The 114145-nt window shown below is 37.0% G+C and carries 121 protein-coding genes, 6 tRNA genes and 3 rRNA genes (2 of these 130 only partly in view); 65 read left to right on the forward strand and 65 right to left on the reverse strand.

Annotation, left to right across the window (positions count from 1 at the left end; translation table 11 throughout):
- The 6 genes from SOI85_RS03960 to SOI85_RS03985 all read left to right on the forward strand — a co-directional run.
- On the forward strand, nt 1–207 hold the end of the coding sequence (locus tag SOI85_RS03960; RefSeq protein ID WP_320664934.1) for an acetyltransferase. 429 nt of this gene lie to the left of the window's left edge; the window shows 207 of its 636 coding nt (coding positions 430–636); its start codon lies off the left edge, out of view; its stop codon occupies nt 205–207.
- Between the two features lie 26 nt (nt 208–233).
- Entirely contained in the window at nt 234–1406 is a 1173-nt protein-coding gene (locus SOI85_RS03965) for a DegT/DnrJ/EryC1/StrS aminotransferase family protein (RefSeq protein ID WP_320664935.1), read from the forward strand.
- A 1-nt stretch (nt 1407) separates the two neighbouring features.
- The gene (locus tag SOI85_RS03970) at nt 1408–3294 is read left to right on the forward strand and encodes a nucleoside-diphosphate sugar epimerase/dehydratase (RefSeq protein WP_320664936.1); all 1887 of its coding nucleotides are present in this window, start codon (nt 1408–1410) and stop codon (nt 3292–3294) included.
- Nucleotides 3295–3372: 78 nt separating this feature from the next.
- The gene (locus SOI85_RS03975; RefSeq protein WP_320664937.1) at nt 3373–4182 is read left to right on the forward strand and encodes a polysaccharide deacetylase family protein; all 810 of its coding nucleotides are present in this window, start codon (nt 3373–3375) and stop codon (nt 4180–4182) included.
- Between the two features lie 7 nt (nt 4183–4189).
- Nucleotides 4190–4816: a class I SAM-dependent methyltransferase gene (locus tag SOI85_RS03980; RefSeq protein ID WP_320664938.1), complete on the forward strand. Its 627-nt coding sequence runs from the start codon at nt 4190–4192 to the stop codon at nt 4814–4816.
- Between the two features lie 135 nt (nt 4817–4951).
- Nucleotides 4952–6121 carry a hypothetical protein gene (locus tag SOI85_RS03985; RefSeq protein WP_320664939.1) on the forward strand — a complete coding sequence of 390 codons (1170 nt, stop codon included), beginning with the start codon at nt 4952–4954 and terminating at the stop codon, nt 6119–6121.
- A gap of 31 nt (nt 6122–6152) precedes the next feature.
- Here SOI85_RS03985 and SOI85_RS03990 read toward each other — a convergent pair whose 3' ends face one another.
- Complete coding sequence (locus SOI85_RS03990) at nt 6153–7904, reverse strand: FAD-dependent oxidoreductase (protein ID WP_320664940.1); 1752 nt, start codon at nt 7902–7904, stop codon at nt 6153–6155.
- A gap of 196 nt (nt 7905–8100) precedes the next feature.
- Between SOI85_RS03990 and SOI85_RS03995 the strand changes: the two genes are divergently transcribed.
- Nucleotides 8101–9135, forward strand: coding sequence for a hypothetical protein (locus SOI85_RS03995; protein WP_320664941.1), 1035 nt, complete (start codon nt 8101–8103; stop codon nt 9133–9135).
- Between the two features lie 27 nt (nt 9136–9162).
- On the opposite strand, the gene rfbA is transcribed toward SOI85_RS03995, so the two are convergent.
- Together rfbA and SOI85_RS04005 are read right to left on the reverse strand one after the other, a co-directional pair.
- On the reverse strand, nt 9163–10035 hold the full coding sequence (rfbA, locus tag SOI85_RS04000; RefSeq protein ID WP_320664942.1) for a glucose-1-phosphate thymidylyltransferase RfbA: 873 nt from the start codon (nt 10033–10035) through the stop codon (nt 9163–9165).
- Nucleotides 10036–10588: 553 nt separating this feature from the next.
- A tRNA-Ala gene (locus SOI85_RS04005) sits at nt 10589–10661 on the reverse strand.
- 487 nt (nt 10662–11148) lie between these two features.
- Between SOI85_RS04005 and SOI85_RS04010 the strand changes: the two genes are divergently transcribed.
- Nucleotides 11149–12003 (forward strand): class I SAM-dependent methyltransferase, encoded by an 855-nt coding sequence (locus SOI85_RS04010; protein WP_320664943.1) that lies wholly within the window; start codon nt 11149–11151, stop codon nt 12001–12003.
- A 104-nt stretch (nt 12004–12107) separates the two neighbouring features.
- Here the strand turns inward: SOI85_RS04010 and lexA are convergent, their stop codons facing one another.
- The 5 genes from lexA to SOI85_RS04035 all read right to left on the reverse strand — a co-directional run bounded on the left by lexA (nt 12108) and on the right by SOI85_RS04035 (nt 17293).
- Nucleotides 12108–12725, reverse strand: coding sequence for a transcriptional repressor LexA (gene lexA / locus SOI85_RS04015; protein ID WP_320665108.1), 618 nt, complete (start codon nt 12723–12725; stop codon nt 12108–12110).
- Between the two features lie 64 nt (nt 12726–12789).
- The gene (gene argF / locus SOI85_RS04020) at nt 12790–13746 is read right to left on the reverse strand and encodes an ornithine carbamoyltransferase (protein ID WP_320664944.1); all 957 of its coding nucleotides are present in this window, start codon (nt 13744–13746) and stop codon (nt 12790–12792) included.
- Between the two features lie 74 nt (nt 13747–13820).
- Nucleotides 13821–15680, reverse strand: coding sequence for an ATP-dependent zinc metalloprotease FtsH (gene ftsH / locus SOI85_RS04025; protein ID WP_320664945.1), 1860 nt, complete (start codon nt 15678–15680; stop codon nt 13821–13823).
- A gap of 105 nt (nt 15681–15785) precedes the next feature.
- A complete protein-coding gene (gene ribD, locus SOI85_RS04030; RefSeq protein WP_320664946.1) occupies nt 15786–16886 on the reverse strand; it encodes a bifunctional diaminohydroxyphosphoribosylaminopyrimidine deaminase/5-amino-6-(5-phosphoribosylamino)uracil reductase RibD in 1101 nt (366 codons plus the stop codon).
- A gap of 143 nt (nt 16887–17029) precedes the next feature.
- Nucleotides 17030–17293 (reverse strand): hypothetical protein, encoded by a 264-nt coding sequence (locus SOI85_RS04035; protein WP_320664947.1) that lies wholly within the window; start codon nt 17291–17293, stop codon nt 17030–17032.
- Between the two features lie 95 nt (nt 17294–17388).
- On the opposite strand from SOI85_RS04035, the gene cbiE reads away from it, so the two are divergent.
- Complete coding sequence (gene cbiE, locus SOI85_RS04040) at nt 17389–18678, forward strand: precorrin-6y C5,15-methyltransferase (decarboxylating) subunit CbiE (protein ID WP_320664948.1); 1290 nt, start codon at nt 17389–17391, stop codon at nt 18676–18678.
- 28 nt (nt 18679–18706) lie between these two features.
- Here the strand turns inward: cbiE and SOI85_RS04045 are convergent, their stop codons facing one another.
- Nucleotides 18707–19612, reverse strand: a complete 906-nt coding sequence (locus SOI85_RS04045; protein WP_320664949.1) for an NAD(+) kinase — start codon at nt 19610–19612, stop codon at nt 18707–18709.
- 99 nt (nt 19613–19711) lie between these two features.
- Nucleotides 19712–20719 (reverse strand): phenylalanine--tRNA ligase subunit alpha, encoded by a 1008-nt coding sequence (gene pheS / locus SOI85_RS04050; protein WP_320664950.1) that lies wholly within the window; start codon nt 20717–20719, stop codon nt 19712–19714.
- A 69-nt stretch (nt 20720–20788) separates the two neighbouring features.
- Between pheS and surE the strand changes: the two genes are divergently transcribed.
- Nucleotides 20789–21589, forward strand: a complete 801-nt coding sequence (gene surE / locus SOI85_RS04055) for a 5'/3'-nucleotidase SurE (protein ID WP_320664951.1) — start codon at nt 20789–20791, stop codon at nt 21587–21589.
- A 4-nt stretch (nt 21590–21593) separates the two neighbouring features.
- Here surE and SOI85_RS04060 read toward each other — a convergent pair whose 3' ends face one another.
- Nucleotides 21594–22169, reverse strand: coding sequence for a DUF3611 family protein (locus SOI85_RS04060; RefSeq protein WP_320664952.1), 576 nt, complete (start codon nt 22167–22169; stop codon nt 21594–21596).
- A gap of 27 nt (nt 22170–22196) precedes the next feature.
- Between SOI85_RS04060 and SOI85_RS04065 the strand changes: the two genes are divergently transcribed.
- The 6 genes from SOI85_RS04065 to SOI85_RS04090 all read left to right on the forward strand — a co-directional run bounded on the left by SOI85_RS04065 (nt 22197) and on the right by SOI85_RS04090 (nt 26079).
- Entirely contained in the window at nt 22197–23153 is a 957-nt protein-coding gene (locus SOI85_RS04065) for a bifunctional riboflavin kinase/FAD synthetase (protein WP_320664953.1), read from the forward strand.
- Between the two features lie 169 nt (nt 23154–23322).
- Entirely contained in the window at nt 23323–24360 is a 1038-nt protein-coding gene (locus tag SOI85_RS04070) for a thiamine phosphate synthase (RefSeq protein ID WP_320664954.1), read from the forward strand.
- On the forward strand, nt 24357–24575 hold the full coding sequence (thiS, locus tag SOI85_RS04075) for a sulfur carrier protein ThiS (protein WP_320664955.1): 219 nt from the start codon (nt 24357–24359) through the stop codon (nt 24573–24575). Before SOI85_RS04070 ends, thiS begins: the two co-directional genes overlap by 4 nt.
- 11 nt (nt 24576–24586) lie before the next feature.
- Entirely contained in the window at nt 24587–25552 is a 966-nt protein-coding gene (locus SOI85_RS04080) for a DUF1517 domain-containing protein (protein WP_320664956.1), read from the forward strand.
- Nucleotides 25553–25677: 125 nt separating this feature from the next.
- Nucleotides 25678–25845, forward strand: a complete 168-nt coding sequence (locus SOI85_RS04085) for a hypothetical protein (RefSeq protein ID WP_320664957.1) — start codon at nt 25678–25680, stop codon at nt 25843–25845.
- A 66-nt stretch (nt 25846–25911) separates the two neighbouring features.
- Nucleotides 25912–26079, forward strand: a complete 168-nt coding sequence (locus SOI85_RS04090; protein WP_320664958.1) for a hypothetical protein — start codon at nt 25912–25914, stop codon at nt 26077–26079.
- Here the strand turns inward: SOI85_RS04090 and larB are convergent.
- The 6 genes from larB to era form a co-directional block, all read right to left on the reverse strand.
- The gene (larB, locus tag SOI85_RS04095) at nt 26066–26746 is read right to left on the reverse strand and encodes a nickel pincer cofactor biosynthesis protein LarB (RefSeq protein ID WP_320664959.1); all 681 of its coding nucleotides are present in this window, start codon (nt 26744–26746) and stop codon (nt 26066–26068) included. The two genes, SOI85_RS04090 and larB, sit on opposite strands and share 14 nt — an antisense overlap.
- Nucleotides 26743–27189 carry a TIGR03792 family protein gene (locus SOI85_RS04100; RefSeq protein ID WP_320664960.1) on the reverse strand — a complete coding sequence of 149 codons (447 nt, stop codon included), beginning with the start codon at nt 27187–27189 and terminating at the stop codon, nt 26743–26745. The genes larB and SOI85_RS04100 overlap by 4 nt, the downstream gene beginning before the upstream one ends.
- The gene (gene ispF / locus SOI85_RS04105; RefSeq protein WP_320664961.1) at nt 27186–27686 is read right to left on the reverse strand and encodes a 2-C-methyl-D-erythritol 2,4-cyclodiphosphate synthase; all 501 of its coding nucleotides are present in this window, start codon (nt 27684–27686) and stop codon (nt 27186–27188) included. The genes SOI85_RS04100 and ispF overlap by 4 nt, the downstream gene beginning before the upstream one ends.
- A gap of 281 nt (nt 27687–27967) precedes the next feature.
- Complete coding sequence (locus tag SOI85_RS04110) at nt 27968–28702, reverse strand: class I SAM-dependent methyltransferase (protein ID WP_320664962.1); 735 nt, start codon at nt 28700–28702, stop codon at nt 27968–27970.
- Nucleotides 28703–28815: 113 nt separating this feature from the next.
- Entirely contained in the window at nt 28816–29607 is a 792-nt protein-coding gene (gene trmD, locus SOI85_RS04115; protein ID WP_320664963.1) for a tRNA (guanosine(37)-N1)-methyltransferase TrmD, read from the reverse strand.
- A 5-nt stretch (nt 29608–29612) separates the two neighbouring features.
- A complete protein-coding gene (gene era, locus SOI85_RS04120; protein ID WP_320664964.1) occupies nt 29613–30560 on the reverse strand; it encodes a GTPase Era in 948 nt (315 codons plus the stop codon).
- A 47-nt stretch (nt 30561–30607) separates the two neighbouring features.
- Between era and SOI85_RS04125 the strand changes: the two genes are divergently transcribed.
- Nucleotides 30608–31126 (forward strand): hypothetical protein, encoded by a 519-nt coding sequence (locus SOI85_RS04125; RefSeq protein ID WP_320664965.1) that lies wholly within the window; start codon nt 30608–30610, stop codon nt 31124–31126.
- 52 nt (nt 31127–31178) lie between these two features.
- On the opposite strand, the gene SOI85_RS04130 is transcribed toward SOI85_RS04125, so the two are convergent.
- The 5 genes from SOI85_RS04130 to SOI85_RS04150 all read right to left on the reverse strand — a co-directional run bounded on the left by SOI85_RS04130 (nt 31179) and on the right by SOI85_RS04150 (nt 37076).
- Nucleotides 31179–31916: a Bax inhibitor-1 family protein gene (locus SOI85_RS04130; RefSeq protein WP_320664966.1), complete on the reverse strand. Its 738-nt coding sequence runs from the start codon at nt 31914–31916 to the stop codon at nt 31179–31181.
- 71 nt (nt 31917–31987) lie between these two features.
- Entirely contained in the window at nt 31988–32959 is a 972-nt protein-coding gene (locus tag SOI85_RS04135) for a PhoH family protein (protein WP_320664967.1), read from the reverse strand.
- Between the two features lie 5 nt (nt 32960–32964).
- Nucleotides 32965–33345, reverse strand: a complete 381-nt coding sequence (gene rpsP, locus SOI85_RS04140) for a 30S ribosomal protein S16 (RefSeq protein WP_320664968.1) — start codon at nt 33343–33345, stop codon at nt 32965–32967.
- An 84-nt stretch (nt 33346–33429) separates the two neighbouring features.
- Entirely contained in the window at nt 33430–34881 is a 1452-nt protein-coding gene (ffh, locus tag SOI85_RS04145) for a signal recognition particle protein (protein WP_320664969.1), read from the reverse strand.
- An 83-nt stretch (nt 34882–34964) separates the two neighbouring features.
- Nucleotides 34965–37076, reverse strand: a complete 2112-nt coding sequence (locus SOI85_RS04150) for an IMS domain-containing protein (protein ID WP_320664970.1) — start codon at nt 37074–37076, stop codon at nt 34965–34967.
- A gap of 103 nt (nt 37077–37179) precedes the next feature.
- Between SOI85_RS04150 and pdhA the strand changes: the two genes are divergently transcribed.
- Entirely contained in the window at nt 37180–38271 is a 1092-nt protein-coding gene (gene pdhA / locus SOI85_RS04155) for a pyruvate dehydrogenase (acetyl-transferring) E1 component subunit alpha (protein ID WP_320665109.1), read from the forward strand.
- Between the two features lie 4 nt (nt 38272–38275).
- On the opposite strand, the gene SOI85_RS04160 is transcribed toward pdhA, so the two are convergent.
- Together SOI85_RS04160 and SOI85_RS04165 are read right to left on the reverse strand one after the other, a co-directional pair.
- Entirely contained in the window at nt 38276–39217 is a 942-nt protein-coding gene (locus tag SOI85_RS04160) for an RpoD/SigA family RNA polymerase sigma factor (RefSeq protein ID WP_320664971.1), read from the reverse strand.
- Between the two features lie 132 nt (nt 39218–39349).
- On the reverse strand, nt 39350–40927 hold the full coding sequence (locus SOI85_RS04165; protein ID WP_320664972.1) for an NAD(P)H-hydrate dehydratase: 1578 nt from the start codon (nt 40925–40927) through the stop codon (nt 39350–39352).
- Nucleotides 40928–41016: 89 nt separating this feature from the next.
- Here SOI85_RS04165 and mnmA point away from each other — a divergent pair, with 89 nt between their 5' ends.
- Complete coding sequence (gene mnmA, locus SOI85_RS04170; protein WP_320664973.1) at nt 41017–42186, forward strand: tRNA 2-thiouridine(34) synthase MnmA; 1170 nt, start codon at nt 41017–41019, stop codon at nt 42184–42186.
- A gap of 17 nt (nt 42187–42203) precedes the next feature.
- On the opposite strand, the gene SOI85_RS04175 is transcribed toward mnmA, so the two are convergent.
- Nucleotides 42204–43697, reverse strand: a complete 1494-nt coding sequence (locus tag SOI85_RS04175; protein ID WP_320664974.1) for an apolipoprotein N-acyltransferase — start codon at nt 43695–43697, stop codon at nt 42204–42206.
- 54 nt (nt 43698–43751) lie between these two features.
- On the opposite strand from SOI85_RS04175, the gene SOI85_RS04180 reads away from it, so the two are divergent.
- The 3 genes from SOI85_RS04180 (at nt 43752) to sodX (ending at nt 45316) form a co-directional block, all read left to right on the forward strand.
- Nucleotides 43752–44351, forward strand: a complete 600-nt coding sequence (locus tag SOI85_RS04180) for an FKBP-type peptidyl-prolyl cis-trans isomerase (RefSeq protein ID WP_320664975.1) — start codon at nt 43752–43754, stop codon at nt 44349–44351.
- A gap of 100 nt (nt 44352–44451) precedes the next feature.
- On the forward strand, nt 44452–44925 hold the full coding sequence (gene sodN, locus SOI85_RS04185) for a superoxide dismutase, Ni (protein WP_320664976.1): 474 nt from the start codon (nt 44452–44454) through the stop codon (nt 44923–44925).
- A 67-nt stretch (nt 44926–44992) separates the two neighbouring features.
- The gene (gene sodX, locus SOI85_RS04190; protein ID WP_414477808.1) at nt 44993–45316 is read left to right on the forward strand and encodes a nickel-type superoxide dismutase maturation protease; all 324 of its coding nucleotides are present in this window, start codon (nt 44993–44995) and stop codon (nt 45314–45316) included.
- A 10-nt stretch (nt 45317–45326) separates the two neighbouring features.
- On the opposite strand, the gene SOI85_RS04195 is transcribed toward sodX, so the two are convergent.
- The 4 genes from SOI85_RS04195 to SOI85_RS04210 form a co-directional block, all read right to left on the reverse strand.
- Nucleotides 45327–45992: a hydantoin utilization protein A gene (locus SOI85_RS04195; protein ID WP_320664977.1), complete on the reverse strand. Its 666-nt coding sequence runs from the start codon at nt 45990–45992 to the stop codon at nt 45327–45329.
- A 275-nt stretch (nt 45993–46267) separates the two neighbouring features.
- Nucleotides 46268–46486 (reverse strand): photosystem II reaction center protein PsbN, encoded by a 219-nt coding sequence (gene psbN, locus SOI85_RS04200; RefSeq protein ID WP_320664978.1) that lies wholly within the window; start codon nt 46484–46486, stop codon nt 46268–46270.
- 630 nt (nt 46487–47116) lie between these two features.
- Nucleotides 47117–47440, reverse strand: a complete 324-nt coding sequence (locus SOI85_RS04205) for a hypothetical protein (protein WP_320664979.1) — start codon at nt 47438–47440, stop codon at nt 47117–47119.
- A gap of 143 nt (nt 47441–47583) precedes the next feature.
- Nucleotides 47584–47715: a hypothetical protein gene (locus SOI85_RS04210; RefSeq protein ID WP_320664980.1), complete on the reverse strand. Its 132-nt coding sequence runs from the start codon at nt 47713–47715 to the stop codon at nt 47584–47586.
- 40 nt (nt 47716–47755) lie between these two features.
- Here SOI85_RS04210 and SOI85_RS04215 point away from each other — a divergent pair, with 40 nt between their 5' ends.
- Nucleotides 47756–48979 (forward strand): aminotransferase class V-fold PLP-dependent enzyme, encoded by a 1224-nt coding sequence (locus SOI85_RS04215; RefSeq protein ID WP_320664981.1) that lies wholly within the window; start codon nt 47756–47758, stop codon nt 48977–48979.
- An 8-nt stretch (nt 48980–48987) separates the two neighbouring features.
- Here the strand turns inward: SOI85_RS04215 and SOI85_RS04220 are convergent, their stop codons facing one another.
- From SOI85_RS04220 to yidD, 3 genes are read right to left on the reverse strand one after another with little or no spacing between them, the layout of a single operon-like run.
- Complete coding sequence (locus SOI85_RS04220) at nt 48988–50514, reverse strand: UDP-N-acetylmuramoyl-L-alanyl-D-glutamate--2,6-diaminopimelate ligase (RefSeq protein WP_320664982.1); 1527 nt, start codon at nt 50512–50514, stop codon at nt 48988–48990.
- Nucleotides 50515–50526: 12 nt separating this feature from the next.
- The gene (locus SOI85_RS04225; protein ID WP_320664983.1) at nt 50527–50829 is read right to left on the reverse strand and encodes a glutaredoxin family protein; all 303 of its coding nucleotides are present in this window, start codon (nt 50827–50829) and stop codon (nt 50527–50529) included.
- Nucleotides 50830–50832: 3 nt separating this feature from the next.
- Nucleotides 50833–51069, reverse strand: a complete 237-nt coding sequence (gene yidD, locus SOI85_RS04230; RefSeq protein WP_320664984.1) for a membrane protein insertion efficiency factor YidD — start codon at nt 51067–51069, stop codon at nt 50833–50835.
- Nucleotides 51070–51170: 101 nt separating this feature from the next.
- On the opposite strand from yidD, the gene rpsD reads away from it, so the two are divergent.
- The 4 genes from rpsD to cysK all read left to right on the forward strand — a co-directional run bounded on the left by rpsD (nt 51171) and on the right by cysK (nt 55739).
- Nucleotides 51171–51779, forward strand: coding sequence for a 30S ribosomal protein S4 (gene rpsD / locus SOI85_RS04235; protein WP_320664985.1), 609 nt, complete (start codon nt 51171–51173; stop codon nt 51777–51779).
- A 249-nt stretch (nt 51780–52028) separates the two neighbouring features.
- Nucleotides 52029–53198: a trans-sulfuration enzyme family protein gene (locus SOI85_RS04240; protein ID WP_320664986.1), complete on the forward strand. Its 1170-nt coding sequence runs from the start codon at nt 52029–52031 to the stop codon at nt 53196–53198.
- A complete protein-coding gene (locus SOI85_RS04245) occupies nt 53195–54664 on the forward strand; it encodes a PLP-dependent transferase (protein WP_320664987.1) in 1470 nt (489 codons plus the stop codon). The genes SOI85_RS04240 and SOI85_RS04245 overlap by 4 nt, the downstream gene beginning before the upstream one ends.
- Nucleotides 54665–54752: 88 nt before the next feature.
- A complete protein-coding gene (gene cysK / locus SOI85_RS04250; protein ID WP_320664988.1) occupies nt 54753–55739 on the forward strand; it encodes a cysteine synthase A in 987 nt (328 codons plus the stop codon).
- On the opposite strand, the gene queA is transcribed toward cysK, so the two are convergent.
- From queA to lipB, 5 genes are all read right to left on the reverse strand, one after another.
- Nucleotides 55736–56857 carry a tRNA preQ1(34) S-adenosylmethionine ribosyltransferase-isomerase QueA gene (gene queA / locus SOI85_RS04255; RefSeq protein WP_320664989.1) on the reverse strand — a complete coding sequence of 374 codons (1122 nt, stop codon included), beginning with the start codon at nt 56855–56857 and terminating at the stop codon, nt 55736–55738. The genes cysK and queA overlap by 4 nt on opposite strands.
- Before the next feature lie 57 nt (nt 56858–56914).
- On the reverse strand, nt 56915–58318 hold the full coding sequence (locus SOI85_RS04260; RefSeq protein WP_320664990.1) for a dihydrolipoamide acetyltransferase family protein: 1404 nt from the start codon (nt 58316–58318) through the stop codon (nt 56915–56917).
- A 159-nt stretch (nt 58319–58477) separates the two neighbouring features.
- Entirely contained in the window at nt 58478–58933 is a 456-nt protein-coding gene (locus SOI85_RS04265; RefSeq protein WP_320664991.1) for a YlqD family protein, read from the reverse strand.
- Nucleotides 58934–59006: 73 nt separating this feature from the next.
- Nucleotides 59007–60995, reverse strand: coding sequence for an AMP-binding protein (locus SOI85_RS04270; protein ID WP_320664992.1), 1989 nt, complete (start codon nt 60993–60995; stop codon nt 59007–59009).
- 68 nt (nt 60996–61063) lie between these two features.
- Nucleotides 61064–61783: a lipoyl(octanoyl) transferase LipB gene (gene lipB, locus SOI85_RS04275; RefSeq protein ID WP_320664993.1), complete on the reverse strand. Its 720-nt coding sequence runs from the start codon at nt 61781–61783 to the stop codon at nt 61064–61066.
- Between lipB and hpf the strand changes: the two genes are divergently transcribed.
- The 4 genes from hpf to SOI85_RS04295 all read left to right on the forward strand — a co-directional run bounded on the left by hpf (nt 61766) and on the right by SOI85_RS04295 (nt 65467).
- Nucleotides 61766–62353: a ribosome hibernation-promoting factor, HPF/YfiA family gene (gene hpf / locus SOI85_RS04280; protein ID WP_320664994.1), complete on the forward strand. Its 588-nt coding sequence runs from the start codon at nt 61766–61768 to the stop codon at nt 62351–62353. The two genes, lipB and hpf, sit on opposite strands and share 18 nt — an antisense overlap.
- A 17-nt stretch (nt 62354–62370) precedes the next feature.
- Entirely contained in the window at nt 62371–63066 is a 696-nt protein-coding gene (deoC, locus tag SOI85_RS04285; protein ID WP_320664995.1) for a deoxyribose-phosphate aldolase, read from the forward strand.
- Nucleotides 63063–63869: a DNA repair protein RecO gene (gene recO / locus SOI85_RS04290; RefSeq protein WP_320664996.1), complete on the forward strand. Its 807-nt coding sequence runs from the start codon at nt 63063–63065 to the stop codon at nt 63867–63869. Before deoC ends, recO begins: the two co-directional genes overlap by 4 nt.
- A gap of 323 nt (nt 63870–64192) precedes the next feature.
- Nucleotides 64193–65467, forward strand: coding sequence for a glycosyltransferase family 4 protein (locus SOI85_RS04295; protein ID WP_320664997.1), 1275 nt, complete (start codon nt 64193–64195; stop codon nt 65465–65467).
- Here SOI85_RS04295 and proC read toward each other — a convergent pair.
- The 6 genes from proC to der form a co-directional block, all read right to left on the reverse strand.
- Entirely contained in the window at nt 65370–66188 is an 819-nt protein-coding gene (gene proC, locus SOI85_RS04300; RefSeq protein ID WP_320664998.1) for a pyrroline-5-carboxylate reductase, read from the reverse strand. The two genes, SOI85_RS04295 and proC, sit on opposite strands and share 98 nt — an antisense overlap.
- Nucleotides 66189–66193: 5 nt before the next feature.
- Entirely contained in the window at nt 66194–66772 is a 579-nt protein-coding gene (locus tag SOI85_RS04305) for a cell division protein SepF (RefSeq protein ID WP_320664999.1), read from the reverse strand.
- Nucleotides 66773–66931: 159 nt separating this feature from the next.
- Nucleotides 66932–67573, reverse strand: coding sequence for a YggS family pyridoxal phosphate-dependent enzyme (locus SOI85_RS04310; RefSeq protein ID WP_320665000.1), 642 nt, complete (start codon nt 67571–67573; stop codon nt 66932–66934).
- A gap of 3 nt (nt 67574–67576) precedes the next feature.
- Entirely contained in the window at nt 67577–67843 is a 267-nt protein-coding gene (locus tag SOI85_RS04315) for a PipX family protein (RefSeq protein ID WP_320665001.1), read from the reverse strand.
- A 75-nt stretch (nt 67844–67918) separates the two neighbouring features.
- The gene (locus tag SOI85_RS04320; protein WP_320665002.1) at nt 67919–68794 is read right to left on the reverse strand and encodes an energy-coupling factor transporter transmembrane component T; all 876 of its coding nucleotides are present in this window, start codon (nt 68792–68794) and stop codon (nt 67919–67921) included.
- 3 nt (nt 68795–68797) lie between these two features.
- Entirely contained in the window at nt 68798–70168 is a 1371-nt protein-coding gene (der, locus tag SOI85_RS04325; protein ID WP_320665003.1) for a ribosome biogenesis GTPase Der, read from the reverse strand.
- 95 nt (nt 70169–70263) lie between these two features.
- Here der and SOI85_RS04330 point away from each other — a divergent pair, with 95 nt between their 5' ends.
- A complete protein-coding gene (locus tag SOI85_RS04330) occupies nt 70264–70473 on the forward strand; it encodes a hypothetical protein (RefSeq protein ID WP_320665004.1) in 210 nt (69 codons plus the stop codon).
- 28 nt (nt 70474–70501) lie between these two features.
- Nucleotides 70502–71497: a tRNA dihydrouridine synthase DusB gene (gene dusB / locus SOI85_RS04335; RefSeq protein WP_320665005.1), complete on the forward strand. Its 996-nt coding sequence runs from the start codon at nt 70502–70504 to the stop codon at nt 71495–71497.
- 3 nt (nt 71498–71500) lie between these two features.
- Here the strand turns inward: dusB and cobI are convergent, their stop codons facing one another.
- The 3 genes from cobI to aroQ all read right to left on the reverse strand — a co-directional run bounded on the left by cobI (nt 71501) and on the right by aroQ (nt 73437).
- On the reverse strand, nt 71501–72256 hold the full coding sequence (gene cobI / locus SOI85_RS04340; protein WP_320665006.1) for a precorrin-2 C(20)-methyltransferase: 756 nt from the start codon (nt 72254–72256) through the stop codon (nt 71501–71503).
- 120 nt (nt 72257–72376) lie between these two features.
- Nucleotides 72377–72991 carry a tRNA-(ms[2]io[6]A)-hydroxylase gene (locus SOI85_RS04345; RefSeq protein ID WP_320665007.1) on the reverse strand — a complete coding sequence of 205 codons (615 nt, stop codon included), beginning with the start codon at nt 72989–72991 and terminating at the stop codon, nt 72377–72379.
- Nucleotides 72992–72993: 2 nt separating this feature from the next.
- Nucleotides 72994–73437 (reverse strand): type II 3-dehydroquinate dehydratase, encoded by a 444-nt coding sequence (aroQ, locus tag SOI85_RS04350; RefSeq protein WP_320665111.1) that lies wholly within the window; start codon nt 73435–73437, stop codon nt 72994–72996.
- 110 nt (nt 73438–73547) lie between these two features.
- Here aroQ and SOI85_RS04355 point away from each other — a divergent pair.
- Nucleotides 73548–73629: transfer RNA gene (locus tag SOI85_RS04355), tRNA-Tyr, on the forward strand.
- An 11-nt stretch (nt 73630–73640) separates the two neighbouring features.
- Nucleotides 73641–73712, forward strand: a tRNA-Thr gene (locus SOI85_RS04360).
- 618 nt (nt 73713–74330) lie between these two features.
- On the opposite strand, the gene SOI85_RS04365 is transcribed toward SOI85_RS04360, so the two are convergent.
- The 4 genes from SOI85_RS04365 to SOI85_RS04380 all read right to left on the reverse strand — a co-directional run bounded on the left by SOI85_RS04365 (nt 74331) and on the right by SOI85_RS04380 (nt 78069).
- Nucleotides 74331–75281 carry a class I SAM-dependent methyltransferase gene (locus tag SOI85_RS04365; protein ID WP_320665008.1) on the reverse strand — a complete coding sequence of 317 codons (951 nt, stop codon included), beginning with the start codon at nt 75279–75281 and terminating at the stop codon, nt 74331–74333.
- Between the two features lie 391 nt (nt 75282–75672).
- Complete coding sequence (locus SOI85_RS04370; RefSeq protein WP_320665009.1) at nt 75673–76491, reverse strand: hypothetical protein; 819 nt, start codon at nt 76489–76491, stop codon at nt 75673–75675.
- A gap of 366 nt (nt 76492–76857) precedes the next feature.
- A complete protein-coding gene (gene pip, locus SOI85_RS04375) occupies nt 76858–77796 on the reverse strand; it encodes a prolyl aminopeptidase (protein WP_320665010.1) in 939 nt (312 codons plus the stop codon).
- Nucleotides 77797–77835: 39 nt separating this feature from the next.
- Complete coding sequence (locus SOI85_RS04380; RefSeq protein ID WP_320665011.1) at nt 77836–78069, reverse strand: hypothetical protein; 234 nt, start codon at nt 78067–78069, stop codon at nt 77836–77838.
- Nucleotides 78070–79086: 1017 nt separating this feature from the next.
- Between SOI85_RS04380 and SOI85_RS04385 the strand changes: the two genes are divergently transcribed.
- The 7 genes from SOI85_RS04385 (at nt 79087) to SOI85_RS04415 (ending at nt 82306) form a co-directional block, all read left to right on the forward strand.
- Entirely contained in the window at nt 79087–79260 is a 174-nt protein-coding gene (locus SOI85_RS04385; RefSeq protein ID WP_320665012.1) for a DUF4278 domain-containing protein, read from the forward strand.
- A 150-nt stretch (nt 79261–79410) separates the two neighbouring features.
- Nucleotides 79411–79872 carry an acyl-CoA thioesterase gene (locus SOI85_RS04390; RefSeq protein WP_320665013.1) on the forward strand — a complete coding sequence of 154 codons (462 nt, stop codon included), beginning with the start codon at nt 79411–79413 and terminating at the stop codon, nt 79870–79872.
- Nucleotides 79873–79965: 93 nt separating this feature from the next.
- Nucleotides 79966–80130, forward strand: coding sequence for a hypothetical protein (locus SOI85_RS04395; protein ID WP_320665014.1), 165 nt, complete (start codon nt 79966–79968; stop codon nt 80128–80130).
- A gap of 38 nt (nt 80131–80168) precedes the next feature.
- Nucleotides 80169–80303: a hypothetical protein gene (locus SOI85_RS04400; RefSeq protein WP_320665015.1), complete on the forward strand. Its 135-nt coding sequence runs from the start codon at nt 80169–80171 to the stop codon at nt 80301–80303.
- 42 nt (nt 80304–80345) lie between these two features.
- Nucleotides 80346–80993, forward strand: coding sequence for an SOS response-associated peptidase (locus SOI85_RS04405; RefSeq protein ID WP_320665016.1), 648 nt, complete (start codon nt 80346–80348; stop codon nt 80991–80993).
- A gap of 400 nt (nt 80994–81393) precedes the next feature.
- On the forward strand, nt 81394–81666 hold the full coding sequence (locus SOI85_RS04410) for a hypothetical protein (RefSeq protein WP_320665017.1): 273 nt from the start codon (nt 81394–81396) through the stop codon (nt 81664–81666).
- A 430-nt stretch (nt 81667–82096) separates the two neighbouring features.
- Nucleotides 82097–82306 carry a hypothetical protein gene (locus SOI85_RS04415; protein ID WP_320665018.1) on the forward strand — a complete coding sequence of 70 codons (210 nt, stop codon included), beginning with the start codon at nt 82097–82099 and terminating at the stop codon, nt 82304–82306.
- Nucleotides 82307–82323: 17 nt separating this feature from the next.
- Here the strand turns inward: SOI85_RS04415 and SOI85_RS04420 are convergent, their stop codons facing one another.
- Complete coding sequence (locus SOI85_RS04420) at nt 82324–82599, reverse strand: helix-hairpin-helix domain-containing protein (RefSeq protein ID WP_320665019.1); 276 nt, start codon at nt 82597–82599, stop codon at nt 82324–82326.
- 413 nt (nt 82600–83012) lie between these two features.
- Here SOI85_RS04420 and SOI85_RS04425 point away from each other — a divergent pair, with 413 nt between their 5' ends.
- The 3 genes from SOI85_RS04425 (at nt 83013) to SOI85_RS04435 (ending at nt 84232) form a co-directional block, all read left to right on the forward strand.
- The gene (locus SOI85_RS04425; protein ID WP_320665020.1) at nt 83013–83363 is read left to right on the forward strand and encodes a hypothetical protein; all 351 of its coding nucleotides are present in this window, start codon (nt 83013–83015) and stop codon (nt 83361–83363) included.
- Between the two features lie 184 nt (nt 83364–83547).
- A complete protein-coding gene (locus SOI85_RS04430; protein ID WP_320665021.1) occupies nt 83548–83655 on the forward strand; it encodes a high light inducible protein in 108 nt (35 codons plus the stop codon).
- Between the two features lie 409 nt (nt 83656–84064).
- Nucleotides 84065–84232 carry a hypothetical protein gene (locus tag SOI85_RS04435; RefSeq protein ID WP_320665022.1) on the forward strand — a complete coding sequence of 56 codons (168 nt, stop codon included), beginning with the start codon at nt 84065–84067 and terminating at the stop codon, nt 84230–84232.
- A 531-nt stretch (nt 84233–84763) separates the two neighbouring features.
- On the opposite strand, the gene SOI85_RS04440 is transcribed toward SOI85_RS04435, so the two are convergent.
- Nucleotides 84764–85030: a hypothetical protein gene (locus SOI85_RS04440; protein WP_320665023.1), complete on the reverse strand. Its 267-nt coding sequence runs from the start codon at nt 85028–85030 to the stop codon at nt 84764–84766.
- A gap of 111 nt (nt 85031–85141) precedes the next feature.
- Here SOI85_RS04440 and SOI85_RS04445 point away from each other — a divergent pair, with 111 nt between their 5' ends.
- Both SOI85_RS04445 and SOI85_RS04450 read left to right on the forward strand, forming a co-directional pair.
- Nucleotides 85142–85489 (forward strand): hypothetical protein, encoded by a 348-nt coding sequence (locus SOI85_RS04445; protein WP_320665024.1) that lies wholly within the window; start codon nt 85142–85144, stop codon nt 85487–85489.
- A 31-nt stretch (nt 85490–85520) separates the two neighbouring features.
- Nucleotides 85521–85907, forward strand: coding sequence for a 2Fe-2S iron-sulfur cluster-binding protein (locus SOI85_RS04450; RefSeq protein WP_320665112.1), 387 nt, complete (start codon nt 85521–85523; stop codon nt 85905–85907).
- Between the two features lie 14 nt (nt 85908–85921).
- Here the strand turns inward: SOI85_RS04450 and acsF are convergent, their stop codons facing one another.
- Nucleotides 85922–87025: a magnesium-protoporphyrin IX monomethyl ester (oxidative) cyclase gene (gene acsF, locus SOI85_RS04455; RefSeq protein WP_320665025.1), complete on the reverse strand. Its 1104-nt coding sequence runs from the start codon at nt 87023–87025 to the stop codon at nt 85922–85924.
- A 28-nt stretch (nt 87026–87053) separates the two neighbouring features.
- On the opposite strand from acsF, the gene SOI85_RS04460 reads away from it, so the two are divergent.
- Nucleotides 87054–87197: a hypothetical protein gene (locus tag SOI85_RS04460; protein WP_320665026.1), complete on the forward strand. Its 144-nt coding sequence runs from the start codon at nt 87054–87056 to the stop codon at nt 87195–87197.
- 114 nt (nt 87198–87311) lie between these two features.
- Here SOI85_RS04460 and SOI85_RS04465 read toward each other — a convergent pair whose 3' ends face one another.
- Complete coding sequence (locus SOI85_RS04465; protein WP_320665027.1) at nt 87312–88037, reverse strand: TVP38/TMEM64 family protein; 726 nt, start codon at nt 88035–88037, stop codon at nt 87312–87314.
- Between the two features lie 342 nt (nt 88038–88379).
- On the opposite strand from SOI85_RS04465, the gene SOI85_RS04470 reads away from it, so the two are divergent.
- Together SOI85_RS04470 and SOI85_RS04475 are read left to right on the forward strand one after the other, a co-directional pair.
- Entirely contained in the window at nt 88380–89756 is a 1377-nt protein-coding gene (locus SOI85_RS04470; RefSeq protein ID WP_320665028.1) for an aldehyde dehydrogenase family protein, read from the forward strand.
- Nucleotides 89757–89860: 104 nt separating this feature from the next.
- On the forward strand, nt 89861–90550 hold the full coding sequence (locus tag SOI85_RS04475; RefSeq protein ID WP_320665029.1) for a LysM domain-containing protein: 690 nt from the start codon (nt 89861–89863) through the stop codon (nt 90548–90550).
- Nucleotides 90551–90596: 46 nt separating this feature from the next.
- Here SOI85_RS04475 and SOI85_RS04480 read toward each other — a convergent pair whose 3' ends face one another.
- On the reverse strand, nt 90597–91634 hold the full coding sequence (locus SOI85_RS04480) for a hypothetical protein (protein ID WP_320665030.1): 1038 nt from the start codon (nt 91632–91634) through the stop codon (nt 90597–90599).
- A gap of 126 nt (nt 91635–91760) precedes the next feature.
- On the opposite strand from SOI85_RS04480, the gene SOI85_RS04485 reads away from it, so the two are divergent.
- Together SOI85_RS04485 and SOI85_RS04490 are read left to right on the forward strand one after the other, a co-directional pair.
- Entirely contained in the window at nt 91761–91976 is a 216-nt protein-coding gene (locus SOI85_RS04485; RefSeq protein ID WP_320665031.1) for a photosystem I reaction center subunit IV, read from the forward strand.
- A 5-nt stretch (nt 91977–91981) separates the two neighbouring features.
- Nucleotides 91982–92845, forward strand: coding sequence for a DNA-formamidopyrimidine glycosylase (locus SOI85_RS04490; RefSeq protein WP_320665032.1), 864 nt, complete (start codon nt 91982–91984; stop codon nt 92843–92845).
- Nucleotides 92846–92900: 55 nt separating this feature from the next.
- Here the strand turns inward: SOI85_RS04490 and rrf are convergent.
- The 5 genes from rrf to SOI85_RS04515 all read right to left on the reverse strand — a co-directional run bounded on the left by rrf (nt 92901) and on the right by SOI85_RS04515 (nt 98178).
- Nucleotides 92901–93017: ribosomal RNA gene (rrf, locus tag SOI85_RS04495) — 5S ribosomal RNA — on the reverse strand.
- A 95-nt stretch (nt 93018–93112) separates the two neighbouring features.
- A 23S ribosomal RNA gene (locus SOI85_RS04500) occupies nt 93113–95988 on the reverse strand.
- A gap of 370 nt (nt 95989–96358) precedes the next feature.
- Nucleotides 96359–96431 (reverse strand) — tRNA-Ala (locus SOI85_RS04505).
- 9 nt (nt 96432–96440) lie between these two features.
- Nucleotides 96441–96514, reverse strand: a tRNA-Ile gene (locus tag SOI85_RS04510).
- Between the two features lie 179 nt (nt 96515–96693).
- Nucleotides 96694–98178, reverse strand: a 16S ribosomal RNA gene (locus SOI85_RS04515).
- The 16S, 23S and 5S rRNA genes sit together here with 2 tRNA genes alongside, the layout of an rRNA operon.
- A 674-nt stretch (nt 98179–98852) precedes the next feature.
- On the opposite strand from SOI85_RS04515, the gene SOI85_RS04520 reads away from it, so the two are divergent.
- On the forward strand, nt 98853–100310 hold the full coding sequence (locus SOI85_RS04520; protein ID WP_320665033.1) for a glycoside hydrolase 100 family protein: 1458 nt from the start codon (nt 98853–98855) through the stop codon (nt 100308–100310).
- Here the strand turns inward: SOI85_RS04520 and petD are convergent.
- Both petD and petB read right to left on the reverse strand, forming a co-directional pair.
- Nucleotides 100307–100789: a cytochrome b6-f complex subunit IV gene (petD, locus tag SOI85_RS04525; RefSeq protein ID WP_320665034.1), complete on the reverse strand. Its 483-nt coding sequence runs from the start codon at nt 100787–100789 to the stop codon at nt 100307–100309. The two genes, SOI85_RS04520 and petD, sit on opposite strands and share 4 nt — an antisense overlap.
- A gap of 66 nt (nt 100790–100855) precedes the next feature.
- On the reverse strand, nt 100856–101512 hold the full coding sequence (gene petB / locus SOI85_RS04530) for a cytochrome b6 (protein ID WP_320665035.1): 657 nt from the start codon (nt 101510–101512) through the stop codon (nt 100856–100858).
- A 68-nt stretch (nt 101513–101580) separates the two neighbouring features.
- On the opposite strand from petB, the gene ctpZ reads away from it, so the two are divergent.
- From ctpZ to SOI85_RS04560, 6 genes are all read left to right on the forward strand, one after another.
- Nucleotides 101581–102900 (forward strand): carboxyl-terminal processing protease CtpZ, encoded by a 1320-nt coding sequence (ctpZ, locus tag SOI85_RS04535; protein WP_320665036.1) that lies wholly within the window; start codon nt 101581–101583, stop codon nt 102898–102900.
- 2 nt (nt 102901–102902) lie between these two features.
- Nucleotides 102903–104162: an HD domain-containing protein gene (locus tag SOI85_RS04540; RefSeq protein WP_320665037.1), complete on the forward strand. Its 1260-nt coding sequence runs from the start codon at nt 102903–102905 to the stop codon at nt 104160–104162.
- A 48-nt stretch (nt 104163–104210) separates the two neighbouring features.
- Complete coding sequence (minC, locus tag SOI85_RS04545) at nt 104211–104855, forward strand: septum site-determining protein MinC (RefSeq protein ID WP_320665038.1); 645 nt, start codon at nt 104211–104213, stop codon at nt 104853–104855.
- 167 nt (nt 104856–105022) lie between these two features.
- Nucleotides 105023–105838, forward strand: a complete 816-nt coding sequence (gene minD / locus SOI85_RS04550) for a septum site-determining protein MinD (RefSeq protein ID WP_320665039.1) — start codon at nt 105023–105025, stop codon at nt 105836–105838.
- 4 nt (nt 105839–105842) lie between these two features.
- Entirely contained in the window at nt 105843–106181 is a 339-nt protein-coding gene (minE, locus tag SOI85_RS04555; RefSeq protein WP_320665040.1) for a cell division topological specificity factor MinE, read from the forward strand.
- A gap of 112 nt (nt 106182–106293) precedes the next feature.
- A tRNA-Thr gene (locus tag SOI85_RS04560) sits at nt 106294–106365 on the forward strand.
- Between the two features lie 216 nt (nt 106366–106581).
- On the opposite strand, the gene SOI85_RS04565 is transcribed toward SOI85_RS04560, so the two are convergent.
- The 3 genes from SOI85_RS04565 to psbM form a co-directional block, all read right to left on the reverse strand.
- On the reverse strand, nt 106582–107172 hold the full coding sequence (locus tag SOI85_RS04565; protein WP_320665041.1) for an L-threonylcarbamoyladenylate synthase: 591 nt from the start codon (nt 107170–107172) through the stop codon (nt 106582–106584).
- Nucleotides 107173–108054, reverse strand: coding sequence for a peptide chain release factor N(5)-glutamine methyltransferase (gene prmC / locus SOI85_RS04570; protein ID WP_320665042.1), 882 nt, complete (start codon nt 108052–108054; stop codon nt 107173–107175).
- Nucleotides 108055–108134: 80 nt separating this feature from the next.
- Nucleotides 108135–108293: a photosystem II reaction center protein PsbM gene (gene psbM, locus SOI85_RS04575; protein ID WP_320665043.1), complete on the reverse strand. Its 159-nt coding sequence runs from the start codon at nt 108291–108293 to the stop codon at nt 108135–108137.
- Between the two features lie 452 nt (nt 108294–108745).
- Here psbM and psbB point away from each other — a divergent pair, with 452 nt between their 5' ends.
- The 6 genes from psbB to metK form a co-directional block, all read left to right on the forward strand.
- A complete protein-coding gene (gene psbB, locus SOI85_RS04580; RefSeq protein WP_320665044.1) occupies nt 108746–110302 on the forward strand; it encodes a photosystem II chlorophyll-binding protein CP47 in 1557 nt (518 codons plus the stop codon).
- A 34-nt stretch (nt 110303–110336) separates the two neighbouring features.
- Nucleotides 110337–110432 (forward strand): photosystem II reaction center protein T, encoded by a 96-nt coding sequence (locus SOI85_RS04585; RefSeq protein WP_320665045.1) that lies wholly within the window; start codon nt 110337–110339, stop codon nt 110430–110432.
- Nucleotides 110433–110624: 192 nt separating this feature from the next.
- Nucleotides 110625–111107 (forward strand): transcriptional regulator NrdR, encoded by a 483-nt coding sequence (gene nrdR / locus SOI85_RS04590; RefSeq protein WP_320665046.1) that lies wholly within the window; start codon nt 110625–110627, stop codon nt 111105–111107.
- 99 nt (nt 111108–111206) lie between these two features.
- Nucleotides 111207–112316, forward strand: a complete 1110-nt coding sequence (locus SOI85_RS04595; RefSeq protein ID WP_320665047.1) for a S1 RNA-binding domain-containing protein — start codon at nt 111207–111209, stop codon at nt 112314–112316.
- A gap of 17 nt (nt 112317–112333) precedes the next feature.
- The gene (locus SOI85_RS04600; protein WP_320665048.1) at nt 112334–113107 is read left to right on the forward strand and encodes an HAD-IA family hydrolase; all 774 of its coding nucleotides are present in this window, start codon (nt 112334–112336) and stop codon (nt 113105–113107) included.
- Nucleotides 113108–113139: 32 nt separating this feature from the next.
- Nucleotides 113140–114145, forward strand: the 5' portion of a protein-coding gene (gene metK / locus SOI85_RS04605) for a methionine adenosyltransferase (RefSeq protein WP_320665049.1). Its footprint extends 239 nt past the window's final position; the window shows 1006 of its 1245 coding nt (coding positions 1–1006); it begins with the start codon at nt 113140–113142; its stop codon lies off the right edge, out of view.

Genomic DNA, 114145 nt, shown 5'->3' on the forward strand with positions numbered 1-114145 from the left:
TTAGCTGAAGGAGTACATATTTGTCCTGGAGCTCACTTAGCAGGCAATGTAAGAATTGGCAAATCAACTTGGGTAGGCATTGGTTCATCTATTATTCAAAATATTAATATTGGCTCAAATGTATATATTGGAGCAGGATCAGTAGTTTTAAAAGACATTAATAGTGGCTCTCGAGTGGCAGGAGTTCCTGCGCGTGCTATATCTTAGCCCTAAAAACATATACAATCCCTGTTTTGAATTTACCTTATTGGCCAGAGTTTGATAGTTCTCAAATCAATGCCGCAGTTAAGGTTCTCAATTCTGGAAAAGTAAATAAATGGACAGGGAATGAAACAGAGAACTTTGAAAAAGAATTTGCAAGTTTCTGTGGGACTAAATATGCAATTGCATTAGCAAATGGATCAATAGCTCTCTCAGCTGCTCTAAAAGCACTTGGGATAGGAGATGGCGATGAAGTTATCACGACTCCTAGAAGCTTCATCGCTACTGCTTCTTCAATTGTTTTAGAAGGCGCCCAACCTGTTTTCGCTGATATCGATAAAGATTCAGGTTGCATTACTGCCAATAGTATTGAACCTCTTATTAATCATGCTACAAAAGCAATTTTGGTAGTACATCTCGCAGGGTGGCCGGCAGATATGCTATCTATATGCAAATTAGCAAAAAGTAAAAATATATTCGTAATAGAAGACTGTGCTCAAGCTCATGGAGCTGAGATAGGGTCTAAAAGTGTTGGGAGCTTTGGTGATATTTCAGCTTGGAGCTTTTGTCAGGATAAAATAATAAGTACAGCTGGAGAAGGCGGAATGATAACTACTGATAGAAGAGACCTATGGGAGAAGGTATGGTCACTAAAAGATCATGGTAAGAGTTTAAATTCATTAAAGCAAAGTAAAGCCTTAAAAACGTATGCCTATAAGTTCATGCATGAAAGCTTTGGTTATAATTTTAGGCTGACAGAATTACAAAGTGCGATTGGTAGAATACAATTAAGGATGCTATCAAAATGGAACGAAATCAGAACAAGGAACGCTTTAATTTTATTTAAGTATCTAGAATCAATTCCTAGTATAAGAATTGCCCTACCTAAAAAGGATTTAAAGCATGCTTACTACAAAGTATATGTTTATCTAGAAAAAAGATATCTTAAAGATAATTGGAATAGAGAAAGGATAATGCATGAGATAAATAGTCAAGGATTTCCTGCCTTCTCAGGTACATGTAGTGAAATTTATCTAGAAGATTGCTTTAAAAAGAACTCTAAGTATGGTTTTCAAGTATTGCCGAACGCAAAACTACTAGGAGAGACAAGCCTAATGTTCTTAGTTCATCCAACTATAAATGAAATTCATATGAATAAATACTCAGAAATAATTAGAAGTGTTTTACTAAATTCGATAAAATAAAATGATAACTAAACTCAAACAATTTCTTAATTATCTTTTGGGGCTTAAACCATCAAAGAGGAAGCTAGTATTAATTTTTGCTGACTTAGCTTCAATCCTGATCTCTATAAGGATAAGTTTTTATTTAACAGGGCTTCAGATCTCATCTTTACACGAAAAAGAAATAGCTCAAATAACTTTAGAGGCTATATTCTTAGGCATAATTCTGTATGGCTTTACAGGACAATATAATAGTATATCAAGATACCTAAGCAGTGTTATCTTCTACAGAATTGCTGCAAGAAACTTTCTATTAACTCTTGGATTAATAATAATCAATAGTCTTTTAAATTTAAACTTATCTAATACTCGATTATGGATACTATTTTGGATATTAATAACTAGCATTACTTCTTTGACTAGAATATTTGCTAGAGATATATTGAGAATATTCCAAAATAATGATAAAGTTAATAAAAATAATATAATAATATATGGAGCAGGAGAAGCAGGAGCTCAACTAGCCTCATCAATACAACTAACTGGTGTTTATAATATCAAAGGGTTTATAGATGATGATTTTAGATTATGGGGTAGAGACTTATACAATGTTCGTATTAATCCGAAAAAATATCTCTCGGAAGTTGCAAGTACAATTGACGAGGTATTACTAGCTATTCCCGCAATAAACAATTATGAAAGGAAAGAAATAGTCAACTATGTTCAGAATCTGGGTATAAAGATAAGGCAAGTTCCATCAATAAAAGATCTTACAACTGGAAATGTAAGGATTAATGATTTAAGACCTATTTCCATCGAAGACCTTCTTGGAAGAGAAGCTGCGCCTCCAAATCAAGTACTACTAGAAAAAGTTATTGATGGATCAGTTATTTGTGTCACTGGTGCAGGGGGTTCAATTGGCAGTGAGATTTGCAGACAAGTATTGAAGAATAATCCTTCTAAATTAGTTTTAGTAGAACAAAGTGAACTAGCTCTTTACACCATATATAATGAGATTAATTCTAATAATGTATCTAATGTAGAAATATTACCTCTACTTGGGAACGCTTGTGATTACTATTTTATAAATAAGATTTTTGAGCATGAGTTTGTAGACTTAGTCTTTCATTCTGCTGCATATAAGCATGTACCATTAGTAGAAATGAATGCGATTGAAGGCTTAACAAATAATGTACTTTCTACTGAGTCAATATGCCGAGCAGCAGAGAAAAATAAAGTCAAGCAGGTAATTCTGATCTCTACAGACAAAGCTGTTAGGCCTAAAAATGTTATGGGCGCGAGCAAAAGAGTTGCAGAATTGATTATACAAAATTATGCTAATAAGCAATATTTAAAGAATTCAGAAGACAGAACTACATGTTACTCAATGGTTAGGTTTGGAAATGTTCTAGGTTCCTCGGGGTCAGTTATTCCACTTTTCCAAAAACAGATTAAGGAAGGTGGACCTATCACATTAACTGATAGTGAAATGGAAAGATATTTCATGACAATTGAGGAGGCTTCTCAACTTGTTCTACAATCTTCAGCGCTAGCAGATGGTGGCGAGGTCTTTTTACTGGATATGGGGGAACCAATAAAGATAAAGTACTTAGCCGAACAAATGATTAAGTTAAGTGGTCTAACAGTGAAAGATAAAAGGAGCGGTATTGGAGATATCGAAATTATTACAACTGGAATCAGACCTGGCGAAAAACTATATGAAGAACTATTAATTGATGGAGATGCAGAGAAAACAATCAATCCTTTAATTTATCGTGCGAAGGAATATCCTATATCATACGAAAACTTGTCAAAAGAATTAGATTCATTATTTGAAAGCTTGAAGATTAAAGAGTACAAAGCAGCAATTAAATCTCTAGATAATCTAGTTGAAGGTTGGTCTAAGTAATACCTACTAAATTTTAATAACTCTACAAATAAACTATTTTATTTGTTAAAATACAATATAAGTAACATTAAAAGAAGAATGAAATATTATAGCCTAGGAATTGATTGGGAGGATTTTGGACTTATAAGTTATGATCAAGGTAAGATAGTAGACTACAAAAGTTTTACAAATGATTTCAAAGATGAAACATTCTACTTACTAGATTTTCTAAAAGAAAATAAAGTAAAATGCACCTTTTTTATCAATGCCAGAACAGCAGAAATACATCCAAAACTAACAAAGATAATCAGCCAGTATGGACATGCTATTGGATCTCACGGTTACAAGCACGTAAGCAGACAATCGTTAACTAACAAGGAATTTCTAGACGACTCAATTTACTCTAAAAACTTGATTGAAGATATTATTCAGAAGGAAGTCGTAGGATATCGATCACCATTACTTTCTATTTCAAGAAGTGATTATCTAGATAGTTTAAGGATTCTAAAGAAGGCAGGCTATCAGTATGATTCAAGCATAACAGTCAAATGCTTATCTAAATTACCTAATTACCCTGCAAGAGATGTAATCAAAATAATACCTTTAACATCTGTTAAGTTTGGCTTTATCTCTCTAAACCTAGCTGGTGGTTCGACTTGGCGAATTTTACCATCTTTTCTAACCTCTTATATTCTCAAAAGTAAAATGACCTCCAATAATAGTTCCTTTTATCTTCATCCATACGAGTTTGGAAATCCAATTAATCCTTGTAGAGGAATATCTTCTAAAGCAAATATATTAAAAAAATTCGCTATATATTTAAGGTGGAATTTCAACAAAAATGCTATTGAAGAAATAATAACAGCCCTAGCCAACTCTCAAAGAGTTAGCATATCTGAAGTAAAGTGATGTATCAATGATCTCATCTGCTAATCTCTCTCAAAATTATTGGTCTAAAGCAAATAAGTGGTTTATAAACACATATAAAAACTCATGGCTAGAAGAAGTTATACACGCGCCTGTCAAACTAAGAGAGAATATAGCTGTTACTACCGCGGGTTTAGTAGAAGCGAAAACCTTACTAGACCTGGGTTGTGGGCCCAGCAGAGTACTCGCTAAAGCACTAATCGAAGCAAAAGTTCAGTCGGCAGTAGGTATGGACTTTAGCGAATTTATGCTTGAAGAGTCTTCTAAGTACTTAAGTCAACTTAATTTAACGAATAGAGTGATCCTAAGGAATGTAGATTTGTTAGAAATAAATGATTACCCAGAAACAGATATTTGCTTTGCTCTAGGTTTATTTGATTACATTAAAGAAGCTAAGTTAATTGTATCAAAAGCCCATATATCTTCAAAATATTTAGTATGCTCATGGCCTGCTAAAAATCCAAGAAATTTTCTAAGAAGATTCAGATACTCTTGCCCCATCTACACATATGATAAAGAAGATATATTGAAATTATTTGATAGTATAGGAGTAAGAAATGTCCGGCTTATCCCAGCTGGAGGTTATTCAGGATATATAACAATATCCTATAATTAGTGTTTTGAAGTTTAATCTATAAAAGAAGGTCCTGAACTCTGATGGTATTAATAGAGAGTGATTATAATTAAAATGAATTTTCAATCATTGATTCATACTAACTTTAGGTTAAAATACATTTATTAATAGCTCAATATGATTCTTGCTACGTTTTGCATAATTTTCCAATTTATTATTTTTAATAGATTTGGTAAGTTAAAAGCTATTGAATCTGCTCTTTTAGCGATAATTAGGACTATAGCATCTCAACAATATTCATCTATATTTCCATATTCGGATATGGTTGATTATTACTGGCCTATTGTAAAATCATGCGGACCAACACCTATATTTCGCTATGATTCTATAGCTAGTTTTTTACATTGTAGAGGGATTATAGACTCCTTGAATGATATAAATCTTATATATGTATCAATCGGTTCTATATTTATATCATTACTACTTAAATTAAGTAATGATATGGAGAAACGATATAACCTAATAAATAATGTCTCGGATTTACGTTTTATTAGATTAATAAAATTTTTATTTGTATTTGACCCCAACTGTATTATTTACACCACTGTACTTGGTAAAGATATAGTCCAATTTAGCTTAGTTTCCTCTTTAATATACTTTCTAAGTACGCCAGGTGTTCGAGGTTTAAGATACCTAATTCCTTCTTTTCTTTGGATATTTTTCTCGAGACCATATTTTTTATTTTTCATAACAATTGCCATTGCTATGGCATTTGTTATTCCATCAATGAGATTAAAAGTAAGTCTTAAAGATTTGGGGAGGATTCCCCGAATTAAGGGAATTAGAAAATCCAAGGCCCTTACTGCTATAACGTTATTACCTTTTTTAGTAATGTTATTCTTCTATTCTTATCAATTTTTCGATTTTTATACAGACTTAAGTATCTTTGACATATTCGATGTTCTTGGTTCATGGAATAGAAGCATGGGAGGAGTTTTATCTTACCCAACAGAAACACCATTCCCGATTAAATTTATTTATTTCTGGGTTTTACCTTTAGGAATAATTCAAAAAGGTTTAGGAGCTTTTGTATTCACTATTTCCAGTCTTACTTGTTTATATTTTCTCTTTAATATATTTAAAAATATACTTAAGATTAATACTTATGCAAGTAAATTTTTATTTTCTTTGACTATCATTTATTCTGCAGCCTTCTCATTTATTGCTAATAATTCGGGAATAACAAGTAGGTATAGGTTTACTTGTATAATGCCAATACTTTTTATTTTTACAGTATTTTCATATTTCGAACGCAGAAAAATGAAACAAGAACAACTTATGAATTAATGTTTTACTCCTAATTGCTTACTATTATTGTTCACTCTAATAACATACCACTAGAGGTTGATAAAGGTTTTGTCTTGTTGACGATAACTTGAAGACTATCTTTTAATTTTCTTAGTTTTTTGCTTTGCACAATTAATTTATAGTCATCTGTTAAGAGTATTTTGTAATTAACATTTTCACTATTTTTACTAGTTGGGAAATCAGTTCTTTGATGTGCTCCTCGACTCTCCTTCCTCGACAACGCTCCTAACACTGTTGCCTCAGCAGACATCATGGAGGCTAGTAAATCGTAAGTTGAAATCAAATCACTGCAACCCTCACCATCTAATCTGACATCTAGATATTTCGCTTTCTCCTTTAATTCCTCAATTTTTTCTAAAGCAACTTGCAATGAATTATCTTCTCTTACTACACCACAATATTCCCACATTATTTCACCTAATTCATGTTGAAGTACTGATGAATAATATTTCCCACTTTTCATTAATTTATCAATATTTTTAGTTGCTTCTTGAATGATATGATTTGGCCTTGATACATACTCTTTATTTTGAGAATAAAGAGAAGCTGCTTTGCCAGCTCTTTTACCAAAAACTAATATCTCAGCTAAGGAATTTCCTCCTAGTCTATTTGCACCATGGAGACCTCCGGCAACCTCACCAACAGCATAGATTCCATTTATACAAGTAGAATGAGTAGTCGGCTCGACATCTATTCCTCCCATTGAATAATGAGAAGTCGGAGCAACTTCCATTGGTGTTTCTGAGATATCAATGAATTGTTCATTGAGAAATAATCTATAAATGCGAGGTATTCTTTTAATTATATCTTCCTTATTCCTGTGTGTTATATCTAAGAAAACTCCGCCATTCGGAGAGTTTCTTCCTGCTTTGATTTCTAAATAGTTTGCTATTGTTACTCTGTCCCTGGTAGATAGTTCCATCCTTTCCTTATCGTAATTAATCATAAATCTTTCATTGTTACTATTTAATAATTTACCTCCTTCTCCTCTTACTGCTTCAGTAACTAATGTCCCTGCAATTTCATCAGGCTTTAATATTCCAGTAGGATGAAATTGAACCATTTCCATATCAACTAATTTACAACCCGCCTTTAAGGCAAGATAAAGGCCATCGCCAGTATTCTCTTTTTTTCGAGAGGAACTTCTTTTCCATATACCAGTATGTCCACCAGTTGCAATTACTACTGCATCTGCTAAATGAATTGATTTTTCAGCTGAATTCATATTGAATGATATTGCTCCAAAGCATGTACCATCACTTACCAATAATTCTGTTACATATTGACTATCAACAATAGGAATATTTAGTGAATTTGCCTTATTTAATAATGTATTTAAGATTGTTCTTCCAGTATAATCACCTGAGAAGCAGGTTCTTCTATAGGTATGGGCACCAAAAAATCTCTGGTCAAAATTACCATTATTTAATTTAGCGAAATCAGCTCCCCAGTCTTCTAACTCATTAACTAGATCCATAGACTCTTGGGCCATTATTTCGATAGATCTAGGGTCTCCTAATCCATAGCCTTCTAAAAAGGTATCCGCAAAATGTTGTTGCCATGAGTCTTCTTGATCAACATTCCCAAAAGCCGCATTAATTCCTCCCGCAGCCAAAGCAGTGTGAGCATCAATTTTGGATCTTTTGCTTAAGACTTGAACAGATAGACCTCTTAGCTTTACCTCAATGGCTGATCTAAGTCCGGCTCCACCAGAGCCAATGACTAATACATTATTTATTGTGGTGGTAAATTTATTTTCCATTTTAAATAAATGCTATAAACAACTTGAGGAAAAACAATCGGATTTGAATGAAAGATGCAAAGAAAATAATAAGTATGGTAACATGAATTACCATTAGGTACATAGATGAAAGTAAATATAGAGATAATAAATTTATTTATTAATTTCAAGTGTATCTTCTTTAATTTAAGAATAATAAATTACAGTTAATTAATAGATGAATAAAAATAAAAGCAAAATTGAATACGAAGAACCCATTCTAAGCAAAGATGAATTAGGGGCTGATCAAGTAAATACTGAAAATTATGTAACTGTATTTGATCATAAGTTCATAGCTCAAGGTCTCTGTCTCTATAATTCGTTAGTTAAAAATGAAGGGAAATTTATATTATGGATAGTATGCGTTGATATAATTTGTTTTAATGAATTACAGGCTCTTGGACTAGAAAGTATAAATCTAATTAATTTAAAAGATGTCGAGACAGAAGAGTTACTTAGAGTAAAATCTTCAAGAAACAAAGTTGAATATATATGGACGCTAAGCCCTTTTGCTCCAAGATTTGTTTTCGAAGCTGATAAGTCCATCGAAAGAGTTACCTATATAGATGCTGATATGTTTTTTATAAAATCTCCGCAACCTATTTTCGAAGAGTTTAATAACAGTCGAAAAAGTGTTTTAATAACATCTCATAGTTATTTATCAGAATATGATCAATCAGAGAAATCAGGAAAGTATTGCGTTCAATTTATAATCTTTAAACGCAATGAAAGTGAGCCAATAAGAAAATGGTGGGAGATAAGTTGTATTAATTGGTGTTACCAGTATGTTGAAGATAATAAGTTTGGTGATCAGAAATATCTGGATGAATTCCCGATAAGATTCAATGATAAGGTTCATATTTTAAATAAAGAATATTCTATTCAAGGGCCATGGAATGCAGCTAAGTTCTTAAGTAAAGATTGTATTTTATATCATTTTCATGGTCTAAGGCTTATAAATAACAGACCCGGTCTTATTCTTCTATCTAAAGGATATAAAATACCTCAAGAAACTTATTCGTATATTTATAGTAAGTATACATATTTATTAAATATATTATTTAATGAAGGTAGTTTCAAATGGAGAGGGCAAGTAAGCAAGGATAACATTACTCTTTTATGGATTAAGGAGATAATATTGTTTATTTTAAGCCCTTTGAAAATTTATAGGAAGCCTATTGTACCACGACACATTTACTACCAACTTAAGTAAGTATCTCAATTAATGTGTATGAAGTAATTATTTTTCCAGAAGTTGCATTAGATAGCTTGAGTAATCATTTGAGATAGAACTATTAGCAAGTTTAACAAGCTGAGAATCATTTATCCACCCATTTCTCCAAGATACTTCTTCAGGGCAGGCTATCTTAAACCCTTGTCTTAATTCTAAGGTTCTAATATATCCAGAAGCCTCATAGAGTGAATCAAATGTTCCAGTATCTAGCCAGGCCATTCCCCTACCCATTAGCTCTACAGAGAGTTGATTGTCGTCAAGATATAAATTATTTAAGTCTGTTATTTCAAGCTCACCGCGACTTGACGGCTTAATTTGTTTTGACCTCTCAACAACAGTTGAATCATAGAAATAAAGTCCAGTTATTGCATAATTACTTTTAGGAAACTTTGGTTTTTCAGATAAACTTAAAACATTACCATTGGAATTAAATTCAACTACTCCATATCTTTCTGGATCTTTTACTGGATAAGCTAGTACTTTTGCTCCTGTTCTCAATTTACTCATATCTAGTAATTTTTGGATTAATCCATCTCCATGAAAAAGATTATCTCCAAGGATTAAAGCAACTGAATTACCATCCAAAAACTTTTCTCCAATCAAAAAAGAATCAACAAGGCCAACAGGGTTAACTTGTAACTTATAACTTATTGAAATTCCCCATTGCTCACCATTTTTGAGTAATTTCTCAAAGTAAACCTTATCTAAAGGATTAGTTATTAGCAAAATATCTTTAATTCCTGCAAGCATTAATGTACATAAAGGGTAGTAAATCATTGGCTTATCATATATTGGCAAAAGATGCTTATTTAAAACATTAGTTAAAGGACGAAGTCGGGTACCTTTACCTCCTGCCAAGATTATACCTTTGCTTATCATGATATAAACTTATCCTTCTATATAAGATATTTATTATGTTAACATAAAAGAGTAGTCAGAACAAACCTATAGCAAGTTGATACGCTGGAAAGGTTATATAATTTTCAAAGTAATGCAAAAGTAATAATTTCAGTCAGAGGAGGCGTTAAGCCAATTAAAAATAAAAAATCTAACAAGAATAGGCAATAAATCTCTCATAAAAATTCAATCTAATTTGAATAAGTATAAAATCTATATAAGTATGATTGACTAATTAAATAGAGCATTTATTCTTTAATAAAAAGTTCAAATTAGGGCAAGATCTTCAAGAAATGAGCAACGGTATTTTCCTTCACATAATTGATTTCCTGAGTGCGCATCTTTAGTTGATTCAGTTTGTTTGTATTTTAAATCTTTGATCCATTTCTCTACTTCTTCGTCTCCTAACTCTTCTGCATTTTGCCAATCAGCAAGTGCACCTTCTTTTTAATTAGTCATCTTTAACATAGAAAACCGATACGGTTTTCTATGTTAAATAGTTCAGATCAATTGCTATACCTTTTCTAATCCTTGATGGAGCCAAGCGGATTTGAACCGCTGACCCCCTGCATGCCATGCAGGTGCTCTACCAGCTGAGCTATGGCCCCTTATTTGAGTTACAACATTAATATAGCAAGTTATAGGAAACAATCTCCTTAGGATGAAATGACTTATTGATAAAATCAGACAGTTTTCTATAGTCGATAGTCTCCTTCTCACTCAAATGTATTAATTTTGTAGTGAATTATATGCCAATAGCTTAAATGGCCTTGAGATCTACTTGATATGCAAACTAAACATACTTACTTTCTCAAAAAAAATTTGGGACTAGAATTTGCGAATAATTAATTATTATATTATAAATTAAAGATGAGTAATATGAATTTTCTAATATTTTAAAGTAATGATTTTAATCAAACAACTATTTTGGTTTAAATATTTCTAGTTATATGTCGTCATAAAATCGGATTAAGGGTTAAATTATATAAACAACTGCAATTAAAAGACTTTGAACTTTATATCCATGAAAATATAGAGATAATTCTTCTAAGACTTACTACATGTTAAAATAGAATAATAATCTGAGAGCATTGAATGAAAAACTTAAATATAAAGGCAATAGCAAAAGCTATTGTATATAAAAACTCATTAATAAAAACAATAGTATTATTTTTCTGGAAAAGGAAATTTGCCTATAGTTATTATAATAAAAAGCTTTCTTTAATAAATAAATGGGCCATAAAAGATAATGAATTGTCAAACTTCTACTATGACTTAGAAGAATTAAACAAAGATTACCTTGCTAATACTATTTCAATTATAACAGGAGTTAGCTATGATCAGATATACACATACTTTAATGAGTTATTAAAAGACAAAGAACTTTTTACTTCTATTAACAACTCTCTTAAACAAATATCTGAATATGGAAAAGATATTAAATTTGCTTATGGCAGAAGGATTGGCTGGTATGCATTTACAAGAATTTTAAAACCTAAGCTCTTAGTTGAAACAGGAGTGGACCATGGAATCGGGTCATGTGTGTTAACTAGTGCTTTACTAAGGAACAAAGCTGAGGGATTTGAAGGTAAATATATTGGCACAGATATAAATCCAAATGCTGGAAGATTACTTGTGGAGCCTTATTCATCCATAGGGGAAATAATATATGGAGACTCTTTAGAATCTTTAGCTGCAATCGAAAATAATATAGATTTATTTATAAATGATAGCGATCATAGTGCCGAATATGAATATAGTGAGTATTTACAAATTCAACAAAAACTTTCCAGAGAGTCAATAATACTTGGAGATAATTCACATGTTACAGACTGTCTCTCTAGATTTTCAAAAAAGCTAAATCGTAGTTTTCTTTTCTTTCAAGAAAAGCCAAAAAATCACTGGTACCCTGGAGCTGGAATTGGTATATCTTTCAATAAAAATATCTAAAAATTAATTCGAACAAATCTTATCTTAGTGAATTTAAAATTCAATTACTATTGAAAATACTAACTCTTGTTTTTTTTACTTTAATCATCTATATATTCCAAAATTTATGAATGAGTCTTTCTCCAAACGGCCAATAATTTTCCTTGTATTTGCACCTGTGTTGCATCTATTTCAATAGGTTCATACAAAGGATTAGCAGCCTCCAATCTGACTAAAGGGCCTTCCCTATAAAAATGTTTTAGGGTTGTACCTGAACCAGGGACCATTGCGCTCACGACAATTCCGTTTCTTAATCGAGAAGGATCATGAACTGGCTCCATCAAAACCTGATCTCCATCAGCAATAAAAGAATCAATCATTGAATCACCATTGACTGTTAGAGCAAACAATCCTTTTGTTTGAAGTACAGATGTTAAGTCAAGGGTCTCCTGTACATCATCAAAAGTTTCAACTAATCCACCAGCAGCTACTGAACCTAAAACAGGGATACCTGAAGAAAAGATGTCTCCCAAAAGTTGCAAAGTTCTAGCTTGTCCTTCTTTCCAGGTAATCCACCCTTTTTCCTGAAGATGCCTCAATCTGCTTTGGATCGGTGCTGGGGACCTTAGCCCCATTGCCTGCATCATTTGCCGAATAGAGGGGCTATGATGATTGGTTCCTATGTATTCAGAAAGCCAGCTATATAGCTCTTCCTGCGCTGGGGTTAATGGTTCTTCTGACATTGGAAATAAAGGCTCTTTTGCGTCCCAATACATATGTACCTATCATATCTGTTTAGCGCAAGTGCTATAACCCTCCAAGTAGCGCCGCTAAAAGAGCTTGTTGTATATGCAAGCGATTTTCTGCCTGACTAAATATTCGACTTTGATTGCTTTCTATCACTCCATTTGTAATCTCTTCTCCTCTATGCGCAGGCAAGCAATGAAGAACTATTGCATTTTTATTAGCTTTGCATAGCAATTCTTCATTAAGGCAAAAATCTGCAAATAATTTTCGCCTTTGAATTTGTTCTTTTTCCTGCCCCATGGAAGCCCAAACATCAGTATAAATTGCATTTACACCTTTAACTGCATCCCTTGGATCATTGGTGATTTCAATAGTTGAGCCAGGTAAAGCTAGTGAGCGAGCTTTTGCTAAAAAAGAATCCTTCGGTTCAAACCCTACTGGGGTAGCGATTCGTACATTCACACCTAACAGGGATCCACAAATCATTAAAGAATTTGCAACATTATTTCCATCACCTACATATGCAATAGTTTGACCTTTAAGTTCTCCGAACTCCTCCTTAATTGTTAGGTAATCAGCCAATGCCTGACAAGGATGTTCCGAGTCTGTTAAAGCATTGATAACTGGTACAGAGGACCAAAAAGCGTAATTATTTATCTCTTGTTGAGCAAAAGTTCTTATAGCTAAAACATCGCAGTAGCGACTAAGAACCCTTGCGGTATCTTCCAAAGGTTCCCCTCTTCCAACTTGAGAGATTTGTGGATTTAAATCTATAGTCTGACCACCTAATCTTGCCATTGCCACTTGAAAACTAACTCTTGTTCGTGTAGAGGCTTTACTAAAGATCAATCCCAGCACCCTATTGCCAAGGTCTATTCTTCTATCACCATTTTTTAGTTGAGTAGCAAGATCAAAAAGGGCATTTATTTGATCTTGAGTTAAGTCAGATGAAGATAAAAAGTTATTACCTTTTAAAGGGCTTAATTTTGAGGCTACTCCGCCGGCAACTGACTCCATAAAGCAAGTCCTAAAGATCCTTTATGAAACATCAAGAGTGTTGTCGTCAAGTATCAAAAAAAAATATTTATTTTTCAAGGCATTGAAGAAGAATCAAGCATTTGCTTTAAATCCTCTCCCTCAATCACTTCTTTCTCAAGAATTTGTTTAGAAATACTTTCTAATAATGGCAAATTATTTCTAAGGATTTTCAAAGCATTTTCATGAGCTTCATCAACAATACTTCTTACTTCCTTATCTATTGCTTGAGCTGTAGCGTCACTTAGTTCTCGTCTAGGATTATTGTTACCCCCTAAAAATCTTCCACCTCCCTGCTTGTCATAAGCTAAAGGCCCTAATATCTCACTCATTCCATAAGTACCCACCATTTGTTCGGCTAAGTCAGTAGCTCTTTGCAAATCATTTGAAGCTCCAGTAGTTATCTTCCCAAAGACAATTTCTTCAGCTGATCTACCTCCCAATAAAGTTGCTATTTGTCCTTGCAATTCTTCCTTAGAGTTTAAAAATCTTTCTTCAGTGGGTAACTGCAAAGTATATCCAAGTGCACTCATCCCCCTTGGAACAATTGAAATTTTCGCTACTTTGCTCCCACCAGGCATCAAATGACCAACAATTGCATGACCAACTTCGTGATATGCAACTACTTTTTTTTCGTCATCTTGTAAAACTCTACTTTTCTTCTCCAGTCCAGCTACAACTCTCTCTATCGCTTCGTTCAAGTCACGTTGTTCAACAGATGTTCTCTTAGCTCTTGCAGCCAACAAGGCAGCCTCATTTACCATATTTGCCAAATCTGCTCCTGCAAATCCACTGGTTGCCTGTGCTACTTGATCTAAGTCAATTTTCTCAGCAAGTTTTACTTTCTTTGTATAAATTTCAAGAATGGTTTTACGTCCAGAAAGATCAGGTCGGTCTACTAAAACCTGTCGATCAAAACGACCAGGTCTTAGAAGAGCTGCATCCAAAACTTCTGGTTGGTTGGTTGCGGCTAAAACTATTACAGGTTTATCTGTCGAAGCAAATCCGTCCATCTCTGTCAAAAGTTGATTAAGAGTTTGTTCTCTTTCATCGTTTCCTCCAACTACTCCCATAGAGCCAGAACGACTTTTCCCAATTGCATCAAGCTCGTCTATAAAAATTATGCAAGGTGCTTTCTTTTTTGCTTGTTCAAATAAGTCTCTTACTCTTGCAGCTCCTGCTCCAACAAATAATTCAACAAATTCTGAGCCTGAAATGATAAAGAAAGGAACTTCTGCTTCTCCTGCTACAGCTTTTGAAAGAAGTGTTTTACCTGTACCTGGAGGTCCTACTAATAGAACGCCTTTTGGAATACGGGCACCAATCTCTGTATATCTTTCTGGTTTCTTTAGGAAATCAACTATTTCAGTTAATTCGTCCTTAGCTTCATCTACTCCAGCAACATCTGCAAAAGTCACCCTTGACTCTTCATCTGGGACATAAACCTTCGCTTTACTTTTAGTAAAACTTAGAGCACCTTGTGCTCCCCCACCACCCATACTCCTTCTTGCAAAAAACTGTAGAACAAGAATAAAGATCAAAGGAGGTACAACCCAGCTAAGGATTGTGGTAAAAATATTTGGTTTTTTAGGCGGAGCAGCAGCAAATTCAACACCCTTACTCTCAAGTCTCTGAGGTAAGTCCATATCAAATATAGGAGTAGTTGCAAGCACTGAAGGTGCTCCTTCTTGTGGAGCAGAAAGCTCGTACCGAATTTGATCTTGAGTTATATAGGCTCTTTTTACTTCTCCATCATTAACTTGATCTATAAAAAGTGAATAAGGTACTCTTGGTACCTGCATATTTTGATTCGGGAAAAAGCTGCTAAACAGCAATAAAGCACCAAAACCTATTAAAACTAAATTAATAATTCCAAATCGCCGATTCGGTTGATTTTCGTCCTGACGAATCGGCATTGTCTTATCATGTGATTTAGATTCTAAATTTAACTAATTTTCGCCAGAAACGTTTGTCTAAAATTACGTAAGAACCGAACGCAATAAATGAATGGAGAACAATCGTTAAGGACAGCTTCCTGTTAGGAGCAAGTCATTACCAAATTTTTCTACAGAGAAATTATCAATTGATATAACTTCCTTCATCTCTGTAAATCCAAAGTCTTCAAAAGGTGTCATTGAAAATATTCCTCCCAAAATTTTTGGAGCAAGAAACACCATAAGCTCTTGAACACAATGCTGTTCGAGTGCACTTGTTGCCAATTTTGATCCACATTCCCACAAAACTTTATTACACCCTTTGTTTGATAATTCTTTAGCGAGTTCAATTGGTTCAGATGACTGAAGAGGAAGCCTTTCTACCCCTTTTGGGAAATCATCCAATTTTGTTTTATCAACATATGGTCCATACGCAACTATTGTTCTAGCTACATGAGTATCTAAGATTTTTGATTTAATTGGAATTTCTAAGGTTCTACTAAAAACAACCCTAATAGGCTCTGATAACGAAATACCTCTACTAGTCAACAAAGGGTCATCTTGTCTAACTGTAGAGGCTCCAACAACAACTGCATCGCATTTTGAACGTAATAAATGAACCCTTTTTCTAGATTCTTCGCCACTAATCCATTTGCTCTTGCCATTTTTCAATCCAATTCTCCCATCTAAGCTCATCGCACATTTTAAAATTCCCCAACTTCGTCCAGTTTTTACACGAAAAACAAATTCCCGATTCTGCCTCTCAATTTCTTTCTCTAAGACACCAGTAATTACTTCTATACCCGAACTTCTTAAGAGACCAATTCCACCTCCAGAAACGCGCGGATCCGGATCTTTCATACCAACAATTACTTTCTTAATTCCCGCTTTTTTAATTGCATCAGTGCATGGAGGAGTTTGTCCATGATGGCAACATGGCTCAAGGGTGACTATTAAAGTTCCGTTTTTCGCTTTATCTCCAGCTTGGTTCAAGGCAACTGTTTCAGCATGAGCTTCTCCTGCTTGACGATGATATCCATCTCCAACAAGTAACCCTTGAGCATTAAGAACAACAGCTCCAACTAATGGGTTGGGACTTGTAAAACCTTCCCCAAGAGAAGCCAGCTGCAATGCACGCCGCATCCATGGGACCCAAGAATTTAAAATATCTCTATTTTGAATCTCCACAATTATTCTCCTCAGCAATAAACAAAAGATTTTTCTCATATCCAAAATGCAAGGAATTTGAAAATTCCGCTACAAGAACACTTAAATCAGTTCTCAGGGAGAGAATAAAAGAGTTACTTGGATATTTAATTAATCCTATAACCTTATACATCCTCGATTTGTTCTGAATCAAGCAATGCATCAAGCGTGATTGCTGATCTAACTAAAGATTGATATTTACTAAGAATACGCCTATTGCGATCCAACCACTTCGCTGAATCTTGACTTATTGATGAGTTTGCAATGCCATCAAATCTTGGAGATTCTGCATCAATTAACTGCAAATCCTCTTCTCTATTAATCAAAGCAATCAATAGTTCGTGCAAGCGTTGCCTCCTTTGAGACAAATGTGTTCCTTCTTTTTCCAAAGATAGCCTCTATTTTTAGTATTAAGGTTATGTTCTGCTTTTATAAAATCAATCACTAATGAATTGCCTATTAATTTTTAGCTAACAAACGCAAAATGACAAAAGATCAAATTTCAATTCACATAATTGGTATTGATGCAGGAGGCCTCAAGTCAATTACCTCTTCTTTGCATGAAATTATTTTTACGGCAGAAAGGATTGCCGCTCCAATAAGAGTTTTGGAATCTATTCCTCAATGGTGGGAAAAGGAAAATACTGGGGTCCCAATCCCAGAATTGATTTCAACAGATAAAACCAATGTATTAATAGACACTCTTGAAACAAATAAAAAGAAAACCATTCTTTTTGCAAGTGGAGATCCTTTGTGGTTTGGGATTGGAAGACTGCTAACGCAACACTTCCCCAGAGAAAGTCTTCATTTCCACCCTGCACCTACCTCATTACAACTTGCTTTTGCTCGACTAGGTCGCTCCTGGCAAGATGCAAGTTGGGTTAGCCTCCATGGTCGAGACCCTTATCCCCTCGCACAACTATTACAAAAGAGACCGCCAGCAATTGCAGTTTTAACAGACCCTAATCAAGGCAATGTACAAGAAGTAAGGAAAATTCTTAGGGCCTCCGGTCTTGAGGGAACTTACTCATTCTGGGTTTTTGAAAGACTAGGGCATGAAAAAGAAAATATTCAAAAATTTCTTCCAAGTGAAGAAATCAATCAAACAATAGATCCTCTAAACATCGTAATACTTTTGAGAGAAAGCCCTAAAGTAAGTGAGAAAAAGCTTCCTCTATTTGGCATTGAAGACGGTCTATACCTCCAGTATTCAGATAGACCTGGACTAATGACTAAACGAGAAATAAGAATTCAATTACTTGCCGAACTTGAACTACCAGAAGAAGGTGTCCTTTGGGATATATGTGCTGGAGTTGGGAGCATTGGCCTAGAAGCATTAAGAATAAGGCCTAACTTAAAACTTCTTTCCTTAGATAAAAGAGTAGGAGCAAAAGGACTTATCAATGCAAATGCATCACTATTATCGGTTAATCCATCTGCAATTATCGAGTCAGATGTATTAAGAACTTTTAAAAGTAAAATGTTCCCAAAAGAACTTGCCTATCCAGATAGAGTCATACTGGGAGGAGGAGGAATTAATAGAAGGGATATCCTACAAATAATCATTCAAAGACTTAAGCCACCAGGAATTGTTGTAATTCCTCTCTCAACATTTCAAGCAGCCGCAGAAGTAGAAAGTCTTTTAAGAGCGAATAATTGCCTATCAAAAGTAAGTCAATATCAAGCCTATAGAGGCATGCCCCTTAGTGATGGCACTAGAATGAAACCTATGAATCCAGTATTTATAGTCAAAGGGCAAGCAAACCCTACCTGAAAGTTGCTTATTAAATTTAAAAATCATATTACCTATCTGGTTTGGCTACGTGAGGAAGCCCCCATCCCAACTTATTGCGAAGCACCTGGAAAAACTCATGATCTGACAATCTCACAAACTTAACGGGGTGGTCGCTTCTTCTAATTAAAACTCTATCTTCAGGCCATACATAACATCCTGCGCTCCCATCAACAACCATCATTAATCTCTCTGGAGTGGCGGGGAAAACAGTTACAGGTTCTTGATCACTAAAAACCAATGCTCTAGAGGCGAGTGAATGCGGAGCAATTGGAGTTAATTGCATTACAGGGCAACCAGGAGTAATTACAGGTCCCCCCGCACTAAGGGAATAGGCAGTAGACCCTGTCGGGGTTGAAAGAATCACGCCATCAGCTGATATATCTACAGGAGCATGTCGACCTATAGCAATCTCAAAATGGCACATACTGGTAAGAGGTTCTCTATGTAATGCCATTTCATTGAGACATAAAGCCTCCCATCTTCGTTGCTCTCCTCTCATAACACTGACAACTAAACTAGTACGTTCTTCTATTTCCCAATCAGTTGCTAAAACTTGTTTAATTGCCTTATCTAAGTCAACTAGATAAGCCTCAGTTAAAAATCCTAAATGTCCAGTATTAATAGTAAGAATCGGAACATCAACTGGGGCCGTTTGTCTTGCAGCAGAGAGAACAGTTCCATCTCCTCCCAACACAAATGCCATTAACATTGAAGAATCAAAGCCTTCTGGCACACATGCGTTGTACCCAAGCATTCGCATATGTTGGTCTGGATTCGCAAACCCAACCATTCCTCCAGAACTACTAACTCTTATTACTTGATGGCCTTCATCCTCAAGTCTCTGCTGAATTGTTAACGCAGTATTTTCAGCAAGCTCCTTGCTGTCATTAACAATCAGTCCTAATCTCGACACTGATCAAAACAAAGTAAAGAATGAATCATTTAGTTATTTGATATAAGTTTTTTTTTTAAATGTCAATTAAAAGTCAATGATAATAATGATTTGAATTATCTAAAATTGTTCTAAGAAACGAAGGTCACTATTAAAAAGCCTCCGAATATCATCTATTTCATGGCGAACCATACAAAATCGTTCAACGCCAAGACCAGCTGCGAAACCAGTCCAACGTTCAGAGTCTATTCCTAAGCCCTCTAAAACTGCAGGGTCAACCATTCCACAACCCATTACTTCTAACCATTTGCCCCTCCATTGAACATCAACTTCTGCAGAGGGTTCTGTAAAGGGGAAATAACTCGCTCGAAATCTGACCGGAAGGTCACCAAAGAATTCTTTTAAAAAAGCCATAACGGTTCCTCGTAGGTGACTAAAGTCCAACCCCTCATCAATTGCTAAAACCTCCACTTGATGAAAAACAGGGGAATGAGTTGCGTCAACAGCATCTCTTCGAAAAACTCTTCCAGGGGAAATAATCCTCACAGGTGGTGGATTATTTTCAAGAAATCTTATTTGAACAGGGGAAGTATGGGTACGTAATAGCAAATTATCGTCCAAATAAAAAGTGTCTTGCATATCCCTTGCAGGGTGGTTGGGAGGGATATTTAAAGCCTCGAAATTGTAAAAATCATTCTCCACTTCTGGCCCCTCGACTACTTCATAACCCAATCCTAAAAAAATATCTGTAATTCTATCTGTTGTTGAAATCAAAGGGTGTCTATGGCCATAAGGGATTCCCGAAGGCGGAGCTGTAATATCAATAGCTTCACTAGCAATTATTTTTTTTAAATCTTCTGATTTGAGAGATTCTTGTCGTTTTGTTATCAAATCAAGCAATCCTGTTTTCAATATATTTGCCCTCTGCCCAATAATTGGTCTTTCTTGTCCTGGTAGTTTTCCCATTGAACTTAAAAGGACGGATAATCTTCCTTTTTTTCCAAGAAAACTTACTCTTAATTTCTCTAGCGACTCTTGCTCAATAGCTCCCTTAATTTCTTTCTCAGCTTCTTTTTCTAAGATTTCAAGTTCATCAATTAACGTTTTAAGAGATACTGTTGAATCCACGGCAAAAATTTTTCACATAGTTAACTCTAAATCAGTCCTGAGCATTTATTCACTTTCAAAATTTTCGCAATGAATCCTTTAAAAATTTTAATTAGTAACGATGATGGAGTTTTTGCTTCAGGTTTAAGGGCGCTCGCCGCAGCCGCAGCCAACAGAGGGCATTCAGTAACAGTAGTTTGTCCTGACCAAGAACGTTCAGCCACAGGACATGGAATTACTTTGCAATCACCAATAAGAGCAGAAAGAGCCGATGAATTATTTACAAACGGAATAACCGCCTGGGGATGTAATGGAACTCCTGCAGATTGCGTAAAACTTGCACTAAACGAACTCTTACACGACAGACCTGACTTGATACTTTCTGGAATCAATCACGGGCCTAACTTGGGGACTGATGTTTTTTGCTCAGGGACAGTAGCTGCTGCACTTGAAGGGACCTTAGATAACCTTCCATCACTAGCTGTGAGTGTAGCTAGTTTTCAATGGCGAGAATTCAAATATGCAGGTGAATTAGCCATGGACATTGCAGAATCAGCACTATCATCTAATTGGCCAAAGAATCTTCTTCTCAATCTCAATGTACCGCCATGCCCTCCTGAAGAAATGGGTGACTTAGGTTGGACAAGATTATCAATAAGACAATACCAAGAGCAATTTAGTAAAAGGATAGATCCAAGAGGAAATACGTACTTTTGGATGGCTGGAGAGGCTATCAAGGATTTAACAACTTCTGGAGATGGTCCTACTAACTGGCCCAGTGATGTAGCTCAAATAGACAAGAAAAACCCTTCACTAACTCCTATTCAGCCAGATTTATTTTGGAGAGGAAAAATTTCAGAACTTCCAAAAATCTCAAAAAATATTAATTAGGATCTTAGGTTCTATAAATTCTCTGAAGTAGCCAAAGAGAAAAAATCAGACCAATTAAATGAGCCATCAACAACTGCGTATTGCTCAAAACTGAGAGCATTTCTATAGAGGTTATAGGGAATGTAGGCATTACATTTGCACTTCTTGCATTTATCATTGCTCCTCCAAAAAAACCTGAAACTTGAGAGGCCGCTTGAACTGTCAAGGCACCTGCCAACGCTTGATATCCAATTACAGAAAGGGTTAATCCAATCAAATCAACAATCACTCCTCTCTTCAATAACCGACTGGTCTCTCCTCGACTTGGCCTGACTGGAGTACTAAGAGCTCTTCCTTTTTGAACAATTAACCAGCCCTGCCAAAGGCTATAAAGAAGAATAAAAAAGCTAAGAGTTGTAATTGATAATCCTGACGAAAGCCCTGCTGCCTTCAATGTACCCTTCCCTAAATTCCCTCCAACGTTATAAAAAAGTAATATCCCCGCAGAGATCACTCCAAGAGCTGTCTGAATCCAAAAACGAATCCAGCCCATTCGTCGCATTCCCAAAGAAAGCAACTGGAAATCAAGTTGATCTGCCATCAGGATATATTTGGCTGTAATACAAACTTGCCACCTAAGCGAGATATTTGCACGTCTGTTTTGATTCCACTCTGCTCCCCAAAGCAAGCAACCCTTCCTACAGCTTTAGCGCTAGGAAGCTTTGATGGCTTACATGCTGGGCATCGCGCAGTAATAACTTCAATAGCTGACACCGATAAAGGAATACCCTCTGTTGTTAGTTTTTGGCCACATCCGCGAGAAATTCTTTTTGGAGAATCTCGCCTGAGACTTGATTTACCCTCTGAAAAGACAGACTTACTTGATCCACTAGGAGTCAAGCAACTAATTCTAGTTCCATTTGATCTGGAGTTAGCAAGCCTTAGTGCAGAACAATTTATAATAGAAATTCTTCACAAAACTCTTCAAGCTAAAGTAATTGGAGTTGGCGAAAATTTCAGGTTTGGCAAAAATCGCGAAGGCGATTCATCAACTTTGAAAGCAATTGGAAATGACTTAGGAATAGAGATTAAAATAGTTCCAATAATTAATGATGACAAAGGAAGAATAAGTAGCAGTCGTATTCGTTCAGCCCTTCAAGAAGGAAAGCTCAGAGTTGCCAAAGATCTCTTAGGAAGGCCATATAGTTTTCGAGGGACTGTTATCAAAGGGAAAGGCCTGGGGAGCCAATTAGGCTGGCCAACAGCAAATCTCCAAATTAATGGTAGAAAGTTCCTTCCTGGAGAAGGGGTCTATGCCTCATGGGCTATAGAACAGAAAAAAGGGAATAAATATCTCTCAGTAATGAATCTAGGACCACAACCAACCATTGACCCTTCTTCTCCATCAACAGTGGAAGTACATCTAATAGATCAAAAAATAGATTTATTAGGACAGGAGTTAATTATTGAACCAATAGAAAAATTAAGGAATCAAGAAAAATTTCCTAATATCCAAAAATTAATTCAACAAATAGGAATAGATGTTGATCAAGCTAAAACTATTTATGAGGAATTAATGACCTAACAAGTCTATGAAAGAGAAGGGTAAGCATTAGAAAGCCCCCAAACTACAAAAAGGGCTATTCCACCCAACAAGACCACTCCCCATACCAACACATTCATAGTGCTATCAGAATTACTTTTCTCCATTACTTTGAGGATGAGGCAATCATCCCAAGGTTGGCACGAAATCGATGAATTTCACACCTCCTACTGAACAAAAAACATCTCGTCTTTTAGACGCCAATTTAGACAGGGCTCGAGAAGGTATTCGAGTCATAGAAGATTGGTGCCGATTTGGACTTGAACGAAAAGATCTAGTTTTAAAACTAAAAGACTGGAGACATCAACTTAGTTTGCATCACCTTGAGGAATATAAAAAAGCTCGCTCATCACTAACAGACCCAGGTGCATTGTTAAGTCATCCCCAACAAATTAATCGAAAAAGGAGTATTGATATTATCTATGCAAACTGTGCGCGCATTGAAGAATCGCTAAGAGTTTTGGAGGAGTTTAGCCGTATCTCAAACCCTGAATTAGCCAAAACTGCTGCAAGTATTCGCTTTCAAGTTTATGAGGTAGAGAAAATTATTCTCCAAGCAAATGCTTATAAGCATCGACAATCAGTGCTCAATTCCTGCAAACTTTATTTAATTACAAAAGAAAAAGACGATTTAGTTGAAAGTGTTTCCTTGGCTTTGAAATCAGGGATAAAAATGGTGCAATATCGATATAAAGGATCTAATGACAAAAAAGCCATCTTAGAAGCCTCTCGAATAGCTCAGTTGTGCAAAAAATATAATGCACTTTTAATAATTAATGATCGAATTGACTATGCATTGGCCACAGATGCAGATGGCGTTCACCTAGGAGAAGATGATATGTCAATTGATATTGCAAGAAAATTACTAGGCGAGGAGAAAATAATAGGAAGAACGGCTAACAGCATTGACCAGGCAATAAAAGCCGAGAAAGAAGGCTCTGATTATATTGGGATAGGCCCTGTTTTTAGAACAAAAAATAAACCAAATAAAACTCTTATGGGATTAGAGACATTAGAAGAAATCTTAAGTAAAATAAAGTCACCGTGCTTTGCAATAGGAGGAATAAACATGACTAATATAGGTAATATTAAGCAAGCAAACTGCAAAAGAGTTGCTGTGATCAATGCAATTTTAGATAGCCAGAACATCTCATTAGAAACTGCTAATTTATTAAAAGAAATCTCATGAAAGTATATATAAATGGTGAGCTTACAATTCTTAAAAGCAAGGCCAAATTAATTACCATCAATAAACTTTTAGAAGAATTAAACTATAACCCTAAGCTAGTAGTTATTGAATTAAATGGGTTGATAATAGAGTCCCTAAGATGGAATAATGAAAAGATAAATGATAATGACAAAATTGAAATAGTTACACTCGTTGGCGGCGGCTCTTTATATTAAAACCCAATTAAATGATAAACATCTTCCATCAAACTAAAATATTTATCAAGAGACTTAAAAAGGATGTTCTTGCACAATTTTTTAAACGCATATTACCTTTAATCACAATATTATTTCTAGGTTGCCAGCCTATTAGCGCTGCCAGTGGAGGTCGCATAGGAGGAGGAGAGTTCACAATCCCACAAATGCCTCGGGTTAGTAATTATGGAAATAATTACAGAAGATATAGCAATAAATACAATGGTGGAGGCGGTATTGGATTCCCTTTCTTAATACCTATCTTTGGATTCGGTGGTGGTGGCCTATTTATTTTTTTATTTCTTATAGCGATTTCAGGAGCAATTATTAACTCACTAAGATCTAGTAATCCCGAACTAAACACAAGTACTATTACAAGCAATAATGTTACAAACAAAATTGCAAATATCATTCAATTACAAATAGGCCTACTAGCAAGCGCAAAAAAACTGCAAGAAAGACTTAGGGAATTAGCCAATACATCTGACACTAAATCATCTATCGGCTTGCAGGATTTATTAAAAGAAACCACTATTGCAATATTGCGAGAACCACATCTTTGGGTTTACGCAAACATCGAAAGCGGGAACATCCCGGTTAAGACAGCAGAAAAAACCTTCAATCGTCTTTCTTTATTAGAAAGAAGTAAATTAAAAATAGAAACAACTTCAAATTTTTCTGGAAAAAAACTTACTTCCCAAGGATTAGGGATCACACCTGGAGACGCAGACCCAACTTCAGAGTTCATCGCGGTAACAATCCTATTGGCAAGTACAAATGAAATTGATATTCAAAAAATTGAAACCAATGTAGACCTTGAGAGAAACTTAAGAATCATTGGATCAACAACATCAACAGAGCTAATTGCCCTAGAAATTATTTGGCAACCAGACGGGAAGGGAGAAGTCCTAAGCCGTGAAGATTTACTAATTTCATATCCAAATCTAAAATTTTTATAAAACTAAGGGCTTTAAAGGCCCTTATTCCATAATTCTTTATATTTTTTTTAGCTAATTCGCGCAATAAGTCGAAAATTAGCGCTTCAACACAGTTAGGGTATCCAAACAGTTTTTAATTTACTTAAGTGTCTAGTCCATCACAACCAGAGCCTCGTTCTCTGAAATGGGAAAGCACTGGTGAATTAGCTCAAAGAGACCTCTCAGAACTAGTTACTCGTTTGCTTGATGTCGAATCAGATAATCATGGCTGCGAGCTTTCTAGACTGAGTACTAAATATGACGATAAAGAGTAACTATTTCTAATTACTCTTGCACTCGATGAGTAAATAGTTCACCTTTTGCTAAACAGAAGAGATCGAATGCCAAGAAAACACATTCATTGGGTTAACACCCCAGTATTAATGGAGGCTATTCTTCGCTACGAACAAAAACGTCTTCCAAAGCCTATGCGGCTTTGGATAGAGAGCCTTCTAGATATGAATTCAAGTGATAATAAAGAATTAGTTTCCAAACCTAATCACATTTAGACGAACTGGTCCTATTACATTTTAAGATCCTCAAAGCTGCCATTGCAGCACCATATCCGTTATCTATATTCACGACACTTAGCCCTGGAGCACAACTTGCAAGCATCCCATTAAGAGAAGCATTTCCTTTTTCACTAACTCCGTATCCAACAGAAACAGGTACACCTATAACAGGCTGAGGCATTAACCCAGCAAGAACTGTAGGCAATGCGCCTTCCATACCAGCACAAGCTATTAAGACCTTAGATTCTTCTATATTCTTCAGAGAAGAAAGTAGCCTATGCAAACCAGCAACTCCAACATCAAGCAATAATTTTGTCTTTATCCCATGCCATCTCAAAGCTAATTCCGCCTCAGCTGCAACCTTTAAGTCACTTGTCCCACCACTTAAAATAACTACCATTCCAAGACTGTTATCTTCAATAAGGGGATCGCCGAGGGTTAAACAATGAGCATCTTCATGGAATTGAGCTGTTTTGAAAAGATCAATTAATTTTCCTGCCTTTTCCTGATTCACTCTTGTAACAAAAGCCAATTTCCCTAGTTTTTTAAGACTTTCTAAAATTTCAACTAACTGTTCTACTGTTTTATGTTCTCCCCATATGGCCTCAACCATTCCTAATCTTTGAAATCTATGAAGATCCAAGCGCGAATGCAAATAGTTCACTGAGGCAATAATTCTCCTTCAAATAAAAGTGGGAAAGGATTACCTTGCTTAATTCCTGTCTCAGCGCGAGCTATATTTTCAAACTTTTCTTGAACAGTTGCAATTTCATCTTGAGGAATATTTTTCCATATTTCTCTACTTTTCCAAGTTATCAGCAAAGTAGCTTCTTCATCTAAAGGATCCCAAAAAAGATTCCTCCCCAAGAATCCTTCTTTTTGAGCCAGCCATTTTTCCCAACTACCTTTCTCTGCAATTATCCATGATTTGACTTGTTTCTTTTCAACTTTTAAGCGCAAGTGTTCCACAATAGGCTTATCAATAGAATCTAAAGAATGTAGATCTTCTGAATGCATACTCTGAGGATTAAAAAAAAAGAAGGCTATTGCTATTGCAAAATAAACAATTGCATTAGTCCAATGAATGCCAGAAAAAGACAATTTCATATTGTCTCTAGCAAAACTACTGCATGACTACTAATTCCTTCTTCTCTACCTTCTGGACCTAACTTCTCGTTGGTTGTGGCTTTTACACCTACAAGGTCGACTGAAACTCCAAGTTTTTTTGCAATGTTTTCTCGCATAATTTCAATATATGGTTTTAGTTTCGGTCTCTCTGCGACCAAAACGGAATCCACATTGGAAACCTTCCATCCTCGTTGATTAATAAGCTCCATTACTTGAGCAAGCAAAAGTAAGCTATCTGCTCCTTTCCACTTTGGATCATCTGGAGGAAAGTATTTTCCTATATCACCTAAAGATAGAGCTCCTAACAAAGCGTCCATAATGGCATGAGTAAGAACATCCGCATCACTATGACCGTCAAGGCCCAAACCTTTGGGATGCATTAATTTGACACCTCCTAAGATCAGATCTCTCCCTGGAATCAAGCGATGCATGTCATAACCGTTTCCGATACGCAGCTTAGGTGAAGAGTCTGTCATATCAACGGATTACAGAGAGGCAAAAGAGACTGGGATAAAACTGGGATTCAATAACGACTTCTGTTAAGACAAAATTTAATTCTGTTTAACCCTATATACATGTTAGCAAGTGCAATTGACTGTGAAATGTATATGCAAGAGAAATTCCTGTTATTACACAGGGAAGGCTAGTTAGGAGAGAAAACCATAGATGGAGGTTGCTGTTAACAAATGCCTAAGTGGTTGATATTCCTACTTGATATATTCCTACTTGATATATTTCTTCTTTGTAAGATTTTAAGTTAGAAGATCTTATCATTTTTAATATAGTGCATTAAAGTTAATGTTGGACTTATTTTTAATGTTTTTTCTTTTGTAAACCCTGCTCTCTTAATCATGAGCCGGTAAAAACGTGGATAATAATGCAGATTTTCTGCAATAACAAATATAAATCCTTTTCTTGTTATTCTATAAAGCTCATTGAAAATATTAAAATTTGGGTGCAAAAGTTCTATTGATGCAGTATACGTAATAGCATAATCATAAAAGTTATTTTTTGAATATTTTATGTAATTCTGCGCTAAGTTATGTTCAGCATATATACCACCTGCTTTATATTCATAACTATTTTTTAAAAGATTAATCGCACTTTTCATAATATCAAACCCTGATAAGTTGTTATAATTATTTCTTTTTAATTCTTTGAGGAATCTCCCTTGGTTACAGCAAATATCTAAAATTGCATCATTGGGATTCGTGTTAGATAAAACATAATTTATGAATTTCTTCTCATACTCATTTTCTATCTTTGCAAACCATTCTGTTTTATGAAGTATTTCATCTTCCCATATTGAAGCATCTTTATTATAAATTTCATTATATTTAAATAGTGGAAGTATAAAAGTATTTATAGGTTTCCTTATTAAGACAATAAATATATTATTATTGTAAAATAATTTATATATAGATTTGAAGGTTTTTCTAATTAAATTTAACTTGAAAAGCTTGTATTCATATATCCTATTAATTAAACCCATTTAAAAAAAAATTATCTTCTTTATTTTACACCTCCAGGAATTAAAAATAAGTAGAAAAAACACACCGGCAAAGGATTACTCACAGGGAAACAAAGTATTAGCAAAGAGTCTAGTCAATCCAACCAAGGATCATCAACTGGGTCGTATTCATTACTTTTAAGAAATTCAACACTACTAGTGCTAGTAAAATTTCTTTCCTTTTGAAAAGAAGGGTTTCTTAATAGCCATTTTTCATAAAGAGCTGGTCTTCTTATTTTCGTACGTTGTTCCTTTTGCTGATTCCTCCATTTAGAAATAGCTTGATGATCCCCGCTTTTTAGAACTTGAGGTACTTTCATTCCAAGGAACTCAGCAGGTCTAGTGTAATGAGGATGTTCCAAAAGACCGTCAACATGACTTTCTTCTAATAAAGACTCAGGAGCCCCCAAAGTTCCAGAGAGTAGTCTTGTAACTCCATTAATGATAGTTAATGCTGGCAATTCTCCGCCTGTAAGAACAAAGTCTCCTAGCGAAATTTCTTCTTCAGCCAAAGTTCTTATACGTTCATCAAATCCTTCATATTGTCCACAAATCAGAATCAATTGATCATGTTCTATTGACCATCTCTTTAAATCAGATTGAACAAGAGGAATCCCTTGAGGAGAAAGAATTAAAACTCTTTTTCTAGGTCTCTTTTTAATTGATTGGTATGCAGCAAATACTGGCTCTGGTTTAAGAACCATTCCAGCTCCTCCTCCATATGGTTCATCATCAACTTTGCGATAACGATCAGTCGCAAAATCTCGAGGATTATGAATATTTAATTGAGCTATCTTTTGAGAAAATGCTCTCCCAATAACACCTTGTTCAGATACCGATTCAAAGACCTTGGGTAAAAGAGTTACTACATCAAAGCAAAAAGTCATCTGATTTACTGCCCGTCATAACCCAATTCAGCCAAACGAGAAGGACTTTTCCTCCAATTAGGAACAACTTTTACGAAAAGCTCAAGATGCACAGGTCCATTTATCAATTTTTGCATTTGAATCCTTGCTGCACTTCCAATTACTTTGAGCATGCTTCCACCCTTCCCTATTAATATCCCTTTCTGAGTTTTTCTTTCTACTAAAACAGTAGCTAAAATTGCTGTACGCAAATTCTGCGAAGATTTTCCACCTTTTACAAAGTTTTCGTCAACTCTGTCAATAACAACAGCCACGCTATGAGGAATCTCTTCACGGGTATTAAACAACACTTGTTCACGAATCAACTCAGCAAGGAGAATCTTTTCTGGTTGATCAGAAACCATATTTGACGGATAAAGATGAGGACCTAGAGGTAATAGTCCTGAAATATGTTCAACAAGTTGATTACAACCGTTACCATTAATTGCACTACAGCTAAACATTGGCCAAGAAGGGTTTGGGAGGAAAGATCTGTATTCTTTTTCTCTAGCTTCAAAATAGCTGTTTTCAACTAAGTCAGATTTATTCAAGGCAAATAAGACTGGGTTTTTTTGACCTTTCAATAATTCAATAATGAAAGCATCTCCTTTGCCAGGAGGAGATGATGCATCAAAGATAACAACGACAAGATCTACCTCAGCAATTGAACCTCTTGCGCTTTGAACCAATCTTTTGCCAAGCAAGTGATGCGGTTTATGAATCCCGGGTGTATCTACAATTACTAATTGAGCTTTAGGTGTAGTTAAAATTGCTCTGAGTCTATTTCTTGTCGTTTGTGCTACAGGTGAAGTTATTGAAACTTTTTCACCAACCAACTGATTGACCAAAGTTGACTTTCCCACATTCGGTCTTCCAATTAGGGCAATAAAACCAGACCTAAAATCTTTTTTGGCAAAGTGCTCATGTTTATTCATTAAAAGACTCTCCATCTCTAGCCTTAAAAAAGGTATTAGCTAAAGCCATGAGCGAGAAAAAGCCAAGTTTTGAGCAGGCAATGAATGTCGCAAGTTTGTGGTGCAATTCTTGGGAGAAAGGAAGTCTTAGTGACGAAGTTCTCGCAGATAGAATAGCTGAACTTGTTGCAACAAAAATTGGCGCGAGAGGGTTTTTGGTAATAGCTCTCTCAAGTGACTGTCCTTTAATGGATAGACTTCCAGATCCTATTGTTTTCCAATTAAGGAAAGCAGGTGAATTAATAGTCGAGTTAACTGTGAAAAATTTAGTTATGAGTAGTGCCATGTCATTGCATCATAAAAATCAAGGAGATAAAGAACTCTCATTGAAGTCAGAACGAATAACCGCAAGATGTACTGATCTTCTAAGATCACTTGAGCCAAATATTGTAAAAAAACACTTGGAAAGTTTTCTTGAAGCTACTGAAGGGAGAGGAGATCAAGTCAGATTTCTTGAAAATTGGCACTATTCAGAAGAGCAAAAATTAGAGATTGCAATAAGCATAAATTCCATTGCAACCAATTAAAAAGGAGGTCGAAAATATCAACCTCCTTTTAGAAAATTAAATTAAATCTTTTTCAATCTCTTCTACCACCGCCTTGAAGTGCGATCATAAGACGAAGAATAAATACAAATAAGTTTATATAAGTTAGGTACATTCCAAGAGCACCTGCAAGATACTGTTCATCGTTATATCTTCGTGGCATTGTGTAAAAGTCTACAAAAGACATTCCGACAAAAAGAACAGTTCCAAATCCTGCAATTATCAACTCAAGTCCGCTTCCTCCAAACATTCCTGGAGCAAAAATCCCACCAATCAACTGAAAGACCATTGCGATAATTAGACCTATTAAGCCAAGACCAACTACACCACTTAAGGCTTGTCCAACACTATCGCTCATTTTTCTGCCTACATTTGAGGCAATAGCAAAGGTTATACCTGTTGCAAAAGCTGCAGTCCCAACCGCTCCAATGCCAACGGTTCCAATTGCAAGCGCCACAATTCCACTTAAGGTAAAGCCAGTCAGAAGACTAAAAGCAGTTAAAAGAGGAAGAGCTTTTTCGTTATTGGAATTATTCGCGGCGCTAGAAGCCATGAAGAATAACACCAACTCTCCTATAAAAGCTGCAAAGAATAGTGGCTGAAATAACGCGGGATTAGAAGACATTATTGAGAGTCCTCCAATAACGCCTAATGCCGTAACTACCATCCCGCCTCCAACGTACGGGAGGGCTTTATTTACTACATTTGGACCAACGAGTGCACTCGATTGTGCATCTCGTATAGCCTGCTGAAAATTACTGCTGGCTGGCATAGTAAACCGTCTAACTAGTAATACTTTGCCAGAAAAATCTTAAATAATGCAGTTTATTAGTGCGGATCTCCTCATTGCTTAACTCTCTTTTCGTAAGCATCTACAACTTTTTGAACTAAATGATGGCGAACAACATCGGAAGAAGTCAACCTACAAATAGCTATTCCATCAATATTATCAAGAACTTTTATTGCCTCAACAAGGCCACTTAATTGCCCAGAGGGTAGATCAATTTGAGTAATATCTCCAGTAACAACCATTCTGGATCGTTCACCCAATCTTGTAAGAGCCATCCTCATTTGAGCCGAAGTGGTGTTTTGAGCTTCATCCAGAATTACAAAGGCGTCATCAAGAGTTCTTCCTCGCATATAAGCTAAAGGTGCGACTTCAATAGTTCCTTTCTCAAGCAAATTTGTAGTTTTTTCTAATCCAAATAACGTATGTAAAGCGTCATATAAAGGTCTGAGATAAGGGTCTACTTTTTGCTGTAGGTCTCCTGGCAGAAAACCTAATCTTTCTCCAGCCTCTACAGCAGGTCGTGTAAGGATAATTCTTTGAATCTTTCTTTCAGTCAGCATTCTGACTGCAAGAACAGTTGCTAAAAAGGTTTTCCCTGTGCCTGCTGGTCCTAATGAAAAAGTTAGATCGTTTTTTTCCATAGCGTCCAAATAAGCCTTTTGCCTAAGTGTCCTTGGACGCAATAATTTACCTCTATCTCCGCGCGCAATTATCTGATTCCCTAATTCAAGATGGTCTTCCTTTTTTCCTGTATCAAGAGAAATTAAAGCAGCTTCTAAATCAATTCGAGAAATAGTTTGTCCTTCTGCCCAAAGAGGTCTAATAAGCTCAATCAATCCAGCTGCTCTCTCTAATTTAGAAGAAGGTCCGCTAATTTCTAGCTGTAATCCTCTCATTACAACACTTGCACCAGTTAGTGCTTCAATTCTTTTTAGTGTCTTTTGTCCAGCTCCTGCTAAAGCATTTGCAGCATCAGAATCAGGAAGAGGTAGTTGGAAGCGACCAGTTGAGGTGGCTTCAAGCATCGATATTATTCAGCTGAAGCATCTTTTGAAACGCTTGAATCATCAACCTTTTCTTGAGAGTTTTTTTCTCCCAAAGTTTTTTGTTCTTTAGCAATTTGCCTGGCCTTTTCCTGATTAGCTTTACCAACAATTTCGGCTGGACGAATTTTCTTTTCCAGCAATCCTCCCTTCTCTAAGAGAGTTCTTACGGCTTCTGTTGGCTGAGCTCCTTGGCTCAATCTCAATCTAAGCGCTTCTGTATCAAGTCTTGTTTCTTTAGTTCTTGGATTATAAAAGCCCAATTCTTGCAGAGGGCGTCCATCACGACGAGAAGTACTGTTACAAGCAACTAAACGGAAACTCGCTTCCCGCTTCTTCCCAAACCGCTTTAGGCGGAGCTTAATCATCTTTGCTTATCTTATAAAAGGACTGAAGTTAGTAGAAAGTGGATTAATTCCACTTACTATTTTTAATTTTAGCTTGCTAAGGGATCAAAGGTCACCAAATCCCTTTTTTTTCTTGACTGGACGTTTCCTCCTAGAAGATCCTCCTCCACCTCCCCTAGATTGAAATTGATTTGCACCCATACCTCCCATGCCAGGCATTCCTCCCATGCCAGGCATCCCTCCCATGCCAGGCATTCCTCCTCCACTAGAAAGCTGCTTCATAAGTCCTCTCATTTTCTGAAAATCAGCTAAAACCTTTTCTACATCTGCAGATTGATGGCCACTCCCAATTGCGATTCGCTTTCTTCTAGAAGGCTGAGCCGCAAGAAGTTCAGGTTTATTACGTTCTTCCTGAGTCATTGAGCCAATCATTGCCTCAATACGCTTTAACTGATCCTCACCACTCTTAATCATTCCATCGTCAATTTTATTCATTCCAGGAATCATTTTGACTAAGCCACCTAACGAGCCCATTCTCTTTATTAACCTCATTTGCTTAACAAAATCTGAAAAGTCAAAAGATGCCTCCTGTAATTTTTTCTGCATCAACTCTGCATCAGCTAGCTCTACTTCCTTTTGAGCTTTCTCAACAAGAGTCAGCACATCTCCCATTCCAAGAATGCGGCTAGCCATTCTTTCTGGATGAAACGGTTGAAGTGCCTCTACCTTTTCTCCTGTTCCAATAAATTTAATAGGCTGGCCACTTATTTTTTTTATTGATAAAGCAGCTCCTCCTCTTGAATCTCCGTCAAGCTTTGTTAAAACCGCTCCTGTAATGCCTACTTTTTCATGAAAAGAGCTCGTTAAGTTGGCAGCCTCCTGGCCAATCATCGAGTCAACGACTAAAAGTACTTCATGAGGTTCAACAGCATTTCTTATTCGAACCATTTCATCCATCATTGCCGTATCTATTTGCAGTCTTCCAGCCGTATCAACTAATACTGTGTCAAAACCTTCTTCTCTAGCTTTTTTCAACCCTGCCGAAGCGATTTCCTCAGGCTTAAGGTCTATGCCTAGACTAAATACATCAACATCAATCTGAGCTCCCAAAGTAATTAATTGATCAATAGCTGCAGGTCTATAAACATCTGCTGCCACCATAAGTATTCTTTTTCCTTGATCTTTTAAATAAAGTCCAAGCTTTGCTGTGGCTGTTGTCTTTCCAGCTCCTTGCAATCCAGCCATCAAAACCACTGTGGGAGCATCTTTAATGCTCGCAAGTGGAGCATTTTCTCCTCCCATAACATCAACAAGTTGTTGATGTACAACTTGGATGAATTTCTGGTCTGGATTTACACCTCTTACGACCTCTTCTCCTATGGCTTTCCCCCTAACTTCCTCTACAAACTCCTTAACAACAGAAATACTTACATCTGCTTCCAAAAGGGCTCTTCTAACCTGCTTAAGAGCATCTTCAACATTATTCTCATTAATTTTAGCTTCTCCTCTTAATGCTTTTACGGCATCTTCAAATCGATTGGAAAGTTCATCAAACATCTTATTTTAAATAAGCAAAGAATCTTTTAAACCAATACTAAGTAATAACTGGGAGAACTTATTATAAAAAAAAATAAAGAAACCTAAAGCCCACTAACATAATCAACTAATTGCCATAAATCTTTTTCTCTGCCAAGAATATATTGAACTTTTAAAGAAGGTATAACCGTTTCCGAGATACTCTCTCCAGAGCGATTTATTCTCTTATCCTCATAATTTAAGTCGACTTGAACGGCTATTCGCTTATTCGAGCGTGAAACAATTTTAATTGATTTAACAGAAGCATTTATAATTTGCTTTTGCCCTAAAGAAATATCTTTAGAGCGCTCCATATCAACTCTTTTTGCAAGATTTTCCCTTGCAAACTTAGAAAAATCTACATCTTTTCCACCTGAAAGTATAGTTGATTTAGCATAGAGCCATTCTTCTATTAATTTCTTTACTTGCTCAACAGATGGGGTTTCACTTATTAAAGGTTTAAATTTTTGATCATTAGTTTTAATTTTGACTTGAGAAGGATTTAATGTTTCTCCTTTATTCTTAATTTTACTCTTATTAATAATAAGATCCTCTTTTAAGGTGATCTTATTATTAATTTCCTTATCAAGTGATTTCATAACTTTTGTTTTTGAAAATTCCTTGATATTCGAACCATTATTTGACTTTAGATTTAGATTAACTAACCCTATTAATGTTCCTGCAAAGAATAATGCAAAAAATACAATGACAGAAGTTGAACGGGGATTACGAATAAGTCTTGATCTAATTTCAGCAACACTTAAATTCGAAATATTAATTCTAATTGAATCAACTAAATCAGTTAGATCAAAAACCTTTTCTAACAAGCCATTCTCTGAGGTTTCATCCAATGAAGAATTTAATTCCTCTACTGTATCTGTTAAGCCTCCTGGCATTGGCAAGGAACCTTCTGATTCACTAGTTTCTTGAAGTGAGATTGATCCTGATTTTTCAGGTGTTAAAGATGAAATAAAAGTTCTTCCTGCTCTAGCTAATCCCCTTGCTCCTTTTGAATCTAATTGTTCTAGATATTCCTGAACATTCTGATCAGAAAACCAGGCATCCAAGTCTGGGTAAATATTCTGAATATCTCTAAAACTCCTTAAGACATCATTTTGAAGCCAATTTCTACAATAATGACAAAATGCTGCTAACTCTTCGCCAGGGTAATTATCAAGCCATTCTTTTAATTCAGGATCATTACTACTTCTAAAACGTGCCTGAGCTTGTTTAATGTCGCCTAAAAGCAAGTCAATACAACCAATTAAAGGCATCGGGTCTAGGCCCTCATAATTAAGAGCTTTTAAATATTTCCTGGCTTCTTGCAAATGGTCAGGTCTTTTAAACGTAAATCCTGAGGCAACTAAGGAGATTGACGATAAGAACCCTGCATCTACAGAGCCCTGCCTATATAAATTAATAAACAAATCAATTTGCTCTTGTACTGTTAAGAAGGATCTGATTTGTTGAAAGAAGAGCTCAAAGTCTCCTTGTTTCAAACCTCCAAAGTTTCTAATTTTTCCTCTCCCCTCAAGCCCGCCTCTCTTAGCAATAAAAGACTCTAATAAATTCAGTCCTACTTGATGCGAATGAGTATCATCAAGCTCTCTGCTTAACAAGTCTAGGATTCTAAAAGGAAGAAGCAACTCAAGATCCTCCTCTAGCAATTGTTGCTGCTCAGGAAGTTTTCCCATCCTTTGAAGCAACTGGATACCTTCCTGCAAAATTTCTGCAGCAAATTCATAATGCCTTTGTTCTTGTTGATGCATTGATGCATCACGACAAGACAAAGCCGCTAACAGGGCTAAGTCAGCCTCTCTTCCGCTCCCTAGAGCTGGAGTTTGAGGGGGTTGCAAAGATTTTCTCGCAAGATTAAACGCCTCTTGTGGGAAATCAGCTTCCCAAAGAAGAATTAATCCAGCCACCTCTCTGTTGGAAGACAAATCCAAACCAGAAGCACCAAGAGAAATTGCATTCTCGTATTCCTTTCTCTGAGATCCATCCGAAAGGAGGTCTGCAGACAAACGAAGGAGCTCAGATCTTTGAGATAGAACTTCATTTGTGAAGTCCTGATCTGGGATGCGATCTAATCGCAGTTGAAAAACTCTCAGGATTTCTTCCGCCTCAGCAGAGGGGGAAACACCCAGCAAGCGGAAATGATCGATCGGTAATTCCAATCATTATTAAGCCATTAGATAAAAACTCTAGGCATTGGAAGGGGTTCTGCCCATTTTTAATCCATATGCGCTTACAGTCGTATACGGAATAAGAAGATTTGACATGAGTCAGACATCAACAACAGCCCCTAACGGGGCAGCCAACATCCCTTCTGCAGCAGGGGATCACGCCGAAAGAATAAGCGGAATAAAGTCACAAAAGTCCTCAGATCTCAATCGTGAAATTGGTCTAAATCTTTTTAAAGATATGACTCTTGGAAGAAGATTTGAAGATAAATGTGCAGAAATGTATTACAGAGGAAAGATGTTTGGGTTTGTTCATCTTTACAACGGTCAAGAAGCTGTAAGCACAGGCGTAATTGGCGCAATGAAAAGACAGCATGATTGGTTTTGTAGTACCTATCGAGATCATGTCCATGCTTTAAGTGCAGGAGTTCCTGCTCGTGAGGTCATGAGCGAACTTTTTGGAAAAGAGACTGGATGTAGTAAAGGACGTGGTGGATCTATGCACCTTTTCTCTAAAGAACATCACTTATTAGGTGGCTATGCATTTATAGGAGAAGGTATTCCAGTAGCGCTTGGAGCAGCATTTAGCAGTAAATACAAAAGAGATGCTCTTGGTGAAAAATCCAGCGATTCTGTCACTGCAGCATTCTTTGGTGACGGGACTTGTAACAATGGTCAATTTTTTGAATGCTTAAACATGGCCCAACTTTGGAAACTGCCGATCATTTTCGTCGTAGAAAATAATAAATGGGCTATAGGAATGGCTCATGACAGAGCTACTAGTGATCCTGAGATCTGGAGGAAGGCAGATGCTTTTGGGATGAAAGGAGAGGAAGTGGACGGAATGGATGTTCTTGCTGTCAGAGGAGCTGCTCAGCGAGCTCTTGAGAGAGCAAGAGCCGGCGAAGGACCTACTTTGCTCGAATGCTTAACTTATAGATTCAGAGGGCACTCACTTGCTGATCCAGACGAACTTAGATCAGCAGAAGAGAAGGAATTCTGGGCAACTAGAGACCCTTTAAAAAAGCTCGAGTCTGATCTAATAGATCTTGGAATAGCTTCATTAAATGATTTAAGAGAAATAGAAAAGGAAATCGATACCGAAGTCAAAGACGCTATTGAATTTGCTTTAAGCGCACCCGAGCCAAAGCCAGAAGAACTAACAAATTACATTTGGGCAGAGAGTTAAAAAACTAAATTCCACTAGGAAGCTTTCTTGTTAAATTTCTCAATTTTCTAAGCGCCTTTAGCTCAACTTGACGGACCCTTTCTCTAGATACTTGCAATAATCTGCCTATTTCAGCAAGGGTATGTCTCTCATTACCTTCGAGTCCAAACCTAAGCCTAATAACATGTTGTTCTTGTTCACTTAAGTGACTTAACCAACGACCCAATTGCTCTTGGTGAATCCTCTGTTCAACTTTGTCTAGAGGCTCCTCTAAAGAACTATCAGCAATTAAATCCCCCAAAAAGCTACGACCTTCATCACCATTTACTGGCGCGTCAAGGCTACTTGTAGTTAAAGCTTGTCTAAGGATTGAATCAAGCTCTTCTACCTCTATCTCCATAGCTTCTGCAATCTCTAACCGGCTTGGCATTGCCCCTAATTTATGGGCCAAATCCAAACTAACCTTTCTAATAGTTGCCAATCTTTCACTTAAATGAACAGGTAATCGAATTGTTCGTGATTGACAGGCTATTGCTCTAGTCATACTTTGCCTTATCCACCAAAAAGCATAAGTCGAAAACTTATAGCCTCTGGTTGGATCAAATTTCTCTACCGCTCTCTCCAATCCTAAAGATCCTTCTTGAACAAGATCAAGCAATTCAAGCCCTTTACCTTGATATTTTTTAGCCACACTTACAACTAAACGAAGATTTGCCTTCATCATTCTTTCTTTTGCTCTTCTGCCAAGTCGAATTAATCGACGTTGGTGAGAAGTAAATTCATCACTTTTTTCATCCTTCGTTCCATCTTCAGTTAAACCCATCATTGTCTGGACCTGGTTCCCTAATTCAATTTCCTCAGCAGGGGTCAATAACGGTACCCTTCCAATCGTCGATAAATACCAACTAATTGGGTCACTACTCCGGCGTTTTTGAGATACAACCGGCTTGGGAGCTGATGAGACCATATTTTTCTTCGCTCCATTTAGATGACAGTGACTCTCCTACAAAAAATCGAAAAGACGTCATAGCTTCAAAAAGGCTTCAGATTCATGATAAAAAAACTCAACATTTGGCCCCAAATAGGCCATTTAAGGCCCTTAAATGTCTCTTTCAAGATATTTAGTGAAGTTGAGGTCTCTTACATAACTTGCTAAAAAGCTCGTTATTGAGTTTGCATTTGATCCTTCAGGACAATTTTTTGCAGCTTCTGCGTGAACAAGAATTGAGGCAGCAATGATATCCCAATCAAACTTTTTAGAGCTTGCATATTCAATAGAGCCGACTCCTGCTAAGAATCCAGCCAAAATGTCTCCTAAGCCTGCTCTGGCTGTCCATGGGGCTGTACCAATTATTTGCCAAGTTTTTCCAGATGGGGCCGAAAAAACAGAATGAGCACCTTTAAGTAAAACTCCTGCACCACTATTTAATGCGACTTGCCTAGCAGCATCAAGAGCATCAGAATAATCTAAACTTCCAAAAAGCCTTCTGAATTCATATATATGAGGAGTAATTAATGATGGGCCCTTTCTTTTCTGAAACCATTCAAAACTTTTATTTAAAAGTGCTATTTGATTTAAAGCATCTGCATCAAGAACAATTAAGCCCAAAAATTCCTGCAATTTTTCTGATAAAACATCCCAACTATCTTCTGTAGAAATTCCCAATCCCGGTCCTATAAGCAAGGCATCGAATTGATCTATATTTATTTGCTCAATAAAATTTCCTATAGAAGAAGATTTATTCGAAGACTCCTCCAATACCCCTGCTAAAACAACTTCAGGCATATAAGGAGCAAACATATTAGCAATAATTTCTGGTAAAGCCGCTTGAATACTCCCAGCACCGCTAGCCAATGCTCCTCTCATTGATAGAAAAGATGCACCCATATATTTTCTGCTCCCAGAAATAACTAAAACCCTTCCTCGTTGATATTTCGATGCAGTTGGAGAAGCAAATGGCCATGCAAGCTCAACAAGATCCGAAGAAGAGATTTTTAGAGGTAATTGATCAAATAATTTATTTATAGATTTGCTATCAATTCCAATGTCAATTCTCTTCAAAATACCTACATAAGGAACGGCTTGATCTTGAAGCAAACCTCTTTTCAATAAACCAACAGTCAAGGTAAAACGTGCACATGCCGCGCCACCTTTGAATGGCTTTCCAGTATCTGAACAAATTCCAGAAGGGATATCCAGACTTACAAGTTTATTAGGACATTCTTTTTCTCTAGCTTTAAATAAATCAGCAAGATCTTTAGGCAAATCTCTTGATTGCCCCAAGCCAAAAACAGCATCAATCCATAAAGATTGATTAGAAATCTCTGGGGGGGTTTTTAAGCATCTAATACCAATAGATAAAGAATAAGAAAGCAGATTCTTGGTTAATTTTTTTTTCAATGGTATAGGGCACCAAATAGATACATCTATTCCGGCTAAGTGCAATTCTCGAGCAACAACTAAACCATCACCTCCGTTATGCCCTGGGCCAATCAAAACAAAAACACCATTAGAAAGAAGGTTAGGATTTTTTAAAAACCATCTAGTCATTAACTGTCCGACTTTCTCCATTAAAGATTCTTCGGGAAGTCCGCTAGATAGGATTTGATTCTCTAAGATCTTCATCTGTTCTGCAGACACAATCAAATGATCAGAATCTCTTTTAGGCCAATTCACTGCAAGTCAGTCTTCATAGATACTTTCAAGTCAATCAGGAACTAAGTCCAATGCCAATATTCAAATAGAATCCTATATATATTTAGTACATGAATAATGTCAAAACCACCAATTCTGAAGCAATCAAAAGATTAGAACGTTTGCAAGGAGAGCATTTAATTGCTGTTGGACTTTCAGGAGGAGTTGATAGTTCTTTAACTGCAGCGCTTTTAGTCGAAGCAGGATGGGAGGTAGAAGGTTTAACACTATGGCTTTTAAAAGGACAAGGCTCATGCTGCTCAGATGGTTTAATTGATGCTGCTGGCATCTGTGAACAACTAGGAATTAAACATCATGTAGTGGATGCAAGAGAAACTTTCAAAAGAGAAATTATTGAAAGACTTATAAATGGCTATCAAGAAGGAATAACTCCATCACCTTGTTCACAATGCAATCGATCAGTAAAGTTCTCTGAGATGCTTCATTGGGCTAAATCAAATTTAAATTTCAAAAGAGTCGCTACTGGGCATTATGCAAGAATAAAATATGCAAATGATACTTATAACTTTTCATTTAAATCTGGAAATAAAAAGCATAAGCTTTTAAGAGGACTAGATAGGAATAAAGATCAAAGTTACTTTTTATATGATCTCTCTCAATCTGTTCTAGAAAATGTTGTTTTTCCTCTTGGTGAGTTAACAAAAGAAGAAACAAGGGAGATGGCTTCAAAGTATGGATTACGTACTGCGCAAAAGCCAGAAAGCCAAGATCTATGTCTTTCTGAGCACCATGGTTCGATGAAAGCTTTTCTTGACAATTATCTACCTGAAAGGAAAGGAGAAATAGTACTCAAAGATGGAACACTCGTTGGAGAGCATGATGGGATTGAACATTTCACAATTGGGCAAAGGAGAGGGCTTGGAGTGTCTTGGAAAACACCACTTCATGTAATAAAGCTAGACTCTTCTATGAATAGAGTTGTTGTAGGTCCAAGAGCTGAAGCCGGGAAATCAAGCTGCACTGTTGGGAAAGTTAATTGGGTATCAATTTCCCCTCCAGAAGAATCAATTGATATTGAAGTTCAATTACGTTATAGAAGCCTTCCTATACTTGCATCCTTAACCCCTATAAAGCCATTAGAGAAAGATATCGAAGATAGTCGGCCATACCGTTGTGAAGTTTTTTTTAAAGAGGAACAGTTTTCAATTACACCTGGACAAGCAGCGGTTTTTTATTCAGGCGAAGTTCTTCTAGGAGGAGGTTTAATTGAAAAAGATTAATAACTTATTTCTAAGAGTTAATCTCTTAATTCTAAATAAATAACAGTAATTAGACTCACTAAAAAAATAATTATCAAGAGTGCATCACCATGCCTTGAATATAGTGTTTTAACCTTTCGTAAAGAAACTTTAGTAACAGCAACTTCATCCTTAAAAGGTTGAGATATATATTGTACTTTTCCAGAACTTTGAATTAAAGAAGTCGGTCCTGTATTAGATACGCTTATTAGATCTCTAGCAGTCTCAATACTTCTTACTTGTGCTAAAGAAAGATATTGCTTCTGAAGAGATATTGGAAAAGGATCAAGATTTGCCAAAGCTATTATCCATTCGCCTCCTTCATTAGAAGCTTTTGCTAAGGCTTTTCCATCACTTAACTCATAACAAATTGCGCCTGCTGCAGAAGGACCATTCCAAATGAATAATCTAGAAGAACCTCCAGGATCCAATCCTCCAACAGCCGACAAACCAGTCTGAGAAAGGAATGGCAAATTTGGCACCCATTCTCCTAAAGGAACTAAACGATGTTTATCAAGAGATTTCGAGAATTTCGTGTCTCCTTTATCAATAGCGAGTAATGAACTTCTCTGACTACCTTCTATTAATCTAAAACCGCCTGTTAAAAAATCAATTGGTGCTGGAGCAATCAAATTTTGATTTAAAGGCAACGTACCTTCTGGGGCCAGTAAAATGGAGGCACCAAGGCCTTCAGCAGTTGCTAAAGATGATTGAATGTCTTGAGGAAGGCGCGCAAGATTGTTTTTACTGAATTTATCTCTAATGGGAATATCAGTTTGCCAGGTAGCGACAGAAATTGATTTACCAATAATTTCTTGATTCAATAAGCTCCATCCCAAAAAATGGCCCATAAATAAAGAAATCATTCCAAAAACTATTAAATTTTTAGCTCTTCTTAAATTTTGAAAACATAGAATTATTTGCCATAACCACCAACCAATAAGAAGTTGCAGAAAAGCCAGCCCACCAGATCCAATCCATCTAGATAAGCCTGCTAAAAAAAGATCACCCGGGAGCAGACTTGATCCAATCCCTATCCAAAACAAAGGAGATTGAGAAAGCAAAGTCTCTGTAATTCCCCAAATACTTGCAAAAAAAGTCGCATAGAAAATTTGTTTTTTAAACGGCAGGTATAAATTTGGCTCGCGGTATATTTTTATCCTTAAAAACGACCAAGAACATACAAGAGCCGCTCCGCACAATCCACAAAAAAGCCAAATCAGAATTGCAATTAGCAAGCTAAGGAAAGATGGTATGCCTATCCAAGAGAGTGGGTGCAATGCTAATAGCCATTTATGACTAATAAGGACTGCAAAACCACCCCATAAAAAACCAGAAGAAGAGTATTTTGTAGCCGCCCAAAGAGAGGTAATAGCAAATGGCATAAAAAAGCCATAAGGTGAGCCAAGAATCAAACCAGCGAGAATCCCTCCTATTGAGGCTTGAGCAGAAGAGAAAAAACGTTCTTTGGAAATATTAATTTTATAAAACATTAATAACTGGAACATTCTCTGAGAGAATTACTTTGGTATGAAACATGGATTACTATGAAAGACATTTTTATAAGTTTTTCAATCTTTATAGGTTGCTTGATTATTGCTGTTATCAGTCAAGTAATCACTCCTTCAACATTAGACGCTACCGAATTTAAAACAAGTATCCTCCAAGATCTACAAACCAGCCAAAGTAACTCTGTTATTACCAATCCTTTTGAGCTGGATCCAGAAGAAACAAACCCTACTCTTTTCATCATGGCAACTAATAATCAAACTAAAAAAGTATCGCCTTTGGGCGAGCCTCAAAAGGCTGAAACTTTCCAAGTCACATCAAGTGGTTTGAAATTTTCAGAGCTAGAGGTAGGCAGTGGCTCAGAAGCTTCGGCAGGCAAAAATGTATCCGTCAATTACAGAGGCACCCTTGAGAATGGCAAAGAGTTTGATAGCAGCTATGGCAGATCTCCTTTTACTTTTCCTCTTGGAGCAGGACAAGTAATAAAAGGTTGGGATGAAGGAGTTTCTGGAATGAAAGTCGGTGGGAAGAGAAAGTTAATCATTCCACCTGAACTAGGTTATGGGAGCAGAGGCATTGGACCTATTCCTGCTAATTCAACTTTGATATTTGAAGTTGAATTATTAGAGGTCAATTAATTTCCTAAACGATAATTTGAGCGAAACAAGAAACTATTCAACAGATATGGCGATAGTCCTAATTGACCAGTAATGTGATATCAAGTTTTTTCTGTAACAGATGTTCCGTAAGGTTCTCTCAGCAATTTTCAATAAAATTCCTGTTCAAACAGTTCATGCTCATTGTGATGGACCTTGCGGGGTATACGATCCTGCTTCTGCAAGAGTTGCAGCAGAAGCAGTTTTGTCTATGACTAAAAAGATTCTTGCACTCGAACTACCAACAGGTAACGATGCAAAAGCATGGGCCAATTACAACAACACATTTTCTAGATACGTTGCAATAAAAGAAGATCAAGCTAAAGAAACAAAAAAAGAACTTTTAATTCTTTGGACTGATTATTTCAAGCCTGAGCATCTAGCAACTTTCCCAGACCTACATGAAACTTTCTGGCAAGCTTCTAAACTCTGCAGTGCGACCAAGGTAAATGTTGATCAAGACAAGGCAGAAGAATTAATGCAATCAGTAGAGAAGATACACAATATGTTCTGGCAGTCGAAAGGAAGATCTGATAAATGGGTTACTGCGAGCTAATTACAAGATAAAAATAAAAAAAGCAAACTTATACCATCTTTTACTTCTGATAATTGGCAAAAGGTTTATTTGCCGAGTTAAAGGTATCTCCATGCTTCCTACTCTGAAGCATGGAGATTTAGTAATTTATAAAGCTATCAATATAAATTACATAAATGATTGTTTAGAAAAAGGGAGTATTGTAATAAGCAAGCATCCTTTAAAAGCTAATTATTTAATAGTTAAACGTCTAGAAAGGAAAGAAAAAGATAAATATTTTATAATTGGTGATAATAAGGATTTCAGTAAAGATAGCAGACATTTTGGTTTTATTCAGAAACAAAATCTAGTAGGTATAGCAGAATCTTTCTTATCTTTACCAATATTAAATAAAAGTTCAGATGGAAAATAAAATCATTTAATCAGCCAATTATCGGATTTTTCTGAAGCCAAAACAAACCGGTTACAATTGAAAGACCACCTGTAAATCCTAATAACCTTGGAGATATTTTCTGTCCCGCCTTCATAGAAGTAAATGAAATGCCCAATACAACTGAGGCCATTGCAGCCATAGAACCAAGAAGATAGGCAAATATATAAGAAATGGCTCCTAATGTTGGTAAAGCTAAAGCTGGGATTACAGCAAGTAGATGACTTGCACCAGCCATTCCATGAATAAGACCCAATCCAGTAGAGGCATGGGTATGACGTCCATGAATCTTTCTACCTAATAAATGCAAGTGAACATGATGATGCTGATTAGCACTTCCATGTTGATGATTATGAATATGAATATTCAACCCAAGAGATGTTTTTATTGCAATAGTACCAACAATTAAAAGAGTTATTCCAACTATAGATTCAGCAACTGAAGATAGCTGCTCAATATTCACTAAGTCTTTGGCAACAACAGCCAAAGAGGCAAGCAAAACAACACCTGTCGAATGCCCTAAACCCCAAGCAAGGCCATCCCTTAAAGCTAGTCTTGGCTTATTTATTGCAGTTGGAGCCATGGCGACCAAGTGATCAGCCCCACCAACCACATGGATAGCTCCCGCCGCAAAACCAGTCAAAATACTTATAAGCATTTCATGGTAACCAAACCATAACCAGGGCCTAAGCTTTGGATTGCTTCCATTATTTTCAAATAATAAAATTAGTCCCTTATAAACTTTAGTTCTTTACAAGGCAAAAATTGAAAATAAACCCGTCCCAAGAATAAAAAAGTACTAAAAGAGAAATAAAAACAACATAGATTGAGAATCTCAATAGTTCTCAATCTATGTTGAAAAGCAAGGTAAGCATGTCTTATATTTAAAGATATATACCTTTAAATATATTGGTAATACTGAATAGTTGTACTTCAGAAAAGAGACCTTGCAGGATTATGCTTATCCTTAGGACTATGCCCATGTGCAATTCCTAACTCATGCATTCTCGCATGCTCATCAATTGTGTCTCTTAGATCCTTTTTGCCAGGCCCAAAAGAAGCATATATACCATAAGCCAAAGATCCAAACACTACTAGCAAAATCCCTCCAATAATTGCATTAAGAGCAGGGTCTTGAGTCGCAACTTCCATACCTATCAATAATAATTTCGAATTACTCTACATCAAAATTATCTATTTCGAGACTTTTTAATCCAGCTCTGATACTGAATCATGAAGGGGGAAATATTCTAATGAATTTCATTAGATGAACTATTATTTGAAAATCTAATACATATTCATATTTTATTGAAAAATTTGGTCTAATGAATTGTAAAAATTTTATCTAGATAGAGTTATTCAGTAAAAAAAAGGTAGGCTGATAAGAATAAAACTATAAAATATAAATTGCTAAAGGAATGGCATTTTAAATGTGCTATTCGTAAGCAGTAATAATGCATTAAGGCTTGGGGCAAAGTCTTAATGCATCATTACTTTAAAAATTAAACACATGAAGGAAACTATTAAATCTATTAGATTTACTTTGCTTTTATTAACTTTATGCAATTCAAAGAGTTGAGTTATAGAAGAGCAAAGCAAAGAATCCTAATATTAGCAATACACTCATAAATCTACTGAAGGTAAAATCACCCAAATCAAACTTAAGTGGGCCTATATCGAATTTCATGCAAGTCATTGTCAAATAAACTTCTTTTAGTATAAATTAAAGTCTGTTAAATTAAATAATTGTTGATTTTTTTTAGCATCCATAAACTTTATTTACTACATTACGGAAAGCGCAATATTTACTGTCCAATCTTCGTTAATTGAAAGATCCTCAAGAAACTCATTTATTTCAACATTGAATATCTCCCTATCCGGACAGCTATGAATAACAACAAGATTTCCTTCCTCATCTAATTTATATTCCCCCTCAATAGGCTTATGCCAATTCTCCTCGAGACTCTGCCTCTTATAACCCAAAGATTCTAGTTCCGCTTTGAATTGAGGAGCAATAGTTATATGAAGCATATTTCGCTCATCAAACTTTCCATCATAACTCTCATAAAAATCATCCCAAGATTTCTTAGATGAGTCACGAAACATTTAACAAACTCCAAATCCTTCAGGTTATTGAAAGTTTAATTCAAAATCTAATCTCAATTTAGACTAAATATAAAGACAAACGTCGTAGAATTTATAAATTATAATAATAAAGTATTCTAAAATATAATTAAATAGCTCGTTGACTACTTGGATGATTGTTTTAAATTTTCATGATATTCTTGAGTATCAATAATTTCTTCAGATTGTTTAATTTGACCATCAAATCTAACAATCCACTCCTGGAGTTTAATTTCACTTTTTTCAGGAGTAGTCATATGGAATTGGAGAAATTATTTAAGACATTTTCATTATACAATGCGTTTAGGAACTAGCTCAGATAAAGAGCAGGCATTAAATCTAAGAGATCTAATGCCTGCTCTACAAAATAAATCATATTTTAATTATGGGGGGCAAGGACCACTTCCTTCACCTTCTCTTGACTCAATAGCAACTAGTTGGGAGGAAATTCAAAAACTAGGACCTTTTACAAATAATGTATGGCCCTATCTAATGAACGAAGTTAAAAAAACCAAAAGGTATTTAGGGAGACTTTGTGGCGTAAGTAGCAATCAAATAGCTTTAACTGAAAATGTTACTAGCGGATGCGTACTCCCACTTTGGGGATTACCTTTCAAAGCTGATCAAAGAATATTAATAGGCGATTGTGAACATCCTGGCGTTATAGCTGCATGCCGAGAAATAGCTAAAAGAAACTCTTTAAAAATTGACATCTTGCATGTACAGCAACTTAGAGAAGGTCTCAATGAGAGAAACACCGTCGATGAATTAGTTCTAAAAGAATTAAAAAAAGCAATTCGTTCAAATACAAAACTTGTTGTTCTTTCTCATGTTTTATGGAATACAGGCCAAATAATGCCAATTAATCTCATAGCGGAAACACTTCAAACTTATCCTGTCAAGCCATATTTATTAGTAGATGCAGCTCAAAGCTTTGGACAAATACCTATTCGTGATGCCGCACAAACAGCCGACATATATGCTTTTACAGGGCATAAATGGGCTTGTGGGCCAGAAGGACTTGGAGGAGTAGCTGTATCAAAAAGAGTTCTTCAAGACTCAAGTCCAACACTGATTGGATGGAAAAGTCTTCAAAAAGAAGAAGGTATTCATTTTGCGAACCCCCATCCCTTTCAGAAGGATGCTCGTCGCTTTGAGATTGCAACCTCATGCATACCTTTATTGGCTGGACTGCGTTGTTCACTTGATCTTCTTGAAACCCAAGGTGATGTACATAGCAGACTTAAAAGGATCCAAACTCTTAGCATGAGACTATGGACAGGTCTAAAGTCAATAGAAGGGGTTACAACTATTTTGGAAGGCCCTCCACCGACAGGATTAATTAGCTTTACAACAACAAGCAATAAATCAGCAAATACTTTAGTCAGGCATCTAGGCAAGAAAGCTCTATGGATTAGAGTATTAGAAGATCCAGAATGGCTACGTGCATGTGTCCATATAACTACTCAAGAGAGTGAAGTAGATACTCTTATAAAAGAAATTCAAACTTCCATTACTTAAAAATATTTTTATTGACTTAGCTTTTCCCTCAAAGCTTTTTGAGCAAAGATTTTATCGTCAAAAAACCTTGTTTCATTACCTATGATCTGATAATCCTCATGTCCTTTTCCTGCAATTAGAATTAGGTCACCAAAAGAAGCCGTAGAGACGGCAATCTGAATAGCTTGCTCTCGCGCAACTTCAACGATCAACTCCTTATAAGTAGGTATTCCATTTAAGATATCATCAATTATTTGCATTGGCTCTTCATTTCGAGGGTTATCAGATGTCACTATTAACAAATCAGCATATTTAGCCGCGATACGACCCATTTGAGATCTTTTTCCCCTGTCTCTATTTCCACCACAACCAAATACACAAATAATACGACGAGAGGTGAAAGGCCTGAGTTCGATCAATACTTTGCCCAAGGCATCTGGAGTATGCGCATAATCGACAATAACGGTAGGCATCTCAGGATTATGATCTATCTCTTCAATAGTTATTCTTTCCATACGGCCTGGAACACCTGGAAAAGCGAAGATTGCATCTAACATGCTCTTCAACGGCAACCCTTGTTGAACTAAAGCACCAACAGATTGGAGTAAATTCATTAAATTAAATTTTCCAATCAGAGGAGAAATAAAGCGGCCTTTCCCTACTGGAGTGTTTAGACAGCCAGTGACTCCATCAGCAGTTATTCTCAGATTATCAATAAATAACTCGACATTATCAGAGCCATATTTATTCTGATCCAATGAACAACGCCAGCACTGCTTATCAAGCTCTTGAGCTAAACTAAATCCATAGTCATTGTCAATGTTTACAACAGCGTTTGGAGTGTCTGAGTCAAGATATGGTTTTTGGAACAAACGAGTTTTAACACTAAAATATTCATTCATTGATCCATGATAATCAAGGTGGTCATGTGAAAGATTTGTAAAAACAGCTCCAGAAAAGTGACAACCTGCAATTCGACATTGAGCTATTGCATGAGAACTTACCTCCATCGCAGCAATTTCAGCTCCAGCACCCGCTGCTAAAGAAAGCTTTTCTTGTAACAATTGGGCCGAAGCAGTTGTATGAGTTGATGTCTCTGTATACGAAGGCCAACGATTAACTAGTGTTCCGAACAAAGCAGATGGCCTACCTACTGCTGAACTTAAATAGTCAATTAAATAAGTTGTCGTAGTTTTACCATTAGTTCCCGTTACACCTATCAATGACAACTGTAATGAAGGCCTATTACAAAAAGCTGAAATTAGCTCGCCAATCCATTTACTAACGGGGTCAGGGACAACAACAACAGTTTCATTTGGATTTGAAGGTTTCGCCTCCGAAGCAGCTGAGCTAATAACTGCAGCGACTGCTCCAGCTGAAAAAGCTTCTTGCCAAAACAATCCTCCATCGCATGTCTCCCCTGGTAAGCCCAAAAACAAAGCACCTTTATTTACGTACCTTGAGTCACACGTAACACTATTAATAGAGGGATTCTCAAGACCTTCAGGTACTTCAAGCCCAACCGAATGCATTAAAGAATGAAGTGATCTTTCCATAAGGATCTTTGATTAAATCAATTTATTCAATGTTTTTTGCATCCAAGCCAATAATTCTCTTCCTTTAAGCCTGGGAGAAACCATTGGCAATTCAATAATTAAGTTTTTATCTTTACTTGAAAGAACTAACACAGGAACTCTAAGGTCAAAACTAGCTTTAACATCTTTAGGGATCAACTCACTATCAATATCTATAACCTTCAAGACCAAAGAGGGCTCTATTTCACTCAAATCAACATTTTTTAACCGCTGTTCTAATCCTTCGCATAAACAACAGCCAGTTCTACTATAAAGATATAGGGATGCTTCTTTCATCAATCAATCAGGTACTGGGTCACATCCACATGGAGTACAAGGATGACAACGAGCAAGTCGCCTAATTGTTAGCCAAGAGCCTCTCCAAGGTCCATGCCTAGAAATTGCTTCAAGCCCATATTCACTACATGTTGGAATGAAGCGACATTGAGGACCAAAGAAGGGAGAAAGCCATCTACGGTAAAAATTAATCATGGCCATAAGGCACCATTTTAAAACCCGATTCATTATTGAGAGCATCTTTAGAGATAGAATATAAAATCAGTGAATAGAAGGCACCATTAAGGATTTACTTCCAGCATGGCGCATCTAGTCCACATTTGTCCTCTAATTTCTAAGTTATGTCTCGATACCGTGGGCCTCGTTTGAGGATCACGCGTCGCTTGGGAGATCTTCCAGGTCTCACCCGGAAGGCCGCTAAAAGGTCTCATCCACCAGGTCAGCACGGCCAAGCCCGTCGCAAGCGCTCTGAATACGCGATCCGTCTAGAAGAAAAGCAAAAACTTCGTTTCAATTACGGGATTTCTGAACGCCAACTCGTTCGTTATGTAAAAAAAGCCCGTGCTCAAGAAGGATCTACTGGAACGAACTTATTAAAGCTTCTTGAAAGTAGACTAGACAATGTTTGTTTCCGCCTTGGTTTTGGACCAACAATTCCTGGCTCCAGGCAATTTGTTAACCATGGTCATGTAACTGTAAATGGGCGAATCACTGATATTGCAAGCTACCAATGTAAACCTAATGATGTAATTGCAATTCGAGAAAGGAAAGGAAGTAAGAAATTAGCCGAGGCTAACCTTGAGTTTCCAGGACTTGCAAACGTACCTCCCCATCTCGAACTAGATAAACAGAAACTGTCTGGCAAAGTAACTGGAAGATGTGAAAGGGAATGGGTGGCAATAGAAATCAATGAATTACTTGTAGTTGAGTACTACTCACGTAAGGTTTAAAATCTGAGCCTAAAAGTTCAATTTTCAAACAAGTCAAGCGTAGTATTTCTAGGTAATCATTACTTCTCTTTCCCTTATCAGAGGGAAAGAGAAGTTTTTTTATGAATCTAAAATTAAAAAATTAAGTACCTAAGTAATAATTCTTTCCTTTATATAAATAAATCACAGAAGACTCTTCCAGTTCTTTTATTTATAGTAACTTTTGCCTTTAATTATATATTCTTAAGATTATCAACTTATAAACAAGCGGTGTCAAAGGAAAAAAGCAAAAACCATCTAAACCCTAGAGTAAGTACACGAGTTATTCACCATGGCGATACTTTTGCTAAGGGAACTGGAACTGTAATGCCACCAATATATCCAAGTTCAACCTTTGCTCATGGGAATGAAGGAGGATTTGACTACACCCGTTCTGGCAATCCTAACTTCAGGATTTTAGAATCAGTCCTCTCATCTCTTGAAGATTGTAAGTATGCAAGTGTTTTTGGATCTGGAGTGAGTGCAATAACAGCAATTGCTTCAACAATGAAAACAGGAGACCTTATACTATGTGAAGAAAATCTTTATGGGTGCACAGTCAGATTATTCGATAAAGTTTTTCAAAAATTTGGATTAAGGACTGCATGGTTGGACTTCACTGACCCTTTGTCTCTCAATGAAATCAGCAACCTTAATCCCGCAATGATATGGCTTGAAAGTCCAACAAATCCACTCCTTAAAATAATAGATTTGCATGAAGTTTGTGGTAAAGCAAAGAGCAAAAATATTCCTATTGTTGTAGACAATACTTTCTCAACAGCCTTAATTCAAAGACCACTTGATTTAGGAGCAACGTTATCACTAACAAGCACCACCAAGTACATCAATGGTCACTCAGACGCTCTAGGAGGAGCCATCTGCACAAATAATTCCGAATGGCATGACCGAATGCTATTTGCACAAAAATCTCTTGGCTTACAGCCTTCCCCATTTGATTGTTGGTTAATTACTCGTGGAATTAAAACATTGCCCTTACGACTTGAAAAGCAAATTAAAAATGCAAGTGCCATAGCAGATTTTCTTTCAGAACATCCCTCCATAGAATGGGTTAGGTACCCTTTAAGAGCAGATCACCCTCAACACAAAATTGCAATTAAGCAGATGAATGGAGGTGGGGCAATTATCACAGTCAGTCTTAAAGCAAACCTTTCTCAAACATATTCAGTCTGCAAAAATCTTAATTACTTCACATTAGCCGAAAGCCTTGGAGGAATTGAAAGCTTAGTTTGCCATCCAGCCACTATGACTCACGCATCTGTTAAGGAAGAAACCAAAACCAGTTTAGGAATTAACGAATCGCTAGTACGATTTTCTGTAGGATGTGAAGACTTGGACGATCTGAAAACAGACCTCAACCAAGCACTAAATCAATTAAATTGAGACAACGTAATCTTCTAATTGACCCTTGCTGGAGCGCAAGTGAATTAGGTAAAGCTATTCCTAACAGTCCACATGCTGTATCTGTAGCGCTACCCAGATGGCAAGACGTCATCAATTATGAAGAGAAAGAAGCAAACTGTATGCAATCTCTTAAGGCAATTTATCCACGATTTGGTCTAAACCCACTTGTAAAAGAAATAGCCTCAAGAGCAATCTATGGCTGTGAATTCAAGAAAAGTCATGGATGGCCATTCCCTAATTTAAAAGTCGCAGAAAAAGCAAAACTGTATTGCGAGAAAAAAATCAATGGCAAAGTAATTATTAAAGAAATTTCAGGTCTCTATTGTCTAATCACGAACGAAGACGCTACTCCCTTTGCTAAAGCTTTTTGGCAACATACTGGACTTGGAGCATCCTCTCGCCAAGCAGCTATCGCATTAAAGCAAGAACATTCACCTTCAAAAAAACAAGGGGAAAATGCAAGAATTGCTTTGGCTCAAAGATTGTCTGATATCTACAAGTGTCATCCAAGTCTTATTGATCTTCATCCATCTGGCATGAGTGCTCTATCAACCGCATTAGGAGCAATAAAAGCAATACACCCTAAAAAAACATTCATTCAAGTAGGTTTTCCTTATGTTGATGTTCTTAAGTTGCCTCAAGAAATTTTTGGTGGTAGTGAGCTTTTCATAAACACAAATCTAGAGGTATTAGCAAAAGAATTAAGAATCAGAAAACCAGCCGCTGTGATTGTTGAATTACCTAGCAATCCCATGCTTCAATGCATCGATCTTCCTGCCATTAGTAAATTAGCCCACGAGAATGGAGCTTTAGTAGTTGCCGATGACACAATTGGCTCAGCATTAAATATTGACCCACTACCTTATGCGGATTTAATTTTTAGTTCGCTAACAAAAAGTTTTGCTGGTAGAGGAGATATTCTTGCAGGATCTTTAACAATTAGTCCTCAATCTAGATGGAGGAAAGAGCTTTCTGAAATGGTACCTCAAAATGCATTGGCCCCATTATCAGATGCTGATGCAATTGCACTTGAAGAAAGTAGCCGAGATATCAAGGTCCGCATTCCACGTCTTAACCAAGCATGTCTTTCATTAAAAAGAAAATTGGAACAACATCCTCAGGTAGCAAGAGTCCTTCATCCTGAGTATTGTCAAAACTTCAAAAAAATTATGAGGGCAGACGCAGGATATGGATGTCTCCTTTCTTTTGAACTTGTAGAAGGTCTTTCAAAAGCTCAGCATTTTTATAACTCATTAAGAGTATGTAAAGGACCAAGTCTTGGAACAAAATTTACTCTTGCTTGTCCATATGTACTTTTGGCCCACTATGAAGAATTAGATTGGGCAGAGAGATGCGGTGTTCCATCTCATCTTTTAAGGGTTTCAGTGGGACTAGAAGAGCCAAGGTCTCTTTGGGCTAGATTTAAAAATGCTTTGGAATCATAATTTAAAAAAAGAGATAAACATTATCAAACGAGCTCATTTCCTCTAAGCAGACTAAATTTTAGCTAGTGAATAAAAATTCATTTTCAACATGGGAAGAATTTACGAAGACAACAGTTTTGCTATTGGTAAAACACCTTTAGTGAAGCTCAATTCAGTTACTAAGAATGCAAAAGCAACTGTATTAGCAAAGATCGAAGGACGCAATCCTGCCTATAGCGTTAAATGTAGGATTGGCGCAAATATGATCTGGGATGCTGAAAAGAAAGGGTTACTTTCCAAAACTCAAACCATCGTAGAGCCCACTTCTGGCAATACTGGTATTGCCCTTGCATTTACCGCGGCAGCAAGAGGCTACAAACTAATTCTGACAATGCCAGAATCTATGTCTCTGGAACGCAGAAGAGTGATGGCAGTTCTGGGAGCAGAATTAATTCTTACTGAAGCTGCAAAGGGAATGCCAGGGGCTATTGCTAAAGCAAAAGAAATCGCTGATAGCAATCCAAAGAAATATTTTATGCCTGGTCAATTTGATAATCCCGCCAATCCCGAGATCCATTTCAAAACTACTGGTCCAGAAATTTGGGAAGATACTGATGGTCAAATAGATGTTCTTGTCTCAGGGGTAGGAACAGGTGGAACTATTACAGGTATATCTAGATACATAAAACAAGAGAAAGGGAAAAATATTATTTCTGTCGCTGTTGAGCCGAGTCATAGTCCAGTAATAACACAGACCTTGAACGGAGAAGAAGTAAAACCAGGGCCACATAAAATCCAGGGTATTGGAGCAGGTTTTATCCCCAAGAATCTCGACTTATCAATTGTTGACAAGGTTGAACAAGTTAGCAATGAAGAATCTATAAATATGGCACTTCGTTTAACAAAAGAAGAAGGTCTCCTGGTAGGTATCTCCTGTGGAGCCGCGGCAACAGCTGCGATACGCCTAGCAGAAAAAGATGAATTTGCTGGAAAAACAATTGTAGTTGTACTTCCAGATCTTGCGGAACGCTATCTATCCTCAATCATGTTTGAAAATGTTCCAACTGGAATTATTGAGCAACCAAATAAAGCCTAAGAGCGCACTGAGGTAGATACTGCCTCAGGTTTAATTAACATTGCATCTCCATAAGAGAAAAAACGAAACTGACTCCGAATAGCTTTTCTATAAAGAGTCAGCAATCGTTTCCTACCAATAAAAGCAGACACAAGTAAGAGTAATGAGCTTCGAGGCAGATGAAAGTTTGTCAACAAACCATCAACGACACCAAATTGATACCCTGGCTTAATAACTAGACTTACTTTTGTGTTTATAGGCTTAAGGTTTCCACCACCTAATTGATAAGCACTCTCTAAAGCTCGAACACAAGTTGTTCCAACTGCAAAGACACGCCTACCTTTTGAATGGCAATCTTTGATTGCCTTTACCACCTCTTCTTTAACCTCAACCCACTCACTATGTAAAGTCAAATCATTTAGATCTTCATTTTTCAATGGTCTAAAAGTTCCAATCCCCACATGAAGAGTAATTTTCACTGATTGAATACCTTTATTGATCAAGGCTTTTAGCAACTCATCGCTTAAATGAAGTCCCGCCGTAGGAGCAGCAACAGCTCCTGGATTTTGCGCATAACGTGTTTGATATCTCTCTATATCATTTGAATTACTGCTTTTAATATATGGAGGTAAAGGAACTTCTCCATAATCTTCCAATAAATTTTGAATATTTTTCCTATCGCAATACTTTTCTGGGAATTTAATTATTCGACCACCTGTGTCTGAGTGAAGGCTAATAACCTCTAGTTGTATTGACTGTTTTCCTTCCGCCACTAAAAGTACATGGTCCCCTGGCTTCATAGATTTTGCTGGTTTTGCAAGACATAGCCAGCATCCATTATTCAACGGTTCAAGAATTAATACCTCAACTTCCCTTCCTGAAGATAAGACAACTCTTAATCTTGCTTTGAGAACACGCGTGTCATTTAAAACCAATAAATCACCCTCCTTTAATTCGTTTTGAATATCCCAAACTTTATGATGAGTAGACACCTCATCATCTTGTCCTTCTTCAGACACAAGCATCAATCTCGCCTCATGACGAGGTTCTAAAGGCTTTTGAGCAATCAAGTTAGGATCTAACTCATAGTCGTAAGAGCTTAATGAGAAATCCTTAGGGTCTAACACAACAGGAGACAAGCGATCAATTTACAAAATTTTTAAACGACAATTAATTGCAAATAAATTTCATCACATTCAGGCTCCAAGAGACTCAGGAGATTCTTCTATCAAAAGAGCAAGGTCCTTTAAAAAAGAAGCTCCATCTGCACCATAGATAACCCTATGATCCGCGGTTAGATTTACCTGCATTTGCCGTTTAACCATAATTGAGCCATCCTTACCAGCGATGACGTTTGGGCGTGAGGCTGCTACTGCAAGAATTCCCCCAGTACCAGGGGGGAGAATTGCATCAAACCTATCCACCCCAAACATACCTAGATTTGAGAGTGTAAAAGTACCTGTACTGTATTCATCTGGTTGAAGTTGTTTACTTCTTGAACGCTTAACTAAATCTGACCACTGACGTGACAATTCAAAAAGATTAGTTTTATCAGCATTTTTCAGGACTGGTGTAATTAGGCCTCCCTCCTCCATCGCAACAGCAACCGCCACATTAACTTGGGAGGGATAGGCAATTCCCCCAGAGCTCGTTGCGGCATTGACCTGTGGGTGTTTTGCTAATGTTTTCCCTACTGCTTTTGCCAACAAAGCAGTCATAGTAACCCCATCAGGCTTGACTTCCTTATAAAAAGACTCAAGTTTATCCGTATTTATTGTGTATCCCACTCTAAAACAAGGGAACGCCAAGCTGGCCTCCATATTTCTATTTACGGCCTGCTGCAAAGTATTAAAGGGAACAGTCTCTCCTGGTGATCCAAAACTATTGCCTGAGAGCTCCTGATCTCGAGAACCTTTGGGTTTAGCAAGAGATTCTGTGGCCTTTACTTCTCGAACTGTTGTTGCAGAGGGTTGAGCCTCTGATATTGAACTGTGAGCTGGCGCATCACTTTCGGCAATCCAAGGGACACTAATTGGTTGACCTTTAGTCCGTTGAACATCATCAGCTTGAATACGTCCATGAGGCCCAGTACCTTTTACTACAGACAAATCAACGCCTAATTGAGAAGCGAGTTTTTTTGCTCTTGGAGAAGCAACTATACGACCAACATTTATAAAATCAGGTTCTTTTGTTTCAGTAACTATTGACTTTTTTTCTTTAATTGAAGGTTTTATATGTGGTTCAGATTGCTGCTTTATTTCTTCAGGAGAATTTTCTTTCGAAGTAGTTAAAGTTGGTTTCTCACTTTCTTGGCTTGATAAAGAGGAACTCTTTTGTTGAACTTCAATAATTTCATCTTTATTTTCTACTATCAAGCCAATCGTTTCACCAACAGGTGCTGAACTCCCGGCAGGCATAAGTATTGCACCCAAGTAGCCTTCTTGGAATGCTTCTACATCCATATCAGCCTTATCGGATTCAACAACTAATACCGATTCGCCACGACCTACTTTGTCTCCAGGCTCTTTAAGCCATTCAACAATTTTGCCCTCAGTCATAGTGGAGCTAAGTGCAGGCATAAAGATGTCGTGTGTCGCCATTATCTTGTCTTTACAAGAGGTTTAGTGAATTTTGTTAGGCCTTTTGAAACTTGTCTTCAATTAATGAAGATAGTTAATTGGGATAACTTTATGAATGTTAATTCCCTATTCAAAACTCTCCAACATTAATTTATTTATGAATTAATAAAGTAAGAGTTGTTAAGAGTGATCATTTACTCCATCAATTGCTTCTACGACACCGTCTCTGACAAGAATAGATACCCCCATTTTTTCTACCAAATTGTCACCAACCTTTAAATCAAAGAAGCTTTCCATTTGTCCCTGTTCCACGATCTGCTCCATCTCAAGCTCTCTAACTTGTGATTGCTGTTGGAGCAAATTTCTCTTTTGTTCTTCTAATTCCGCTCTCTTGGCTGCTACTTGTTGCTGAATTTGAGAAACCTGTTCTTGAACTCTGGGGTCCAAAGGATTGGCACTTTGATTACGAACATCACTAATAACCTGTTGTCCCTCTTTCTCTAACTGCGCTAATTGCTCATCAGTAGAAGAGATAGCACTACTGATTTCTTTTTCTGCCTCTTCTTTCCAAGAAGGAGTAACAACAGCTCTAACTGTTATTGAACGTTTAATGGAAATGGTTTTACCTTCTGACATTTTATTTATTGTCTGAGTTACAAGAATCTCAGTGAAAGAGGATTAGGTCAACTAAATTTCTCGCTTCAACAAATTATCTCTCATAAATCATTGAAATCACAGATTCATCTCGCTCGTAAATCTTATCCCGTCTTTGCTTGAGAGTCTGAGTTAAAAGGCCATTTTCAATTGTAAATGGCTCAACAAATCCCACTCCAAAGACTCTTTCTTCAGAGCGAGAACCTACACGAGCTGAAAGAATTCTATTAATTTCACTCCTAAACAAAGTTCTCAATTCTTTATTACCTGAAGATCCCAGCAAATTTCCTGATGTAAATAATCCATTTTTCTTAGCCCAATTTAAAACCATCTCATTGTTGGGAACAACCAATAAGCCTAGCTGTCTCTCATCTTGACCAACCATCATTACCTGTTCAATTAATGGGCTTGCTACCAAGCACTCCTCAAGGGGACCGGGCTCAATATTTTCTCCATTGCTTAAAACAATCGTGTCTTTGCATCTGCCCGTAAGGACTAAAGATCCATCACTTAATAGCATTCCTAAATCCCCAGTGTTAAACCATCCTTCTGCATCTAGAACTTTTTGAGTCTCTTGAGGACGACGTAAATATCCCTTCATCACTTGAGGCCCCTTAACTAGAACCAAACCCTTCTCATAAAGATTCTTCAATACTTTTGTTTCTTGATCTATGATTCGAAATTCTGTTTCTGGCAATGGAAGACCTGCAGATCCTCTTATATTTCTCCATGGCCTTCTACAGCTCACTACTGGACTAGTCTCTGTAAGGCCATAACCAACTAATAGTTCCAGTCCTATGGACTCAAAAAAAAGATCTACATGAGGAGCTATTGCACCACCACCACTTATAGGGAAAAGTAATCTTCCTCCGCAAAGCTGATTCAAGACCTTAGGCCATAAGAACAAAGCTGAGATTTTATGTAGTGGGAATCTAAAAACAACTTCCAAAACTGCCTGAAATCTTTTTAAAAGACTCACCTTATAGATTAATAAATTTCTGGTTTTTCTTAATGCAACTTTATAAGCAGAGCTATTTTTAAGAGCTGCTTTAATTAATTTTTGCTTATTTGCAGGCATTAATTTAACTGCATCGTCAAAACCAATTTTTATTGCTTCCCAAAGCCTTGGGACAGTAGCCATAACAATTGGTCGAACCCTAGGTAAATCAAATTTTAATTTTTTAATTGTTGTATAACTCTGCGAACATGCACAAGAGAAAAAGTAATACTCAGCGCTCCTTTCATAGGAATGCCAAATAGGTAAAACACTTAAGACAGGAGCTCCAGGGGAGGGATCAGCGACACAAGCAAGTGATCTGATTTGATGCAAGAGATTTGCATGACTTAAAGGCACACCTTTTGGCTTCCCTGTGGTGCCAGATGTATATAGGATTGTTGCTATAGCAGTGTCAGTATTTTCAACTAAAATTTGATTTGCTATTTGATTAGTTGAAGTATTCAATGACTTATTAAGACCTTTCTGTAGAAAGTCCTCCCAGGAAGTCGCACAACTTGTCGCTTCACCTTCAAGTTGTAAAACAAACTTAAATCTTCTTTGTTCTTCTTCGGAAAGCTCCAGTTTATGCAATAAGTCTGCAGATTGAATGACAAGTCCAATTGCTTTTGAATCTTCCAGTATGTATCTAAGCTCTTCAATTGGAGCAGATGCACCGCGAACAGCATCTATAGCATTTACACGCATTATTCCCTGATCAATAACAAGCCAACGCGGGCTGTTTTCTGAAAAAATTGCTACTACATCACCGTTTCCAATACCAAAACTGGAGATTCCTGCTGCTGCTGCACTAATCAGATCTGAAAGTTCTGAGTAATTAAATCTTTCAGGAGGGGATGCATGAGGCGCATCTACAGCTAAAACATTTCCATAATGGGCCTTTAACCATGGCCACATTTGATCAACACGCTCAAGATTTTCCACATAATCATGTAATAATCTTGCTCTTTTCTCTTGTTTTGTAGGACGCCATTTCGATTCAGCAAAAATCAAATCATTGCTTAAATAGCGCATTTTTTTTAAATTCATACTTAAATTCTGCTTTTTAATAATTAAAACTATTACCCAAATAAATCCATAGAAATCTAAAAATTGAATTAATTCAAATACTCAAATTTAAAACGGTCCATTAAACATTTTTTTATTAAAGGCTTAACTTCATTAACGGTAATCCCTGGAATCCAGTAATCAAGCTTTCCAACCAAATCACTGTTTAGGCCACAAGGTAATATTTTTTTGAATCCATTTAAGTCACAATTGACATTGAGAGCAATTCCATGCTGAGTAACCCAGCGACGACAGCCTATTCCAATTGAAGCAATCTTAAAGTTATTGCACCAAACACCTGTTAATCCCGGAACTCTCACCCCCGTAAGATTTAGAGCTTTGAGTACATCCATTAGAACCTCCTCAAGCTGCCGTAGATACCATGCTAAATCAGTTTTATATCGATGAAGGTCAATTACCAAATAAACGACCAACTGTCCTGATAAATGATGAGTAACCTCTCCTCCACGATCAATGCGGAACAATTCTGAAGGTGAGGACTCAATGTTGAAAAGAAGATTCTCTTGACTTGATCCTCTCCCAAGGGTGTAACAAGAAGAGTGTTCTAATAGCCAAATCGCCTGCGGAGCTTGAGGATCCCGAAGAAGCCTGCCCCTCCATTCCCTCTGCCAGTCCCAGGCTGTCTCAAATTGGACTAAGCCTTTTGGCTCAAAAATGCAAGCAGACGAACCGTTCTCTGTTACATAATTAGTATCTACTCTTCCAGTATTACCTGGCGCCGGAGGCATTAAATGAAGCTGCTTATTCATGGGCGAAATCTTGAACTAACACCTGCACTGCGTGAATACACACAATTAAAAATTGAAAAAGCTACACATCATTTTGAAGAAATAGTACAGGAAGCTGATGTTCATCTTTCTGTAGCAAGGAACCCAAGAGTTCCACAACAAATTGCTGAAGTGACGGTTTTTGCGAATGGAACTGTCATCAGGGCCCAAGAACGAAGCGAAAATTTATACGCAAGTATCGATTTGGTAGCAAGCAAATTATCGCGACAGCTAAGAAAGTATAAAGAAAGACATAATCATCATCATCCAAATAATAGTAATAAGGACTCTAATAATTCTGAGACAGAAGATATTTTCGTTGACAATTCTATTAATGATTCACTGACAAAAGGGAAAGAACCTTATCTTCCTAATCCTGGCATCAGAAGAAAGTATTTTTCAATGAGGCCAATGAGTATTGAAGACGCGAGACATCAGCTTGATTTAATTGATCACGATTTCTACTTGTTCAGAGATAAAGATAGCAAAGAGTTACAAGTAATCTACAAAAGGAATCATGGAGGCTATGGAGTTATACAAGCCAAGGACTAATTATTTCTTCTCTTGAAATGATTAACAATCCTGATCAATATAATCAAATCGAGACCTCAGAGCTTGCTCAACTAATACATCAAGCCGCTTTAGGCCCGCATCTTTCAGAAGAAGCTCTTTCTCAAATTTGCAATGCCACTAAGCATTTTGATTTTTCAGGATTATGTACAAATTTAATTCGATTAGAAAAAGCAAAAATATTTATGGGAGCAAAGCATCAAGCAAAGTTAATTGCAGTTATAGCTTTCCCTTTTGGAAACATCCCTGGAGACTTAAAAAAACAAGAAGCAGAATGGGCTGCTAATCAAGGCGCCAATGAATTAGATGTTGTTCCAAATTTCTTTGCTTTACAGCAAGGAGAAGCAAATAAGTTTGCCGAAGAGCTTGCAGAGATATGTGAGATAGGACTTCCTGTAAGAGCTATTCTTGATAGTAATTATCTATCAAAGGAAAAGTTATCATTAGCTATTTCAGCGTCTATAGATGCTGGGGTATCTGGGGTGATAAGCGGAAACGGATTTGGGCAACCAATTTCCAAAGAAATAATCAAAGAAATGTCCAAGCTAGTTAAAGGGCAATGTGAGCTCAAAGCAGTTGGGGGAATAAAAACTCTTTCTCATGCAACAGAAGTCCTGCAAGCAGGAGCAACTCAAATAGGCACTAGTTTTGGGATGGAATTAATGCAAGAGATAAGGAGGGGACATAAAGATTGACTTCATCTGAATACCTCAAAGGTCTCTCCCTAAAAGTTAGTCCACTTGGTGAAAACGATAGATTACTAACTTTCCTAAGCGATTCAGAAGGCATCACACGCTTAGCAATTCCTGGAGCACGGAAACCCAAAAGCAGTCTTGCCGCAGCAGCACCTCTGACATTTCTAGAGCTACAGGTAGTCGGAAAAAGAGGGCTTAAAAGAGTCAGACAAATGAAAATTATCAAAAGTTTTAGTAATTTAGGAAAACAATTAGAGACCTTAGCTGCAGCACAAGTCCTGAGCGAACTATGTCTATTGTTAATAGCCAATAATGATCCTCAGGCAAATTTTCTAAGCACAGTCTTAATTCATCTCGAACGTCTAGAAGAAATAAGTTATAGCCATCAAAAAGATATATTAATTTTGGCCAATTGTGTCCAGTCTTGTGCTCACCTACTTGCTTTAGGTGGTTATTCTTTACCTATTCAAGTCTGCTCTCAAACCGGCAGGGAGCTAGTGCCACCCATCGGAAATTGGGAATGGAGATGTAGTTTCATGCCAGACGAAGGTTTTATCATCGGGTCAGTCCCAAATGCTTTAATTCAATTAAACCCATCTGAATTAGCCCTACTTCAAAGACTTCTTCATCCCGATCTTCCTAGAAAAAAAAATGGAGAGATAATGGGACCCAAAGAAGTTTGGTTAAAGCTATTAAGCGTCATAGAAGGATGGACAAATAATCACCTGCCCTATAGAGTTCGTTCACTAAAAATGCTAAAAGAGATTCTTACTTCTCATCAAGATGTAGACACTAATAAATAATAAAGTTTCAATGATTAATATAGCTACTAGAAGTAGATAAAGTATAAAAGATTTAAGTTCAAATTACGTTGAATCGAAACATGAAGGCTTTAGCCTAAGAAAAGGTGAAAGGTAAGCAGCAAGATGCTTCAAAAAAATTAGCTGGACAAGATTCTTTGTATTTGAAAACTGAATGAATATTTATATAGACATCTCTCTCTTATGCAATTAAATCTCTGATTATCGACCTTAAGATTTTGCCTAAGCAAACATAATTAGAAAATTTTCTAGAAAAACCACTAATAGGCTGCTAATTTACATATATAATTTGCATCCTACAGCTAGTGGCGCATATCGCCTGGCTGGGCAAGAAAACGCCATTCTGCGGAAATGTTAGCTACGGCCTAAGCACCACAAAGGCGCTTAGGGAAAGAGGTCATAAAACAAGTTTTATTCACTTTGACAATCCAAGTAACCCAAATAACAAGCAAACTTCTTTACTAGCAAATGATCCAGATGTAAGTCTTCCTTATCTCATTAAATCTCAGGTTTATACAATTCCTTCTCCGCGAGCACAAAGAGAACTAAGAGAATCTCTTGAAAGACTTAAACCTGACCTAATACATGCAAGCCTTACTTTGTCTCCACTGGATTTCAGATTACCTGAGCTTTGCCACCAACTTCATGTTCCAGTAATAGCAACATTCCACCCTGCCTTTGATTCAGGGATGAGGAGCTTAACTGCGAGCACACAACAGCTGACCTATCAACTTTATGCGCCATCGTTAGCGAAGTATCACAAAGTGATTGTTTTCTCTGAAATGCAAGCAGAGGTGCTCGCCAAACTAGGTGTAAAAGAAACTCGAATTGAAGTAATTCCCAATGGAGTAGACCCAGACTTATGGCTACCTAAAGACGCAAATAATGAAACATATGTTCAACGCAAAGTAAAAGAGCGCATAGGGAATAGCCGTATCTTTCTTTATATGGGAAGAATTGCTTCAGAAAAAAATGTTGAAGCCCTTCTTAGAGCATGGCGTCAAATAGAAACAAAGAACTGTCGGCTTGTAATTGTGGGAGATGGTCCACTTCGACCAACCTTAGAAAATAATTTTCTGGCAAATGATGATGATGATGTCCTTTGGTGGGGGTACGAATCAGATTTAGAAACAAAAATAGCACTACTTCAATGTGCCGAAGTATTTTTACTCCCCAGCCTAGTTGAAGGCCTTTCAATAGCTTTACTTGAAGCAATGGCAACTGGTACTGCATGTATTGCGACTGATGCAGGAGCAGATGGAGAAGTTCTTGAAGATGGCGCAGGAATAATCATGAGCACTGACAATGTAACGGCTCAATTACGCACTCTTATTCCAGTACTTAAAGATCAACCTGTTCTAACTACAGAGTTAGGTAGACGTGCAAGGTTAAGGATTCTTGAAAGATATACTCTCAAACAAAATATCGATGTTCTAGAAGAACTTTATAAAAAACTTCTAAAAAGAAAAGAAGGGAACTCCCTCAAGCCAATTCACGACTTCTCTCAGCAGCGACAACAACAGCCTCTATCAAAGCAGATCGCACGCCTGCCATTTCAAGATGTCTTAGAGCAGCAATAGTTGTTCCACCAGGTGAAGCGACCATTTCTCTTAACTCGCTTGGATGTATTTTTTGCTCATTTAGCAATAAAGCAGTTCCAGCTAAAGTTCTATTAGCTAAATAATTAGCTCTTTGACGTGGCAGCCCAGCAGCAACGGCTCCATCTGCTAAGGCTTCTATCATCAAAGCAACATATGCTGGGCCTGAAGAAGTTAATGCTAAGAAAGCATCTAATTGTTTCTCAGGTAATTCAAAAACCTCACTAATCGGAGTAAAGATATTTCTGACTAATGTTTTCTGTTCCATCGTAACTTCTTTTCCCCACGCCAAGCCAGTGAGGCCTGCTTTGGCCAATACTGGAGTATTAGGAACAGCTCGGACACAACTATGTTTTGGGAAAGATTCCTGAAGTCTTCTTAAAGTGATGCCAGCAAGCAAAGAAATCAATAAAGGTTTTCCAGAGCTATGTGTATTAATCGTTGGAAGTTTAATTTCATTTAGTTGCTGCGGCTTAATTGCCAACAATTGAACTGGTGCAGTCCAAACTTCTTTAGCTATAGGATCTGACGATGCGACAACTTTTAATTCTTTAGGAAAATCCTCTAAAGCGACCTCCACACTTTTTTGTTGACCTACAACAGCTAAAACACTATCAGGCTTAAAATCACCATTTTCTATTAAAGGGGTAAGAAGAGCTTGAGCCATCCGACCAAACCCAATTACGCCAAGAGATAAAAGCACTTAAATTAGAGAGCCGCTGCCAGAGAATCTCCCCAAGCCGGCTCAGGGGCCGGAACGACTTCTTTAGATAACGATGATTCATTATCCTTATTTACGACTGTGGAAGGAGAGGCTTCTTCTTGAAAAGAGTTGGTAACGTTGACACAGCTTGGGGCGAATAAAAAGATACTCTCACCAACTCGCTCTTGATGACCATCAATTGCAAAAGTGCCACCTGCAACAAAATCAACTGCTCTTTGAGCTTGATCAGGCTCCATCATTGTTAAATTAAGTATGACTGTCTTCCTTTCTCTCAAAGCTTGGATTGCTCTTGGCATCTCATCAAAACTTCTTGGTTCCATGAGATTAACTTCAGAACTTGTAGAAGAAATACCTGGCATACCAATCACATTAGAAGATGCTGAATTGTCTTTTGAGGAAAAAGGATTCGAATGAGCTAGAGGAGCAACCTGCTTACCATAATCTCTCGGGTTCCTATTCCCAGAATCAAACTCATCTCCTGTTTCGTAATCGAGCTCATCAAAATCACTATCTAAATAGTCGTCACCAGCAACGACAGCACGAAGACGGGAAATAAGCGACACCTGTTAATTCCTCACGAGAAATTGTGAATTAAGTTGGGATTAATCCCAATTAAAGGAAGATCTTCTAAAAAAGACATAATCCTCATACTTAAATAACGTTCCTTTAAGTCTGGGGCAAGGTTTTTAATTACTTTTTTTGATATCTCGAAGAATATTGAATTATTTAACACGATCTCCAAACAAAAACGAACCAACGCGCACCAAAGTAGATCCAGCTTCTACCGCTTGTCTCCAGTCTTGACTCATTCCCATTGAGCAATCTTTTAATTTAAGTGAATTCGCTAATTCCCTACACTCACAATACAGTTTTTTTCTCCCTTCTAAGTCAAGGTCAAAAGGGGTGATTGTCATTAATCCGCAGATTTCAAGATTAGGTGAATTTGATAATTTTTTCCAAGAGACCAGAAGATCTTCAACTGAAAATCCAACCTTTGCTGGGTCTTCTCTAAACTTGACTTGAAGCATTATTTGAGGAAATCGATTTTCTTCTTTAGAGATTCTTGCAATTCTTTCTGCCAGCTCTAATGAATGGACAGAATGAATTACATCAAAATGTTGTACTACGGACCTGACTTTATTGGACTGCAGGTGACCTACAAAATGCCATCTGATCTTATTGATATCAGATAAGTTTTTAATTTTAGGTAAAGCTTCTTGAAGCCGACTCTCGCCAAAGTCAAATTGGCCATGCTCTGCAAAAATTCGAATGATTGAATCAGGATGACCTTTACTGACAGCAAGTAAGCCAACCTTTGGAGGCAAAAGCCTTTTAATTTGATTTAGTCGATCAGCAAAACTCACTAGTTAAATAAAAGTTTGTTTAAATAATTTTTGCCAAGACTCAAGTTCAATTGACCTATCTCTTCTACATTTTGAGATATTCACTTCAGCATGATGTCTTGCATCCATATATGGAATAACTTCAAACTGAGCTCCTCTTGGTTGAAGAGTAACTAGAAAAAACATTTTTTGGGCATATAAAGTTGCATATACATCTCTTCCTTGCCCAGCAGGAGAAACCAAATAAAGCATCCCAAAAGTAGGATGATTTAGATATCGCTCAGCATTCAATGTCTGAAAAATAATTCATTAACCAAAACCTTACATCTTTACGTAGTCAAATAACACTGGAAATGTTTTTTATCATTAATTGCCTATTTGACTTCTTAATATCAATCCCACTCCAAAAGCAAGTGCTGAGAATAGATTGATACCTGAAATCTTAACTATTGATCTTTTTGGTCTGAAATACTTCGAGGGGAGAAAATTACCATTTCTTGCAACAAGAGCATCTGCACCTTGTTGAGATCTTAAAAGAATATTTGATAGCAAGCGTTCACCTACAGACAATAAGATTCCAAAAGATGATTTCACCCCAAGCTTCTTAAAGTTAACTGCTCTTGTCGACAAAGATCTCAAAAGGTTTTGAAATTCTTCTTGAATTAGAGGAATAAATCTTAAAGCCAAAAGCATTTGAAAGCTAATTTTCTCCGAAGGGAAACCTAATCGCTCTAAAGGAGTGAGAAACCAATTCAATGACCAAACAAGATCTTCAGGAGTTGAAGTTATCAACATTAAATTCACGCTATGAACCACTGTGAAAATTAACGTTGAGCTATTCAATCCCAATTGTGCAGAGCGTCTGTTAATCAACAAAGGGCCTATTTTTATCTGCCAACTAGGGCTATCAGGGATGAGAACTTCTAATTCTTGAGGGTCTCTAATTGGTATCACCGATGATGGTTCACCTGTTGGTAGAAGGATTGCAAATATGCCTATAAATGAAGCCAATAGAACTAAAAAAACAAGTGGTTTAATCCAAATTCGACGAGGTAGGCCACTGACAAAAGTTATAAATAAAAGCGCTAATACTAATCCCATTCGCCAAGAGACAGGAGCAAGAATAGGACTTAACAAAAAGAATAAAACCCAAACGATTTTCATTCGTGGGTCTATTAAACGTAACCACCCCTTTTCTCCAGATACATATTGACCTATTGGGACCTTGCGTAACCAATCCATAAATCAAGGAGAAGATTCTATTTTTTGTTTAGCCAAGTCCTTCTCCGCATCTCTTTGAGGCTTACCCCTCCAAAATAATCTCAAAGGGGTACCTTCGAAGCCTAATCCTTCTCTCAAGTGTCTTTCAACATATCTACGATATGTTTCCCCAAATAGTTTTGGATCATTTACAAAAAGAGTAAAACTAGGAGGGCTAGTCGCGACTTGTGTTCCATAATAAAGACGTCCTTGTCTTCCACCCCTACTAGTTGGAGGACTTCTCCAACTAGTAGCCTCCTTGAGCACCTCATTAACAACTGAAGTACTTACTCTTCGACGATGTTGCTCTATCGCCAATGCCGCAACAGCAAAGATTCCTTCTACTCTTTGGCCTGTCAGAGCAGAAGTAAATAACATATTTGCCCAATCAAGGAAATAAAGTTTTGCTCGAAGCTCTTTTTCCATCTTTGTCATCGTGTGACTATCTTTTTCAACAGCATCCCATTTATTTACGACTAAGACACAAGCTCTCCCATCTTTCTCGATTTTGCCAGCCAAGCGCTGGTCTTGTTCAGTCACGCCATCCAAAGCATCTATTACTAAAATACAAATATCACTTCGTTCTATTGCTTTTAAACTCCTATTGATCCCAAAGAATTCGGGTCCATAATTAACACTTTTCCTTCTACGTATTCCTGCTGTATCAATTACTTTCCATAATTTATCATTTTTAAACAAACTTGCATCAACAGAATCTCTAGTTGTTCCGCTAATGGGACTAACAATCGAACGTGATGATCCACATATTGAATTCAAGAGACTCGACTTCCCTACATTAGGTCTGCCTACAATTGCTAATTCAATAGGTTCTTCTTGTTCAAAACCTTCTTGAGCTACAGGGAGAAGGGATATAACTCGATCAAGTAATTCACCTGTCCCAACCCCATGAATTGCTGAAATTGGATAAGGTTCACCCAATCCAAGTTTCCAGAATTCCGCGGCCATTGATAATCCTTGCTCAGGAGATTCACATTTATTAACTGCCACCAACGTTTGGCAAGGATGAGATCTTAGCCATTCAGCAATCGATTCATCCGCTGAAGTAATTCCTTGTTGCCCATCAACAATTACTAGTGCAACAACTGCTTCGGTTAAGGCTAAATCAACCTGTTCTCTAATCTCTGGTAAGAACTCACTGTCATCATCAAATAAAAGTCCCCCCGTATCGACAACCTTAAACTCTCTATCTCCCCAGTATCCATCTTGATAAATTCTATCCCTTGTAACACCTGGGATATCATGAACAATAGCTTCACGACTGCGGCACAAACGATTAACTAACGTCGATTTTCCAACGTTAGGGCGACCAATTATTGCGACAACAGGACGCATCAAATCTATTCCCCTACATAAGAGTATTAATCCTTTATAGACCAATTGGGTGAATGATTCTGCATACTGGTTTCAGGAAATAAGAATTTCTGAAAACAATGCATAAAAAATCAGAAGGTCCATTTAGAAGAAAATCCATTGATAAAACAAGGGATTTTAGTATTCATGCGCCATGGGTAGGAGCGGCTATAGCCTTAATTGCAATTGCTCAATTGCCAATTGCAATTAAGACTAGTTTAGATCTTATCTGTATTACGAAAGGAGTTAATGAGAACAACCCCACAATCTTGTTATGCAAAGATCTTTAAAGCTCTTTCAAGAAATACATGAAAGAGAATGAACCGTACTCTTAATGAAATACACCTTCCAGGCAGAGGTACTCAAAGAATTCTTAAATCTATAGTTTTACAATCACCTTTGGCTGGAATAAGCGATCAAATTTTCCGGAAATTAGTTAGGAAATGGGCCCCGGAGGCTTTACTGTTCACGGAAATGGTAAATGCTAATAGCTTAGAGCTGGGTTACGGAAGAGAAAAGATTAAAGAGCTTTCTAAGGAAAAAGGACCAGTAGGCGTTCAACTTTTTGATTTCCGTATCAAACCAATGATTGAGGCAGCAAAGAGAGCAGAAGAAGCCGGCGCATATTTAATTGACATAAATATGGGGTGTCCCGTGAAAAAAATAACTAAAAAAGGTGGAGGGAGCGGGCTCCTCAGAGATTTAGATTTGGCTGCAGAAATTATTAGTGAAATCTCAAATGCCGTCAAAATTCCTGTTACGGTAAAAACTCGTCTTGGATGGTGCAATAAATCATATGATCCTATTGGCTTAGCTCTGCATCTTCAAGACGCTGGGGCTCAACTCCTTACTTTTCATGGTAGGACAAGACAAGAGGGCTTTTCAGGCAAATCCAACTGGGTTGCAATTGCAGAAATAAAAAAAAGATTATCAATTCCAATAATAGCTAATGGAGATATAAGCACCCTGGAAGATGCACGTAAATGCTTGAAAATAACTGGCGCAGATGGTGTCATGATCGGGCGCGGAAGTTTAGGAACACCTTGGTTTGTTGGACAAATTGATTCTTTTCTTAAGTCTGACAAAACATTCAATGAACCAACTACAAAAATGAGACTCGAGATTGCTCTTGAGCATTTAGAAAGTCTTTTGCAAAGCAAAGGTGAACATGGGCTTTTGATTGCCCGCAAACATTTGAATTGGACATGCAAAGATTTCGAGGGTTCTAAAGAGTTCAGGAAAGATCTTTTAAAAGCAAATTCATCCAAAAAAGCAATATCACTAATTAAAGAAAAAATAAAAACTTTAGATTGATTTTTATAAATAAGCTTCAGGCAAAACATCTGGCCAAGTCTGTCGAATAATCAATAAAGAGAAATAAGGACACTCGCTTTGAGGAACATCTCTTGCTTTCATCACTTTTTGATCATCAAAACCTATCCTTTGGGCAAAGACGGAATCCTCCAAAAGATTCATTTCATCAAGTAAAGGTCTAACCCAAATCCATTTTTGACCGAGCTTGAGTAAAACAAGAATTCTTCGTTTCTCTACCACCTCTCGCAATAAAGTTTCTAGAGTCTCTTTTTTACTAGGTATAGGCACTATCAATAATTGCTCTTGTTGAAACCCTAAAGGAAGTTGACTGACTGCTGCTGCTGCTGAAAAAGAATTTATCCCGGGAATAATGTTTACAGGGCAGTTAGGGTAATTAAATTTGAGCGCCAATAATAAGTAGGAGCTAGTCGCAAATAAAGAAGAATCTCCCTGACATAAAAAAACCACCTGCTCACCTTTACTTACTTCCTTCGCTAATTGATCACTAGATAAACTCCAGGCTATCTTTCTTAACTCAACATCAGCAACCATCGGAAAAGTAAGAGGTATTTTCTTCTGTCCTGTTGTAATCCAATCTGACGCAATCTTTAACGCCAAGCTTTCTCCACCAGTAGCAGATACTGGGAAAGCCACAACAGATGCTTCTTTAATAGCTTTTACCGCCGCCAGTGTAAGTAAAGAGGGGTCACCTGGACCTAAGCCCACTATTGTTAATTGGCCTTTTGTATATGATGACAATTAAATGCTCCAAAAATCTAAAGATTTAGATAACAGTAATTTAGCTATATATTAATGTTTAATATAATATGAATCTTTGGATTTAAAATCCCAAAATTCATATTATAGGTAGTAAATTATTTAGCTATGCATTCTTGGATAGGGATGTAAATCATCAAGAATTCTAGCCTCTTTCTCTCCTAATTCTGCCATTCTTGAACGAATATCTGAATTTTTAAATCGTGCTTCTGAAAGACTCCAATATAAACCAAAATGTCGTGCTTCACTCCTCAACAAATCTGCATACAAGTCTCTTATTTCAGAATCATTAGAATGAATTGCTAATAAAGACATTCTTTCGTGACTTCTTGCTTCGATTAATCCTGCAACCAAAAAACTATCGAGCATTCGAAAAGGCTCTTGTTTCCTAATTTCTTTAGCTAAAAGTGAACCATAAGGAGGCGCCGCTAATAATTTCAAGCATTTTCCTTTTGACTTTAGAAGAGTTAAAACTCTTTCAAAATGCTCTAGTTCTTCTCTAGCTAGAGGACTTAAAATCTCTGAAAGGCCATCTTCGCAAACGTATCTAAACATTAATTGCATTGCAAATCCAGCCGCCTTTCTTTCGCAATGGGCATGGTCTATAAGAATTTCAATTGGATTCTTTAATGCTTGATTTAACCAGGAATCACTAGTTGAGCTTAATAGCCATTTGATTCTTAAATTTGATTTATCTAACTTTTTTAGATATTCCATTTCTACTTTTTAACTTTTCTTAGAACATTCAAAAGTCCTCGCATTGCAAGTTCATAGCTAGTTTCTCCAAAACCACAAACCAAACCAATTGCTTTATCTGAAATAAAAGAATTATGACGAAATTCTTCTCTTGCATAAGTATTGCTTAAGTGTAATTCCACATAGGGTATATGAACACTAAGCAAAGCATCTCTTATCGCTATTGAGGTATGGGTATAGGCTCCAGCATTAATCAAAATACCATCAATCTTATTAATAGCATTATGAATGCAGTCCACAATTGCACCTTCCGAATTGCTCTGAAAACATTCCAAAGAAACATTTTCGTCCTTTGCTTTGATTTGTAAATCTCTCTCTATAGAATCAAGTGTTGCCGAACCATATATATCTCGTTCACGCTGTCCAAGAAGATTAAGATTTGGACCATTAATTAAAAGCAAATGCATGGGCCAAACCATCGTTAACTTCTAAATTTTATCCAGAAGTGGCCATAACGCACAACAATACTCATGACGGTCTCCCTCTTAACTGATAATCTCCAGTAGTGGAATGTATTGGGTCGGTGCCCGAGTGGTTAAAGGGGGCGGACTGTAAATCCGCTGGCTATGCCTACGTTGGTTCAAATCCAACCCGGCCCATTTCCATAAAAGCCCTTGTAGCTCAGCGGTAGAGCACTCCCTTGGTAAGGGAGAGGTCTCGGGTTCAAGTCCCGACGAGGGCATCGTCGGAAAGGCATCAAAGAGATTCGATATAAATTAGTTACTGTTGGAGGGCAGTAATTTTTTCAGAAGAGATGATGATGTTTAGCAGCACAAAGCAAATAAAATCTTCGATGCTGAAATAATAAGCACCATCAGAGGTGGTTATGCAAGGTCGAGATAGATAAAAATATAATCAAGTAAAGACAATCAATAAAAGTTTATTTATAACTCTAATAGACTATAGATATAGTTTATTATTGAGGTATTTAACTCTAAAATATTAAAGTTTGTTGCTTGAATGGTATTAATTAAATTAGCTGATATTAAACCATTTTTTCCCTTCGAAGAAGAATAAAGAAATTCCAATATGCGAACAAATTTTGATGGACACTTATCTCTTCTTATTTCAATATCCTTTATTTATGATTTGGAATTAGCCTTGTAAAACTTGTATTGAAAGAATTTGCTTATCTCCGATAGTATTGGAAAGGAAAAATCTTTTATATGAACTACCTTGGAAATATTCTAAACTATCAAAAAAGACTAAATAATTTATATGAAACCCAAGAGATAAAAAGCATCATCAAAGAATAAGGCTGGTTTCCATTATTCCTACTCTTTTTTTATTAATAAAACTATTAATAGTCTTCAATAGATTTTTTAATTAAGTTAGTAATCATATCAGAAAACGAAAGGCCTCTAGCTTTTGCTTTTTGATTAATTATATCTCTTAATTCTGGACTAATAGATTCTAATTTACCATAATACCTTGAATACATTGAGCCACCTCGAGGACTATTATGCACAACTTTAGAATTAATATGTTCTTCTTTAAAAGTATTACCAAAACTAATTTTATAAAAAGAATTTTGAACTATCCACTCTAATTTAACATTGGAAGCCTCTTTAGGTAATAATTTAATAGGGCATTTAGCTGCATATAAAGAATTATTTTCCATGATCATTTTACCTATATCATGATCCCTTAACCAAGGTGCAACTGACTCATCCGAAAACATTACTCTAGAAATTGAGGAATTTTTCAAAACCCTGGACATTTCCGAAACCGCAAGTCTGATAGAATGGAATCTGTTGATACCTCCAAAATGGTGGCAATAGTCAAAGACATTATCTAATAAGGGTAAATTACATGCGTCACCATTAAAAAGAATAAGTTTTAAATTAGATTTATTAGAAATGAAAACATTATTTTTTTTAATTCTGTTAAAAATGTAATCAACAAATAAATCTGAATGATCTTGAGCAACTATAGTGATGTTTTGTAAATCTCTCGTTAGAATACGATCAATTAAATATTCGATCTCGTGACCCAAGCCAACGCCTGTTATCAATATTTTTATATCATTGTTTAATGATAACTCGGAAAAGAGTTCATTTCTTAAAGAAGTCTCAGTAAGATTAAATGTATCATAAAACCAAGAAAGATAATTCCTATAAAATTGAATACTGGATTCTAGAGTATATTCGTTTTGACCTTCAGAATTTTTCTCTTTTGAAGTTTCATGTTTGAAATAGCATCTTTCTAAGGGTCCTATTGATTCAATTGAATCGAATTGAATTTTAAACATTGTACTCTGCTTTTATTTAACATAGCATCTCTTTTATCTTTCTGGCTAACAATAGTCTAGTAATAGATAAACTCAACTTTCCATAAAGACTCCTATTTAAAATATACTTCTTATGGTTGTCAACAAATGACTTAAAATTATTATAGGTTAAATCTTTCTTAATAAAAGATTTAATTTCAGATTCAATCTGAAACCTTTATTAGCTTTATGGTTTATTGAATCCGAATTTAGAATAAATAGAGGTTTTTAGAAAAAGATAGTCGGATTTAACTAATGTTCTTGAAAGTATGGGAACATAACTAATTATAATTAATCACAGATGATAGTAAGTTGAATTTATAAAAAATACACCTTTAATTCTTTTCCCTTTTTGAAGTCTCCTCTTCATTCATCAATCTTTTTGCAGTGAGTGGACTGCCATCCAATGCCCATGCCCATTGAAAGAAAGAGGCTTAAATACATCACAAGGAGATACACAATGATCAATACCAAAGTCGAATATCAATAGGTCGCCCGTATCAATTAAACCATCTGTTGAAATAATTATATCATCCTTATCTCTAAACATCATTTGTCCTTCATTCATAGAAGCATAACTAATTTCTTGTGGTGAAATTTCGCGACTCTTTGAATTTACTTTTGAGACTTCTGATAGACACAAGCACATACCATAATTTGTAGGAAGCTTAGGGTGACTATGCCAATCAAAGTAACCACCACCTTGAGGATAATATATAACCTGAGGAGCTGATTTGTATTCTATTGGAACATTGTCTACCCTAAGATTAATATTATAAAATTCAATTAATTGTTTAAAGATCTTAGATGTAAATAAAAACTTATCAAGATTTCCTCCCAATAATATATCTAACATTATTCTCTTTGTATCTGAAAAGATAGGATTATAATCAACTGTGTAGAATATATCCTTATGCCTATCTAACATCTGATCTTGATTTATTGCTGGATATTGATTTTGAATTAGACCAATCATTTCTTTAACCATATTCTTAATAGTATTTCTATCTTGAATGAAGGACTTAATAATAGTTATAGGCTTTTCAGATGGTGTGAATGAAGATTGGCTATTGGGTATTATTTGTATATAGTCTGATATGTCGCCATTTTTACCTTGATTAGAAATAGAATTAACTCTATCGTTTATTAACATATCTACTCTCTCTCCTCTTACTTTAATAGATGAATTCATTATTTTTAAGATTAAAGATATTTTCTACCAATTTTATCAAAATCAATCCTCAATGTCGAATATTTGTAACTATAATCATTTATTAAGTATTAAAATTCCTATAAGTAAAACGTCTGTGTAAGGTTAAGATACGTTCTTTAAAAAGTTTGATATTAGGTTTAATTACTATTGAACATATTATTATTAAAGGGAAGTTTAAACAATAAGTAAACAGGAAATATCCGAACAAATCAGAACTCAAAAGGTAACATTTGTGTTGAATAGCTCCTATCCTTTTCTTACTTTTTATAAGACACATTATGGTTAATACTTAACAGGTTAAAGATGGCGGATTAGGCCTGCTATTTTGTTATAAAGAATTACTTATTAGATTAAATTTGTAGCTCTAAGCAATTCTGTGGTTATACCTCTTTCCCTCATAGAGTGTCCTGCATCATCAACAATAACAAGCTTACTATTAGGCAAGGCTTTCCTTAGGTCCCATGCACTTCTAACAGGGCAGACAACATCATATCTACCTTGAATAATTGTAGTTGGGATAGATTCAACAGCAGAAATATATTTAAGTATAAAGTTCTTTTCTAAGAAAATATTATTTATAAAATAATGGCATTCAATTCTAGCGAAGGCGTCTGAAAATAAAGTGTTACCTGATTTAATCAAATACGAATTATCAGGGATAAGATGACTAGTAGCCATTTCCCATCTAGTCCAAGCTATTGAAGCCTTTTCTCTTATCAGCTTATTCTTGCTTGTCAACATTTTATAAAAAGCTCTAATCAAGTCTTCTCTTTCTTCAATGGGAATAAGAGATTCATATGCCTCAAACTCCTCTGGAAAGATCTCACTTGCTCCCTTCTGATAAAACCAAAGCAACTCAGACTCTCTACATAAAAATATACCTCTAAGAATAAGACTTTTAACTCTATTAGGGTGCTTAATTGAATACACAAGAGACAGTGTTGAACCCCATGAACCGCCAAACAAATGCCAATCTTTAATCTTTAAAAAATCTCTTAATTTTTCCATATCATTAACTAAATCTTGAGTCGTGTTTTCTTGCAGTTCTGAATGAGGGATTGATCTACCACATCCTCTTTGATCGAATTGAATAATATCAAATTTTGCGGGATCAAAATATCTCCTATAACTCTTTTGACTTCCCCCACCTGGACCACCATGAACAATTAAAATAGGTATTCCTAAGCAATTGCCACATCTTTCCCAATAAATAGAGTGTAATTCACTTACTTTTAATAAACCCGTTTCCCTTGGATCAATTTCTGGGTATAAAGAAAAATTCATTATTAGAAATTTCTATATAAATAGCAACATCCTTCTTTATTAGAAGTTTCTTATACTGTCAACTTGAGCATCCTGAATAGCTCTTACTGGAAATCTCTTTGCTTGCCGCCAAATTGCCGTAACTATAAGTGCTACAAATGCAATAACAGGAATTAAACTAAGAAATTTTGTAGAGAGAGGATCTGTAGGCAATGACTGCAAAGCCTTAAAAGGAAGATTGACTAAATCTCTTAGGTCAAGAATTTTTATAGTAAAAGAAAGCAAATACAGCATTTCAAAAACCAACTTAATTTCTAAACCTTAGGACAAAAAGTTGATATATTTTTTCTTTAGCAATAAACCATAAACAGCGAAGGCTTTTGGCCCAGGTAAAACACAAAAATAGTTTCCAAAAGAACATGAAAGGAAATCAAAAGTTACCATCCCAAGTCTTTTTAACTTTTATCAAGTTATTCCAATTACTAATATCAATCAGCAAACCAATTGAGAATAATCCAACATCAATATCTCATCAAACCTAATAGTTAAAAGTCTATGGCAAAAAAAAACCTGCCTTATGGCAGGTTTTTTTTGAGATCAAGAGGTCGTGTTTCCTTGTTTCCACTCCTCAGAGGATCTCAGCTCCTCACCCAGGTATTATTACTCATTATTCAGCATTTAGCAACCCCCTCCCCCCTCCTTTTTTTGATCAATCAATCAATTCAAGAATATATATAGATTTTAAAACCACAAAAACGACCTGCCTTGAGAACTTTCTTCTTAGCTCAACTCTTCTGAATAAACATACTTGGCATACTGCAATGATGCCATTGAGTATGAATAGTTTTGACAGCAGCGATTAGGGTCAGGTATTGAATACTGATTCATCAGTGCAAGCTTCTCATCTGCTTTTCCTTCAATCAAATCAATATTTCAAATGTACCGAACAAGGTACTCACAAAAATTGATATTTAATAAGACCCATTCTCATTTCTTTAGCATTACATACTAAAAGCTAAGAAGTCGATTAAACAACGAATCCCATACCTATAAACAAATTAAGAGTGAAAATCCATTTGAACTTTATATCCTTCAAGATACGGATCATCTAAATACTCTTGCTTAGAAAATAACGCGAGAACTACAGCAAAAAGTTTTAATTGTATCTTCCTGAACAACACGAACACACAACTATTAGCTATAAAAGTTCTGTAGCGACAGCTACAAAAACGTTCAACTCGCTACATTTGCGAGCCGCATTACGACTTAAGCCAAGGAACGGGGACTTAGGTCAATATTCGGAGTGAATTCATGACTACTCTTCTTTATCGCGGACATAACTATGTTCAGCACAAAAAACCAGTCGCTCAATCAAACTGCATTGAACTGACCTATAGGCGAGAGCATTACAATACTTGCAGAGATGAAGCCATAAGGGCAATGGATAATCAGCTTGCATATCGCGGTATTAGCTACTCGAAGTAGTAATTAGGATCACAATAAAAAAAGCCCTCTTTAGGAGGGCTTTTTTTATTGTGATCCTAGTTCTTGAGCTTATAGAACAACTCTAAAGGTGATATCAAGTAGACATCAAGACTATATTTATATTTTGAAGAATACTTTTCACTTAATCCTATGGGACAACCTTTAAAGAAAAAACCATGGTTACTTAGGAAAACTGTTTTACCTCAACACACAGATCATGCAGGTATAATGTGGCATGGTTCTTACTTGAACTGGTTAGAAGAGTCAAGAATAAATGCTCTATCTCAAGCGGGGTTGTCTTATTCAAATATTTCTGAAAATGGTTATGAGATGCCAGTTGTTGAAGTAAGCATTAAATATCAGAGCTCGCTAAATCATGGAGATGAAGTTATTCTAAAAAGTTGGCTATTAGATTCAGAAGGAGCCCGTTTACCTTGGAAAACAGTCTTTATCAAAGAGTGTGGCAAGCCTTCAGCGGAGGCAATAGTTCATTTAGTCACCTTAAAACGGATTGACTCAGGTCTTCGTATAGTTAGAAGATTTCCAGATGAAATTTCAAAAGCTCTTGAGAACTTAAGGCAAGGACCGACGAAAGACAGTCTTGATATCTGATTGACCGTATGAATTAACAAAAATCAACTATTGGGAAATAGCCAAGAAAAAATAACTACGCTTTGAGAAGAAATAATTCAAATTCCTTCATCCATGAATTGGGATTCCGCCAAGAAGCATTGTACTGAACGCAATTGGCAATGGACATTGGACCTAATCAACCAAGCTGAACAAGAAATGCAAGAACTAGAACAGAATGTAAAAAGACTAGAGGATCAGCAAAAAGCTCAAAGGTTATATAACGCTTGCAATTTCTAATATATGCCAATACTAATTAAAGCTTTTAGAGATTCAACATGGGGATAGAAGATCCAAAACTTCGTTTTATAGTTCTTATCCTGATTAATTTATTAGTCTTAATTGGATTGAGATATTGGATTTTGAATGGAGAATCTTTTGTATGGTTGTTAAATGGATTACCTTCTGGGTAAAAGGTACTTTAGAAGAGTCGTAACAACCAAAAATATTTTTTCATGTGTAGCAGATATCAACTAACAAGTGATTTTAAAGATTTACCAGACCTTTTAAAGAGAAGCTTGCCTAAAAACCTGGAAGCAAACTACTCGAAACAAAACCTGATCAAACCCGATGCACCTGTACTGGTATTAAAAAATGAAGGCAAGGCAATGACATCAATAATGCTTTGGGGTTTTATTTCAGAGTGGGCAAATGATCCTTTCTCAACCTCAAGACCAAGACCAAGACCATTTAATGCAAGAGCGGAAACTGTTAAAGAGAAAAAATTATTTCGAAACAGCTGGAGACACAAAAGATGTCTTTTACCTGCCAATGGGTTCTTTGAAAAAAAACATCTCATCAGAAGAAAAGATTCTCGGGACTTTTGGTTAGGAGGTATTTGGAGTAAATGGATGTCTCAAGAAGGAAGTGAACTCGAAAGTTGCTGTGTTCTAACAACAACACCAAATAAATTAATTCGGCCACTACATAATCGAATGCCTGTAATCATTCCATATGGATTAGAAGAAGAGTGGATTGAGCCAGTTAAAAGTACAACTGAGCTTCAATCACTCGATTCTCTACTCATGGAGTGGGATCCTGATGACTGGATATCTGAACCAATAAATCAAAAGTTTTCCACTCAATTAACTTTCTTTGAATAAAGCATTGAAAGTTGACCTCTTCAAATAATGTTTATAAAGAGACAAACATATCTCTACAGGTTAGGTATTAAGACTCACCTTGAAAAGTTTTTCTTTAATGCATATTTTTTTTATAACTTGTCCTTGTCTATTAAGCTCAATAGCATTCAACAATCTTACTAATACGGACTATAGAGACACAGTCTCTCCTTGTGAAATCCATCGCACAAATAACAGACAAATACAGTTGATTTTATGCACCCTGACATAGTCACAACCAGTCAAGGGAGTAGTAAAAGAGCTTAACTGAAAAGTATTCTTCTAAGTCTATTGAGAATAGACAACAAAAAGTTTTAATAAGCAATATATAGACATTAGAAAAAGCTTCGTTACTTTTCAAATATCTACACTTCTAGAGTTAATGTGTACCACTAATTTGTGTATCGCCTTTTATGTTCTTACTTTTTGTATCCTTGGATGGTTTGGTGCTTTAGCTTTGATTTTGATTAAAAGCACCAAAGATCAAGGAAATGTCTATGTTGTAGATCCAATAGCGTGTTGGATAAATAGTGAATTAGTCAATCCACTAAACTGTTTTAAAGGTGAAGTAATCAAACCTTTACTCAATGATTTATCTACTGCCGCAAGAGAGTGGAATGCAATTGTTGGATCAAAACCAAAAATGAATTTCTAATCCTTATAAGAAAACGCCTTATCGAACTTAATCAATTTCTTAAATGCGCTTCCCTCTTAAAATGTTGGAGGCGCAAATTTTTATTCAATTTTACAAAAGAGTAATTAATGAACTTTTTTACAAATTCACTTAGAGACAATTATTTAAAGATAGAAGCACTCTATGAAAAAACTTTCTGCATACATGGATTAATTAAAATCAATTCTTAAATAGGCGTCAGTATTCCTTCTTGTGTTGGAGCTTTACTTCTGCAAACAGGAATTTCTTTAATGCAGGAGTTTTTTCTTCTACTAATTACTAAGGCCAAAAAAAGTCAAGCTATTTTTAAGAAATGATTTTAAGTAGCATTCACTTTCAAATCAGCGTATAGATACAAAGGATTGCATTTCTCCTAATTAAAGAGATATTTAAATCATTAGATTTTTATACTATGTCCTTTGATAATTTAGTTCTGTTATATGCATCTATTTCTCTTGTGATGACTCCTTGTCTAATAGTACTTAACAATATTCGTGAGGATGCTGAAAGAGAAATGAATGAGCCTATTGATTTCAATAGTTATATTAGAAGAAAAGAGCAAGGAGATGTAGTCGACAAATTAATAGCTGAGCATATCACAATCAATAAAATAGCTGCTTGATACTTTTTATGAAACTTTTAAAGTCTCCCCACTTTAGTTCTTAATTTTTTTATAAATCCAATTCCTACTCCTGAGAGCTTCATTAAATCAGCATCGTCAGCAGATATTATTGATTCAGGTGTTGTATAACCCGCATCATAAAAAACTCTACAGTTATTAATGCCTATACCTGGAAGTGACGTCAAGTTTTCACATCTAGATGAATCTTTTTCAGTATCATTATCAGTTGAACTAATTTGAATTAACCTTTTAAGGCGTCCTTTTAAGCCAAAAAAGAATTCTTTGCCTAGCATTTTAAATGAGTATATATATACTCACTATGCAACTCTAAAAAAAAAAAGCAAGGATTAGGATGAATCGCGAATCTATGCTTAGCATTATATGTAATGAATAATACAATAAGTTCCTATTCTTGATTAAACAAGATTTTTGTTTAGTTCTAATATCAATTTTTAAGTACCCTCAATTACTCAAAATTGAGGCAAGGGAAAGAACCTAATAACCTTCTATTTGACTCTCGAGTTTAAATAGAATTAAATTTTTATGATAATGCAAGCAAGATCGTACAAAAAAACATCTCATTTATGTCTTATGAACATATTGTTTAGATGGAATACCCAATCTCCTTATGTGGCAAAAATAAACTTAAATTTATCTAGTTAGAATCCTGGATTCTACATCCTTATAAATTTTCCATTCCTGGGGCATGATCGAAACCAAAACTATTGCTTGGATCGGTGGCGCATTGGTTGTTTTTTTTCTGTTTGTTTTTCTCTACGTTATTCAAGTAAGGATTCAACGATGGAATCAAGAAAAGATTTCCCCTCTACCACTTGAAGGATTTTTATCAGTTAGTAGCTATATAGCTTCTTTAACAGGATTAACAATTATGTTTACTGGGGTTTTTGAAGTTTTTTTCTTTTCTCCAAGAAATTCATTAATTGCATCCTTAGTAATAGCTTTCTCAACTGGCCTCCCTATGTGGGGAGTAATTAAAGGGTTATTGAAAGAAGTGGAAGCAGGCGAATTAAAAGAAATCGTTCCTGGGAAATTCTAAAAGACTCCATGGCTGAATAAGCAGCAAGATTAAATCAACCTCTAATCTTAACCATCTTTATCAGAGATTTACTTTCCTAATAGGTCTCATAATTTCTGCTTACCAAAGCCAACCCCCAAAAGCCACAGTCGTTTAAGAATTGTTTTATATTTCAAATATCAATTCCATCAATTCAATTAATTCCATGACTCCTGAAGCAGAAAAGTTCAATGGCTGGGCAGCAATGATCGGCTTCGTTGCAGCCTTCGGTTCTTATGCAACTACTGGACAAATTATTCCTGGAATTTTCTAAATAGAATTAAAACCAGTTGAAATAAATTCTCAATTTTAAAAATAATATTGAGAAAAAATCTCTTGCCGGTCTGGGTAAGAGATTTTTTTTTCAACAATTAATCAATAAAATGGTACATTCATATAATATTTAAGCTTATCCCGAATTTCCAAAGAGAAAGGTGAAACAATCATTACATAAAGTAACCAAGTCAAAATTTTACTTATAGGTATTAAATAACCATCTGACTTCATTGTTCTCACTTATCTGAACAATTAAGTTAGATTGCATTAGATATGTTGTGGAGAAATATTGAAGCAATTCAATAAATTAAATAAGAAGAGATTAGTCAGTTAAAGAATTTTGATTTATAATATTGTTTATCAGTTTTAATCAAATATTTTCCATCCTTTTAGAGGTTGCAAAACTAATGGCATTTTCAGAAGATCAAATGTTAAAAGCTATTAATCAGGAGGGAGTAGTAAAAGCTTCCGTGGATAAGATCAAAGAAGCATGCAAAGCTCTACAAAGAGAAACAGGCTGTCCAGAAGAAGATGTGGATGATTTGCTTAACTTCCTTGCAGGTAGATGGAGCTAATACTGCTTCAAGAAATTTACAATACTATTGGGTATTATTTACGAATGCTTTATGGCAAAAATGCGCTTATATATAAATGAGGCATTCAATCCCTCGCGTCTGCACGGGGGATTTTTTATTGGATTAATTCTGCAATGTGTATTTTAATCTTGATAGTAATCAAGGAAGTATCTACTTTAACTTGATTATTACTTATGTATGTTTTTGTCAGAAAAAGCATATGGCAATCAAGCCATTAATTAAATACACCTATTAGAAGAAATTGAATTATTAAATCAGCTTACCTATTATTAGTATTAACATACATAAGAAAGCAATTATAACTAGAATAGAGACGGTTAAGAAGAAATATTTCTGAGATAAGTGCAACCAATCATTTTCCATTTCGAAATAAGGTTAAAGGTTTGCAAGCAGAAGCTCTATAGAGTTCTTCTAATACATTAGATCTTAAATATATATTATTAAATCCGTCAAAGATATTGGAAAGATCTCTAAATTATGAAATAATCATTTTAATAGCATCTTAAAGAATTAGCTATTGTGATTTTCTTCTTCTGCTTTTAAATATTCTTTTGTCTCATCAGATATTGATTCAAGCAGAGAAGTTGCACTATCGCCAAGCTCTCTTTGAGTTATTGATCTAGATGAATTTCTCTTAATAGGAAAATCCTTAGCGGACCAAGCAGTCCCTCCTTTTATAAGTGTTTTTTTTGCTGACCATACAAAAAGAAGTAATAAAGCAACTGCAAAGCAAACAAAAAGTGCAATAGCAATGAAAGTAATTAAAAATTGGTTCATGTCTCTATTAAAGCTATGAGGAGAGACCAGGGAAAGGAATCAAGCAAAAGCAGATGGAAATCGTTGTTATTAATTTCTCTCTGGTAAAATTACTGAACATTTAAAATCTTAATGTCAGAGCCTGAAGCTCTTTATGTTCTATTAGCCCCTGCAGGACAACTCTGCGGAAATGGTCAATTGCGTGAATCAATATATGAACGACGAGCTAGGCGAGGTGAAGATTATCCAATGTGGTACTTAACTCCAGAATTAGTTCAAAAATTTAATCTGTATGAAAACAGCAATTATGAAGCAGTCATAGCAAAAGATTCATCTGCAATAGCTTGGCTTAAATTGAGATTTGGGGGAGAACGTACAACCACTCAAATAGATATTGATGAGTTATGGAAGCATGCCAGCTCACCACCAGAGCCTGATTTAAGAAGAGATATAGGACTTAAGAAAAATAAGCAGAACTAGATACAATTAAGGCATAAGATTATTGAAATCGCTGAAACCCTTACATAAAATCACCATCCATCACAAGCAAAAAGGTAAGACTTATACCTTTGAGGTGCCTGAAGGAGAATACATTCTTAGGAACTTTGAATCAAAGGATGAAAATGGGCAAATAATCGGTGAACAATTACCCTTTTCTTGTCGAAATGGTTGCTGCTCAGAATGTGCCGTAAAAATAATTTCAGGAGGGATGGATCAAACAGCCTGTATTGGATTGTCCAAAGAACTTAGAGACAAAGGTTTTGGTCTATTGTGCGTATCAAAGGCAACTGGTCCTCTTGAATGCGAAACACAGGATGCAGACGAAGTTTATGAAGAGCAATTTGGAAAATATTTCAAGGGATTAGATACTCAGGCAGGTAATCCCTTTGATATTTAAAATATTGAATTTATTTACTTATCTGTCCAGAAATTAAACAAATCGCTTCCATTAAATGGAACAGATTTTTCATATCTTATTGCATTTGTCTTCTCCATAGGTAAAGCAAATTGTCTAAAGATAAGAGATACAAAACTAATTAGCTTTGCAGGCTTCTTGAGTCCCTTTGCTTCCACAAATGAACGAAATGCAGCAATTATTTTATTTCTTAATTCCCAAAATCTAGAATCATCCAAATTAAAGACCCAAGGGAAAGCATTTTTTGAAGTGTGATTTGTTCTTTTGATAACTTCTTCGTCAAATTCTTTAGGGTCAATTCCTAATAGTTCATAGAAATCACCTCTCTCACAAACAGTAAGTGTATGCGTTAAGAACACACTCCAAAGGAAAAAACGACTTAACAGTTTCCCTCGGAACCCCTTGGTAATACCTGGCCAACATCTCATCATTACAGTGAAACAGTCTCCATGACGGTTTTCGTCTTGGCACCAAGGTTCAAAGAAATCAAATAAAGGCGCAAAAGCTTCATCCGGATTAGCTTTTAAATGTCTATCCATCAAAATATATCTCCAATATCCTATCTTCTCTGACAAATAAACTGAATATATTACCCAACTAATAGGGAACCAAGTTGCAGCTCTTTTACCACCTAAATGCGGCAAGTCAACTTCTATTCCTTCTGCAACTAAAGCTCTGCTGAGAAAGCCAGCGTGCCTAGCTTCATCTCTAGCTAAAAAAGTAAATAGCTTGCTTAAATCCTTATTTCCATTTTTTTTAAGACGGTTAGAGATCTCTTTAAAGAGCAAGAAGCCTGAGAATTCAGATACAACTGACCTAACAAGATAACTCTCATATACTTCTTTATCCTTTTGAGGCAACTCTTGCAACCTATCAAGACTAGCTTTTCTATCAAAGTGAGTACAGTTATAATCTGCCTTCATTTCATTGAACATAGCCTCAAATTCTTCTCGGGCATCTTCGAGATTCGTTTTTGAAGCCTTATTAAATTCAGTCACATAAAAACGAGGGGTTAAAAGGTTCTCGTCTAAATGAGGTGGAAGCTCATTCTTACCTCGGGTATCAACTCTTAAAGAAGGGGAAGAAGCTGTGGCTGTCATTCAATAAATCAATCCTGGAGTTGATTCTATGTCCTTCTTTCGTGAAAAAGTAACTTTGATTAAGCAATTAATAGATAAAGCAATAAAAGTGATGAATGATAAAACTGCATACCGGCCAATTTTTTTCGAGGTCTCAACACGTAACCAAGAAGTCCAGAGAAACAACCAATAGTTCCTTTTCAGGGTTAGTGGTTTTTGTAAAGGAAAAGAAGGGATCAGGTTTGGCTTTTTAATTAGGTTTTTATAGGTAAATAAAATAAAATTGAAATATTTTGGTTCCTTTTTACTAAATAATTTTAGACTTTCTAGTAAAGTATATATTTAATAGTCCTAAACAAAATGCAACTAATACAGAGATTATTAAGATAATCAAATAAGGTCCTTTGATAATATCGAGATCTCCTTTTAAAATCGCTTGCATTCCATTATCTTTTAATTGATTAATTGAATAGCCTCCAGCAACAAATGGAAGATCAGATATCAAAATGCTTATAATTAATGCAGGCATAAATTTTTTCCAAGGAATTTTTGTTAAACCTATCGCATATGAGACAAAGTCAAACCAGGAAGTCATCAAGAAACCAGTCATTAAAAAGATATTCTGCTCAAAATAGTTTTTACTTAGTTGCTCGATTTTACTCATTTGAGTATTTCCCAAGATTCTTTTCAATGCATCTCTTCCTAAATTCCTCGAAACAAAGAAAGCAAATGAGCAAGCAAAAAAGTCTGCAATAAAAATAATCAGAAGTCCGTTCTTTACACCAAACAAATAGCCTGAGATAACCGAGCAATAAGTACCGGGAAGGATTGGGATAATTATACTGATTGCCCTAAGTATAAATATTAAAGTTACTGCATATAATATCGATTTCTCCAACTTAACTTGATTTTCTGAAATGAAGTAATTAATCTGATTAATATCAAAGCTCTTATATAAAATATATACAAAAGCAGAAATTATTACTAGATAAATGTAATTTAAAATTGTTTTATTTAGATATTTCTTCAACATAGGACCAATTCAAACCAGCTATAATGTTGACAAAAATGGATTGGCATACCCTTAGACCAAGGAAGAATACATTAAATAAAAAGAGATCATACCATCCTAGATATCAAGATATAAAGTAACACTATTTCCCAAGTAGAGCTGATACCCGTAAATAGATGAGCAAAGAAATCACATTTTAATTGGCCAAGAAAATTCAATGTCCTCAATTTTTTAAACTCCTTATTACTTGAATAAAGAATTGGTCGGATTTTTTTACTCTGGACTCTAATAAAAAATAATTTTTAATTTTCAGCATTTACATGAAATATTTTGCTAGAAATCACCTAAATATAAAAATGAAATTTGCAGCTAAAAGATTTTCGATTAACTGAGATGCGTCTACCAGTCCTAAAAGGCCATACCAGGTCAAAGACATGGCGCAGACTTCAACTTCAACGTCTTGAAAAATTACTCAACGAAAATGAAAATGAAATAATCTCAAACCTTGGGAAAGACCTTGAAAAACCAGCCACAGAGGCATTTTTCGAGTTAATCGCTCTAAAACAAGAATTAAAACTTGCACAAGAGTCTTTAAATAATTGGATGCAACCTCAAAAAGTCAATGTTCCATTTTCATTAAAACCAGGAATTGCAACAACAAAGCTTGAACCTTTAGGCTGCATCTTAATTATTGGACCATGGAATTATCCTTTTTCTTTAACTATGCAGCCTCTCATAAGTGCTTTAGCAGCAGGCAATGCAGCGGTACTTAAGCCATCTGAAAATGCCCCACATATATCAACTCTTATAAATAGAATCATCCCTAAATATTTCTCTGAAGATATAGTTAGAGTGTTCGAAGGTAATGGTGAGATAGCTGAAGAGTTGATATCAAAGTCATTTGATCACATTTTCTTTACAGGGGGAGGGGAAGTCGGGAAAAAAGTTCTTAAAGCTGCTGCTAACCACTTAACACCGGTGACCCTTGAATTAGGAGGAAAAAGTCCAGCAATAGTTTTAGATGGAGCACGTATTGAAATCACGGCAAAAAGATTGGTCTGGGGCAAAGGTCTAAATGCTGGGCAAACTTGTATTGCTCCAAACCATATTTTGGTACAAGAGAATCTATATTCCACGCTTGTCTCTTCAATGAAGAAGGCTTCTCTTGATTTTTACGGACCGGAACCACTTCAATCAATTGACCTTGGCAAGATAGTTAATGAGCATCATTTTCAAAGGCTTAAAAAGCTTTTAGATTATGCTAAAGATTCAAAAAGAATCATTTTCGGAGGAGAAGTAGACGAAGCCAGGCATAGAATAAGTCCGACACTTATCGAGGTTAAAAATAGAGAAGATCCATTAATGAAAGAAGAGATATTTGGTCCACTAATGCCAATTTTTAAATTAAAAAATCTTGAAGAAGAGCTAATAGAAATAAGGAAACAAGACAAGCCCCTTGCGATATATTTATTTGGTGGTTCTGATACTCAACAAAAAGCCGTAATAAATACTACAAGTTCTGGTGGGATTTGCATTAATGATGTTGTTTTGCAAGCCGGTATTCCAGAGTTACCTTTTGGCGGAGTTGGAGCAAGTGGGATGGGTCAATATCATGGTTACGCTGGTTTCGAAACGTTTTCTCACAGAAAATCTATTTTCAGAAAACCTTTTTGGCTTGATATAAATTTTCGATATCCTCCTTATAGAATTGATCCATCACTTATAAAAAAAATAATATAGTAAAATCTTTCAAACCTTTAATATATTCTAATTCAATACATACTTTTCTCTGGCAAATGGTTTAAAAGCTATTATTATATATCAATAAAAGAATTTAAAAGGAAATGATTAAAAGACTATTTTTTACTCTTTCTTTTATATTACTAACAAATTCAGCTGGATTAGCTTCCGAAATAACTGTCAAGGAGGGGGACACTTTAACCAAGATAGCCAATGAAAATAATTTAACTATAAAAGAAATTTTAGATTTAAATAATATAAGTGATGCAAATCAAATCAAGAAAGGGCAAATAATAAAGCTACCCGAGAGATCGATTTATCAAAAGTTTCATGTCATGAAACAAGGAGAATCACTTTCTATGATATCAGAAATGTATAATGTAAAAAGAGATGATCTTATTAAGTTAAATAACATAAAAAATCCAGATTTATTGTATCTTGGGCAGAAAATATTAATTTCAGAGGAAGCAGATTTAAATGAAGAGAAAGAATTAACTACGGAGAAAGAAATGATTGCTGATAAAAAAGTAATTGATATATCAATTAATAATAAAGTACCTTTAGAATGGAAAACATATGGTCCTCTGCGAGTGAACTGGTCGAGCTTAGAGAAAAAAGATGGTAACTTTATTGCTAAATCAATGCACAAAAGTGGAAAGCCTTTGTATATAGCCGTTAAATGTTCAAGTCAAATTATTAACAGGACAGGCCTAAATGGCAATTGGAGAGAGTGGATTACGCCTCAGGAGGCTTTCGAGTATAAATTAGTAAATGATATTTGTGAAAGCAGTTAAATTATAAATGTCCAAATGATAGATATATTAAAAGTATAAAATTCAATTAATCGTAGGGGGGAGGAATACTTTCAGGATCTTCCTCTACTATTTGTAACCTGAGTTTTTTTCCACCTGCGAGCTCACCTAGAGAGACTCTAATTGTAGATCCAGTTATAACCTGAAGAGATTCAAGAACTTGCCTTAAGTAAGGAGTACTGCTTCCACTTTCAATCCAAAGTCTTTCATATAGATCGCCTAATCTTTTCCATGATAAGAATAATTTTGCAACTGATGCTTCAATTGATCTGGCTTGACCACATGCATCTGATAAAAGACCAAGTGCATCTAACCTCTGTGCCTCTTGAATAGCTTTTTCGAGATTGAGTTCTGCCTCTTGAAAACTTTTTAATGATAAAGATGCTTCTAATGATTTTCCTATCCAACGAGCAGAGCTTGTTACCTCTTTAATGCATTCTACTTCAGGGCTTTCTCTTAATTTTTCTTTCATATCAGCCTGCTGCAATTCTGGCAATTTCATCAACTCTTTAACCAAAGGCGCCACCATTCTTGACGGCAATAAATTTGCCTGAGTTTTCTCTCTAATCTCTTCAGGAATTAAAGGACTGGTTACTGAAGTGAACTCATCTGCAAGTCTTTTTACTTGCCTACGTGTGATCTCCTGGCCTTCATTTGCTGCTTCGGAAATCATTTGCTGCACTTCAGGTGAAGATTGAGCAGTTTCGATAAAAGCTCTTCTAGAAAATTGATTAACGCTTTTCTCTTCTAATACCCCACCCCCAACGAGGTCATCAGCCGAATCCGCAAGCTGAATTAGCTGATAAGCTCTTGTTTTACTGATTTCCATGTCCCTTAACCACTGAAGGAATCCCGCGCCTCTTCCTTCTCCTCCTCTTTTTTCTCGATCTCTAACAGTACGCAAAATTCTTCCTCTCCAAATCTCGGTTTGCAAGTCCACCCTTTCGCAAATAGACCAAGCCTTCTCTAACTGTGTTAAAAAATCAACACTACTGAGATCATCTCTAGTGGGATCTGGTAAATCCAATTGAAGAAGAGAATTCTCTGGAGAAAGAGTTGTGCTCACAAATTTATTTAAATTTAAACAGATCCTGTCACAAGCATTTAACAACGCAGCGACATTCTGTGACGCTAAAGCAAACTAATGCGTTCTTCGCGATAATGTATTAGTAAGATCCGTCACATTGATTCAATGGCCATTGCTAGAGGCGACACTGTTCGAATTAAACGACCAGAGTCCTATTGGTACAACCAAACAGGAAAAGTTGCATCTATTGACAAGTCAGATCCACCAATTAAATATCCTATAACCGTAAGATTTGACAAGGTGGATTACAAGGTTTATAGCGGCCAGGAAGGCGGACTAAATACCAATAACTTTGCTCCTTACGAGCTTGAAAAAGCCTAACTTTCTTGCCTGAATTACCTGAAGTTGAAACAGTTCGTTTAGGTCTGGAAAGAAAGTTAACTGATTTTATAATTAAAGAAGTAGAAGTATTATCAGAAAGAACTATTGCTAGCAATGGGGGTGGCAAAGAATTTATATCAAACATGAAGGGGTTAAAAGTATCTTTATGGAGAAGAAGAGGTAAATATCTAATAGCGTCAATGAAAAATTTAAATATCAAAAGTGTTGCAAAGAACAATGCTGGATGGTGGGCTACTCATTTAAGAATGACAGGACAATTCCAATTCCATACAGAAAGTTGTTCGCCGTGTTCTCATACTAGAGTTCGTTTTTGGGATAAAGAAAACAAAGAACTTAGGTTTGTAGATACTAGAAACTTTGCTCAAATGTGGTGGATAAAACCAAGCAGTTCTCCTTTTCATTCTATAAATGGACTAAAGACAATAGGACCCGAACCCTTTAGCAAGGATTTCAATGCTATATATTTAAAAGAACAATTCAAGGGAAGAAAAAGATCTATTAAATCAATATTGCTTGATCAAAGAATAGTTGCAGGGGTAGGTAACATATATGCAGACGAGAGCTTATTTGCTGCAAATATTCTTCCGACTAGAGAATCTGGAGAATTAACAATTCATGAGCTTGAGAAACTTTGTAAATCTCTTGTCAAAATCCTAAAGATTAGTATCGGAGAAGGTGGTACAACCTTTAGTGATTTTAGAGATTTAGAAGGAGTAAATGGTAACTATGGAGGACAAGCTTGGGTATATAGAAGAGGAAATAAGCCCTGTAGAAAATGTGGAGAAAAAATAATAAGAAAAAAGATTGCTGGTAGAGGGACTCATTGGTGTTCTAATTGCCAAATATAAAAAAACAGCCCCTAAAAGAGGCTGTTTTTTTATATTTGGAGAATGAAATAATTTAACCTGGCATCGAGCTATTTTCTCAGGGGGCTGCCCCCCAAATATCGTTGCCGCTGATGCATTTCACAGCCGAGTTCGAGATGGATCGGAGTGGTTCTACATCGCCATGAACACCAGGAAAATCATTCTCAAGAAAACCTTGAGAACTGCATAGAGATAATTATTTCTAATTAAAGTCTGGATTGAAAAAGCTGATTTTTAATAATGAAAAATAAGGTCAAGCCCTCGGTCTATTAGTACTCCTCCGCTGCACTTGTTACCAAGCTTCCACGTAGAGCCTATCAACGGGTGTTCTTCCCGTGACCTTACTGGCTTATGCCATGGGAATACTCATCTTGAGGTGGGCTTCCCACTTAGATGCTTTCAGCGGTTATCCACTCCGCACATGGCTACCCAGCGTTTACCGTTGGCACGATAACTGGTACACCAGAGGTGCGTTCCTCCCGGTCCTCTCGTACTAGGGAGAAATCCTCTCAATATTCCTGCGCGTACACCGGATATGGACCGAACTGTCTCACGACGTTCTGAACCCAGCTCGCGTACCGCTTTAATGGGCGAACAGCCCAACCCTTGGGACCGACTTCAGCCCCAGGTTGCGATGAGCCGACATCGAGGTGCCAAACCTCCCCGTCGATGTGAACTCTTGGGGGAGATCAGCCTGTTATCCCTAGAGTAACTTTTATCCGTTGAGCGACGGCCCTTCCACGCAGAACCGTCGGATCACTAAAACCGACTTTCGTCCCTGTTCGACTTGTAGGTCTCACAGTCAAGCTCCCTTCTGCTTTTGCACTCGTCGACTGATTTCCAACCAGCCTGAGGGAACCTTTGTGCGCCTCCGTTACCTTTTAGGAGGCGACCGCCCCAGTCAAACTGCCCACCAGATACTGTCCGCTTCCCGGATAACGGGTAAACGTTAGAACTCTAGCTCTAAAAGAGTGGTATCTCACCAGTGACTCAGTAGCACCCAAAAGCACTACTTCAAAGTCTCCCACCTATCCTGCGCATTCAGAGCCCGAGCACAATACCAAGCTGCAGTAAAGCTTCATAGGGTCTTTCTGTCCGGGTGTACGTAGTCCGCATCTTCACAGACAATTCTATTTCGCCGAGCCTCTCTCCGAGACAGCGCCCAGATCGTTACACCTTTCGTGCGGGTCGGAACTTACCCGACAAGGAATTTCGCTACCTTAGGACCGTTATAGTTACGGCCGCCGTTCACCGGGGCTTCAGTCGCTAGCTTCGCTTACGCTAACCGGCTTCCTTAACCTTCCGGCACTGGGCAGGTGTCAGCCCCCATACATCGTCTTGCGACTTAGCGGAGACCTGTGTTTTTGGTAAACAGTCGCCTGGGCCTCTTCACTGCGACCAGCTCTCGCTGGCACCCCTTCTCCCGAAGTTACGGGGTCATTTTGCCGAGTTCCTTAGAGAGAGTTATCTCGCGCCCCTCGGTATTCTCTACCACCCCACCTGTGTCGGTTTCGGGTACTGGCAGTTATGCCTTAACGGGTATAGGGCTTTTCTTGGAAGCATGACGTCACCAACTTCGCTGCCGTAGCAGCTCGTACTCACGCCTTAGCTCAGAACGTTTTCTCCGTTCCTCAAAGCCTCGAACGCTTGAACCAGTAACCAACATCTGGATTGGCTAGCCTTCTCCGTCCCCCTTCCCAAAACATAACTGGTACAGGAATATTGACCTGTTATCCATCGACTACGCCTTTCGGCCTGACCTTAGGACCAGACTAACCCTCCGCGGACGAGCCTGCCGGAGGAACCCTTAGGGTTTCGGGGCATGGGATTCTCACCCATGTTTTCGCTACTCAAGCCGACATTCTCACTTCTATGCAGTCCACGCCCGCTTACGCTAACGCTTCACCCCACATAGAACGCTCCCCTACCATTTAACAAGTTAAATCCGCAGCTTCGGTACAACGCTTAGCCCCGTTCATTTTCGGCGCAGGATCGCTCGACCAGTGAGCTATTACGCACTCCTTTGAGGATGGCTGCTTCTAAGCAAACCTCCTGGTTGTCTGGGCAATCCCACCTCCTTTATCACTTAGCGTTAATTTTGGGACCTTAGCTGGCGGTCTGGGCTGTTTCCCTTTCGACTATGGAGCTTATCCCCCACAGTCTGACTGCTTAGTTACACACAGGGTATTCAGAGTTCATCTCGATTTGGTACCGCTCTCGCAGCCCGCACCGAAATGGTGGCTTTACCCCCCTGCTGGAGCACTAAACGCTACGCCTCAACGTATTTCGGGGAGAACCAGCTAGCTCCTGGTTCGATTGGCATTTCACCCCTAACCACAGCTCATCCCGTGACTTTTCAACGTCAGTGGGTTGGGACCTCCACTTGGTATCACCCAAGCTTCATCCTGGCCATGGTTAGATCACCAGGGTTCGGGTCTATAAACACTGACAAACGCCCTATTCAGACTCGCTTTCGCTATGGCTCCACCATTTCCGGTTTAACCCGCCAGTGCCTATAAGTCGCCGGCTCATTCTTCAACAGGCACACGGTCACCCGATAAGTCGGGCTCCCATTGCTTGTAAGCTCATGGTTTCATGTTCTATTTCACTCCCCTCCCGGGGTTCTTTTCACCTTTCCCTCGCGGTACTGTTGCGCTATCGGTCACACAGGAGTACTTAGCCTTACGAGGTGGTCCTCGTGGATTCACACGGAATTTCACGTGCTCCGTGCTACTCGGGATACAGCTAGGCCAACTCTCCTTTCAATTACGGGGCTTTCACCCTCTATGGCGCGCCATTCAAGCGCTTCTTCTAGGTTTGTTGGTCCACATTGCTGTCCCACAACCCCGACGATCGAGATCATCGGTTTGGGCTATTCCCCGTTCGCTCGCCGCTACTTAGGGAGTCGTTTTTACTTTCCTTTCCTCCAGTTACTAAGATGTTTCAGTTCACTGGGTTGGCTCGTGCCAGCCTATGGATTCAGCTGGCCGTACATAGGGTTGCCCCATTCGGAAATTCCCGGATCAAAGCGTGTATCCAGCTCCCCGAGACTTATCGCAGGTAACCACGTCCTTCATCGCCTCTGTGTGCCAAGGTATCCACCATGAGCTCTTTGTAGCTTGACCATTAACCTCTATTTAATAATTTCGGAAATAAATCCTCATTTAATAAAAAGAGTGTTTTCTATTTATTAGAAATTAAACATAAATTCTTTTATTAATAGAACTTATACTGTAATTACAATATGAATTCTATATAAAAGAATCATGCATCTATGAGATGCTTAATTCTTACCAGACTAATCTATGCAGTTGTCAAGGTTCTACTGAAGATCTATGAAGTTTTTTTTAGAAACTTCAAAGAGCCCAGCTTGTTACCAGCCATCATTTAATTAATTTGTGGAATGATAGAAAGCTAGGTTCATTTCAGAAAACATCGTCTAAATCACATCAACTACTTATCTCCATTTCGTTGGGATATCTGGTGGTTAATCAGTGGAGGTAAGCGGACTCGAACCGCTGACATCCTGCTTGCAAAGCAGGCGCTCTACCAACTGAGCTATACCCCCAACACCGAATGGGCCATCCTGGACTTGAACCAGGGACCTCACCCTTATCAGGGGTGCGCTCTAACCACCTGAGCTAATGGCCCAGGAGAACCATCGTTGGGTGTGACCTAGACAAGTTTAGGAACTGAAAATTATAGATCTAAGAAAATGAATACTCACCTTCAATTAGTTCTAAAAATTGAGGTACCGATCGACCTAAGGTGACAGGACTATGGTCTAAGAATTTTTACTCAGACATCATAATCTTTGTTTTGTCTCCCTGTTAGGAGGTGATCCAGCCGCACCTTCCGGTACGGCTACCTTGTTACGACTTCACCCCAGTCATCAGCCCCACCTTCGGCGTCCTCCTCCACAAGGGTTAGAGTAACGACTTCGGGCGTGGCCAACTTCCATGGTGTGACGGGCGGTGTGTACAAGGCCCGGGAACGTATTCACCGCAGTATGCTGACCTGCGATTACTAGCGATTCCTACTTCACGTAGGCGAGTTGCAGCCTACGATCTGAACTGAGCCACGGTTTATGGGATTTGCGTGCTCTCGCGAGTTAGCTGCCCTTTGTCCGTAGCATTGTAGTACGTGTGTAGCCCAGGATGTAAGGGGCATGATGACTTGACGTCATCCACACCTTCCTCCGGTTTATCACCGGCGGTCTTTCTAGAGTGCCCAACTAAATGCTGGCAACTAAAAACGTGGGTTGCGCTCGTTGCGGGACTTAACCCAACATCTCACGACACGAGCTGACGACAGCCATGCACCACCTGTCACTGCATTCCCGAAGGCACCCTCTAATTTCTTAGAGGTTCGCAGGATGTCAAACCCTGGTAAGGTTCTTCGCGTTGCATCGAATTAAACCACATACTCCACCGCTTGTGCGGGCCCCCGTCAATTCCTTTGAGTTTCACACTTGCGTGCGTACTCCCCAGGCGGAACACTTAACGCGTTGGCTACGACACCGAAGGGGTCGATTCCCCCGACACCTAGTGTTCATCGTTTACGGCCAGGACTACAGGGGTATCTAATCCCTTTCGCTCCCCTGGCTTTCGTCCATGAGCGTCAGTTATGGCCCAGCAGAGCGCCTTCGCCACTGGTGTTCTTCCCGATATCTACGCATTTCACCGCTACACCGGGAATTCCCTCTGCCCCTACCACACTCAAGCCCAACAGTTTCCACTGCCATGATGGAGTTAAGCTCCACGCTTTAACAGCAGACTTGAAAGGCCGCCTGCGGACGCTTTACGCCCAATAATTCCGGATAACGCTTGCCACTCCCGTATTACCGCGGCTGCTGGCACGGAATTAGCCGTGGCTTATTCCTCAAGTACCGTCATATCTTCTTCCTTGAGAAAAGAGGTTTACAGCCCAGAGGCCTTCATCCCTCACGCGGCGTTGCTCCGTCAGGCTTTCGCCCATTGCGGAAAATTCCCCACTGCTGCCTCCCGTAGGAGTCTGGGCCGTGTCTCAGTCCCAGTGTGGCTGATCATCCTCTCAGACCAGCTACTGATCGAAGCCTTGGTGAGCCATTACCTCACCAACAAGCTAATCAGACGCGGGCTCATCCTCAGGCGAAATTCATTTCACCTCTCGGCATATGGGGTATTAGCGGCCGTTTCCAACCGTTATCCCCCTCCTGAGGGCAGATTCCCACGCGTTACTCACCCGTCCGCCACTAACCCGAAGGTTCGTTCGACTTGCATGTGTTAAGCACGCCGCCAGCGTTCATCCTGAGCCAGGATCAAACTCTCCGTTGTAATCAAACCCTCTTGTAGAAAAACTACTCAGTTTGACTTGCTTCACCCGCTAATAAATTATTAATAGCAGTTGTTGCTCCTTCCTATGAAAGAAGGTTTCTAAGAGTGCACTTCAGAATCTCTTCTTTTGTGTCTTTCCGAGATCTCAGATCCGGTCGTTGCATCCACCTGTAACACCTTTACATGAAACTGAGCCGTGAGACTCAAATTCAATGCATTAGAGGGGATTGTGCAACTAAATTTCTTTTGACGGGACCTCACACCCTTATCGCAAATACATCCTTCATATAGAAAAACCAGATAGGTTCCTCTATTTAAGGACGCGATAAAAGCGTCAGTTCCTAAACTTTTCAGTTGTCCAGGTTCAGTATCTTTAGAAACTCCAAAAAATTTGAAGAATTAAAGATCTACGGTCATTTGATGACCGTAATTGGAACTTACTAACTTAAGAAAAATCACTTTCCCTCAAATTCGCAAGTGCCCACTACACGATCAGGCTTTCGCCTCATAGGTCATGTGAGCTGCGCTTCTAATCTCAGTCAGATGCGCATCATTTAATGTAGACCATAACCCTCTCTTATGCAACAACTAATAACAGTTCCGATTTGCGCAATTATCATCAAGAAGAAAGGAGCAAGCCATAACTAGCGTTTGCCCATTGAAACTAAAACTAAATGGCAGGCCGCTTCAGCCAACAAAATCAAAGAGTACGTCCAAACTCTAATGAAGACCAGGTCATCAAAAGAGCAAAGGAACATTTTGAAAAAACACTCATTGAAATTTCAGGAAGCCTTACAGGAAGTGTGGCGGCCCTCGAGCATCCTGGGAACAAAAATGATGCGCTGAATTATGGGGAAATCTTCTTAAGGGATAACGTCCCTGTAATGATTTATCTTCTTACACAAAAAAGATTCGACATAGTTAAGAAGTTCCTTTCAGTAAGTCTGGGATTACAAAGCACCACTTATCAAACAAGAGGAGTTTTTCCCACAAGCTTTGTAGAAGAAGAAGGAGAGCTAATCGCAGATTATGGACAACGATCAATAGGCAGAATAACTTCAGCCGACGCAAGCCTATGGTGGCCAATACTTTGCTGGTTATATGTAAGGAAAAGTGGTGACCAAAGCTTTGGGACCAGTCAACAAGTCCAAAGGGGGATTCAACTATTACTTGACTTAGTACTTCATCCAACTTTTGAAGGAACTCCTGTTTTATTCGTTCCAGATTGCTCATTCATGATTGATCGTCCAATGGACGTTTGGGGAGCCCCCTTAGAAGTGGAAGTACTTCTTTATGCATGTCTGAAAAGTTGCATAGAGCTTATGGAATTGAGCAGAAAAAACCAAGTCAGCCGATTACTAGATCAAAGATTAGTTCTAACTCGACAGTGGGTTCATGATCTTCGACAATTTCTCTTGAAGCATTACTGGGTTACCAGCAAAACAATGCAAGTACTAAGAAGAAGGCCAACTGAACAATATGGAGAAGACCAACATCAAAATGAATTTAATGTTCAGCCTCAGGTGGTTCCTTCTTGGCTACAAGATTGGCTAGAGAATAGAGGTGGATACTTAATAGGAAATATAAGGACAGGAAGACCAGATTTTCGCTTTTACAGTTTGGGAAATTCTTTGGCATGCATGTTTGGGGTTCTTACAGCGCCTCAGCAACGTGCTCTTTTCAGATTGGTTCTTCATAATCGAGAACATTTGATGGCTCAAATGCCTATGAGGATTTGCCATCCACCAATGGATATAGACGAATGGCAAAATAAAACTGGATCAGATCCTAAAAATTGGCCTTGGAGTTATCACAACGGAGGACATTGGCCAAGCCTTTTATGGTTCTTTGGGGCATCCATTCTTCTTCATGAGAAAAGGTATCCAAAAGCAGATGTACTTCTAATGGGACAAATGCGAGCTCTTTTAGAAGAATGTTACTGGAGTCAACTCAATCAATTACCTCGTCAAAAATGGGCAGAGTATTTTGATGGCCCCACTGGAACTTGGGTGGGTCAACAATCAAGAACTTATCAGACATGGACAATAGTTGGATTTCTATTGTTGCATCACATTCTTAGAGACTCTCCAGAGGATGTTTTAATGCTAGATCTTGAAGAAGGCTTTAATTAAAAAAGCCCTAAAGTTAGTGACTTGTCTATTGGCAGACAAGCTCCTATGCCAAGATAAATAGTTAAAACAGTGCCAAAAAGAAAGAATGTCATTGCGACAGGTCTTCTAAACGGATTTGAAAACTTATTAACGTTTTCTATAAATGGTATAAGCATTAATCCAAGTGGTATCAATGTTTGTAGAGCAATGCCGAGTAATTTATTAGGAACAACTCTAAGTATTTGAAAAACAGGGTATAGATACCATTCAGGAAGAATTTCTAATGGAGTAGCAAAAGGATTAGCTTTATCTCCCAAAAAGGCCGGGTCAAGTACAGCTAAACCAACTACGCATGCAATAGTTCCAAGTATCACTACCGGGAATATATACAAAAGATCATTCGGCCAAGCTGGTTCACCGTAATAATTATGCCCCATCCCTTTAGCAAGCTTCGCTCGTAATTTCGGATCAGCTAAATCTGGTTTTTTAAGGGAAGACATAATTTGATAATCGCTAAATTCGTTTTAATGACCAATAAGATTAATACTAACTAATCCAAGTAATCCCTATAAAGGACCAGAGATTCCTTGTTTACGAATCATTAAAAAATGCATAAGCATAAACACAGCCAATGCCCATGGAAGAACAAAAGTATGCAAGCTATAAAAACGAGTCAAAGTTGATTGACCTACACTTTCACCTCCGCGAAGCAACTCAACCATAAAATCTCCAATTACAGGAATAGCGGCAGGAACACCAGACACAATTTTGACAGCCCAATAACCCACTTGGTCCCAAGGCAATGAGTATCCTGTAACGCCAAAAGCAACAGTTATAACTGCCATAACTACTCCTGTAACCCAAGTAAGTTCTCTGGGCCTTTTAAAACCTCCAGTTAGATATACCCTGAACACGTGCAAGATCAGCATTAAAACCATCATCGATGCACTCCACCGATGAACTGATCTAATCAACCAACCAAAGCTCACGTCTGTCATAAGGTAACTAACAGAGCTATAGGCTTCTACAACAGTTGGTTTGTAATAAAAGGTCATCGCGAAGCCTGTCGCGAATTGAATCAAAAAACAAACTAGAGTGATCCCACCAAGACAATAAAAGATATTTACATGAGGAGGAACGTATTTTGAAGTGACATCATCCGCAATGTCCTGTATTTCAAGACGTTCTTGAAACCAGTCATAAACGGGCGAAGAGTTCGCCATTTAATTAGGTGCACTTTTAAAAAGATTCTACTTGATGTGTCCCATGGACTGTGCAAAGGATTAATCCAATGCTTCCAACTGTTAAATCACTGCTCAGGAAAATGCAGCCCATTTTCACAATGCTGCTGAGCCTTTGCCTAGCAATGTGCCTGCTAATACAACCTGCAATTGCTCTAAATGATGGGCAGCAGCTTGTTTTAGAAGCATGGTCTCTAGTCAATGAAGGGTATCTAGAGCCTCAAAAGCTTGATGATATTAAATGGCGAAAACTTAGACAAAGAGCTCTTGAAAAGCCCATCACCACTTCATTTCAAGCCTATGCAGCAATAGACGCAATGGTTCTTCGTCTAGATGACCCATACACGCGTTTAATTCGGCCAAAAGACTATGAAGCTCTTAAATCAAGCAATCTTGGAAGCGAAATAAACGGGGTAGGACTCCAACTAGGGTTACGAAATGAAGATAATCAAATTGTTGTTATTTCTTCTCTTGAAGGATCTCCAGCCGCAGATGCAGGAATCACAAGCGGGACTTTGATCATTAAAGTCAATGGCGAATCTCCAAAAAATCTTGGATTAGAAGCAACTGCAGCAAAATTAAGAGGAGAAGTTGGCTCGGAAGTTGTTGTAGAACTTCAAGCTCCTAATGAAGAAGCGAAAGAAATAAATCTTGAAAGAAGAAGTGTTGACTTAAGACCAGTTCGGACGAAAAGGCTTAGGAGCGAATCTCATACCCTTGGCTATTTACGAATTACTCAATTTAGTGAAAGTGTTCCAGATCAAGTAAAAGAAGCTTTGCAAGAACTTTCTCAGAAAGGAATAGAGGGGCTGGTTTTAGACCTAAGAAACAACTCAGGAGGCCTCGTAAGTTCAGGATTAGCTGTTGCAGATGCATTTATCAGCAAACAGCCAATAGTTGAAACAAAAAACAGAGAAGGGATTAATGATCCAATTCCTGCCGGAATCGAAACCCTTTATGACGGGCCAATGGTGACACTAGTAAATAAAGGGACAGCCAGTGCAAGCGAAATACTTGCTGGAGCACTGCAAGATAACAAAAGATCTGAATTACTTGGGAATAGAACCTTTGGGAAAGGACTAATACAGTCCTTGACTAACCTTAGTGACGGAAGTGGAATCGCAATAACAGTTGCTAGTTACTTAACTCCTAATGGGAAAGATATACAAAATTTAGGTATAGAACCAGACAAGATATTGGAGCTACCTGAACCACTAAACCCAGGAGGGAATGAAGACAGATGGATACAAGATGCAGAGATTTACATGGGGGCAGCTTTAGATAGAGATGTTATAAAAACCACTCAATCGGAGAATGAAACATTAAATACAACCTCAGGAACACTTCAAACCAATAACGATATTCCCTGATTATGAGTATCAGGACCTACTACGACCCATTACATAAGGGGATAACACTGGATACAAATATTCCTGAGGAAGCCCTAATAATGCAATTAATAGATTCATCTCCTTTTCAGCGGTTAAGGAGAATTCGTCAACTAGGTCCGGCTTCTCTTACTTTTCATGGTGCCGAATCCAGTCGTTTCACTCACTCATTAGGCGTGTTTGAAATTTCAAGAAAAGCTTTAAATGGTCTCTTAAACATAAATCCAGACCTAAAAAAATTCAGACTTATCTTATATTCAGCTGCATTACTTCATGATCTTGGACATGGACCTTTTAGTCATACAAGCGAGGGGATTTTCAATTTAAATCATGAGCAATGGTCTGCCAATTTAATAGAGAACCATCCTGAGATATCAGATCCTTTAGAAAAGTTTAATTCAGGATATTCAATTGAAATTGCAAATCTAATTAGGGGCAAAGATTCTCCCAACAAGGCCATAAAGGCTCTAATTAGTAGCCAGCTAGATTGCGATAGATTGGATTATTTAATTCGAGATAGTTACTCAACCGGGACAAACTATGGTGTATTAGATTTAGATAGAATTATTAAAGCACTAACACTTTCTCCAGATGGAGATTTAGCCATACACCCTAAAGGACTTCCAGCTGTTGAACATTACCTAGTTACTAGAAACCTTATGTATAAAAGTGTATATAATCATAGATTAAATGAAGTTGCGAACTGGCTTCTCGAGAAAATATTTACTATTGCAAGAGATTTAGGGCCAGAAATCGTATGGGCTGATGAAAATATATCCAAATGGCTCTGGAATAAAAATGAAATAGGATTAGATGACTTTATAGCAAATGACGATATTGTAGTAAGTTATCACCTGCATAGATGGAAAGAAGGTAAGCACAAAATACTTTCCGAACTATGTTATAGGTATATTAATAGAATTCTATTCAAAGCGATAGATATAAACATTTTAAGCAATGAGAATCAAATCAAAGCTCTTGCAATAGCTAGAAGCATAGCCTCAAAAAATGGCCTTGATCCTGATACAACATGTGGAATAAAGAAACAGAAATTACATGGATACCATCCTTACAAAGGAGGTTTGAGACTCTGGGATGGCAAAAATTTAAAAGCTTTAGAGAATGCCTCACCTTTAGTCAGAAGTCTCATAAGGCCAGAAGAATCAACCTGGTTAATTTATGAAAGAAAGATTCATAGTCCTCTAAAAAAGGAAATTGATTTATTAATAAATGAATTGAATTAACAATAATATATTGTTAATATAATTAATTAATGTACTAACCTTCATCTCTTGGTCTACACAATAATATTTCCAGAAAGTAATCATTCAGATTGGAAGCCGCTCCTGCAAAGGGAACTTCATAATATCGCTACAAAAAAAATTGAGATAGATTGCCTTGACTGGAAACTTAACTGTAAAGACTTATTGTATATACAAGAAGTCTGCAATACTTATAATGTAAACATACAAAATATCAAGACAAATTTACCCGAGACTGTTGTTAGTTCTAAGGCAATTAAATTAAACTGTGAATTATCTATGAATAGTGATATTACTCAAAAAAGAACTAAAGCTGGCCTCTCTTATAAGAAGAAATTAGAAAGCAATAAATCACTATATTTTCATGAAGGGACAATTCGATCAGGCGAACATATTGAGAGCGAAGGAGATTTATTTATTTATGGAGACGTAAATCCCGGAGCAATGGTTTCTTCAGATGGCAACGTAATGATTTGGGGAAGGCTCTTAGGCATTGCACATGCTGGTAAGTCAGGAGATTTAGAAGCTAAAATTTCAGCTCTTCATTTAAGGCCAGTCCAACTAAGAATTGCTGACAAGGTAGCAAGAGGGCCTAAAGACAAACAAGAAGGAGGGCTCGTAGAAGAAGCCAAAATAGAGTCAGGAATAATTGTTATTTCCACACTAATCTCATAGAAATAAAAAAATAATTAATTTAGATAAGCAATTAGCTATTAACTCATTATTTTAAATATCGACTCTTATTGATATATCAGTATTTAAAAAGATCAAAGTCAAACCTTTTAATGAACGCTTACTCCAAAGCAAAATCCAATTAAACTTTATTCACATTGAGAAAATCATTGACTAAAGATACACGAGTCATTCTTATCTGCTCAGGCAAAGGAGGAGTGGGTAAAACAACCCTTACTGCAAATCTAGGAATTTCGCTTGCCAGTCAAGGCGTTAAAACAGCTGTATTAGATGCAGACTTTGGATTGCGTAATCTTGATTTACTCCTAGGTCTAGAAAATAGAATTGTTTATACAGCACAAGAAGTGCTTGAAGAAACTTGCCGACTAGATCAAGCGCTGGTCAAACATAAACAAGAGCCGAATCTTGCTCTACTGCCTGCAGGCAACCCAAGAATGCTCGAATGGCTTAAACCAAATGACATGAAGCAAATAGTTGAAATGCTTAGAGAAGAATTTGACTATGTTTTAATCGACTGTCCTGCAGGAGTAGAAGACGGATTCAAAAATGCAATGGCTGCCTCACAAGAAGCAATAGTTGTTACAAATCCGGAGGTTTCCGCAGTAAGAGATGCTGATCGTGTAATTGGTTTACTGAATACAAATTCTATAAAACCAGTTCAATTAGTAGTTAATCGAGTAAGACCTAAAATGATGGCCAGTCAAGAGATGCTTTCAATTGATGATGTGACAGATATTCTTGCATTACCTTTACTGGGACTAGTTCTAGAGGATGAACAAGTAATAGTCAGTACTAATAGAGGAGAACCTCTAACTCTTAATGGAGGCAATTCTCCAGCTGGGAGATGTTACTCAAATATTGCGAAACGTCTTCAAGGAGAGGAAATACCTCTAATTGATCCCTCCAAAGAAGGATCAAGTTTAGGAGATAAGTTCAAAAGATTGATGCAAACAAAGATTTTTTAAATCCATGACTCTCAGAGACCTCATTAACAAACTGCTTAGACGGCAACCAGCAAGTGCAAGTACTGCTAGGGAGCGTCTTCAATTAGTTCTTGCGCATGATCGAAGTGACTTAAGCAGCGATCTATTAGATAAAATGCGAAAAGAGATCCTTGAAGTAGTCGCAAAATATGTAGAGATAGATATGAATGAAGGTGCTGTGAGCTTAGAGACAGAAGATAGGATGACTGCCTTAGTTGCAAATTTACCAATAAAAAGAACTCTTTCCGGTGAAATTCAATTAAAAGAGGGTAGTTCAACAAAGACAGAAATTGATGAGACAGCTAAAGAGCCAGAGGGAAGTTAGGGCCCTATGAATAATCTTTTTAAGTCAAAGGCTCTAAAAATAGATTAATTTCTAGAATCTATGAAAGAATTTATATTCATCAAGTACCTTTCATAGCTAGGATCATCAACAAGCCGGCTTAGCTCAGCGGTAGAGCAGCGCTTTTGTAAAGCGAAGGTCATCAGTTCAAATCTGTTAGCCGGCATAGACGAAAGTTCAGGGTAGTCAAAAAAATTTCTTCAAGAATCTCTAGCAATCACAACTTCTATTCCCGACCTGAAAACAACCAAACTACTAATAGAACCAAGATGAATCCAATTCCTCTAAGCTCTAAAATAGAAGTAATTGAAAAGACTAAAGGTTTAACTATCCAATAAAAAAAAGATTGGGCAATTACTAAAAAAACTAATAACCAAATCATTTAATCATTTATTCCTAAAGGCATAACAGCACCTCTTCTCAATAATCGCCATCTCCCAGGACTTTCCCACTTGATAACGCTACTAGCTAGTCCTGAAGGGTTTGGCCATGGGGTTGGCCCCAATAAAGGAACACCTGGAAAAGTCTTCGCAGCTTCTTCTGCAGTAAGGACTGGCTCCTCACCTGACAAATTTGCACTAGAAGTAGCTAAAGGACCACTTTCATCAAGTAATTTAATTGCTTGATCATTTGATGGAACTCTTAATCCAACAGTATTAGAATTTTGATTAAGCCAAGGGACCTCTTCCCCTGTTGCGGGTAAAACCATTGTTAAAGCACCTGGCCAAAAGGCCTCTGACATTTTTAAGGCATCTTCTTTTGCTGAAGAGCAGATAATCTTTAGTAAATCCTCTTTTTTAGAAGACATAAGAATAAGAGGTTTATTGAAAGGTCTTTTTTTTATTTCCCATAATTTACTGGCATATTTAGGGCAAACAGCTATTGCCGGCAAAGTATCCGTGGGAAACAAGGCAATTTCCCCTTTATCTAGCCTCTTGCTCAATTCTTTTGCCTGACATTCAACTATATGCATTTATTCGCACCTTTCTCTACGACCCATTGCATAACGACGAATACCTTGGAAATCAACCTCCCAAGAAACTTCTTCAAATCCAAAATCAATCAAAAGTTTCTGCACAGATTCACTTTGATCATGATGATGTTCGAGAATCAACCATCCACCTAATCGCAATTTATTAATTCCTTCCGAAATTAATTTTCGACAAGATTCCAAACCATCCTCGCCTCCACTTAATGCCAGTTTAGGCTCAAAATTCATAACACTTTTATCTAAGTTTTTCAATTCATTGACTGGAATATAAGGAGGATTTGCAAGTACCAAGTCAAAATAATTGTTTAAGTTTTTCAAAGGGTCCCACCAATTACCTAAATGTAAATTTACTTCTGAATTTGGACACAAGATTTCTAAATTACTTTTTGCCAAAGAAAGTGCTTTTTGACTGCAATCAACAGCATGTCCTTCCCAATGAGGCAACTCTCTTGCTAACGCAATAGCAAGGGCTCCTGATCCAGTTCCCAAGTCCGCCCAAGCACCTTTTGAAGTCTTAACGATTTTGTGTAAGGCTAAGTCAATTAATAACTCTGTTTCTTGTCTAGGTATTAAAGCATCAGAATTAATTTCAAGGACAAAGTCTCTCCAAGGACATTTACCTACAATGTACTGAAGAGGCTTTTTAGTTTCCAAGTGAATTGTCCATAAAAGATTTAATTCTTTTAGAGATTTTTGAAGTAAAAAAATACGTTCTGGATATAAAAAAATTTTTTGTTTTTCTGAGAAAGGTAATCCTCCCCCTAAATCTAATAACCAATCAAGTTCAATTTGATCTCCACCTAAGGCTAAATTGGATTTTCTCCAAGATAAAATCTCTTCACCACTATAAGAATAACCTTCCATATAAATTTATGGTCAATCCCCATAACGAGAATAGACCTAATTTCAAACCATTTAAGTCCTAAATCAATTCTTAAGATGGCTTATTTTTTGGACTCAGGAGAAAGCCTTCCTTTACTGGTATCAGAGAAAAAGCTTGATTTTTCACCATCGGCTGTAGCCAAATAAAGACCAATTAGAAAAATCACTGGAACGCCAACGAAAAGAAGACTTGCAGCAGCGCCAAAATTAGTGGTTTCCATACTTCAGATTGTTATTCGTAGATTTGAACACCCGCAACACTATAAATCTCTTTTCACTCGTTCCTGCCCTTCTATCAATCTAGAAAGAGATTTTGTAACCACAAAACATCAAATATTTTTTTCAAGGAGGCTAAATAGTTCCCAAAATTTTCGATAATGCAAAAAAAAAACCAAAAAAAAGCATCCAAGTGGATAAAAAAATCAAAAAACTTATAAAGAAAAAAAAAAGTAGTGAAAAGTTAACTTCGACTGACCAGATTTTAAAAACGTAGTGATAGCAGTGGATTAGGCCATTAAAGTGAGTTTAGAAGGTGGAAAAATCTTCTTATTTTGAGCTCAATAGTGTCAATAGTCGTTGCAGCTAGCAACAACCTTCCCCGTTGGGCATGCAAGAACCTTTACGATCATGCGGTCTGGCTGCATTAAGTAGCTTCGTTCACGAAACCTGACACATGGGATTGCCCTGGTATCGGGTGCACACAGTCGTAATTAACGACCCTGGCCGCCTCTTGGCCGTGCACCTCATGCATACAGCTTTACTTGCCGGCTGGGCCGGCTCAATGGCCCTTTACGAATTGGCCATTTTTGATCCAACTGATCCAGTCTTAAACCCAATGTGGCGTCAAGGCATGTATGTCATGCCTTTTATGGCGCGCCTAGGCGTCACCAATAGCTGGCGTGGCTGGGATATCACAGGAGGTACTGGAGCTTTTGATTTTGATTCTTTAGATTTTTGGGGCAAAGCTCTTCCGTTTTCTACGTTTGAAGGTGTTGCCCTGGCTCATATTGTCTTCAGTGGTCTGCTGATTTTGGCAGCCATCTGGCATTGGACTTACTGGGATCTTGAACTTTGGGAAGATTCAAGAACTGGAGAGCCAGCATTAGATCTTCCGAAAATCTTTGGAATACATTTACTTCTAGCAGGACTCACTTGCTTTGGTTTTGGTGCATTCCACTGCGCTTCCGTTGGCATCTGGGTATCTGATGAATATGGACTTTCAGGTCATGTTGAGGCAGTAGCACCAGCATGGGGAGCCGAAGGATTCAATCCATTTAATGCCGGAGGAATTGTTGCCAACCATATTGGTGCAGGCCTAATAGGAATAATTGGTGGTGTTTTCCATATCACTAACCGTCCAGGAGTAAGGCTATACAAAGCCTTGAAAATGGGAAATATTGAAGGCGTTTTAGCTAGTGCACTAGCAGCGGTACTTTTTGTTTCTTTTGTAGTTGCCGGAACAATGTGGTACGGCTCAGCTACTACTCCAGTGGAATTATTCGGACCAACTCGTTATCAGTGGGATTCCGGATACTTCAAAACTGAAATCAATCGCCGAGTTCAAGAAGCGGTTAATAATGGGGCAACAAAGGAAGAAGCCTATGCTGCTATCCCTGAAAAACTTGCTTTCTACGATTATGTAGGAAATAGCCCTGCAAAAGGCGGTCTATTTAGAACTGGTGCATTGGTTAATGGAGATGGCTTGCCAACTGGTTGGCAAGGTCATATATCTTTCCAAGATAAAGAAGGAAATGATCTGGAAGTAAGAAGAATTCCTAATTTCTTCGAAAACTTCCCAGTCATTCTTGAAGATGCAGATGGAAATGTTCGTGCTGACATTCCTTTCCGTAGAGCAGAAGCTAAATACTCCATTGAGCAAACTGGAGTCAAGGCAACTGTTTATGGTGGAGAGTTAAATGGCCAAACATTTACAGATCCGGTTGTAGTAAAACGTCTTGCACGTAAAGCTCAGCTAGGAGAAGCCTTTAAGTTCGATAGGGATCGCTACAAGTCTGATGGTGTATTCAGAAGCTCTCCTAGAGCCTGGTTCACCTATGCCCACCTATGTTTTGGACTATTATTCCTATTTGGACATTGGTGGCATGCAGCTAGGACCCTATTCAGAGATAGATTCGCTGGAATCGATCCTGAGTTAGGCGATCGTGTTGAGTTTGGACTCTTCAAGAAACTTGGAGATGAATCCACTCGACGAGTTCCAGGCCGTGCCTAATTGAAGGAATCTTTATCCACTATCGAGAATCCAGATGGAAGCATTCGCTTACACACTTCTAATGACCTTGGCAGTCGTAACACTCTTCTTTGCCGTCGCTTTCCGCGATCCCCCAAAGTACGATAAATAAATTGCCAAAAAAAAATCCCCTGGTTAACTAGGGGATTTTTTTTTGGTAAGAATTAATTCTCAGACTGGGATTCACGCAACTTTTTTCTATATTTACAAAAAAGAAAAAGTAAACTCAAATACACAAACCCTTCTCATTAAGCAAATAAATGTATAAAGTAAATTCGAATACCATTTTATGTATAGGGCAGCAATGCAATGCCCCGCTTGCCAAAACACAGATAGTCGAGTCCTCGAGTCACGTTCTGCTGATGCAGGTAAAAGCGTGAGGAGAAGGAGAGAATGTTTGAATTGCGATTTTCGCTTTACTACCTATGAAAGAGTAGAAACTATTCCTATTACAGTTATCAAAAGGAATGGTAATAAGGAAATATTTAATAGAAATAAAATACTAAATGGAATTACCAGAGCAAGTGAAAAGATTTCAAAAATCTCTCAAAAAGGAGAATTAATTGTTGATGATATAGAAATTCAGTTACAACAAAAAAATCTCAGGGAAGTACAAAGTTCAGATATAGGAGAAATGGTCCTAGATCATTTAAAAGAACTAAGTGAGGTTGCCTATATTCGCTTCGCATCAGTATATAGAGAATTTCATGGAGTCAATGATTTTATAGAAACGCTAGAAACATTAAACCCAGAAGAAAAAGAACAATTGGCAAGTGTTATTTCATAGTGATAGTTGAGTATGTAAAGTAGTTAATTATTGCCATAAGGTCGGCGGGCCATTATGGACACAGTCACCCACTACCTATAGGTAGACCGCCTTACCCCCATGTCTGAAAATCTTAAAGAAACTGATCAAGAGTTGTCAGAAGTGCAAAAAAATACAGAGGAGGAGATTAAAAACGAACTCGAGACATCTAGCGAAGCAGAAACAGAAGCTCTAGATATTGATGAATCTTTGGATATTCCAGAAGATATCCCCACGGCGGACGATCCATCCAGTAGAGCAAAGAGATATGACTTTGATGGTGCTGGTTTTACTCTTGATGAGTTTGCTTCTTTACTTAGTAAATACGATTACAACTTCAAACCAGGAGATATTGTCAAAGGTACAGTTTTTGCTCTTGAGTCGAAAGGAGCAATGATAGATATAGGGGCAAAGACTGCGGCATTTATGCCAATGCAAGAAGTCTCTATAAATCGAGTAGAAGGCCTAAGCGATGTATTGCAGCCTACAGAGCAAAGAGAGTTTTTTATAATGTCAGAAGAGAATGAAGATGGTCAGCTAGCTTTATCAATTAGAAGAATTGAATATCAAAGGGCCTGGGAAAGAGTAAGGCAACTGCAAAAAGAAGATGCAACTATTTATTCTGAAGTCTTTGCAACTAATAGAGGAGGAGCATTAGTTAGGGTGGAAGGATTAAGAGGCTTTATTCCTGGTTCTCATATCAGTACTCGCAAAGCAAAGGAAGAGTTGGTCGCAGATTTTCTTCCTTTAAAGTTTCTTGAAGTTGATGAAGAGAGAAATCGTCTTGTTTTAAGTCATAGGCGTGCTTTGGTCGAAAGAAAAATGAATAGACTCGAAGTTGGTGAAGTAGTAGTGGGTGCAGTAAGAGGAATCAAGCCATATGGAGCTTTCATTGATATTGGGGGAGTCAGTGGACTACTTCATATTTCTGAAATCAGTCACGAACACATTGAAACTCCTCACTCAGTTCTAAATGTCAATGATCAAATGAAAGTAATGATTATCGACTTAGATGCAGAAAGAGGGAGAATTTCTCTTTCAACTAAGGCTCTTGAACCCGAACCAGGAGATATGTTGACTGACCCACAGAAAGTGTTTGACAATGCCGAAGAAATGGCTGCAAAGTATAAACAAATGTTGCTTGAGCAAGCTGAAGAAGGAGAAGATCCAATCGCAGTAATGACTGTTTAAAATTACTTAGGTATTTAATGGCTGAGATTTTCTTGAATAATATTAGTTTGGGAGATTTTAAAGGTGTTTTATTTGATAAAGATGGGACATTGACTAGCAGTAAGTCAAATCTTAGAGATATTGCCAACTCTAGGGTTAGAGAAATTAAAAAAATTCTTAAAAATAAGTTAATAAAAAATGAGTTAAACCAGCTTATTAAACTGCTGAAGTCTGCTTATGGTCTAACAGAAAACTTAGTAGATCCAAATGGCCTTATAGCAATTGCATCTAGACAAGATAATTTAATCTCTACTGCAACTTTAATTTCCATATTTACAAAGAGTTGGCCTGAAGCAATTGATATATCTAATAAGGTTTTTCAAAGTGCTGATAAAGATTTATCTGATCTAGAAAGTATTGCGAAGGAAAGACCTCTTTTCAAAGGAGTAAAGATCTTATTAGATAAATTGGTACAAGCCAATATCAAATGTGCTGTTATTAGTAATGATACGAGCAAAGGAATCAAGGATTTTCTCGATCACAATAAAATAGCAAATCAATTTGCGGGATATTGGAGTTGTGAAAACAACCCACCCAAGCCTAATCCCACTGCAGTAATCAAATTATGCAAAAGCATTGATCTTCATCCTCATGAATGTATGTTAATAGGTGATAGTGATTTAGATTTAAAAATGGCTCAACAAGCAGGGATAGGTATATCAATAGGTTATGTATCTGGTTGGGATATAAAGCCTGATATCTCTTATCAAAATAAATTAATATCAAAATGGGAAGAACTATCTTGCCACTAAAAAACTAAAATAATGATCTAAAAAGTTCTTCTATGAATAAGTTTGTATTCACTTCAGAATCAGTAACTGAAGGACACCCTGACAAAATTTGTGATCAGATAAGTGACTCTGTCTTAGATGCTCTATTAAGTCAAGATCCCAATAGCAGAGTAGCTTGTGAAGCAGTAGTGAATACAGGCTTATGCCTTATAACAGGAGAAGTAACTACAAAGGCAAAAGTTGATTTCATTAAACTTGCTAGAAATGTAATTAATGAAATTGGCTATGAAGGGTATCGAGCAGGCGGATTTGATTCTAATAGTTGTGCAATCCTAGTAGCACTTGACCAGCAATCGCCCGATATAGCTCAAGGAGTCAATGAAGCAGATGACCATTCCGGAGATCCACTCGACAAAATAGGTGCTGGAGATCAAGGAATAATGTTTGGCTATGCCTGCAATGAAACCCCTGAATTAATGCCTTTGCCTATTAGTTTGGCTCATAGACTTGCAAGGAGGTTAGCTTATGTGAGACATCAGGGAATATTGAATTACCTTTTACCGGACGGGAAAACACAAGTTAGCGTTGCTTATGAAAATGATAAGCCTGTTTCAATCGACACAATTTTAATATCCACTCAACATACAGAAGAAGTTGATGGAATCAGCGAGGAAAAAGGAATTAGAAAAAAAATAGAAAAAGATCTGTGGGAACATGTTGTAGTTCCAGCAACTTCCGACCTTAAATTAAAGCCAAATAAAGAAGAAACTAAATTTCTTGTTAATCCAACTGGGAAATTTGTTGTTGGAGGGCCCCAAGGTGACGCTGGCCTAACCGGAAGAAAAATAATTGTTGATACTTATGGAGGAGCTGCAAGACATGGAGGCGGGGCTTTCTCTGGAAAGGACCCAACTAAAGTTGATCGATCTGCCGCTTATGCAGCAAGATTCGTATCTAAATCATTAGTTTCGGCAGGTTTTGCAGAAAGGGTTGAGGTCCAACTTAGTTATGCAATAGGAGTAGCAAAGCCTATATCAATTCTCGTAGAAACTTTTGGCA

Origin of the sequence: Prochlorococcus sp. MIT 1223, assembly GCF_034092465.1 — a bacterium.
GTDB lineage: Bacteria > Cyanobacteriota > Cyanobacteriia > PCC-6307 > Cyanobiaceae > AG-402-N21.

What these genes read in the sequence shown, in the direction of transcription:
- SOI85_RS03970 (WP_320664936.1), top strand. Translation starts at nt 1,408, where the DNA reads ATGATAACTAAACTCAAACAATTTCTTAATTATCTTTTGGGGCTTAAA.
- SOI85_RS03975 (WP_320664937.1), top strand. Translation starts at nt 3,373, where the DNA reads ATGAAATATTATAGCCTAGGAATTGATTGGGAGGATTTTGGACTTATA.
- SOI85_RS03980 (WP_320664938.1), top strand. Translation starts at nt 4,190, where the DNA reads ATGATCTCATCTGCTAATCTCTCTCAAAATTATTGGTCTAAAGCAAAT.
- SOI85_RS03985 (WP_320664939.1), top strand. Translation starts at nt 4,952, where the DNA reads ATGATTCTTGCTACGTTTTGCATAATTTTCCAATTTATTATTTTTAAT.
- SOI85_RS03990 (WP_320664940.1), bottom strand. Translation starts at nt 7,904, where the DNA reads ATGGAAAATAAATTTACCACCACAATAAATAATGTATTAGTCATTGGC.
- SOI85_RS03995 (WP_320664941.1), top strand. Translation starts at nt 8,101, where the DNA reads ATGAATAAAAATAAAAGCAAAATTGAATACGAAGAACCCATTCTAAGC.
- rfbA (WP_320664942.1), bottom strand. Translation starts at nt 10,035, where the DNA reads ATGATAAGCAAAGGTATAATCTTGGCAGGAGGTAAAGGTACCCGACTT.
- SOI85_RS04010 (WP_320664943.1), top strand. Translation starts at nt 11,149, where the DNA reads ATGAAAAACTTAAATATAAAGGCAATAGCAAAAGCTATTGTATATAAA.
- lexA (WP_320665108.1), bottom strand. Translation starts at nt 12,725, where the DNA reads ATGTCAGAAGAACCATTAACCCCAGCGCAGGAAGAGCTATATAGCTGG.
- argF (WP_320664944.1), bottom strand. Translation starts at nt 13,746, where the DNA reads ATGGAGTCAGTTGCCGGCGGAGTAGCCTCAAAATTAAGCCCTTTAAAA.
- ftsH (WP_320664945.1), bottom strand. Translation starts at nt 15,680, where the DNA reads ATGCCGATTCGTCAGGACGAAAATCAACCGAATCGGCGATTTGGAATT.
- cbiE (WP_320664948.1), top strand. Translation starts at nt 17,389, where the DNA reads ATGACAAAAGATCAAATTTCAATTCACATAATTGGTATTGATGCAGGA.
- surE (WP_320664951.1), top strand. Translation starts at nt 20,789, where the DNA reads ATGAATCCTTTAAAAATTTTAATTAGTAACGATGATGGAGTTTTTGCT.
- SOI85_RS04060 (WP_320664952.1), bottom strand. Translation starts at nt 22,169, where the DNA reads ATGGCAGATCAACTTGATTTCCAGTTGCTTTCTTTGGGAATGCGACGA.
- SOI85_RS04070 (WP_320664954.1), top strand. Translation starts at nt 23,323, where the DNA reads ATGAATTTCACACCTCCTACTGAACAAAAAACATCTCGTCTTTTAGAC.
- thiS (WP_320664955.1), top strand. Translation starts at nt 24,357, where the DNA reads ATGAAAGTATATATAAATGGTGAGCTTACAATTCTTAAAAGCAAGGCC.
- SOI85_RS04080 (WP_320664956.1), top strand. Translation starts at nt 24,587, where the DNA reads ATGATAAACATCTTCCATCAAACTAAAATATTTATCAAGAGACTTAAA.
- SOI85_RS04090 (WP_320664958.1), top strand. Translation starts at nt 25,912, where the DNA reads ATGCCAAGAAAACACATTCATTGGGTTAACACCCCAGTATTAATGGAG.
- SOI85_RS04100 (WP_320664960.1), bottom strand. Translation starts at nt 27,189, where the DNA reads ATGAAATTGTCTTTTTCTGGCATTCATTGGACTAATGCAATTGTTTAT.
- ispF (WP_320664961.1), bottom strand. Translation starts at nt 27,686, where the DNA reads ATGACAGACTCTTCACCTAAGCTGCGTATCGGAAACGGTTATGACATG.
- SOI85_RS04110 (WP_320664962.1), bottom strand. Translation starts at nt 28,702, where the DNA reads ATGGGTTTAATTAATAGGATATATGAATACAAGCTTTTCAAGTTAAAT.
- trmD (WP_320664963.1), bottom strand. Translation starts at nt 29,607, where the DNA reads ATGACTTTTTGCTTTGATGTAGTAACTCTTTTACCCAAGGTCTTTGAA.
- era (WP_320664964.1), bottom strand. Translation starts at nt 30,560, where the DNA reads ATGAATAAACATGAGCACTTTGCCAAAAAAGATTTTAGGTCTGGTTTT.
- SOI85_RS04125 (WP_320664965.1), top strand. Translation starts at nt 30,608, where the DNA reads ATGAGCGAGAAAAAGCCAAGTTTTGAGCAGGCAATGAATGTCGCAAGT.
- SOI85_RS04130 (WP_320664966.1), bottom strand. Translation starts at nt 31,916, where the DNA reads ATGCCAGCCAGCAGTAATTTTCAGCAGGCTATACGAGATGCACAATCG.
- SOI85_RS04135 (WP_320664967.1), bottom strand. Translation starts at nt 32,959, where the DNA reads ATGCTTGAAGCCACCTCAACTGGTCGCTTCCAACTACCTCTTCCTGAT.
- rpsP (WP_320664968.1), bottom strand. Translation starts at nt 33,345, where the DNA reads ATGATTAAGCTCCGCCTAAAGCGGTTTGGGAAGAAGCGGGAAGCGAGT.
- ffh (WP_320664969.1), bottom strand. Translation starts at nt 34,881, where the DNA reads ATGTTTGATGAACTTTCCAATCGATTTGAAGATGCCGTAAAAGCATTA.
- pdhA (WP_320665109.1), top strand. Translation starts at nt 37,180, where the DNA reads ATGAGTCAGACATCAACAACAGCCCCTAACGGGGCAGCCAACATCCCT.
- SOI85_RS04160 (WP_320664971.1), bottom strand. Translation starts at nt 39,217, where the DNA reads ATGGTCTCATCAGCTCCCAAGCCGGTTGTATCTCAAAAACGCCGGAGT.
- mnmA (WP_320664973.1), top strand. Translation starts at nt 41,017, where the DNA reads ATGAATAATGTCAAAACCACCAATTCTGAAGCAATCAAAAGATTAGAA.
- SOI85_RS04175 (WP_320664974.1), bottom strand. Translation starts at nt 43,697, where the DNA reads ATGTTTTATAAAATTAATATTTCCAAAGAACGTTTTTTCTCTTCTGCT.
- SOI85_RS04180 (WP_320664975.1), top strand. Translation starts at nt 43,752, where the DNA reads ATGAAAGACATTTTTATAAGTTTTTCAATCTTTATAGGTTGCTTGATT.
- sodN (WP_320664976.1), top strand. Translation starts at nt 44,452, where the DNA reads ATGTTCCGTAAGGTTCTCTCAGCAATTTTCAATAAAATTCCTGTTCAA.
- SOI85_RS04195 (WP_320664977.1), bottom strand. Translation starts at nt 45,992, where the DNA reads ATGCTTATAAGTATTTTGACTGGTTTTGCGGCGGGAGCTATCCATGTG.
- psbN (WP_320664978.1), bottom strand. Translation starts at nt 46,486, where the DNA reads ATGGAAGTTGCGACTCAAGACCCTGCTCTTAATGCAATTATTGGAGGG.
- SOI85_RS04205 (WP_320664979.1), bottom strand. Translation starts at nt 47,440, where the DNA reads ATGTTTCGTGACTCATCTAAGAAATCTTGGGATGATTTTTATGAGAGT.
- SOI85_RS04210 (WP_320664980.1), bottom strand. Translation starts at nt 47,715, where the DNA reads ATGACTACTCCTGAAAAAAGTGAAATTAAACTCCAGGAGTGGATTGTT.
- SOI85_RS04215 (WP_320664981.1), top strand. Translation starts at nt 47,756, where the DNA reads ATGCGTTTAGGAACTAGCTCAGATAAAGAGCAGGCATTAAATCTAAGA.
- SOI85_RS04220 (WP_320664982.1), bottom strand. Translation starts at nt 50,514, where the DNA reads ATGGAAAGATCACTTCATTCTTTAATGCATTCGGTTGGGCTTGAAGTA.
- SOI85_RS04225 (WP_320664983.1), bottom strand. Translation starts at nt 50,829, where the DNA reads ATGAAAGAAGCATCCCTATATCTTTATAGTAGAACTGGCTGTTGTTTA.
- yidD (WP_320664984.1), bottom strand. Translation starts at nt 51,069, where the DNA reads ATGCTCTCAATAATGAATCGGGTTTTAAAATGGTGCCTTATGGCCATG.
- rpsD (WP_320664985.1), top strand. Translation starts at nt 51,171, where the DNA reads ATGTCTCGATACCGTGGGCCTCGTTTGAGGATCACGCGTCGCTTGGGA.
- cysK (WP_320664988.1), top strand. Translation starts at nt 54,753, where the DNA reads ATGGGAAGAATTTACGAAGACAACAGTTTTGCTATTGGTAAAACACCT.
- SOI85_RS04260 (WP_320664990.1), bottom strand. Translation starts at nt 58,318, where the DNA reads ATGGCGACACACGACATCTTTATGCCTGCACTTAGCTCCACTATGACT.
- SOI85_RS04265 (WP_320664991.1), bottom strand. Translation starts at nt 58,933, where the DNA reads ATGTCAGAAGGTAAAACCATTTCCATTAAACGTTCAATAACAGTTAGA.
- SOI85_RS04270 (WP_320664992.1), bottom strand. Translation starts at nt 60,995, where the DNA reads ATGAATTTAAAAAAAATGCGCTATTTAAGCAATGATTTGATTTTTGCT.
- hpf (WP_320664994.1), top strand. Translation starts at nt 61,766, where the DNA reads ATGAAGCTGCTTATTCATGGGCGAAATCTTGAACTAACACCTGCACTG.
- lipB (WP_320664993.1), bottom strand. Translation starts at nt 61,783, where the DNA reads ATGAATAAGCAGCTTCATTTAATGCCTCCGGCGCCAGGTAATACTGGA.
- deoC (WP_320664995.1), top strand. Translation starts at nt 62,371, where the DNA reads ATGATTAACAATCCTGATCAATATAATCAAATCGAGACCTCAGAGCTT.
- SOI85_RS04320 (WP_320665002.1), bottom strand. Translation starts at nt 68,794, where the DNA reads ATGGATTGGTTACGCAAGGTCCCAATAGGTCAATATGTATCTGGAGAA.
- SOI85_RS04330 (WP_320665004.1), top strand. Translation starts at nt 70,264, where the DNA reads ATGCATAAAAAATCAGAAGGTCCATTTAGAAGAAAATCCATTGATAAA.
- dusB (WP_320665005.1), top strand. Translation starts at nt 70,502, where the DNA reads ATGAACCGTACTCTTAATGAAATACACCTTCCAGGCAGAGGTACTCAA.
- SOI85_RS04345 (WP_320665007.1), bottom strand. Translation starts at nt 72,991, where the DNA reads ATGGAATATCTAAAAAAGTTAGATAAATCAAATTTAAGAATCAAATGG.
- aroQ (WP_320665111.1), bottom strand. Translation starts at nt 73,437, where the DNA reads ATGCATTTGCTTTTAATTAATGGTCCAAATCTTAATCTTCTTGGACAG.
- SOI85_RS04365 (WP_320665008.1), bottom strand. Translation starts at nt 75,281, where the DNA reads ATGTTTAAAATTCAATTCGATTCAATTGAATCAATAGGACCCTTAGAA.
- SOI85_RS04370 (WP_320665009.1), bottom strand. Translation starts at nt 76,491, where the DNA reads ATGAATTCATCTATTAAAGTAAGAGGAGAGAGAGTAGATATGTTAATA.
- pip (WP_320665010.1), bottom strand. Translation starts at nt 77,796, where the DNA reads ATGAATTTTTCTTTATACCCAGAAATTGATCCAAGGGAAACGGGTTTA.
- SOI85_RS04380 (WP_320665011.1), bottom strand. Translation starts at nt 78,069, where the DNA reads ATGCTGTATTTGCTTTCTTTTACTATAAAAATTCTTGACCTAAGAGAT.
- SOI85_RS04385 (WP_320665012.1), top strand. Translation starts at nt 79,087, where the DNA reads ATGACTACTCTTCTTTATCGCGGACATAACTATGTTCAGCACAAAAAA.
- SOI85_RS04390 (WP_320665013.1), top strand. Translation starts at nt 79,411, where the DNA reads ATGGGACAACCTTTAAAGAAAAAACCATGGTTACTTAGGAAAACTGTT.
- SOI85_RS04395 (WP_320665014.1), top strand. Translation starts at nt 79,966, where the DNA reads ATGAATTGGGATTCCGCCAAGAAGCATTGTACTGAACGCAATTGGCAA.
- SOI85_RS04400 (WP_320665015.1), top strand. Translation starts at nt 80,169, where the DNA reads ATGGGGATAGAAGATCCAAAACTTCGTTTTATAGTTCTTATCCTGATT.
- SOI85_RS04405 (WP_320665016.1), top strand. Translation starts at nt 80,346, where the DNA reads ATGTGTAGCAGATATCAACTAACAAGTGATTTTAAAGATTTACCAGAC.
- SOI85_RS04410 (WP_320665017.1), top strand. Translation starts at nt 81,394, where the DNA reads ATGTGTACCACTAATTTGTGTATCGCCTTTTATGTTCTTACTTTTTGT.
- SOI85_RS04415 (WP_320665018.1), top strand. Translation starts at nt 82,097, where the DNA reads ATGTCCTTTGATAATTTAGTTCTGTTATATGCATCTATTTCTCTTGTG.
- SOI85_RS04420 (WP_320665019.1), bottom strand. Translation starts at nt 82,599, where the DNA reads ATGCTAGGCAAAGAATTCTTTTTTGGCTTAAAAGGACGCCTTAAAAGG.
- SOI85_RS04425 (WP_320665020.1), top strand. Translation starts at nt 83,013, where the DNA reads ATGATCGAAACCAAAACTATTGCTTGGATCGGTGGCGCATTGGTTGTT.
- SOI85_RS04430 (WP_320665021.1), top strand. Translation starts at nt 83,548, where the DNA reads ATGACTCCTGAAGCAGAAAAGTTCAATGGCTGGGCAGCAATGATCGGC.
- SOI85_RS04435 (WP_320665022.1), top strand. Translation starts at nt 84,065, where the DNA reads ATGGCATTTTCAGAAGATCAAATGTTAAAAGCTATTAATCAGGAGGGA.
- SOI85_RS04440 (WP_320665023.1), bottom strand. Translation starts at nt 85,030, where the DNA reads ATGAACCAATTTTTAATTACTTTCATTGCTATTGCACTTTTTGTTTGC.
- SOI85_RS04445 (WP_320665024.1), top strand. Translation starts at nt 85,142, where the DNA reads ATGTCAGAGCCTGAAGCTCTTTATGTTCTATTAGCCCCTGCAGGACAA.
- acsF (WP_320665025.1), bottom strand. Translation starts at nt 87,025, where the DNA reads ATGACAGCCACAGCTTCTTCCCCTTCTTTAAGAGTTGATACCCGAGGT.
- SOI85_RS04460 (WP_320665026.1), top strand. Translation starts at nt 87,054, where the DNA reads ATGTCCTTCTTTCGTGAAAAAGTAACTTTGATTAAGCAATTAATAGAT.
- SOI85_RS04465 (WP_320665027.1), bottom strand. Translation starts at nt 88,037, where the DNA reads ATGTTGAAGAAATATCTAAATAAAACAATTTTAAATTACATTTATCTA.
- SOI85_RS04475 (WP_320665029.1), top strand. Translation starts at nt 89,861, where the DNA reads ATGATTAAAAGACTATTTTTTACTCTTTCTTTTATATTACTAACAAAT.
- SOI85_RS04485 (WP_320665031.1), top strand. Translation starts at nt 91,761, where the DNA reads ATGGCCATTGCTAGAGGCGACACTGTTCGAATTAAACGACCAGAGTCC.
- SOI85_RS04520 (WP_320665033.1), top strand. Translation starts at nt 98,853, where the DNA reads ATGGCAGGCCGCTTCAGCCAACAAAATCAAAGAGTACGTCCAAACTCT.
- petD (WP_320665034.1), bottom strand. Translation starts at nt 100,789, where the DNA reads ATGTCTTCCCTTAAAAAACCAGATTTAGCTGATCCGAAATTACGAGCG.
- petB (WP_320665035.1), bottom strand. Translation starts at nt 101,512, where the DNA reads ATGGCGAACTCTTCGCCCGTTTATGACTGGTTTCAAGAACGTCTTGAA.
- ctpZ (WP_320665036.1), top strand. Translation starts at nt 101,581, where the DNA reads ATGCTTCCAACTGTTAAATCACTGCTCAGGAAAATGCAGCCCATTTTC.
- SOI85_RS04540 (WP_320665037.1), top strand. Translation starts at nt 102,903, where the DNA reads ATGAGTATCAGGACCTACTACGACCCATTACATAAGGGGATAACACTG.
- minE (WP_320665040.1), top strand. Translation starts at nt 105,843, where the DNA reads ATGACTCTCAGAGACCTCATTAACAAACTGCTTAGACGGCAACCAGCA.
- SOI85_RS04565 (WP_320665041.1), bottom strand. Translation starts at nt 107,172, where the DNA reads ATGCATATAGTTGAATGTCAGGCAAAAGAATTGAGCAAGAGGCTAGAT.
- prmC (WP_320665042.1), bottom strand. Translation starts at nt 108,054, where the DNA reads ATGGAAGGTTATTCTTATAGTGGTGAAGAGATTTTATCTTGGAGAAAA.
- psbM (WP_320665043.1), bottom strand. Translation starts at nt 108,293, where the DNA reads ATGGAAACCACTAATTTTGGCGCTGCTGCAAGTCTTCTTTTCGTTGGC.
- psbB (WP_320665044.1), top strand. Translation starts at nt 108,746, where the DNA reads ATGGGATTGCCCTGGTATCGGGTGCACACAGTCGTAATTAACGACCCT.
- SOI85_RS04585 (WP_320665045.1), top strand. Translation starts at nt 110,337, where the DNA reads ATGGAAGCATTCGCTTACACACTTCTAATGACCTTGGCAGTCGTAACA.
- nrdR (WP_320665046.1), top strand. Translation starts at nt 110,625, where the DNA reads ATGCAATGCCCCGCTTGCCAAAACACAGATAGTCGAGTCCTCGAGTCA.
- SOI85_RS04595 (WP_320665047.1), top strand. Translation starts at nt 111,207, where the DNA reads ATGTCTGAAAATCTTAAAGAAACTGATCAAGAGTTGTCAGAAGTGCAA.
- SOI85_RS04600 (WP_320665048.1), top strand. Translation starts at nt 112,334, where the DNA reads ATGGCTGAGATTTTCTTGAATAATATTAGTTTGGGAGATTTTAAAGGT.